Here is an 87,129-nt window from a genome sequence, read left to right as displayed (position 1 = left end):
GGTTTTACGGGGGGATTACCTTGGGAAAGGCCTGCAGTAGACATCAAGTGGCGAAACTGCTGCGCGCAGAGGGCTGAAAGCTCAGCATGACTAGGGGAAAGCTCCCGCGCGCGCAAGGAAGTGCGCTGCGGTATTGGTTCCCAACTTGCATCAGCAACAATTCTGTGAGGCTGGAAGCTATCTAGAAAAAGCTGGTTGATTCGCCAACAAACAGGGAGCTTAAAGCCCCCTGTCTTGATTGACCTCACAACATCAGCTACCCAGCAACTCTTTCACCTGTGCCAAAGCATTTGGATCTTCCATGGTGGTCAGATCGCCGGGGTCTCTATGCTCAGCAACGGCCTGCAACGCCCGCCGCAGCAATTTACCGCTGCGGGTTTTAGGCAAAGCTGTCACAAATAACACCCGGGATGGCCGAGCTACTGCACCAAGCTGGCTATCCACCAATCTCATTACCTCGGCCTCCATCTGCGCTTGCTGCTGCGCATCAGCGACTTTGCTGGCATCACGCAGGACCGCGAACGCCATAGCGGCTTGTCCCTTGAGACTGTCTGCAACACCCACTACAGCCACTTCGGCAACCTCAGGGTGTGCAGAGATGCTTTCTTCAATTTCACGGGTGCCCAAGCGATGCCCTGCAACGTTAATTACATCATCGGTTCGACCCAAGATAAAGTGGTAACCCTGCTCATCACGAATACCCCAGTCGAAGGTGCTATAAATCAACTTCCCGGGGATACTCTGCCAGTAGGTTCTGACAAAGCGCTCATCATCACCCCAGATCGTCTGCATGCATCCAGGAGGTAGCGGCCCCTCAATCGCCAGCACGCCCTTTTGATTGGGTTCGCGCAATTCTTCACCGGTTTTATCGTCAATCAGCTTGACGTTGTAGCCATAAACCGCTTTCCCCGGACTGCCGAACTTACTGACCTGCGGCTCCACTCCGTTACACAAGGTCATGATGGGCCAGCCCGTTTCTGTCTGCCAATAATTATCAATAATCGGCACTTGAAGCGCATCACTAATCCATTGCGCTGTAGGCTCATCCAGCGGCTCCCCCGCCAACCACAACGCCTGCAAACTGGACAGGTCATATTGGCGCAAAAATGCGGGATCGTGCTTTTTCAATACACGTACTGCCGTCGGAGCAGAAAACATGTGTGTGATACGGTATTTCTCTACCAAGCTCCACCAAATACCTGCATCCGGACGAATGGGCAGTCCTTCATACAGTATGGTTGCCATTCCAGCAATCAATGGTGCATAGATGATGTAGCTGTGCCCAACCACCCAGCCAATATCGCTGGTGCAAAAGAAAGTTTGCCCGGCTTTGGCATTAAAGATGTGAGGCATGCTCGCAGCCAAAGCCACTGTGCAGCCCCCTGTATCCCGCTGCACCCCTTTAGGTTTTCCGGTTGTACCGCTGGTATAGAGAATGTAGCTTGGGTCAGTAGATTTGACCGTCACGCATGGCACTTGCGCATCCATGACCTTTGCACGCAAATCGGTCCACAGATGATCCCTGCCAGCACGCAAGTCCATTGCAGCCAAACCACGATTGGCCAAAAGCACTGCCTGTGGTTTGTGCGTACTTAACTGCAGCGCCTTATCGAGCAAAGGCTTGTATGCCAGAACACGCCCGCCACGGGATCCTGCATCGGCACTGACAATAACCTTGGGCTTCGCATCATCAATACGCGATGCCAAAGATACCGAAGCAAAACCACCAAATACCACGCAGTGAATCGCACCTAAACGTGCGCATGCAAGCATCGCAAAAACAGCCTCAGCAATCATGGGCATATAAATCTGCACACGATCGCCCTTCTCTACCCCAAAAGACTGCAGCACTGCAGCCATGCGCTGCACCTCTGCATGCAAATCGCGGTAGGTATACGTTTTTTCTGTATTCGTTTCTGTCGATACCGCAATCAACGCAGGTTGATCTGCTCGATCTTTCAAGTGCCGGTCTACTGCGTTATGACAAAGGTTTAACTGCCCATCCGCAAACCACTGCACAAAAGGCGGATTACTGTAATCACAGATTTTTTCCGGCTCTTTGACCCAGTCAACCAAGCTCATTTGCTGTTGCCAAAATGCATCGCGCGTTTGTGGATCGATGGAACGCTGATGAAACTCTGCAAATCCTGACTTCATGAGACCGTCTCCTTAGCTTTTTATCTGCAACTTATTATTCATTTGGCTCTTTCGATAAGCTGACAAGCGTGTTTGTGCAAATTTAACGCCCCAGAAGCCAAAGATATGAATACACACTCTACTAAACACGAGTTTTTTGCAAAATAATTGCTAGCCTTGGAACGCAAACTGTTTCTTTTTAAGAAAAAGCGTAAAATCCATGTCTTCCAACTGACAATGTCTTTACCTCATGGCATTGCTAAACCATTTATCTCAACACCGTTAAATGACTACTTACAAAGAACTACTGGCTCAACGCGCAGAACTGGAAAAACAAATTGAAGCTGCACGCAAAGAAGCCTTGTCTTCTGCGATCGCCCAAGTTCGCGCCATCATCGCCGAATACGAATTGACAGAAGAAGACGTTTTCTCCAAGAAAACTGCTCGCGCAGCCACTACCAGCCATAAAACGGTAGCTCCCAAATACCGCGACCCCGTTACAGGTGCAACGTGGACTGGCCGCGGCAAGCCACCACTGTGGATTGCAGGCAAAGACCGCCTGAACTTCCTCATCGAAGATCAAGCGGCGGCGTAACAAGCACGCGACTTGGTGAATAGCCAACAAAAAAGCCCAAGGGAAATACCTTGGGCTTTTTTGTTACTGAATGGGTTGTGGATTCAACCGATCGATGCAACGCATTCGTTAAACAACTCAGCCGGGGTTCTGTACCCCAAGGTCTTTCTGGCCGTTCGTTTAATTTTCTCGCAATCGCATCGAGCTCAATCTGCGAGCAACCCGAGATGTCTATGCCCTTGGGAAGGTACTGCCTCAGCAGTCCATTGGTGTTCTCATTCGTTCCGCGCTGCCATGGGTTTTGCGGATCGCAGAAGTAGACCTGGATGTCAGTGGCCACAGTGAAGCGTTTGTGCCCCGCCATTTCCGATCCGCGATCCCAGGTCAAGGAACGATAGAGCTCTCGTGGCAAGGTTTGCGCATGTCTGGCCAGCGCCGCAGCCACGGTGTATGAGTCTTTATCTACCAGTTTGACCAACATCACGTAGCGCGTATGCCGCTCTACCAACGTTGCAATCTGGCTGTAGGCATCGCCGAACAAGAGATCGCCTTGTAGTTCGAGCCATCTCAACAATGCTGAAGACCGGAGCCACGACCTTGACGAAGGAACGGGAAGCAACGCAAGAAGAAAGAGAACTCGAAGAGGCGCGCATCGGACGCTCTATCAAGCCTCCACTGATCGTTACGGAAAAGTTAGCCGACATTGCCGGACTTCAGGCGCTGGATCAAGCAAATGACTTACGGCAAATTTTGATCATCGACTTGGAAGAGAACATCAAGGTGTTCGAACCTCTCAACATCGACACCATGACCTCCAAAGACTTGGCGAAGTGGTCAAAGTGGGCTGGCACGATTGAACAACGCATAGAAGCAGCACGGCAATCTATGGAGGCGGGCTTCATCCTTTTGACGAGGAAGAACCTTGAACCGTTCGTGCAGATAGTAGAGAAGGAAGAAGAGCAGAAGAGCTTTCTCAAGTATCTGAACGCCCTTCCTTGACCCGGTACCCAGTTCCAGACAATCAAGCTCGTCCAGGTGCCCTACCAACTCAACGTGTTGGGCACATTGTTGGGCACAAATCAGGAAAAAGAAAAAGGACTTAGCCCCTTGCGAAGCTAAGTCCTTGATATAAATGGTCGGCGTGGCGGGATTCGAACTCGCGACCCCTTGCACCCCATGCAAGTGCGCTACCAGGCTGCGCTACACGCCGAAATATCAGATTATATCTTGGTTTTTACACCCACTTTTCAAAACTCTGATGATTCTGCAAAGTGAAGCGACTTGAAATCTCTTTCTAATCGCTTTCGATAAATTGGTCGGCGTGGCGGGATTCGAACTCGCGACCCCTTGCACCCCATGCAAGTGCGCTACCAGGCTGCGCTACACGCCGAAGCTATGATTGTAATCCATTTTCATAGCAGCCTAGGCAAACCTGGCGCCACAAAACCTAGATTCTGTGCAGATGCTTTGAAATCAAGCACCTACGCCAGCCTTAGGCCTGAATTTGCTCCTTGAGTTTGGTACTGGCATGGAAAGTCACCACGCGGCGCGCCTCAATCGGGATCAATTCACCCGTGCGGGGATTGCGCCCCGGGCGTGGCGCCTTGGTGCGAATCTGGAAGTTACCAAAGCCCGAAAGCTTCACTTCCTCGCCCTGCACCAGGCTTTGCGAGATCAGATCAAAGTAGGCATCGACCATATCTTTGGCTTCGCGCTTGCTCACACCCAACTGGTCAAACAGCAAATCTGCCAGTTGTGCTTTGGTCAAAGCGCCGGTGGCATCCAATTCACTATTCATCAAAACTTTGCTCGCTTCCATCTGTTTACCTTAACCACGCAAACGCGCTGCAACTTGGGACTGCAAAGCCGCGATTGCACCCTGCATCGCAGCGTCGATTTCCACATCCGTCAATGAAGCATCATCGCGCCCCAGGGTTAAACGCACCGCCAAGCTCTTTTCGTCTTGCGCCAAGCTGCCGGGTGCAGCCTCTTCGCCCGCCTTGAGCTTTTTAGGGCGGAACACGTCAAACAACACGGCATTGCGCAAGATACCGCCCTGCACGCCAGCTGCGACAGCCGCCATGACTTGCGCATGGGTCACGGTTTCTTTGACGACCACCGCAATATCGCGCTCCACCGCCTGGTGCTTGGCAACGGCTTGGAACTTGGGCACCTCACGCGCCAGCACCGCATCCAGCTCTAACTCAAACAGCACGGGCGCCTGCGCCAAATCCCACTCCTGGCGCCACTGGGGGTGCAGCTCGCCAACAACACCGATGGCCTTGCCATCCAACACTACGCGCGCGCAGCGGCCAGGGTGCATCGCAGGGTGCTCGGCTGCTTCAAACACAGGCTTCAAGGGTGCTAGCAATGCCTCAACATCACCCTTCACGTCGTAAAAGTCCACCTTGGCGTCCGCTTGGCCCCACTGCTGCTGCGCTGCAGCGCCGTAAGCCAAACCCGCCACGCGCATGGGCTGCTCAAACCCCTTCACGGTCGTGTCAGATTCCACCACGCTGTCGTCTCGCAAGAACACACGGCCCAACTCAAACACGCGCACGCGGGGTGCTTTGCGATCTACGTTGAACTTCAGCACTTGCATCAGCGAGCCAATCAAGCTGGAGCGCATCACACTCAGCTGGCTGGCAATCGGGTTCAGCAGCTTGATCGGGTTGGTGTTACCGGCCAGCTCTGCTTCCCACTTTTCTTCCACAAACGAGAAGTTGATGGTTTCTTGGTAACCCAGCGCAGCCAGTTCGTGGCGCACGGTGAATGGGCTGCGCTTGTTTTCCGCACGCAGCTTCGGGCTAATGGGAGCGAGTGGTTTGGTGGTCGGCAAGTTGTCGTAACCAATCATGCGCGCCACTTCTTCAATCAGGTCTTCTTCCAGATTGATGTCAAAGCGGAAGGTCGGCGCAGTCACGCTGATCACGCCTTCGCTGGCTACCGTCGCCGGCAAACCCAGGCCGTTGAGCGCATCCAAGCACTGCTGCTGCGTCACCGGCATGCCAATCACCTTGGCAGCACGGGCCACGCGCAGTTGCACGGGCTTGGGATGCGGCATATTGGGCTGGTGGTCATCGATCGCGCACACCTGCGTTGCAGGCGTGCCGCAAATCTCCAGCACCAACTGGGTGATACGCTCGATGTGCTCCACGGTGAATTCGGGGTCTACACCGCGCTCAAAACGGTGACCCGCATCGGTGGAGAAATTAAAGTGGCGTGAGCGGCCAGCGACAGCCTTGGGGAACCAAAACGCAGCTTCGATGTAGATGTTCTTGGTATCGTCCGACACGGCGGTGTGGTCACCACCCATGATGCCCGCCAGCGATTCCACTGCGCTGTCATCCGCAATCACGCCCACCTTGGTGAAGCCATCCAACTTCACAGTATTGCCATTCAGGAGCTTCAAGGTTTCACCCTCTTTGCCCCAACGCACGGTCAGCCCGCCGTTGATCTTGTCCAGATCAAAAATGTGGCTGGGCCGGCCCAACTCAAACATCACGTAGTTGGAGATGTCGACCAAGGGGCTGACCGAGCGCTGGCCGCAGCGCGCCAGACGATCCACCATCCACTTGGGGGTCTGCACTTGCGTGTTCACATTGCGCACAATGCGACCCGAGAAGCGACCACACAGGTCAGCCGCCTCAATTTTTACAGGCAACTTGTCTTGCGAAACAACTACCGCTTGCGGGTAGTCGATCGCCTTCAAGGGCGCGCCCGTCAAGGCCGACAATTCACGCGCAATACCGTACACGCTCAGGCAGTGCGCCAGATTGGGCGTCAACTTCAGCGTGAACAGCGTGTCATCCAGGTTCAGGTACTCGCGCACGTTCTGGCCCAGGGGCGCATCGGCGGGGAACTCCAGCAGGCCGCTGGCGTCGTCGTCGATGCCCAGCTCCTTGGCCGAGCACAGCATGCCGTAGCTGGGCACGCCGCGCAGTTTGCCGATCTTGATCTTGAAAGGCTTGCCATCGGCACCGGGGGGCAGCTCTGCACCCACAGTCGCGCAAGGAATGCGAATGCCCACGCGCGCGTTGGGCGCGCCGCAGACGATGTTCAGCAGCTCAGGGCCGCCCACATCCACCTGGCACACACGCAGACGGTCTGCATCGGGGTGCTGCACGGCTTCTTTGATTTCACCTACCACAATGCCAGAGAAAGCGGGAGCAACAGGCTCCAGCTCCTCCACTTCCAGACCAGCCATGGTCAAGGTGTCGGCCAGTTGCTGGGTGGTCAAATTGGGGTTGCAATATTGGCGCAACCAAGATTCAGGAAATTGCATAGTCAGTCTCTTTGGCGTTCTTGCCAGCGCCCCGCAGTTCTTGCGGGAAGCAGTCGCTGGCTGGGCTGCGTATCTTCAAAATAAGAGCTGCTTGCGCTTATCGCACCTTGTTTTCAACCATCTGAAAACTTTTGCAGACAAGCGCCAGCCGCTCCTTTTATGGATTACTGGAACTGCGACAGGAAACGAATGTCGCCGTCGAAGAACAGGCGCAGGTCATTCACGCCATAACGCAGCATGGTCAGGCGGTCAGGGCCCATGCCAAAGGCAAAGCCGATGTACTTTTCAGGGTCCAGGCCCATATTGCGCACCACGTTGGGGTGCACCTGGCCTGAGCCCGCCACTTCCAGCCACCTGCCCGCCAAGGGGCCGCTTTGGAACTGGATATCGATTTCAGCCGAAGGCTCGGTGAATGGGAAGAAGCTGGGGCGGAAACGCAGCACCAGATCGTCCGATTCAAAGAAAGTCTTGCAGAAGTCGGTAAACACGACCTTCAAGTCTTTAAAGCTGATGTTCTCGCCAATCCAGATGCCTTCGCATTGGTGGAACATGGGCGAGTGGGTCGCATCCGAATCCACACGGTAGGTGCGGCCGGGAGCAATCACGCGGATTTCAGGCATGGTCTGCCCTGCATCCAGCATGTTGCGGTATTTTTTCACGTGCTGCACCGCATAACGCACCTGCATCGGGCTGGTGTGCGTGCGCAGCAAATTGGGCGCCTGCTCTGTGCCGCCTTCCACATAGAAGGTGTCGTGCATGGAGCGCGCGGGATGGTCTTCCGGCGTATTGAGCGCCGTAAAGTTAAACCAGTCGGATTCAATCTCGGGGCCATCAGCCACATCAAAGCCCATCGAGCCGAAAATGCCCTCAATGCGCTCCATGGTGATGGACACAGGGTGCAAGCCACCAGCGCCACGGCGACGGCCGGGCAAGGTCACATCCAGCACTTCAGCCTTCAGGTGGGCTTGCAGCTCGGCATCGGCCAAGGCCTTGCGGCGGGCCGTCAAAGCCGCTTCAATGCCCTGCTTGGCCACGTTGATGGCAGCGCCGCGCGACTTTTTCTCTTCGACGGAAAGCTGCGCCATGCCCTTCATGAGCTCAGTCATCTTGCCCGACTTGCCCAAAAACTGCGCCTTCGCATTTTCCAGATCAGCGGGGGTGTGGGCCTGCGCAAACAGTTGCTGCGCGCTCTCGACCAGAGAATCCAACTCGTTCATACCGACTCTTTATCGACTTATAAAAATAAACAAGGGCTAGTGCCTTTTCAAGCCCTAGCCCTTGCAGTTTGTGCGCTAGCAGCTACCCAAAGAGTAGCTACACACCGTTAACTTAAGCAGCCAGCTTGGCCTTCACTTGGTCAACGATGGCTGCAAAAGCAGCCTTGTCGTGCACAGCGATATCGGCCAGCATCTTGCGGTCGATTTCGATGGCTGCCTTCTTCAGGCCGTTGGCGAACTGGCTGTATGTCAGACCCAATTCACGAGCAGCGGCGTTGATACGGGCAATCCACAGCTGGCGGAACACGCGCTTCTTGTTACGACGGTCACGGTATGCGTATTGACCGGCCTTCATCACCGCCTGCTTGGCGACGCGGAAGACGTTACCGCGGCGACCGCGGAAACCCTTAGCAAGATTCAGAACTTTTTTGTGACGGGCACGGGCCGTTACACCACGTTTGACGCGAGGCATGTATTTTCTCCTTGTTCGTCAGTGAATTACAGACCAGCGCCAGGCAACATCTTTGCGATGGAGCCCATATCGCCTTCATGCACGGAGGTAATGCCACGCAGGTGGCGCTTATTCTTCGTGGTCTTCTTGGTCAAGATGTGACGCTTGAAGGCTTGGCCGCGCTTAACGGTACCACCTGGACGAACGCGAAAACGCTTCTTCGCGCTGCTCTTGGTTTTCATTTTGGGCATGTAAATGCTCCTGTTTATTGTGCTCGTGAGGCGCCTGTACAACCTGCACAGATCTTGTTGGCCCCGAGACACTTCTTGAGTGCTGACTTGCGCCAGCGTTTTAGCAACTCTTTCGAGCCACAAAACAGAAACCTGCCTTTGCAGGCAGGTTTCCTAAAATTCTACCTCAGCTTAAGCTGCGCTGCCGCTTTCTGCAGCTGGCTTTGCACCAGCAGCCGTAGGCTTTTTGCGCGCAGGGGCGATCATCATAACCATTTGTCGGCCTTCCAGCTTAGGGAATTGCTCCACCTGGATGGAATCAGCCAACTCATCACGCAAACGATTGAGCAAATCAATACCCAATTGCTGGTGCGTAATTTCACGACCACGGAAGCGCAAAGTCACCTTGACCTTATCGCCCTCAGCCAAGAAGCGACGAATGTTGCGCAGCTTGATGTTGTAGTCACCATCATCGGTGCCAGGACGGAATTTCACCTCCTTGATATCGATCACAGTTTGCTTGGCCTTGGCTTCTGCGGCCTTCTTTTGCTCTTGATACTTGAACTTACCGTAGTCCATCAAGCGGCAAACAGGAGGATTTGCAGTTGCGGCAATTTCCACCAAATCAACGTCCAAGTCACCCGCCATGCGCAGCGCTTCTTGCAAAGAAACAATGCCAATGGGTTCGTTTTCAGGACCGGACAGACGCACTTCAGGCGCCATGATTTCACGGTTCAGACGGTGTTTGCGTTCCTCGCGGTGGCGACGGTCACGAAATTCTGTAGCTATGGCTTTCACCCTAAATTCAAATCGCTACGAAAAGCGTAGCTGCTTGCATCGATGAGACGAGCGCGGGCTACCCGTGCTTCATTCCATCAGACTTTGTTGTTAATGTCGTTGAGCAGCAATTCAATGAATGCTTCTACCGACATGACGCCCAAGTCTTTGTTTCCTCGGGCACGCACAGCGACGGTGCCTGCCGCTTTCTCCTTGTCGCCAGCGACAAGGATATAAGGCAGCTTTTGCAATGCATGCTCGCGTATTTTATACGTGATCTTTTCGTTGCGCAGGTCAGACACCACCTTAAGGCTTTGGTGAGGCAGTGCTTTTTGCACCTTTGCCACAACTTCTCTCACATAGTCGGCTTGCGCATCAGTGATGTTGAGCACAGCGACCTGCTCAGGCGCCAACCACACGGGCAAAGCACCCGCAAACTGCTCCACCAAAATACCGATAAAGCGCTCCAGCGAACCAACAATCGCACGGTGCAGCATCACGGGGCGGTGACGATTACCATCTTCACCGACATACTCCGCATCCAAACGCTCTGGCATGGAGAAGTCGACCTGAATCGTTCCGCATTGCCACTGACGACCCAGCGCATCCTTCAGTGTGTATTCAATTTTTGGACCGTAGAAAGCGCCATCGCCAACAGCAATTTGGTATTCACTACCAGAAGCCTGCAATGCATCAAACAACGCTTTTTCTGCCTTGTCCCAGCTCTCATCCGAGCCAATGCGCGCCTCAGGCCGGGTAGCCACTTTGTAGATGATGTCGGTGAAGCCAAAGTCGGCATACACCTTCTGCACCAGCTTGTTGAAGTTCAGCACCTCCTGCTGAATCATGTCTTCGGTACAGAAAATATGGCCGTCATCTTGCGTAAAACCGCGCACACGCATGATGCCGTGCAAACCACCTGTAGGCTCATTACGGTGACACTGACCAAACTCGCCGTAGCGCAAAGGCAAGTCACGGTAGCTCTTCAAGCCCTGCTTAAAAATCAGGATGTGACCCGGACAGTTCATCGGCTTCAAAGCATAGTCGCGCTTTTCCGACTCGGTGACAAACATGTTGTCACGGTACTTGTCCCAGTGCCCTGTCTTCTCCCACAAGGTTTTATCCAGAATCTGGGGGCCCTTCACCTCTTCGTAGCCGTTGTCGCGGTACACCTGGCGCATGTACTGCTCTACCTCTTGCCAGACACGCCATCCCTTGGGATGCCAGAAAACAGTACCAGGCGAGCATTCGTCGATGTGATACAGATCCAGTTCACGCCCCAAGCGGCGATGGTCACGCTTTTCAGCTTCTTCGATGCGTGTGATGTATGCCTGCAGGTCTTTCTTATCCGCCCATGCTGTGCCGTAGACGCGCTGCAACTGCTCGTTCTTGGCATCCCCACGCCAGTAGGCCCCCGCCAGCTTGGTCAATTTAAAGACCTTCAAAAAACGGGTATTGGGCACGTGAGGGCCACGGCACATATCCACATATTCTTGGTGGTAGTACAAGCCCATAGCCTGCTCATCGGGCATGTCTTCCACCAGACGCAGCTTGTACTCTTCACCGCGCGACTTGAACACCTCAATGACTTCCGCACGCGGCGTCATCTTCTTGATCACATCGTAGTCTTGCGCAATCAGTTCTTTCATGCGCGCTTCGATAGCTGCCAAGTCATCAGGAGTGAAGGGGCGTTCGTACGAAATGTCGTAGTAGAAGCCTTCATCAATCACAGGCCCGATCACCATCTTCGCAGAGGGATACAACTGCTTCACCGCATGGCCAACCAAGTGGGCTGTCGAGTGGCGAATGATTTCTACGCCTTCTTGGTCTTTGGGCGTAATGATTTGCAGCTTGGCGTCTTGTTCAATCAACTCGCAAGCATCCACCAAACGGCCATTGATCTTGCCTGCAACGGTATTTTTGGCCAAACCAGGGCCAATCGATGCAGCCACTTGCATGACGGTGACAGGGCCATCAAATTCGCGCTGCGAACCGTCAGGTAGTGTGATCTTTAACATGAAAATCCTTAGCTATCTTTATCTATAACAGTAGCGCGCGAGCCGTCAAAAAGCAAAGCGCGGAACTCGTCCGCGCTTCTTTGGATATTTACAACTCCTGGCAGGCGCGAACACACAGCCTTTATGGGCTGCACAACATTTCAATGTTCGTCGTTCGCGGTGTCATAACCATATTGCCTTTCTCGCCCTTGTTGGTTAGCTCTTACTGCATTTTAGCGTTGTACAAACAAAAAAACCCGTAGCCGAAACTACGGGCACATGCCAAGTCACACATTCATGACGTCAGAAAGCGCCCCACCACGCCTTCTGACTGTATTTCATCAGTGGAACTGCTCTTCTTCGGTCGAGCCTGTCAAAGCCTTCACAGAGGAAGAACCGCCCTGAATCACAGTGGTTACATCGTCAAAGTAACCGGCACCCACTTCCTGCTGGTGCGACACAAAGGTGTAACCCTTGTCGCGCGCTGCAAACTCTGGCTCTTGCACCATGTTGACGTAGTGCTTCATGCCTTCGCCGCGAGCGTAAGCATGGGCAAACTGGAAGCTGTTGTACCAGTTGATATGGATACCAGCCAAAGTGATGAACTGGAACTTGTAACCCAGTGCCGACAGCTCTTCCTGGAAGGATGCGATCTGGCTGTCGTTCAAGTTCTTCTTCCAGTTGAACGATGGCGAGCAGTTGTACGACAGCCGCTTGCCTGGGCAGGCTGCGTGCACGGCTTGCGCAAATTCACGGGCAAAGCCAATGTCTGGCACCCCGGTTTCGCACCACACCAAGTCAGCGTAAGGGGCATAAGCCACGCCACGGCTAATAGATTGCTCCAAGCCGTTTTTCACACGGTAGAAACCTTCTTGGGTGCGTTCACCGGTCAGGAATGGCTTGTCGTTGGCATCGTGATCCGAAGTGATCAGGTTGGCAGCTTCCGCATCGGTACGTGCCAGAACGATGGTGGACACACCCATCACATCTGCTGCAAAGCGTGCCGAAATCAGCTTTTCGCAAGCCTCTTGCGTAGGTACCAACACTTTGCCACCCATGTGGCCGCACTTCTTCACCGCCGCCAACTGGTCTTCAAAGTGCACGCCGGATGCGCCAGCAGCAATCATGTTCTTCATCAACTCAAACGCATTGAGCACACCACCAAAGCCCGCTTCCGCATCGGCAACGATAGGCAAGAAGTAATCGATGAATTCTTGGTCATCAGGATTGATACCACGGCTCCACTGGATTTCGTCGGCGCGCTTGAAAGTGTTGTTGATGCGGCGCACCATGGTGGGCACCGAGTCGTAGGCGTACAGCGACTGGTCGGGGTACATGGTTTCCGAGGTATTGCCATCTGCAGCCACTTGCCAGCCAGACAGATATACGGCCTCCAAACCTGCCTTGGCTTGCTGCATGGCTTGACCGGCAGAAATCGCACCAAAGGCGTTCACATAACCCTTCTTGGCGCCGCCATTGATCTTTTCCCACAGCTTTTCAGCGCCACGCTTGGCCAATGTGTGCTCTGGCTGCAAGCTGCCACGCAGACGCACCACGTCAGCTGCGGTGTAACCACGCTTGACACCCTTCCAACGGGGGTTTTGCGCCCAATCCTTTTCCAAGGCGGCAATTTGCTGTTCACGGCTCAGTTGTTGGTTCAGGGATTCAGGCATATCAGTCTCCGATCAAAGTAAAGCAAGGGTTAAAACTTTGGTGCCGTTTTGCGTTTGGCTTGGAGACAAATTTAAGTCTTATAGAAGAGTTAAGCAAGCTCTTATGTCTTATATAAGACAAATATTTTTATTCTTTGCAATCAACGCATTACACAAAAATTTCTCAATGCGAAAAGCAATCTCTCTTGGCAAAATGTATTTCCTGCACAGTATCAAATATATTTTCACAATGTGAAATTGAATTTTGATGCAATGAAATATGCGGGTGATCACTGGGTACCCGCACTGCCGACTGCCCTAGGCATGCAGTGCATGTGCAGATATCACCACTCCATCTTCATCGGCATACAGCCAGTCCCCGGGGCGGACTTTCACTCCAGCGATGTCTACAACAACATTCGCCAGCCCTTCGCCGCGCTTTTCCGTAGGCATAGGCATCAAAGCAAGCGCAGCAACGCCTACATCAGCCGTGCGCAGTTCCGCTGCATCACGCACACAACCAAAAACCAACACCCCTGCCCAACCATTGCGAGCGGCTGCAGCAGCCAAATTCCCGCCCACCAATGCTTTGCGCAAAGATCCTCCACCGTCAACCACCAAAACGCGGCCTTCTCCTGAGGAATCCAAGGCTTGCTTCACAACGCTGTTATCTTCAAAACACTTCACGGTGACAACGGGCCCTGCAAAATGGGAGCGCCCTCCAAAGTGCTGGAATACTGGAGGCAGTACACGAAATGCGCCGCTGTCGTCGTTCTTGTGTGCATCGCATAAATCACAAGTTTGGAAAGTAATAGCCACTAAGCATCTCCATTTTTTGTTGATACAAATCCAGAGGCCTCGCCGCTGGATGCAGCGGCACATCCTCCCATTGAGCTGGCAGATTGCAAAGCAGACGTGCAGTTTTTGCGGCTTTACGTGCTCTCCTGCAACAAAAGAGGTGAAAAAACTAGTTCGCCCGCTTGGAAAGGCGAAATTTTCCCATTAGCATCTGGCACAACCAGTTCTAGACAGATGCACACCCGTCATCAGCGCTGGCACAACTCATCCCAAAAAGGAAAGCAAAAAATGGCAACTGCAAAGAAGGCAACTGCTGCATCCGCAGCTCCCGCGAAAAAGCGCACTCCTAACGCCGCCTTCATGAAACCTCTGACACCCAGCGCTGCTTTGGCCGCTGTGGTGGGCAAGAATCCCCTGCCCCGCACTGAAATCATCAGCAAACTGTGGGTCTACATCAAGGCCAACAACCTGCAAGACGCTTCCAACAAGCGCATGATCAACGCAGACGCTAAGCTCAAAGAAGTCTTTGGCAAGCCCCAAGTTTCGATGTTCGAAATGGCTGGCCTGATTGGCAAGCACGTTAGCTAATTGGTGCACGCACCCATAAGAAACCGGCTTAGGCCGGTTTTTTTATTGCCATCAATCAGAACGTCTGGATACGGGTTTGACCTGACTGCAAGAAAGTCTTTGCAAATGCGATGAATTCGCATTTATAATTCTTTCCATCACATCAATAGCCAGCCACAACTGTTTGCAGCCATGATCGTTTGTGTATGCCACCGAGTATCAGACCGCGAGATCGCGCGCCATGCGCATGCGGGCATGAGTTTCGACGAAATCCAATTTGAGCTGGGTGTCGCTACGCAATGCGGTCGCTGTGAAACCTGTGCACGCGATGTGGTGGACAAGTGCTGCTCCAAAGGCACCACAGCCGCCATCCACAACGAAGTTGCACCCCAACCAGTTCAGCTTGCCACCCCTATTTTGGAGAGCAAAGCATGGCATTCTTCTCAACCGTTGCAGGCAGCCTGATTTTGGTTTTAGGCTGCTCATGGTGGATCTTCCATAAGTAGTTCCCGTGCGTTGCGCACTGGCGTACGATAGATTTCCTCCACCGTTGCACTAGCCTTCAAGGCTGGCCATACCGGCTGTTTCAGCCGGTTTTTTGATCCTATGTCTTCTTCCGAACAACTTGCCCCTGCCGGTGCTCTAGGCCACAAAGCCATGATTACCGGGGTGGTAGTAGCGCTCCACGCTGCTGGCATCTGGGCTTTGCAAAGCGGCATGAGCCGCCCACCAGAGCCCCAAATTATTGCTGCAGAAGTGATTGCGCAGTTCATCGCGCCACCTGCGCCAGAGCCGCCTGCGCCAGCTCCAGCAGCGCCGCCAACACCAGCTCCCCCCAAGCCCCAGCCCAAACCAGAGCCCGTTAAGCCCCAACCAGCGCCCAAACCTGTGCAAAAAGCACCGCTTTTGCCCAAAGCGATTGCAGACCCCACCCCTGCGCCCAATGCACCGACAGGTACGCTCGACAGTGCGCCCGCGCCGGTGGCCGATGCAACACCACCCGCGCCAGCGGCCGCTCCTGCGCCGCCCAGTGCGCTAGCCCAGCCTTCCGGTGCTGCCGTGCAGTTGCCTTCCAGCAACGCGGCCTATTTGAACAACCCGCGCCCCAGCTACCCTTCCATCAGCCGCCGCATGGGTGAGCAAGGCAAGGTATTGCTGCGCGTGCTGGTCGACGAAAACGGGTTGCCCCAACAAATCGAAATCAAGCAATCCAGCGGTTTTGACCGCCTGGACAAAGCAGCGCTGGCCTCGGTGCAGCGCTGGCGCTTTGTGCCCGGTAAACGCAACGGTGTTCCTGAAGCCATGTGGAACATCGTGCCCGTCAACTTCGTTCTCGAATAAACAGTCATCTCAGGAGTTTTCATGGAATCCCAATTCGGCATTGCCCACGTCTGGGCGCAAGGTGACTTTGTCACGCGCAGTGTGGCCATCCTGCTGCTGATCATGTCTGTGGCATCGTGGGTCGTCATCATCGTCAAGGCTTTGGGCCTGATGAAGTTCAAGAAGTACGTCAAAGAAGCCAAGGACTTTTGGCACAGCGAAGACTTTGGCGCCGCACTGAACAAGCTCGACGCCGACCCCGCCAACCCTTTTCGCTATCTGGCGCTGGAAGGCCGCGAAGCCATCTCCCACCACCGCAAGACCAGCGCGCACCTGCACGACACGCTGGACGTGTCCGACTGGGTCACGCGCTGCCTGCGCAACGGTATCAATGAGTTCACAGCCCGCATGCAATCGGGCTTGGCCATCCTGGCCTCGGTGGGCTCGACGGCGCCTTTCGTCGGCCTGTTCGGTACGGTCTGGGGCATCTACCACGCACTGATCGTGATTGGCACAACGGGCCAAGCCTCGATCGACAAAGTGGCTGGCCCCATTGGCGAGGCGTTGATCATGACGGCCTTCGGCCTGGCTGTGGCCATTCCTGCCGTGCTGGGCTACAACGCCATCGTGCGCGGCAACAAAGGCGTGCTGGGCGCCCTCAACAGCTTTGCCCACGATCTGCACGCCTTCTTTGTGACGGGCGCACGTTTGACCGTGGATACCTCCAGCAGCGCGCAAGACGGCAAAGTGCTGCCCATGAAGAAAGGCGCCTAAGCCATGTCTTTCGGCACCCAAGACGACAGCGATGACGTCATGAACGAAATCAATATGACGCCCCTGGTGGACGTGATGTTGGTGCTGCTCATCGTCTTCATCATCACCGTGCCCGTTATGAAGCACGCGGTGAATGTGGATCTGCCCCGCGCCTCGAATGAGCCTGAGGTGGTCAAGCCCCAGAACATCAGCCTCACGATTGATGCACAAGGCCAGTTCCACTGGAACAAAGAAGCCATCTCTGATGAGCAACTGGTCGAGCGCCTTCAGATCGAAGCGGCCAAGGAAGTGCAGCCCGATCTGCACATCCACGGTGACAAGGCCGTGCGCTATGAGCGCGTAGCCAAAGCCATGGCCGCCGCGCAAAGCACCGGCATTCGCAAAATTGGCTTTGTGACAGAACCCGAGCAGTAAGCCAGCCCCCTGCGCACACTACGCCGCAGTACCGGCACTTTGCCTACCAAGCCCTGCATGCACCGCGCCTGCAGGGCTTTCTGCTGTGCGGCCTATGCGGGCGTTATCAAAAACAGGAGCTGCCAGCGCTTGATGTGCAACAAATTCAGCACCTATCCATACGTAAACGCATGTTTTGCATACGTAAGCAGCTATGTTTTTATGGATTGACCAGGCAGTTTGCACAAATTATTGCATCCGCGATCAGCGAAAAGACTTGCGCTTCAAATAAGAATAGTTATCATTAACATAGTTCAACGCAACTCTCTGACGCCATGCAAGCCACACTCTCCCTCCCCACAGCGCGCCGTGTTCCCGCAGGACAGACCGTACTGGCCGACCATGCGGCCACAGCGCAAGCACTCAGCGTAGAAAGTGAAGCGCTGTTGCGCGGCCAAAAGTCCGTCACCATCGTGCACAACGGCGCCACCTACCGCCTGCAAGCTACCAAACTCGGCAAGCTGATCTTGACCAAATAAGCACTCCCGTGCGGCACGCGCCCAACAAAAAAGCGACCCTCAAGGTCGCTTTTTTTTGATAGCTGATAGCGCTGATCCAATAAAGATTTCAGGCTTTAAAGCTTAAGCACTTACAGGCTGTCTTACAGACCCAAAGCAGCAATACCCGCTGCCGCCACTTGCGCATCTTCCGAAGCCTTCACGCCCGACACACCCACCGCGCCCAGGCACTGGCCATCCTTGAGGATTTGCACGCCGCCTTCCAGCAAACCATCCACAAACGGTGCGCTCAAGAAAGCCGTGCGGCCGTTGTTGATCATGTCTTCAAACGCCTTGGTGTCCTTGCGGCCCACAGCGGCCGAACGTGCTTTGGCTGGTGCAATGTGCGAGGAGATGGGCGCAGCACCGTCCAAACGCTGCAGCCACAGCAGGTGGCCGCCATCGTCCACGATGGAGATCGTCACAGGCCAGTTGTTCTTCAGCGCTTCTGCTTCTGCTGCAGCGGCAATCTTCTTCACATCGGCCAATTCCAGCGCAAACTTGTTCTTCATTGCTCAGACTCCAAAGAGGGATTTGTATTCAAAAATGCAGCATACCGACAAAGCGAGGCACCACCCGGCACTTGTGCGCAAAACATTCCAACCCCAAACACCACAAAAACTGCTGCAAAAACCAAGGTTTTGGGAACCAATCGGCCTGTCTAACGCTCATAGAATGTCCTGACATAGCAATTTGCTATACCCCTACTTAGGAGAAAACACACCATGAACCCTATTAACACTTTGGACTCTGCAGGCTACGGCATCTCGCAGCAGCAGCGCCACAGAGTGCTGCGCAATACCTACTGGCTGCTAGCCCTGAGCCTGCTGCCCACAGTACTGGGCGCATGGATAGGTGTGGCCACGGGCATTACCGCAGGCCTGACAGGTTTTATGGGCCTGATCGTTTTCATGGTGGGCGCTTTTGGCTTCATGTTCGCCATTGAAAAGACCAAGCACTCCGCCGCTGGTGTGCCCGTGCTGCTGGCCTTCACCTTTTTCATGGGCCTGATGCTCTCGCGCATGATTGCCATGGTGCTGGGCTTTAGCAACGGCTCGCAACTAATCATGACCGCCTTTGCGGGCACGGCAGGCGTGTTCTTTGTGATGGCCTCCTTGGCCACCGTCATCAAGCGCGACATCTCCGGCATGGGCAAATGGTTGTTCGTCGGCGCGCTGGTGCTGATGGTGGGTGCCGTCATCAACGTGTTTGTGGGCTCCACTGCAGGCATGATGGCAATCTCCATGCTGGCGATTGGTATCTTCTCGGCCTACATGCTGTATGACATCAAGCAGATCATCGATGGTGGCGAGACCAACTACATCAGCGCCACCTTGTCGCTGTACCTGGACGTGTTCAACGTGTTCCAAAGCCTGCTGGCCCTGCTGGGCATCATGGGCGGCGAACGCGACTAAGCGCGCACTGCCTCGTGCCGCTCTTACAAAAAGCCCCTTCGGGGGCTTTTTTAATGGGCAGTAGCAAAAAAAATTTAAGATCTTGCCCAGCCTGCCGATAGAGCTGTCACATGCCAAAACACCTCCACTCCTTCCGCCCCGCCTTTTTGCTGCTGCCTCTTGGGGCTGTGCTGTTGGCCGGCTGTCTTGAACAAGTACCCGGCCTGGGGCCCGATCCCCGCACGGTGATTCGTGAAAACGAAGCCAAAGCCATCGGCAGCGCCTGCCGCCATGCCATGCGCGGCATTGAAGACTGCTACACCCTCAACCCCAAGGCGCCCAAAGCCATGGTGTTTGCGGGCTGGAAAGACATGGATGCTTACATGCGCGAGCACAAGCTGGAAGGCACGCCCTCAGTCTTCACGCAAAAGCCCGAGGTGGCCCAGCCCCGCGCCGAAGAAGCCATTGAGACGGAATACAACAGCCCCCGCAGCTGATAGCGCCACAACGGCCGCAAAAAAACCACACAAAAAAGCCCGCAAGCGTTGATACGCTGCGGGCTTTTTGCTATCAGTTTGAAAATCCCCAGACATGCCGCAGGCAGCCATGCCACCTGCGCTCCAGCCTTGCTTGGTCTTTAGTCGTCGATGCGCTCAAACACGGCCATCGATTCCACGTGGGCGGTATGCGGGAACATGTTCACCACACCGGCCAACACGCAGCGGTAGCCCGCCTGGTGCACCAGCAAGCCCGCATCGCGCGCCAGTGTGGCCGGGTTGCAGCTCACGTAGACAATACGCTGGGGGAACCTCCAGCTTTCCTGGCCTTCGGGCAGCGGCGGCAGCAAATCGGGTTGCTCTTGCGTAGCCACCCCGGTCTGCTTGGCACCAATGCGAATTTGGTGAATGTCTGCCAGCGCCTTGGACAGCGCAAAAGCGCCCTCGCGCGGGGGGTCAACCAGCCATTTGTCGGCGTTGCCGTCTGCCATCAGCAACGCGGGGGGCATATTGAACAGGTTGCGGCCCACAAACTCTGTGGGCGCCAGCTTGTCCGCTTCAGAGCGCGTGGCGTTGTTGGCGGCGTAGTTCTCGTGCGAGCGCTGCACCAGCGCATCCGAGCCCTCAATGCCCAGCACCTCGCGTGCCATGGTGGCAATCGGCAAGGTGAAGTTGCCCAAGCCGCAGAACCAGTCAATCACGCGCTCGTGCTTCTTGGCATCGAGCAGGCGCAGCGCCTTGGTCACCAGCACGCGGTTGATGTGCGGGTTCACCTGGGTGAAGTCGGTGGGCTTGAACGGCATGGTGATGCCAAAGTCCGGCAGCGCGTACGACAGTTGGGTACCCCCCTCTTCCATGCGATGCACGGTATCTGGGCCCTTGGGCTGCAGCCACCATTGAATGTGGTGGGCCGCTGCAAATTCACGCAGGCGCTGCTTGTCGGCCTCGCTCAGCGGCTCCAAATGGCGCAGCACCAAGGCCGTGACATGGTCGCCACAGGCCACTTCAATCTGCGGGCAAGTCTCGCGCGCATCCATGCTGGCGATCAGCGCGCGCATGGGCAGCAGCATCGCGTCCACATGTGGTGGCAGCACCTTGCAGGTTTCCATGTCGGCGATGTAGCGGCTCTTGCGCTCGTGGAAGCCCACCAGCACCTTGCCCTTTTTGATCACATAGCGCACCGACAGGCGCGCGCGGTAGCGGTAGCCCCAGGTCGGCCCTTCGATGGGGCGCATCACGGTCTCGGGCTTGACCTTGCCCAAATGCCACAGGTTGTCTTCCAGCACGCGCTGCTTGACGGCCACCTGCGCGGCCACGTGCATGTGCTGCATCTTGCAGCCGCCGCACGCGCCTTCGTGCAGGCCTGCGTGCGGGCAGCCGGGCGTCACCCGCTGGGACGACTCGCGGTTCAAATGCATCAGCGTGCCGGCTTCCCAGTTGTTCTTCTTGCGGTGCACGTTGACGGTGACCAGCTCGGTGGGCAAGGCACCGTCGATGAATACCACTTTGCCATCGGGCTTGCGGGCAATGCCCTTGGCTTCCATGTCCATGGACACCACCTCCAGCCAGCCCTCGGGCAGGTCGGGGTTGCCAACGGGCATGTCTTCGTAGGGGGCTTCGGGGGAAATCTTGTCGTTCTGATCACTCATGATGGGCGACATTGTCTCAGGCTCGCAAGGCCGCAGGATATTGGCGCGGCGGAAAACCTCGATCTGCCGCATTGCGCAGCTCACCCATCTGCCGCATATATTTGCATCAAATCTGCCGCTAAGGCAATGTGGAAGCGCGCTGGCAGCTCTTCTTTTTCAAGCGGTAGTGGGCAAAGTAGCAGGGCAAGGTACGGCAGCCGTATGCACGGTATCCGCCATCTCCGCTGTATGCGTCAGGCAGGCTTGGCGCGCCAAGGCGTCGGCTTCGGTGTTGTGGTGGCGCGGAATCCAGCGCCACTGCACCTCTGCCCACCCCCGCAACTGCGCTTGCGCTGCACCAATCCAATGCGCCAAGCGCACGGTGGCCCGCGCCTGCGGCCACCCCAGTGCCTGGGCGGCCAGTTGCTCCAGCAACCAGTGGCTGTCGGTGTAAATGCGCACGCCGCTGGCACCTTGCGCCTGGGCCAGCGCCAAGCCCGCCTGCAGGGCACGCAACTCGGCCTCGTTGTTGCAACCGCTGCCGGGCAAGGCTTGTGCCAATTGGTGCACCGAGCCGTCTGGCCCCGTCAGCACCACACCGACGGCCATGCGCCCCGGGTTGGGCATGGCCGATCCGTCAATGTGCAAAATCCAGAAATGAGGGTGGGGGTAAGCGCGCAACACGCTGCTGACTTTACTACGCCTGCGGCGGCACCAAGGCGCGCCTTTCAACTCCTGCATCATCCCGCGCAGCCATGCCTGCTTTGCGCAATCTACCTCGGCCTTGCACCGCCAGTCATTCAAAAACAAGAGCTGATAGCGCACGCGAAATAAGGGCTAGCAAGCATTTTTATGCTTTTTTCACAACAATTGCTCCAGCCCGGCGCTGCGCGCACTCGCTACCCCATCACGACGCCTGCCCACACACGTGCACAAGGCACATACCCTCCCCCTTGGCGCGCAGCTGCGCTCTGCGCCGGGGAGCGCAGCGCTGCTTTGTCGGGCTGCGTCTGCGCACGCAAGGCCATGCCCCAGTGCTGCGCTGTGACGTGCAGCACATGCACGGCTTGGGCGTACAGCGCATCGCGCGCCAAGCTGGTGCTGCGTGCGGCGTGGGGTGTCAAGGTGGTGGTGGGCATGGTATTTACTCCTTTCAACGGCAGGCGGCGTGCTGCACCGCCTCTGCGCTGGCGCGCTGGGATTACTGTTTGGCGTAGATCTGGTCAAAGCTGCCGCCATCGGCAAAGTGCGCGTTGTCGGCTTTGGCCCAGCCACCAAAGGCTTGGTCAATGGTGAACAGCTCCAGCTTGGGGAACTGCTTGGCGAAATCGGCCTTCACCTTGTCGTTGGTGGGGCGGTAGTAGTTGCGTGCCGCAATTTGCTGGCCCTCGTCGGAATACAGATACTCCAGATAGGCCTGCGCTACCTTGCGTGTACCCTTTTTGTCGACCACTTTATCTACCACTGCCACGGTCGGCTCGGCCAGAATGGAAATGGAGGGCGCGACAATTTCAAACTTCTCGGGCCCAAACTCCTTGAGCGCCAAAAACGCCTCGTTTTCCCATGCCAGCAGCACATCGCCCACGCCACGCTGCACAAAGGTGATGGTCGAGCCTCGCGCCCCGGTGTCCAGCACCGGCACGTTTTCGTAGAGCTTTTTCACAAAATCTTGGGCTTTGGCGTCGCTGCCGCCGTTGGCGCGCTTGGCATATTCCCAAGCAGCCAGGTAGTTCCAGCGCGCACCGCCGCTGGTCTTGGGGTTCGGGGTGATGACCTGCACGCCGGGTTTGATCAGATCGCTCCAGTCTTTAAGACCCTTGGGGTTGCCTTTCTTCACCAGAAACACAATCGTGGAGGTGTAGGGCGCGCTGTTGAGCGGCAGCTTTTTTTGCCAATCAGCCGCTAAGTTATGACCGTGCTTGACCAGCGCATCAATATCGCCTGCCAGCGCCAGCGTGGCCACGTCGGCATCAATCCCGTCAATGATGGAGCGCGCCTGCTTGCCCGAGCCGCCATGCGACTGCTTGATGGTCACGTCCTGGCCGGTCTGGGCCTTCCAGTGCTTGGCAAAAGCTTTGTTGTAATCCACGTACAGCTCACGCGTGGGGTCGTACGAGACGTTGAGCAAGGTGACAGGGTCTGCCGCGAATGCAGGCACGGCAGGCAAGGACAAGCCCGCCAAAAGGCTGAGGGCAACGGGAATCTTGATAAAGTTGCGGCGATTGTTCATTTTTGGCTTTCTGCAAGAGATGGGTTCAACGGTCCGTTTCACCGTTGCATCGCATTCTGAAAGCCCGGCATCAAAACTTAAACCAATAAGATTTCAGTTCTTTATTACCTAAACATCTGAGATCAAACGAGGAACCCCCATGGCACGTACCGTTCAATGCATCAAACTGGGTCAAGAAGCTGAAGGTTTGGACTTTCCTCCCTACCCCGGCGAGTTGGGCAAACGCATCTATGAAAGCGTGAGCAAGCAAGCCTGGGCTGACTGGCTCAAGCACCAAACCATGCTGGTGAACGAAAACCGCCTGAACCTGGCCGATGCCCGCGCCCGCCAATACCTGGCCCGCCAGATGGAAAACCACTTCTTTGGCGGTGGCGCAGACGCCGCAGCGGGCTACGTCCCACCATCGGCGTAACGCACTGAAGCCGATGAAGCAGAGGATTTTGTAAAAACCCCTTCTTTGGCAGCGGTGCAGACGCTGCGCCAGGCTACATACCACCCAGCGCGTAACGCAGCACAGTCGCTCCAGAAGGGCTTGGTCTAGCACCTCCTTGGAGGCGGCAACCCACCAAGCTCCTTGGCATTGCGCCACGGAGCTTTTTACTTTTCTATGCTTGCCTGCGCGATGGGGTCTTGAACTGCGGCCATAATCGCAGCTTTTGTTTTCCGTGGGAGAGCGAGGCAGCCACACTGGGCCAGCCTCCGCCGAAGGCGCAAACTCCCATAATCGCTCAGGCACCACGTACCACGGAACACTATTGCCGACTGGAGAGCAGCCGGGATCGTGCACTACGATCAGCCGGTTCACCGAAGGGGCAAGCACCCGCATGACGAACATGCGCGGCGGCTGAAACTCTCAGGTAAAAGGACAGCGGGAGAGGCTTATTCACGCCCAAAAAGCCTCTTCAACGAGTCGCTGAGTGCGCGTGAACTCTCGCTTTTTTGCACCGTGTCTGTCCTACCCGACTTCTTGCACACTCTGTTCAGCACGCAGCTGGACGTGATTCTTGTCATCTACCTGATCGCTATCACCGCAGAAGCCATGTCCGGCGCGCTGGCCGCTGGGCGGCGCAATATGGATATTTTTGGCGTGGTCGTGATTGCCTTTGTCACCGCACTGGGCGGCGGCACCATCCGCGACATGGTGCTGGGCAACTACCCGATTGGCTGGACGCAGCACCCCTCCTACGTGTACCTGGTGGTATCCGCAGGCTTGCTGACTACGGTCATTGCACGTTTCATGAAACGCATGAAACATGTGTTCCTGCTGCTAGACGCCATGGGTTTGATCGCGTTTTCCTTGATTGGCAGCGATGTCGCCATTCGCCTGGGCTACGACCCATTGGTGGTGGTGATGGCGGGCATGATCACCGGCATCAGCGGCGGCATCTTGCGCGATGTGCTGTGCAACCAAGTGCCCGTGGTGTTCCGCCGTGAGCTGTATGCCAGCGTCTCCATGACCGTGTGCTTGCTCTATCTGGGTCTGCAGTGGCTGGAAGTCTCGATTGGTACCAGCACCGCCATTTGTTTTGCAGGCGGCTTGGCCTTGCGTCTGGCCGCTATCCGTTTTGGCTGGCGCTTGCCCGTGTTCTCCTACCAAGAGCGCTGGGAGTAAGCAGCCGCCGCACACCGCAGGCACCACCGCCTGCTTCCTGGATTGATATGGATTGCAACTGCGCCGACCGTTTGAACAATTCGCCCCTGCACGCCTGGCAAGGCCGCGCCAGCTGGCGCGTGCTGGCCACCGATTTTGAATACGGCTGCGCGTTTTTGCAGACCTGGGCCTCCTGGCAATCCGACAGGCAATCCGACCCACAGCGCAGTGCGCAGCTGCACTACACCGCCGTGCTGCACCAGCCGCTGGATGCGCAAACGGTACTGACGCATGCGCCTGCAGCCCTGCAGCCCCAGGCCCAAGCTTTGGCCAAGCGTTTATACGGTTTGCTGCCCGGTGTGCACCGCCTCAGTTTTGAGCAAGGCCATGTGATACTGACCTTGTGGGTGGGCGATGCCCACTCCCTGCTGCGCCAGCAAACCAGCACCGCCGATGCGGTGTTGCTGCACCCCGCGTTTGATGCCGATGCCCACAACGTCAAGGCACTAGCCCGCCATTGCCAGCGCGGCACGGTGCTGCAGATAGGCAGCGATTCCTGCACCAAGCTCTCTGACGCACTGCGCCACAGCCTGACCACCGCAGGCTTTGTGTTTACCGATGCGCCCAGCGCCCCAGACGGTGTGCCGGCCAACCTCCCCCACTTGGCCCACTACGCCCCCCGCTGGGAGCCCCGCCAACGCGCGGGCGGCATCGCACCGGTGGCGCGGGCTGGCACCGCTGTGGTGGTGGGCGCCGGTCTGGCGGGCTCTGCCGTGGCACACAGCCTGGCGCTGCGCGGCTGGCAAGTCACCGTGCTGGGCGCGGGCAGCACGCCTGCAGACGGCGCCTCGGGCCTGCCCGCCGGGCTGTTTTGCCCGCATGTCTCACCTGACGACAGCGTGCTCTCGCGCCTGTCGCGCAGCGGCGTGCGCATGACGCTGCAGCGCCTGCGTGATGTCTGCCAAGAGGGCGCAGACTGGGCCCCCAGCGGCGTGTTGGAGCATTGCACCGACGGCGGCACTGGCCTGCCTGCAAGCTGGGCCACCGGCCCCGGCACGCAGTGGAGCCATGCCCCCAGCGCCGAACAGTTGCACAGCGCAGGCCTGCCTGCCGACACCGTGGCCTGCTGGCATGCCCAAGCAGGCTGGGTACGCCCTGCCCAGCTGGTGCAGGCCCAGTTGCAACACCCGCGCATCCAATTTATCGGCCATGCCCAAGTTGCCCGACTGCACGCCAGCGGCGACGGCAGCTGGCAGGCTTTAGATGCAGATGGCCAAGTGCTGGCACAGGCCGATCTGGCGGTGTTGGCCTGCGGCCCCGCGACCCCTGCGCTGCTACCTACTGGCACACCGTGGCAGTTTCAAGCGCTGCGCGGTCAAATCACCTGGGGCTGGCACACACCGGCCAATGCTGCGGCGCTGCCGCCATTCCCGGTCAACGGCAATGGCAACCTCGTGCCCCATGTGCCCTACCCCGATGGGCAGAGGTGGGTCATGGGCTCCACCTTTGAGCGGGATGTGGACAGCATGCCTATTTCACCGGAAGACCAAGTCGCCGCCCACAGCGTGAACTTGAACAAGCTGGCGACCCTGCTGCCCGCCAGCGCTACCACCCTGGCGCCGTGGTTCACCCCCGGCGACGAGCGCTGCCAGCCCACCTGGGGCCGCGTACGTGTGGCCAGCCACGACCGCCTGCCGATTGCCGGCCCGGTGGGAGATGCCACACCCGGCCTGTGGGCCTGCACCGCCATGGGCGCACGCGGGCTGACGCTGTCGGTGCTGTGCGGCGAGCTGATCGCCGCCCAATTGCACGGTGAGCCCCTGCCGCTGGATGCCAAGCTGGCCCAGCATTTAGGCACCGAGCGTTTGGCCCGGCAAGGGGCCAAGGCCGCAGAAGTGGCGCCGCTGCCGACAAGCTAAGGCTGGTTTACCGGTATCAAAAAAAGAGCTGCTAGTGCTTACCTATCAATGGCTAGAAGCCTATTTGATACGCAATCACGGTGTACTGCTCAAAAGCAGAAACAAAATTTCGAGTTTGGATACCGCGACTTTTTGCTAGCAAAGAGCAGCCGTCAATTTGTTACTGCGGTGTGCTGCGTGCAGTCTGGAAAAGAGAAACCGTTTCCATCAAACTGGTTGCCTGGGCGTGCAGGCTGCCTGAAGCGCCTGCCATCTCTTCCACTAGAGCTGCGTTTTTCTGGGTAGCGGTGTCCAGTTCAGAGACCGATACCGTCACATCGCCGATACTTTTTGTCTGTGCTAGAGAAGCCGCACTAATTTCTGAAATCAAGGCAGCCACGCTCTTGACCTCGCTGACCAGTTGAACCATGGTCACGCCTGCTTCTTGGACTTGCTCAACGCCTTGCGCAACCTTTCCTATGCTGGAATCTATCAATTGTTTGACTTCCTTCGCTGCCTCGGCACAGCGCTTTGCAAGCATTCGCACTTCTGCTGCCACCACAGCAAATCCTCGCCCCTGCTCTCCAGCGCGGGCGGCCTCCACAGCAGCGTTGAGCGCCAATAAATTAGTTTGGAAGGCAATGTCGTTGATCACGCCGATGATGTCTTCGATCCGGCGTGAGCTTGTGGCGATGTCTTCCATCGTTTGAACGACGCCCCCCACCACTTGACCGCCGTGCTCTGCGGAATGGCTGGCTGTGGCTGCGAGGCTGGTGGCCTTGTGCGCGGTCTCTGCGTTCTGCACTACGGTAGTGTGCAGTTGCTCCATCGTCGCGGAGCTGTGCTGCAGCCTTGTGGCCTGCAGCTCGGTGCGCAGTGCCAAGTCGGTATTGCCTGAGTCAATCTGGGTCGAGCTGGCTGCAATCGTCTCGGCCGAAGATCGAACCTGGCGCACGATATGGATCAGTGCTGATTGCATTTCTGCCAGTGAAGCCAGTACGCTGTTTTTAGGGACATGCTGATCCAGCACGACTTCCGTCAACTCACCCGCAGCCACCCGGTTAGCAACAGCACGTAATTCGCTGGGTTCTGCGCCCAGAGATCGCATGAGGCTGCGAATGATGCTCCATGCGAGGAATGCTGCAATCGCTAACGCCAAGCCACAAGCGGACAACAGCACTGTTTTTTGCGTTACATAGGCACGTTCAGCCGCATTGACATTCATATCGCCCTCATCGCGGATGTAAGCGACATAAGCACTTGTCTTTCGTGTCAACTCAGCAAGCAAAGGACGACATTCTTCCGTCAACTTGCGGATTGCAGCTTCGCGCTGGCCTTGGAGAGTCATTTCTACAATTGCGAGCGCCACAGGGCCATACCGCTCCTCGATTTGCTGAACCGCCGCGAGAATATCTCGCTCTTGACTGGAAACTTTTTGTGTTTGCACCAAGGTTTGCAACTTGCCCAAGCGATCTTGCATACGCTCGTGCGCCTGCATGACTGCATTTTTTTCGAATTCGATGTCAGCAGCGTCAGTCACCAGTAACAGATTGCGAGCCGCGACTGCACGGGCATCTGCCGCAGTCTGCACCTCACGTGCCAAAGCAGCTCGTCGAAAATCATTGGATAGAAAACGCTCGAAACTGCCTTGGGTGGTTGCAATGCTATGCATAGCCATTCCAGACAGCCCAAAAAGAACCACCATCAGAAACCCAAAAGACGCTAGTAGTTTGTTTTTTATAGACATTTTTTATTGCTTCTGCATAAATCTGCATATCACTATGCGAGCAGAGCATTCAAAGAGAGCAAATTGTTGTTCAAAAGACAGTCAGCCACAAAAAACGCCCCTCACAAGGGGCGTTTTTTGTGGTGAGACTTTAAAGCAGTCGCGGCATTTGCCGCGGCCACCACCATCATTTCCATAGCCGATATAGGACGATTGGTAGCTCGGAATCAGATAGCTACGATCTTCATCGCCAAGTTTAGCAAGGCAAGACGCTCACAACGTTGTGCACGCAGCCAGATGCATTGAATAGCATTTCGTTTTGACCTTTGAGGGTGCTTACAAGCGCATCTCACATTTAGCTTCCGTCAACCACAGAATGTTATACATGAAGCAAAACTCTTTCCAGCTAGTCGATGGCATCGCTGATACGCCTGAAACTGCAGATTCAAAGTAAATCGACGCAAAAAATGCTTCACAATGCGATTTTCATCCCTATGCCACAAATGCCACACATAGTCGAACGGCATGACTTCACAGACAACTGGGTGCTTCTTTTGATCTACAGAACGGGCACTGAGAGATTGATAATCTTACTTCAAGTAGGGTATTAATGCATAATTTCCAAAAATACACATCAAACTACAATCTATCTTTCATATTCAAGTAATTTGATTATCCAACTTAATTTTTAAATCATGAAAACTTATGGGCTTAGAAAAAAGCCACCCTTGTGCAAACTGCACACCATGATCACGCAGATATATAAATTTCGCCTCTTCTTCCACACCCTCTGCAATCATTTTTAATTTTAATGATTTAGCCATTTCAATAATATGCGGTACCACTTGACTTGTGGCAGACTCTTTTCCAAGGGTATCCACAAAAGATTTATCTATTTTTAAATAATCTATTTCAAATTTTTCAAGATATGACAGGCTCGAATAGCCTGTACCAAAATCATCGATTGCAACATCAATGCCCATAGCACGGATATCTTGCAATATAGTTTTGACAACATCTGCCTGTACAAAACCTCGCTCAGTCACCTCTACTAAAAAATTGTTTTTTGAGGCTCCCGTAATATTCAAAAGATATTGAAGATCTCCAAGTATTTCTTTTGACGATATATCGCTTGCAGACAAATTGATAGCAATATGAAAATCAGGATGTGTTTTAAATAAATTTTTATTTTCTAACGCCACCATTTTAATAACATGCGAAGTTATTTCTTTAATAACGCCAGATTCCTCAGCAACTTTAATAAAAATATCAGGCGCCACCATTTCTCCCGTAGACCTGCGCCATCTAACAAGTGCTTCTGCGCCTACACACAAGCCAGTTTTTAAATCTATGACAGGCTGATAAAGCATAAAGAATTCTTTTCTTTTTAATGCTCTTTTTAATGATGCTGTCATGCTTAACTGCTGTCGCGTTAGCTTTACAAAGGCCAAAGCCAATAACCCGCCAGAAAATACCCCAATAGGAACAAGTATGGCAGCAATCTCATAAAGACCTTGATTAACACTGTTAACAGGTATTGCTGCAACAGAAACAAAATCAAGATCTTTTGACTTTTGCATAACAACAAAACTATCATCATCAACAAATTTAGCTTGCTGATTTTTATCGATACGATTTATCCATTCCTCTTTTATAAGTCCTCTACTAACTATTATTTTTTTAGATGATAATGAATAAAGACCTAGCGATACATCATGATCATTATTAAAAATTCCAAGAATAGTTTTTTCATGGATAGCAACGGTATAACCTGTAGATTTATTTGTTACCAATAAAAATTTAGTTTTTGGCAAAAAAGAAAATTCAAATGAAGGGCGCACCTCGCTACCATAAGGTGTTAGATATGCAGGAGGACCTAAGTATATATCGTGATGGCTATGTGAAGAACAACGAAAAATATTATCTTCCACATAACCGACAATCTGTACTTGCTCTGACTGCAAGTCTAGCCTTTTCATTAAATCAATATTTTCAGAATCACAGGCGCTATTTGTTTTTAAGTTGACTAGCTCCTGATATATTGATTGCACCTGATAAGCACCTTCAGTATTTCGACGCAAAACCTCTTGTGCAATCGAGGATGTGCGTTCCACCTGATTTTCAATATTGTACTCCCATGCCCAATAAATTGAAAATGCTATTGGTGCAATGACCAGAATCAGGCCGCAAATAAAGGCAACAACAGTATAAAAAAATCTATTCATTAATTTTCAATTACTTTATATGCATGATTAATTTATAAAAATTAAATTATTTTTTAGATAATTAAAATATTGGATGAAAATATCTGACACTAAAAATTTCTAGAGAAGGAGTCGCAACCCCACTCGGTCGCGGAGCAAGCATGTGGCGGGCTTCGGAAAGCGAGCCATTCGCCCGGGTCAGGGTTGTACTGAAATCAGACCTAGGTCAAGTTATCTGCTTGCTGATCATATGCTTACGCTGCGATGACAGTGTGCGTAAGGTTCCCCATGCAATAGGGGAATAGAGAGAATAAGAAAGCTAGCGCTCGTTGGATGACCGCACTGGCATGCAATCAAGCGTCTGGTAATTTGAACCGTGTGACTCAGGGCGCTATGCCGTCTGCAGTGTGCAACCGGCATAGTTCCCAACCCCGCCTGCAGCGCTTGGGTTGATTCTTGGCCCGATGCGCTTCATTTGAAGTTGTAGAACCCCGAGTATTGGCTGGTCTCACGGCGCGCGTCACGCCCTCACCAGCGTACTCTTGCCAAACAAACTCTCAACCAAATCCACCACCAGTTCGGCCGTCTGGTTGCGGATATCCAGCGCCGGGTTCAGCTCCACAATGTCGAGCGAGGCCAGGCGTCCCGTGTCGGCAATCATTTCCATGCACAGCTGGGCCTCACGGTAGTTGGGGCCGCCGCGCACGGTGGTGCCGGTGCCGGGGGCGATCTCGGGGTCCAGGAAATCCACGTCGAAGCTCAGGTGCAGGTGCACGCCCTCGCCATCCGGGCCATCCAGCCCCGCCAGGGCCTGCTGCATCACGGCACGCATGCCCTGTTCGTCGATGGCGCGCATGTCGAACACCTCCAGGCCCAGGCGCTGGATGATGCGTTTTTCCACCGCATCCACGCTGCGCAGGCCGATCTGGCAGATTTGCGCACCTTGCACAGCGGGGATGCCGCCGGACATCGCCGCCAGCGGCTCGGGGCCGTGGCCGCAGAGGCTGGCCACGGGCATGCCGTGCAGGTTGCCGGTGGGGCTGATCTCGGGCAGGTTGCAGTCGGCGTGGGCGTCCAGCCACAGCACACGCAGGCGCTGGCCGGTGACGCGACAGTGGCGCGCCACGGCGCTGATAGAGCCGGTGGCCAGGGTGTGGTCGCCCCCCAGCATGATGGGCATGCGCCCGGCCTTCAGCTGGGCGTACACGGCATCGTGCGCCGCTTGGTTCCAGGCCAGGCATTCGGCGTAGTTGCGCAGGCCCTGCGCATCGCGCGGGCCACGGGGGTTGGGCGGGCCCGCCAGGTTGCCAATGTCTTGCACGTCCACACCAAAGCGTGCCAAGGCCCGGCCTAGCTGGGCCACACGCAGGGCATCAGGGCCCATGGCCGCACCCAGTCGGCCCGCACCCACATCGGTGGGCACGCCAATCAAGGTAACGGCCTTTTGTGCCGCTAGCGCTTGTGGGTCTTGCGCAAGCAGCTCATCTTTTCGAAGTGGAGTGGGGGCGTTCATTCAGGCTACCTTTTTCAATGTACGTTGCTCCCCGTCTGCAGTCTGGCGCAACAAGCCAAATACATCCTTGGGGTCTGTTAATGCGGGCACCAGTTCAATCTGCGAGAGTAGTCCGGCCTCACGGCCCAGTGCCTGCATGGTGCGCAGCGCGGAGTAATCCTCCAACGCAAAACCTACCGAGTCAAACAGGGTGATCTGCGCTGCAGACACCCGCCCGGGCGCTTGCCCGGTCAGCACGCGCCAGAACTCGGTGACGGGAAAGTCGGCGGGCATTTGCTGCAGCTCGCCTTCCATGCGGGTCTGGGGTTCGTACTCTACAAACACGCTGCTGCGGTGCAGCACCTCGGCCGCCAGTTCGGTTTTGCCAGGGCAATCACCGCCCACGGCATTCAAGTGCATGCCGGGTGCCAGCATGTCAGCGGTGAGGATGGTGGCGTTGCGCTTGTCAGCGGTGACGGTGGTGATGATGTCGGCGCCATGCACTGCCGCAGCCACGCTGGGCGCCACCACCACGTCTACCCCCCACTGCGCCGCAAACGGTGCCAGATTGCGCTGCAGCTTGGCGGTGGCCGCGGCATCCACATCAAACAGTTGCAGGCGGTGCATGCCCAGCAGTGTGATAAAGGCCAGCGCCTGAAATTCGCTTTGCGCGCCATTGCCAATCAGCGCCATGCAGCGGCTGTCCGGCCGCGCCAGCCGGCGCGCCACCATGGCCGAGGTGGCCGCAGTGCGCAGTGCGGTGGTCAGCGTCAGCTCGCTCACAAAGCGTGGCGCGCCGGTGGCTACATCGGCCAAGGCACCAAAGGCCATCACCGTGGGCAGGCCGTGCTGGGTGTTGATGGGGTGGCCGTTGACGTACTTGAAGGCGTAGTCGTGCGCGTCGGCCACGGGCATCAGCTCGATCACGCCGTGGGCGGAATGCGCTGCCGTGCGTGCGGTTTTGTCAAAGTCGCTCCAGCGGGCAAAGTCGGCTTCCAGCGCCTCCACCATCTGGCGCAAACAGGCCTCTACGCCCACGCGCGCCACCAGCCGGGCGGCATCCGTGGCGCTCAAAAATTCGGTGTGCACTTGCACGGGGGTGGATGGGGTGGAAAGCGGGTTGCTGTGTAAGTGGCTCATACATCCTCCGGCCATGTCATCGGTCATACCCAGAGCGTGGCACAGGCTGACAGCAATTCAAATTGTCAAATATGGATTGAAATAGTCAAATACCTAGCATTTCGACAGAAGAAATTGCCACTATGTCCAATATTGATCAAATTGACCAACGCCTGATCGCCCTGCTGCGCCACAACGCCCGCGAAAGCGTGGCCACGCTGGCGGCGCGGCTGGGCGTGTCGCGCGGCACGGTCACCAACCGCCTGCGCAGGCTGGAAGATGACGGCGTGATCGTAGGCTACACGCTGCGCCTCAAGCCCGAGGCCGAAACCGGTGGACTGCAAGCGTGGATGAGCATTGCGATTGAAGGCAACGATGCGCGCCGTGTAACGGCCAGCTTGCTGGGCGAGCCCGCCGTACAAGCCCTGCACGCCACCAACGGCCAGTGGGATTTGCTGGCCGAGTTGCAAGTGCCCACCCTGCCCGAGCTGGCCCGCGCGCTGGAGCGCATTCGGCTGATCAAGGGCATCAGCCACTCTGAAACCAGCATCCACCTGGAAACACTGCGTTCGGGCCATGCAAGCAGCAGTGGCGGGGGCAATGGGAGGCAGCAGTAGCGCCCACGCCATCCGTCAAAAAGATAGCTGATTGCGTAGATATTTCAGGCATTTGCAAGCACAATCGTGCCAAAAACCAAATAACTAGAGCGCCAGCAGCTACTGGTTTTGCTTTCACCTTCTGCCCACGGATTTCACCACCCATGATGTATACCGCTTTCAAGCACGCTCACACGCTGTTTGCAGTGTTTACGCTGCTGCTTTCCATCGCCTACTTGGGCATGGCCTGGAAAACCACACCAGCGGGCAAATCCACGCTGGTCTATGTGCTAACGCGCATCTTTGGCGGCATTGCCGCCCTGACCGGCCTTGTCGTCACCTTTGTCGGCCCCTGGCAGCACATGCTGTACCCCTACATTGGCTTGATGCTGTACGTGGTACACGGCCTGTGCATTGGCTTTGCCAAACGCAATACAGACCCCGCCAAGGCAGGCAGCCGCCGCGTGCTGCTGGTGCTGCAACTGGCCATGCTGCTGGCGCTAACGGGCCTGATGGGCGCCAAGCCCTTCTAAGCGCACGCCTGCCGTCGCATGCCAAGGGTGGCCCGCATGCGCGCGTGGCACCCACGCTGGCCGACGGCCCGCCGTGTAAGCACGCTCTTTGCCCCGCCCGCCCCATCCGCGCGGGAATGCGGTGCTCTATATATCAAAAAATAATATTTGCGAAACAAAACAATCGTTTGTTTTTATAAAGCGCTTGCTTACAGTGCGCAGCCAGTAGCGGAAAAGCATTCCCCCGATGCCCAACCGCCCACGATGACGACTGCGCCATGTACCAATACACAGAATTCGACGCCACCTTCGTGCAGCAACGTGCTGCCCAGTTCCGTGACCAGCTGCAGCGCTGGGAAAGTGGCAAGCTCTCCGAAGATGACTTTCGCCCCCTGCGCCTGCAAAACGGCTGGTATGTGCAGCGCTACGCGCCCATGCTGCGCGTGGCCATTCCTTACGGCGAGGTGAACAGCCAGCAAATCCGCGTGCTGGCCAAGGTGGCACGCGAGTATGACGCGCCCGAAGCCGAAGTCTTCCAGGCTGCGATGGACGGCCAGGGCAAGCTGGGCACCACCTTTTTGCCCACGCACTGCGCCCACTTCACCACACGCACCAATGTGCAGTTCAACTGGATTCCGCTGTCCAAAGCAGCGGATGTGATGGATTTGCTGGCTACGGCCAACCTGCACGGCATCCAGACCAGCGGCAACTGCATCCGCAACACCACCACCGATGCGCTGGCTGGGATTGCCGTGGATGAAGTGGTTGACCCCCGCCCCTACGCAGAAATTTTGCGCCAGTGGACCACGCTGCACCCCGAGTTCGCCTTCCTGCCGCGCAAGTTCAAGATTGCCATCGTGGGCGCGCAAGAGGACCGCGCCGCCAGCGGCTGGCACGATGTGGGCCTGAAACTGGTCAAAAACGAGGCCGGTGAGATTGGCTTTAAGGTGTACGTGGGCGGCGGCATGGGCCGCACCCCCGTGGTGGCGCCGCTGATGCGTGAGTTCCTGCCCTGGAACCAGATCATGAATTACATCGAAGCGATTGTTCGGGTCTATAACGAGCTGGGCCGCCGCGACAACAAGTACAAAGCGCGCATCAAGATTTTGGTCAAGGCCGAAGGCCAGGCCTACATCGACGCGGTGGAAGAAGAGTTCCGCCAGATTGTGGAGGTGGACGGCGGCCCGCACACCATTTCACAGGCCGAGTTTGACCGCGTGGCCGCCTGCTTTGTCGACCCCGTACTGCCGCAGGTGGCAGATATCGATGCGTCCAAGGCCGAGCAAGCGATCGTCGAACACGCTGCGCGCACCCCTGCATTTGCCCGCTGGCTCAGCCGCAACGTGCACCCGCACCGCAACCCGGCGCTGCGCGCCGTGACGCTGTCATTCAAGCGCGCAGGCCAAGCTCCGGGCGATGCCACAGGGGACCAGCTGGATGCCTTGGCCCAGCTGATGGACACCTACTCAGCCGGCGAAGCACGCATCACCCACGACCAAAACGTGCTGCTGCCCTGGGTACCTGTGAGCCAGCTGGTGAACTTGTTTGAAGCCGCCAAGGCCCTGGGCCTGGCCAGCACCAACGTGGCCCTGCTGACCGACATGATCGCCTGCCCCGGCGGCGACTTCTGTGCGCTGGCCAACGCCCGCAGCCTGCCGATTGCCGAAGCCATCACCCAGCGCTACCAGGATCTGGACGAGCTGGACGACATTGGCGAAATCGACCTGCACATCAGCGGCTGCATCAATTCATGCGGGCACCACCACAGCGGTCACATCGGCATTCTGGGGGTGGATAAGGACGGCAAGGAGTGGTACCAGGTCACGCTGGGCGGCTCGGACGGCTCCACGCTGTCCGGCGAAGCCAGCGCCGGCAAGGTTATCGGCCCCTCGTTCTCCGCCGCTGAAGTGCCCGACGTGCTGGAAGCCGTGCTGACCACCTACCGCGACCTGCGCCAGCCCGGCGAGCGCTTTATCGACGCCGTGCGCCGCATCGGCGTGGAGCCCTTCAAGGAAGCCGGCAAGGCCGCGCGCCACCCCGCTGCCGAAGTGGAAGAAGCCACCGCCTAAGCCCAAGAACCACAAGGATTGAACCATGCAAATCTTGGCCCATACCGACTACCAAGCCCCCGCCGAAAGCGGCAACGGCCTCCTGGTGCTTGCCAACGATGTGAATGCGCTGGAGGTGAATCTGGACGGCATCACGCAGATCAACCTGCACTTTCCCGCCTTCACCGACGGCCGCGCCTTCAGCCAGGCCTACCTACTGCGCCGCCGCCGCAAGTTTGCGGGCGACATCCGCGCCACGGGCGATGTGCTGATCGACCAGCTGGTGCAGATGCAGCGCACCGGCTTCAGCAGCGCTGTGCTGCGCGAAGGCGTGGACGCGGCCGACGCCCAGCGCCAGTTCGAGCGCTTCGGCGGCTACTACCAGGCCGACGCCGTGAACCCCCTGCCCCACTTCAACGCACGCCAGGCCACCGCATGAGCGCACTTGCCCCCACCCTCGATCTGGCCCAGGTGAATGCCGAACTGGGCCGCGACGCCCAGGCCCTGGTGAACTGGGCCGTCGGCCTGGACCTGCCCACCATCGTCACCACCAATTTCCGCCCCTTCGAGGCGGTGATCCTGCACATGGTGACGCGCGCCCGCCCCGACGTGTCCGTGGTCTGGATGGACAACGGCTACAACACCGAAGCCACCTATCGGTTTGCCGATGCGGTGACCAAGCAGCTTGGGCTCAACCTCAAGATCTACCTGCCGCTGCGCTCGCGCGCCCACCGCGAGGCCGTGGAAGGCCCCACGCCCGCGCTGGACGACCCGCGCCACGCGGCCTTCACCGCCGAGGTGAAGCTGGAGCCCTTTGCCCGCGCCCTGCGCGAGACCGCGCCCCAGGTCTGGTTCACCGCCCTGCGCGCCACCGACACCGCCGTGCGCGCCGCCATGGACCCGGTCAGCATCAACCCCGATGGCCTGATCAAGGTGGCGCCCCTGCTGCACTGGTCGTCCAAAGACCTGTACGAATACTGCGAGCAGCACGGCCTGCCCAACAACTTCGACTACGTGGACCCCACCAAGGGTGAAGACAACCGCGAATGCGGCCTGCATTTAGCTCACTAAATATTGATAGCTACCAGCGCTTTCTGCATAAGCGCTAGAGGCGAATTTAGCTTGAAAGTTTATTTATGAACGCCCGTGTGGAAAACCAAGTGCTGAGCCAGCTCAGCAACCGCCACCTGGATGCGCTGGAAGAGGAAACCATCTTCATCCTGCGCGAAGTGGCCGCCGCCTTTGAACGTCCCGCCCTGCTGTTCTCGGGCGGCAAGGACTCGCTGGTCATGCTGCGCTGCGCCGAGAAGGCCTTTGGTGCGGGCCGCATCCCCTACCCGCTGCTGATGATCGACACCGGCCACAACTTCCCCGAAGTGACCGATTTCCGCGACTTCCGGGCGCAGGAGCTGGGGGCCGAGCTCATCGTGCGCAGCGTGGAAGACTCCATGGCGCGCGGCACGGTGCGCCTGGCCCACCCGGAAGAGCCCCGCAATGCTCACCAGTCGGTCACGCTGCTGGAAGCGATTGAAGAGTTCCGCTTTGATGCGCTGATTGGCGGTGCCCGCCGCGACGAGGAAAAGGCCCGCGCCAAGGAACGCATCTTCAGCCACCGCGACAGCTTTGGCCAGTGGCAGCCCAAGGCCCAGCGCCCCGAGCTGTGGACGCTGTTCAACACCCGCATTGCCCCCGGCGAGCACTTCCGCGTGTTCCCCATCAGCAACTGGACCGAGCTGGACGTGTGGCAGTACATCGAGCGTGAGCAGATCGCCCTGCCCAGCCTGTACTACAGCCACCCGCGCCACATCGTCGAGCGCAAGGGCCTGCTGGTGCCCGTGACGGAGCTGACCCCGCCCAAAGACGGCGAAACCGTCGTGGTACGCGATGTGCGTTTTCGCACCTTGGGCGACATCACCTGCACCTGCCCCGTGGAAAGCACGGCGGCCACAGCGGCCGAGATCGTGATCGAGACCCTGGCCGCCGAGGTCAGCGAACGCGGCGCCACGCGCATGGACGACAAGACCAGCGAGGCATCCATGGAAAAGCGCAAGAAAGACGGGTATTTCTAAAAGCTCCCCCTGAGCGGCTGTGCCGCTTCCCCCTCTCTCGCTTCGCGGGAGGGGGACACCACCAGCGCGGCGGGGCGGCCCTTGCGCGGTGGTTCTGGCGAAAGCTTCCCTCTCATGCCGTGCTCAGGCACGGAAAGACCGAGACTGTTATGACGAACACTACGCATTCCATAGCTACTAGCGCTGGCACAGCAAGCGCTAACGGCCAATTTGACTCTGATTCCGACCACGTCTCCGCCCTGCGCTTCATCACCTGCGGCTCGGTGGACGATGGCAAGTCGACCCTGATCGGCCGCCTGCTGGTGGACACCCGCGCCGTGCTGCAGGACCAGTTGGCCGGCGTGACCAAGTCGGGCGAGACCAACCTGGCCCTGCTGACCGACGGCCTGTCGGCCGAGCGCGAGCAAGGCATCACCATCGACGTGGCCTACCGCTACTTCAACACCGACGCGCGCAAGTTCATCATTGGCGACGCGCCCGGCCACGAGCAGTACACACGCAACATGGTCACGGCCGTCAGCAGCGCAGACGCCACCGTGGTGCTGGTGGACGCCACCAAGCTGGACTGGCAGAACCCCGGCCTGCAACTGCTGCCGCAGACGCGCCGCCACAGCCTGCTGGCCCACCTGCTGCGCGTGCACTCGCTGGTGTTTGCCGTCAACAAGCTGGACGCCGTGGCCGACCCGGCGCTGGCCTTCATCCACATCCGCGGCGCCCTGGAGCGCTTCGCCCAGGACGCCGGCATTGCCGTGGCGGCCACTGTGCCCGTGTCGGCCCTCAAGGGCTACAACGTGGTGAACGCCCACCATGGCTGGGCCGGCTATGACGGCCCAAGCCTGCTGCAACTGCTGGAGCAGCTGCCCAACACCCCGGCCGACAGCAATCTGCCCCTGGCCTTCCCCGTGCAATGGGTGGAGAAGTTCCACGACAGCGCCGTCACCACCCAGGGCCGCCGCGTGTTCTGGGGCCGTGTGGCCGCCGGCAGCACCCAGGTGGGCGCGCAGGTGCAGATCCTGCCCAGCGGCCAGTTGGCCACCATCGCCCAGGTGATCGACCATGCCCGCGCGCCCCAGGGCGTGACGGCAGGTCTGTCCGCCGGCATCACGCTGGACCGCGAGGTGGATGTCTCGCGCGGCGACTGGATCGTGGCTGCACCCGCGCAGGCCGCCGTGGCCGACGATGATTTCGACACCCCCACAGCCCAGCCCGCCTGGCCCAGCAGCCGCAGCCTGAGCGCCACCGTGGCCTGGATGGACAACGAACCCCTGGTGCCCGGCCGGGTCTACTGGGCGCTGCACGGCCATCGCTGGGTCAAAGCCAAGGCCCAGCGTGTGGTGCACCGCCTCAACATCCACACCCTGGCGCAAGAAGCAGCGACGCAACTGGAGCCCAATGCCATCGGTGTGGTGGAATTTGCCCTGCAAGAAGCCATTCCTGCCGCTGCCTTTGCCCACAGCCGTGCTCTGGGGTCTTTGATTCTGGTCGACACCGCCAGCAACGCCACGGCGGGCGCGGTTTTGGTGCAATGATTTGACCCAAACCAGAGCTTGCCGCGTATGAATCTGCCGCGGCCCGTGGCATTGCGGCAGAAAAAACCTAGAATTACGGGTTACACCTGAACCCACTGCATAAGAAGAATCTCTCATGACACACGTCGTCACCGAAAACTGCATCAAGTGCAAATACACCGACTGCGTGGACGTTTGCCCCGTGGACTGCTTCCGCGAAGGCCCAAACTTCCTCGTGATTGACCCCGATGAGTGCATCGACTGCGCGGTTTGCATCCCCGAGTGCCCTGCCAACGCCATCTTTGCGGAAGAAGATACGCCGGCAGACCAGTTGCACTTCATCAAGCTCAACGCGGAACTGGCCGTGGCCAAGGGCTGGAAGAGCATCACCAAGCGCAAGGCTTCTCTGCCCGATGCCGATGAATGGAATGGCAAGGAAGGTAAGCTCAGCTTGCTGGAGCGCTAAACCGTTTCCCTGTGCCACACGCCACCTCTGTGGTGCGTGCCCCCCTCAACAGCCCCTGCATTGGGGCTGTTTGCTTTTGAGAAAGACCCAACCATGACCACGGCCATCCCTTCAAAACCACCTGCTGAAACCGACGTGGCTGTGATCGGTGCAGGCGCCGTAGGCATGTTTCAAGTCTTTCAGCTGGGCTTGCAAGGCCTGCACTGCCACTTGATCGATGCCCTGCCCCACCTGGGGGGGCAATGCGCGCAGCTGTACCCCCACAAACCCATCTACGACATTCCCGGCATCAAGGCCTGCAGCGGCGCCGAGTTGGTGGAGCGCCTGCGCGAGCAAATGGCCCCATTTGCACCCACGCTGCACTTGGCACAGCAGGTGCAAACACTGGTGCAACAAGACGATGGGCGCTGGCTGCTGGGCACCGATCAAGGCACCGCACTGCTTGCCAAAGCCGTGGTGATTGCCGCCGGCGTAGGCGCTTTTGTGCCCAAGACCGTCAAGCTTGAGGGAATCGAAGCCTTGGTGGGCCACAGCGTGCATTACCACCCCACCGATTTAGGTTCGCTGGCACTCCAAGGCCAGCATGTACTGGTCCACGGCGGCGATGAGCTGGCCGTGCAAGCGGCCCTAGACACTGTGCACCACCAGGCTGCCAGCGTCACTTTGATGCACCGCCGCGATGTCTTTACCGCCCCTGAGGCTTTGCTGGCCCAACTGCGCATGCACCAAGACGCAGGCAATATCCGCGTGCTGGCTGCGCAGCCCCAAGCGCTGCAAGCCGAGGGCATGGCCTTGAGCGCTGTGGCAGTGACCCTGCCCGATGGCAGCAACCATGACCTGGATGTACAGCAATGGCTGGTGTTCCAAGGCATCTCACCCAAGCTAGGGCCGGTGGCGGACTGGGGGTTGGAGCTGGTCAAAAAGCAGCTGCCGGTAGACACCAGCACCTTTGTGACCGAAGCGCCGGGCATCTATGCCGTGGGCGATATCAATACCTACCCCGGCAAGCGCAAGCTGCTGCTGTGCGGTTTTCACGAAGCGACACTGGCGGGTTTTTCGATTGCCGAGTATCTGACCGACAAACCCGTGCTGCTGCAATACACCACCACCAGCACGCGGTTGCACGAACTGCTGGGCGTAACGGGAACGCTATCGACATAAAAACTAGCCCGCAGCGCTGCAACCACGCCTAACGCACAGGTAAAAACTGTAGCAAAGGGCCGCCCACCAGGCTCTGCCCCAAACCAATCGCCGAGCGCCGCACGCGCTCGGTACTAAAACTGGCCACCAAGTCCAGCCGTGCAATCACTTTGCCCATTTCGCGCTCAAAGCTCAGATTGCGTTCTTGTGCAGAGATGTGGTTGGACAGCAGCAAGGGCTGGCCTTGGGCGTTTTGGCGGTGGTTCAGCACCCAATTGGCAATCTCCACATTGCGGGCGGCGTTGTAGACATGCTGAGGGTTCAGGCTGTCTACCAAGGTGAAGCTGGTTTTTCCGCCATGCGACGTCAAAAGCATGTCGCCCATGGCATAGATAAAAGCACCCACCCGGTCCCCCGCAAAATCGGTGCTGAGCGCTTTGCTCAGTGCCATGACATCACGATGCGCTTGCAGCGCTGGCCACACCTGTTTGCCCAGAATGGCACTGCGAACATGGGCCATGGCTGCCTCGCGCGAAGCTGCCGTTTTGCGCCATTCGGCGGGGTTGCGCTGGTAGAGCTTGTCCATCAGCCGCATCAGACTGTCCAGGTTTTCTTGCATGGCAAGGGTAGCAATCCGGTTGCTGTCTGACTGCAGCATCTCTTGCATGGAAAAGGCATCGCCTTGTACTTTGCCATGGGGTGTGGGCGCGCTGGCGCAACCCGTCATGAGCAAAGCCAAGCCCCATGCACAGCGCATGAGACATCGGCGTGTACCCGTGCAATTTGCAGCTACCATGGTCACAGCATAGCCAATGCCACCACCTCTGCCAATCCACAGTCCCATCTTGCGCGCTGTTTTGAGTTGTACCCGCTCGAAGACGACACAGCGCCTTAGCGGCCGTTGACACCCGCGTGTCAATGCGCGGCGTGCCAGATAATTTGGGCTGTTTTTTGCACACACTCACCCATGCTTCATGAATCTCACCGACGCCGCCAGCGCCTTCCTGCCGAAGTGCGCGTGCAGCACATCCTGGATGCGGCCTTGGCTGAGTTTTCACGCCAAGGCTATAACGCCGCGCGCATGGAAGACATTGCCCGGTCAGCAGGGCTTTCTAAAGGCGGTTTGTATGCGCACTTTCCCAGCAAAGAGTCGCTGCTACAACAACTTCTAGCGCGCGTGCTGGAGGCTCCGCTGCTGGAGAACCTGCATTGGTGGCCCTGCGAGGCACGCACTCTGGAAGATTTGGTGGATGCCTTTGTCGATCACACGCTGCAGCGTTTGACCGCCCCGTCCGTTTTGCCGACCATTCGCCTGCTCTTGGCTGAGGCTCCACGCCTTCCGCAAGGCATGCAGGATTGGCACCAGAACATGATGCGCATGCACGCCCAAAACCATGAGCGGCTGATGCAGCGTGCCATTGCCGAAGGTTTTGTGACTGCGCCAGAGGGGCTGATGGATTGCTCCATTCTGATGCTGCCCATGACCCAGAGTCTCTTCATGATTTTGGCCAGCGGCGAGGCGCCCACACCACAAGCCATCCAAGCCTTGCGACCACAGCACAGGCTGTTGTTGCTGCGTTTGTTGCGCCCTTGATGCCCCATCTCCATGGAGCATGAGGGCTCACATGAAGGTGTTTGCCACCGTTAAAAACCGACCAGTCGGTATCGGCTTGACTTAGCTCAAGAGCAAGTCCAGCAAAAACTTTCAAACTGCACTGCATCAGTATTTGCTGATTGACGCACAAGGTCGGTATAACAGGCCATGCACCCCATACGTACAGACATGCATTCAGCCTTCCCGCCCCTCCCACGTGCCAGCGCTTATGCAGCCCTCGGTCTTTGCATGGCGATACTTGTCACAGGCTGCGCGCCCAGCCAGGCACTGACAGAGCCTAATACGACGCTTCCAGCCCACTACCCTGCAAGTGATTTCGCTGCCACAGCCAGTGCGGACACTGGCTTGCCTGCGTGGCAAGCCATGGTGCAAGACCGCACTTTGCAGCAGTTGCTTGAGCAAGCCAGCACCCACAACCATGACCTGCGCCTTGCCTTGCTGCGCGCACAAGAAGCACGCGCAGCGTATGGAATTCAGCGTGCAGACCGCCTGCCCAGCATCGGCCTGGGCGGCAGCCACTCCCGCGCCCGTGTGCCGGGGGATTTGAATGCCTCCCGCCAATCGGTTGTGGGGAGTGATCACGAGGTTTTTGTGGGCCTCAACAGCTGGGAGCTTGATTTGTGGGGGCGTGTGCGCCAACTCAGTGAAGCAGCCCTGCAGCAATACCTCGCCTCGGAAGCCGGCGCGCAAGCCGCGCGCCAAGCGTTTTTGGCGCAAGTGGCTCGCACCTATCTGGCGCTGCGCGAAGCCGACGACCGTTTGGCGCTAACGCGCAGCACCGTGCAAAGCCGTGCAGAAACGCTGCGCATCTTCACGCGCCGCCATGAAGTGGGCGCGACCAGCAAATATGCACTCACGCAGGTACAAAGCCTGCACCACCAAGCGCTGGCCATCGCTGTACAGCTGGAGCAAGAGCGCGCACAGCTTGCCCATGCGCTGCATTTGCTCACCGGGGCCGACGTTGCGCAACTGCCGCCGCTAGAGCGCGACGCCCAGATATTTGCCCCCCTACCTGTGGGCTTGCCCTCAAGCCTGCTGACGGCGCGCCCCGACATCATCGCCGCCGAGCACCAGCTGCACGCCTCACGCGCACAAGTGGGCGCCGCGCGTGCGGCCTTCTTTCCCCGCATTGCCTTGACCGGCAGTTGGGGCAGTGGCAGTGCCGAGCTCAGCGGCTTGTTTGAATCCGGCAGCCAAGCATGGACGTTCATGCCCAGCATTGCCTTGCCCATCTTTGATGGTGGCAGGCGCCAAGCCAATCTGGACTTGGCTGCCGTGCGCCAAAACGCCGCCGTGGTGACGTACGAGCGCACCATCCAGACGGCATTCCGTGAAGTGGCCGATGCGCTGGCGATGCGCCAGGGCATGGCCCAGCAAGTGGACATTCAGCAAAGCAATCTGCAATCGCTGCAAGAGCGCGCCCGGCTGGCACAACTGCGCTACGACAACGGCGCATCGCCCTATCTGGACGTTCTGGATGCTCAGCGCGAGCTGCTCAGCGCAGCCCAGCAGCTGGTGCAAGCGTGCTACGCACTGCAAAGCGCCCACGTCAGCCTGTACACCGCATTGGGCGGAGGCACCAGCTTGGGCACCGCCGCGCCCGCAGCCAGCGCCAGCACCCCAACGCCCCACTCCTGAATACCGCACACACCATGTCCAACAACAGCAAAAAGAAAACCCTGACCCTCCTGGCAGTAGCCGCTGCTTTGGTGCTCGCCGGTGGTTATGCATGGAAACAATGGCAAGCCAGCCACGCCAATGAAGGTCTGGCTGGCGGCAATGGCCGTATCGAAGCCACCGAAGTGGACATCGCCACCAAACTGGGCGGGCGCGTTGAGGAAATTTTGGTGGGTGAAGGGGACTTCGTGAAAGCGGGCGAGCCGCTGGCACGTATGCAAATTACCAGCTTGCAGGCGCAGTACGACGAGGCCGTCGCCGGCAAAGACCGCGCCGTCCACAACGTGGCGGCCTCGAAGGCACAGGTGGCGCTGCGCCAGAGTGACCACGCTGCGGCCCTTGCCGTCGTAGCCCAGCGTGAAGCCGATTTGGACGCGGCCCAGCGCCGTCTGGCACGCTCTGAGACCCTGACCCGCGAAGGCGCCAGCTCTGCCCAAGAGCTGGACGATGACCGTGCCCGCGTACGCGGCGCACAAGCGGCGCTGAAAGCCGCACAGGCGCAGGCAGCTGCCGCGCAAGCCGCCATTACCGCCGCCCAGGCACAAGTCACAGGCGCAGACTCCGCCGTGGTGGCTGCACAAGCTACCGTGCAGCGCGTTGCGGCAGAGCTGGACGACAGCACTTTGCTTGCCCCCCGCGATGGCCGCGTGCAGTTTCGCTTGGCACAGCCCGGTGAAGTCCTGGGCGCAGGCGGCAAAGTGCTCAATCTGGTGGACTTGGCCGATGTCTACATGAGCTTTTTCTTGCCTGAAACCGTGGCAGGCCGGGTTGCCTTGGGCTCCGAAGTGCGCATCGTGCTGGATGCGGCGCCGCAATTTGTGATTCCGGCCAAGGTATCGTTTGTGTCCGCCACCGCGCAGTTCACGCCCAAAACCGTGGAAACGGCCAGCGAACGGCAAAAGCTCATGTTCCGGGTGAAGGCACAGCTGGATCCGCAACTGCTGCAAAAACACCTCACCCAGGTCAAGACCGGCCTGCCAGGCCAGGCCTGGGTATTGGCCGAGCCTGGCGCACAGTGGCCTGCACATTTGCAGGTGAAGCTGCCGGAGTAAGCGCATGGCCGCTACCTTGGTACCAGGTGCTGCCCCGGCGCCGGTCGCCCACCTTCAGAACGTACACCTGCGCTATGGCAGCGCAGTGGCACTGCGCGACCTGTCGCTGGACATTCCGGCAGGAGGCATGGTCGGCTTGATTGGGCCTGATGGTGTGGGCAAATCCAGCCTGCTGTCTTTGCTGTCTGGGGCACGCCAGTTGCAGGAAGGCGAAGTTCACGTGCTGGGTGGCGACATGCGCAGCAAGGCGCACCGTGACGCTGTGTGCCCGCGCATTGCCTATATGCCGCAAGGCTTGGGCAAAAACCTCTACCCGACCTTGTCGGTCGAAGAAAACCTACAGTTTTTTGCCCGCCTGTTTGGCCACAACCAGGCCGAACGCCGCGCACGCATTGACGATTTGACGCAAAGCACGGGGCTGAAGCAGTTTCTCTCGCGCCCCGCAGGCAAGCTGTCGGGCGGTATGAAACAAAAGCTGGGTTTGTGCTGCGCACTGATCCACGACCCGGACTTGCTGATTCTGGACGAGCCCACCACCGGCGTAGACCCGCTGGCCCGCGCGCAGTTCTGGGATTTAATCAACCGCATCCGCACCACACGCCCTCACATGAGTGTGCTGGTGGCAACGGCCTATATGGACGAAGCCCAGCGGTTTGACTGGCTGGTGGCCATGGACGACGGCCAGATTCTGGCCACTGGCACGCCCGATGAGCTGCTGCAGCGCACGCACACAGCATCGCTGGAGGCGGCTTTCATCGCCTTGCTGCCGCAGGCCAAAAAGCACGGGCACAGCGAGGTGCTGATTCCACCGCTGCAGGCCAGCGACGATGACATCGCGATTGAGGCCCAAGACCTCACCATGCGGTTTGGTGACTTTGTGGCCGTGGATCACGTGAACTTTCGCATTCGCCGGGGCGAGATTTTTGGCTTTCTGGGCTCCAACGGCTGCGGTAAATCCACCACCATGAAAATGCTGACCGGCCTGATGCCTGCCAGCGAAGGCAAAGCCTGGCTGTTTGGCCATGAGGTCGATCCGCACGACATTGCCACGCGCCGCCGCGTGGGCTATATGTCGCAAGCGTTTTCGCTGTACGGCGAGCTGACCGTGCTGCAAAACCTGGTGCTGCACGCGCAGCTGTTTCATGTGCCGCCAGAGCAAATCAACGCCCGCGTAGAAGCCATGTTGCAGCGCTTTGGCCTGCAGCAAGAGCGCCACGAGCTGCCCGAGCAACTGCCGCTGGGCCTGCGCCAGCGCCTGTCGCTGGCCGTGGCCATGGTGCACAGCCCGGAGTTGCTGATTCTGGATGAACCCACCTCTGGCGTAGACCCGGTGGCGCGCGACCAATTCTGGCGTTTGCTGGTGGAGCTGTCGCGCCGCGACAAGGTGACGATTTTCATCTCCACCCACTTCATGAACGAGGCCGAGCGCTGCGACCGCATGTCCATGATGCACGCGGGCAAAGTGCTCGACTCCGACGTGCCCGCCAAGCTGGTTGAAAAGCGCGGCGCGGCGACGCTGGAAGAAGCATTTATTGGCTATCTGGTGGAAGCATCGGGCGAACCTGCCCCCGACCTCAACACCAAAAAAATAGCTGCCAGCGCTGATAAAACAAGCACTTCAGCATCAAAACCATCTGAAACCGAGCAATCACCAGCGCAAGGCGCTATGGTTTCTCATAGCACTAGCGCCCCCCCCCGCTTTAGCCTGCAGCGCATGTGGAGCTATCTGTGGCGCGAGTCGCTGGAGCTGCAGCGCGACCCGATGCGCGCCACGCTGGCGCTGGTGGGCTCGCTGGTGCTGATGGTGGTGATTGGCTTTGGCATCAGCTTTGATGTGGAAGACCTGACATTTGCCGTGCTGGACCGCGACCAAAGCACGCTGAGCCAAAGCTACACGCAAAGCCTGTCGGGCTCGCGCTATTTTGTGGAGCAACCGCCGCTGACGTCTTACGAAGATCTGGACCAGCGCATGCGGGCCGGCAAGATTGTGGTGGCCATTGAAATCCCCCCCGGTTTTGGGCGCGACATTCTGCGCGGCACCCCCACGGCTGTGGGCGCCTGGTTTGACGGCGCCATGCCCACCCGCGGCGAAACCGTCAAGGGCTATGTGCAAGGCATTCACCAGTATTGGCTGGCCGAGCAGGTGCGCGAACGCACCGGGCAGCGGCTGAGCAGCCAGGTCAGCATGGAAACCCGTTTTCGCTACAACCCAGACGTAAAAAGCCTGCCCGCCATGGTGCCAGCCGTCATTCCGCTGCTGCTGATGATGCTGCCCGCCATGCTCACTGCGCTGGCGGTGGTGCGCGAGAAAGAGCTGGGCTCCATCGTGAACCTGTACGTCACCCCAGTCACGCGCATGGAGTTTTTGCTGGGCAAGCAACTGCCTTATGTGGCACTGGCCATGCTGAACTATGTGCTCATGTGCCTGATGGCCGTGCTGGTGTTTGATGTGCCCATCACCGGCAGCGTGTTCACACTCACGCTGGCGGCGTTGATCTTCAGCATCATCACCACCGGCATGGGCCTGCTGGCGTCGGCCGTCACGCGCAGCCAGATTGCCGCCATGTTTTTTGCCATGCTGGGCACGCTGATTCCGGCCACCCAGTTTTCGGGACTGACCGACCCCGTCTCATCCCTGGAAGGCGCGGGCCGCATCATTGGTGAGTACTACCCGGCCACGCACATGTTCACCATCAGCCGTGGCGTATTTAGCAAGGCGCTGGACCTGCACGATCTGGCCGCCTCTTTCTGGCCACTGCTGGCGGCAATCCCCGTCATCATGGGGATTGCCGTGTGGGCGCTGCCCAAGCAGGACAAATAGCCATGGCCCCTATGTTTGACAGGAGGCTTTGCAATGCGGCATAGCTTGAAAAATATCTGGCGTCTGGGCGTCAAAGAGCTGTGGAGCCTGTGGCGCGACCCCGTCATGCTGGTGCTGATTGTCTATACCTTCACCCTGTCGGTGTACACCGCCGCATCGGCCATGCCCGAGACGCTGCACCACGCCCCGATTGCCATCGTGGACGAAGACCAGTCACCGCTGTCGGCGCGCATTACCTCGGCCTTTTACCCGCCCCATTTCATGCCCTTGCAGCTCTCAGGCGTGCAAGCGGTGGACCCCGGCATGGACGCGGGCAAGTTCACCTTTGCGCTGACCATTCCCCCAGGCTTTCAGCGCGATGTGCTGGCGGGCAAAAAAGTTGAGCTGCAATTGAATGTGGATGCCACGCGCATGAGCCAGGCCTTCTCGGGCAACGGCTATATCCAGCAGATTGTGATGGCCGAGGTCAACGAATTTGTGCAACGCCACCGCGCGGCGGCCAGCACCCCCGTGGCGCTGGAAGTGCGCGCGCGCTTTAACCCCTCGCTCAACAAAATGTGGTTTGGCGGGGTGATGCAAATCATCAACAACGTGACCATGCTCTCCATCATCCTCACGGGCGCTGCCCTGATCCGCGAGCGTGAGCACGGCACGATTGAGCACTTGCTGGTCATGCCCGTCACGCCCACTGAAATCATGCTGGCCAAAGTGTGGTCCATGGGCGCCGTGGTGCTGGTGGCGGCCGGGGTGTCGCTGAACCTGGTGGTGCGCGGCTTTTTGCAAGTGCCGATTGAGGGCAGCATTGCGCTGTTCATGGCCGGTGCGGCGCTGTGCCTGTTTGCCACCACGGCCATGGGCATCTTCATGGCCACCGTGGCGCGCTCCATGCCGCAGTTTGGCCTGTTGATGGTGCTGACGCTGCTGCCGCTGCAGCTGCTGTCGGGGGGCACCACGCCGCGCGAGTCCATGCCGCAGCTGGTGCAAGACGTCATGCTGGCCGCCCCCACCACCCATTTCGTGAGTCTGGCCCAAGGCATTTTGTACCGTGGCGCTGGGCTGGATGTGGTGTGGCCGCAGTTTTTGGCGCTGTTTGCCATCGGCTGCGTGCTGTTTGCACTGGCGCTGTCGCGCTTTCGCAAAACCATCAGCTCCATGGCCTGAGGGCTGCCTGCCGCCCTATTTAGCGCGCCTTAACTGGCTGTAGGGTCATTAATGCCATCGCTGCACAAGATGAGTGGCATCACCCAAAATTCGGGCCCGTACGGAATTGAGCGGCCGCAGCAATGCGGCCGTTTTGTTTACCCATCCCCCACGGCTTGCGCGCCGGTCGGATGCTTTCTTTGTTTTGCAACCCGCGTTTATGTCTGCTGACTCCCCCGTGTCCTCTTTGCGCCGCGGCCTCAAGGCCCGACACATGTCGATGATCGCCATTGGCGGCTCTATCGGCACCGGCCTGTTTGTGGCCTCTGGCGCCACCATCTCGCAAGCGGGCCCCGGCGGCGCACTGCTGGCGTACTGCGTTATTGGCCTGATGGTTTACTTCCTGATGACCAGCTTGGGCGAGATGGCCTCGCACCTGCCCGTCTCTGGCTCGTTTGCCACCTACGGTGCCAAGTATGTGGACGAGGGTTTTGGCTTCGCGCTGGGCTGGAACTATTGGTACAACTGGGCTGTCACGATTGCCGTGGATTTGGTGGCCGCCCAGTTGGTGATGGCCTACTGGTTCCCCGACGTCAATGGCTTGCTGTGGAGCGCGCTGTTTCTGGCCCTGATGTTTGGCCTGAACTCGCTGTCTTCCAAGGGGTTTGGCGAGTCGGAGTTCTGGTTTGCCGCCATCAAGGTGGTCACCGTGCTGGTCTTTATTGGCATTGGCCTGCTGATGGTGTTTGGCATCATGACCGGCGGCGCGCCCGATGGCATCTGGGGCAATGTCGCCAACTTCACCGCAGGGGATGCACCGTTTGCCGGTGGCTTTGCCGCGCTGATCGGTGTGGCCATGATTGTGGGCTTTTCGTTCCAGGGTACCGAGCTGATCGGCATTGCCGCGGGCGAGTCGGAAGACCCGGCCAAAAACGTGCCCCGCGCGGTGCGCAAGGTGTTTTGGCGTATTTTGCTGTTCTATGTGTTTGCCATTTTGATCATTGGCCTGCTGGTGCCCTATACCGACCCCAAGCTGCTGCGCAACGATCTGGGCGACATCAGCGTCAGCCCCTTCACCCTGGTGTTTGAGCGCGCGGGCCTTCTGGGCGCCGCTGCCGTGATGAACGCGGTGGTACTCACTTCGGTGCTGTCGGCCGGTAACTCAGGCATGTATGCCTCCACCCGCATGCTGTATGCACTGGCCAAGCAAGGCATGGCGCCCAAGGTGTTTGCCTACGTCAACAGCCGCGGTGTGCCCATCATGGCGCTGATCGCCACCACCGTGATTGCCGCCCTGTGCTTTTTCACCAATGTGTTCAGCCCGGAGTCGGTCTACATCTGGCTGCTGAACCTGTCGGGCATGTGCGGCTTTATCGCCTGGCTGGGCATTGCCGTCAGCCACTATCGCTTCCGCCGCGCCTGTGTGGTGCAAGGCTTTGATACGCACCAGCTGCCTTACCGCGCTGCGGCTTTCCCGGTGGGCCCCATCTTTGCATTTGTGCTGTGCCTGGTCATTACCCTGGGCCAAAACTACGAAGCCTTCCTGGCCGACACCATTGACTGGACCGGCGTGGTTGCCACCTACATTGGCATTCCCTTGTTCTTGCTGATCTGGCTGGGCTACAAATTCAGCAAAGGCAGCCGCTTGGTGAAACTGGAAGAGATGGACATCAGCGGCAGCCATTAAGCTGCCCGCATGATCTCCCACAAGGCCATCTGCCAGCAGATGGCCTTGTTGTTTATGGCGGGCCTTTGTGCTGTGCCACTTTGTGGTGTGCCTCCATGCACGACCACGCTATGAAAAGCTAAGCTGCCAGCGCTGGTTATTGCTTGTTTTCACATGCTTTATATGTGCAAACCATTGCTGTATCAGCGCTAGCCGCTCTTCATTAATCGCAGCACATGACAGTGCGCGATTGCGTCACACCGGGATTTCTCCGGCAAGCGGCGCCTTGTCCTTCCAGGTTCTGCCAAACCCCATACTCTTTCGATGCCGATGGACTGGCAGCACCCCATGCAAGTGATCGCGCATAACTTGCCCCTGCGCCCCAGAACAAAAAAGCCCGTGGCATTCACCACGGGCTTGGTTTCGCATCAGCTGCTCACCCCTGCCAGGGCAGGGTTCAGCGCGTGATGGTTCAGGCTTTCAATGCAGCCAGCACCTCATCGAGCATCTTCTTGGCATCGCCGAACAGCATGCGGTTGTTGTCCTTGTAGAACAGCGGATTGTCGACACCCGCATAGCCAGAGGCCATGGAGCGCTTCATCACGATGGAGGTTTTGGCCTTCCACACTTCCAGCACCGGCATGCCAGCGATGGGGCTGTCTGGGTCATCTTGCGCAGCAGGGTTCACGATGTCGTTGGCGCCAATGACGATGGCCACATCGGTCTCTGGGAAGTCTTCGTTGATCTCATCCATCTCCATGACGATGTCGTACGGCACCTTGGCCTCGGCCAGCAGCACGTTCATGTGCCCAGGCATACGACCTGCCACGGGGTGAATGGCAAAGCGCACTTCCACGCCCTTGTCGCGCAAGGTTTTGGTGATTTCGTTGACGGTGTGCTGGGCCTGAGCCACGGCCATGCCGTAGCCGGGCACGATGATGACGCGCTTGGCATCGCGCAACATTTCTGCCGTTTCGCTGGCGCTGACAGGCGTCACTTCCCCCTGGGGCTCGGCAGCTGCGCCATCACCGCTCTTTTTGGCGGGAGCACCGGAGCCAAAGCCACCGGCGATCACGCTGATGAAGTTGCGGTTCATGGCCTGGCACATGATGTAGCTCAGGATGGCGCCCGAAGAGCCCACCAGCGCGCCAGTCACGATCAGCAAGTCGTTGCCCAGCATAAAGCCCGTGGCCGCAGCGGCCCAGCCCGAGTAGCTGTTGAGCATGGACACCACCACGGGCATGTCCGCACCGCCAATCGCCATCACCATGTGCACGCCAAACAGCAGCGCAATCACCGTCATGACGATCAAGGGAAGCATGCCATCGGCCACGGTTTCAGCGCGTAGGAACTCGCGGCCAAACCAGACCACCACCAGCAGCGCCACCAAGTTCAGCCAGTGGCGCGCGGGCAGCAGCAGCGGCTTGCCGCCGATCTTGCCGTTGAGCTTGCCAAAGGCAATCAGCGAACCCGAGAACGTGACCGCACCAATCAAGATGCCCACGTAGATTTCCACTTCGTGGATGGCCTTTTCTGCACCTGCCAGCTGGATGGACGTGTCCACATAGCTGGCAAAACCCACCAAGCAGGCCGCCAGGCCCACCAGGCTGTGCATCAGCGCCACCAGCTCGGGCATCTGGGTCATCTTCACCACCTTGGCGGCGTACAAGCCAATACCGCCACCGATGACCAGGGCCCCCACAATCCACGCAATACCGTTGGCAGTTACGCTGGGGCCAAACACGGTAGCCACAATGGCCAGTGTCATACCCAGCATGCCAAACAGATTGCCGCGGCGCGAAGTTTCCGGGTTGGACAGGCCCCCCAGACTCAAGATAAACAAAATAGCGGCGCCCAGATAGGCCACCGTTGCAAGGCTTTGGGACATTGAAAAGCTTCCTCTTGTCGTTCTTACTTGCGGAACATGGCCAGCATGCGGCGTGTCACCGCAAAGCCACCAAACATATTGATGGCCGTGAGCACCAGCGCGGCAAACGCCAGCCACGTGATCAGGCTGTCAGGCCGCCCTTCGCTGCCCGCAGCGGGCGAGGCAATTTGCACCAACGCGCCGATGGCGATGATGCTGGAGATGGCGTTGGTCACACTCATCAGTGGCGTGTGCAGCGCAGGCGTCACGTTCCACACCACCATGTAGCCAATAAAGCAGGCCAGCACAAACACGGTGAAGTGGCCCAGGAAGGCCGCAGGCGCGTACGCACCGATGAACCAGAAAGCCACCGCCGCAATCGCAAAAATGATGGCCAGTGTCTTGGCAGGCAAGGGGCCAGAAGCACCATGCCCATGCCCGCCCTTTTTCTGCTCCACAGGCGCAGCCGCAGGCTTGGGAGCCGGTGCAGGGGCCGCTTTGAGGGGCGGCGCAGGCCATGTCACTTCGCCTTGCTTGATCACGGTGAGGCCGCGGATGGCATCGTCGTCCATATTGACCACGGCCACACCATCCTTGGCCTTGCACAGCTCTTCCGTCAGGCGCAGCAAGTTGGTGGCATACAGCGTAGACGACTGCTTGGCCAGGCGCGAAGCCAAATCGGTGTAACCAATGATGGTCACGCCATGGCGCACCACGGCTTCATCGCGCACCGTCAGCTCGCAGTTACCGCCTTGCTCGGCGGCCATGTCCACAATCACGCTGCCGGGCTTCATGCTTTGCACCATCTCCGCCGTAATCAGCTTGGGCGCGGGTTTGCCGGGAATCAGCGCCGTGGTGATGATGATGTCGGCATCCTTGGCCTGCTCGGCATACATGGCGCGCTGCGCGGCCTGAAAGCCCTCGCTCATGACCTTGGCGTAACCGCCGCCGCCTGCGCCATCTTCCTCGTAGTCCACCTTCACAAATTCGCCGCCCAGCGACTTGACCTGGTCAGCCACCTCGGCACGGGTGTCGTTGGCACGCACGATGGCGCCCAAGTTGGCCGCCGTGCCAATCGCGGCCAAACCGGCCACGCCAGCGCCCGCAATAAACACCTTGGCCGGAGGCACCTTGCCTGCCGCCGTGATCTGGCCGTTGAAGTAGCGGCCAAAGGCGTTGGCCGCCTCAATCACCGCACGGTAGCCGGAGACACCGGCTGTGGAGGTCAGCGCATCCATCTTCTGCGCCCGGCTGAGCGTGCGCGGCAGGCAGTCAATCGCCAATACGGTGGCTTGCTTGGCGGCCAGCTGCTGCATCAATTCAGGGTTTTGTGCAGGCCAGATGAAGTCCACCAGCGTGGTGCCTTCGCGCATCAGCGCCACTTCTTCGCTGCTGGGTGGGCGCACCTTGAAGACAATGTCTGCCGCAGCCCACAGGGCCGCAGCGTTGTCGACAATCTGCGCGCCCGCCGCGCGGTAAGCGTCGTCGCTGAAGTTGGCCGCATCACCGGCGCCAGACTCCACCGCCACGGTAAAGCCCAGTTTGATCAGCTTTTCCACCACATCGGGCACCGTGGCCACGCGCTTTTCCAGAGGAAAAGTTTCCTTTGGCACGCCAATGCACTGGGGCGGGTGTGCGAGAGGATCTTGCATATAAGAAATCTCCTGAAGACAAGTTTGGTATGCGTTGCCGCGATGTTCAACTGCGCCCGTATTGCGCGTGCGCCACCGCGTGAGCGCCGCTGGCTACTTGTGGAATACAGCGGCATGGATAGAGACAAGTTCACAGACAGGGTGCCACAGATAGGGCAACCGCTGGGAAGCGTTCGCTAAATGGTAACGGCAAGAATCCATTCGCTTGCTGTATGCGCACCACAGCGGTGCACAAAAAGGCTGCCGCGCACGCTGCATTCGTGCTGCACTTTTTAGGTGCATGCAGAGTGCGTCAAGCGCTTTTCTAGCGCAGCGCTGCATGAGCCAACGCAGATCGGCATGCCCCTACTCTTCGGCATTAGCTCATGCAAATCACACATAACGCACTCGGATTTAAGCACGCTGCCTGCGGTGCTGTGGAATGCCACTCGTTGCCAGCCTCTTCAAAAAGAGGAGCTTGAGGCGCTTGATATGCAATAGGTACGTATTGATTTACATCGCAAAGCAAGCATTCGCCACCGCTACCAGCTCTCTTTACCGAAGCGCCTACACCCCCAAAGGCATCTCGGCACGCTTGAGGGTGCGCAGCACAAACATAGACTGGCTGTGCTGAATGCCTTTGATTTTGTAGAGTTTTTCACGCAGCAAACGCTCGTAGTCCCGCGTGTCTTTGACCATGACGCGCAGCAGATAGTCGTAAGTGCCAGACACCAAATGCGCCTCCACCACCTCGGGAATGGTGGCCAGCTGCTCACCAAATTTTTCCAGCGTGTTGTCGCTGTGGCTGTTGAGCGTAACCATCAACAGCACCGTATCGTTCAAACCCAGGGCTTGGGGGTTCAGGCGCACGGTGTAACCCTCAATCACGCCTTCGTCTTCCATGCGTTTGATGCGCGTCCAGCACGGCGATGGGCTCAGGCCCACGGCCTGCCCTATTTCTTGCAGGCTGGCTCGTGCATTGCACTGCAATTGCGCAATGATTTTTCTGTCAATTTTGTCCATGCAGCAAATTTTGCTGCAAATATTAAATACACATGTTTTTTTTCTGTATTCACCCTAATTTCATAGCATGACAGCAACATTTTTTGCACTGCAACACGCACACTTCAAGGCATGGAAGCAACGCCTACCGGCGATGTTCAACGCCATTTCATCGCCACGGCAATTTACCGTTTGCCCGCTGCTATGTGACCCACGCGCTATGCACTACGCAAAAAGGCCGATCTGCAATACCCCTCGCAGATCGGCCTTTTTGTTGGCGGCAGCAGTACCTTGTTTGCATAAAAAAAGGCACTAGCGCTTATCCCATAAGCGCTAGCAGCTATCTATTTTGCAATTTCTTGGGCATCCGACACCAGGGCCAGCGCCTCTTGTCCACCCAGCGCCTTCCACAGCGTCACGCGGTTGATTTGCTCCGACAGACGCAGGCTGATGAGGGTTTGCTGCGCCGCGTACAGGCTGCGCTGCGCATCCAGCACCGTGAGATAGTTGTCGACCCCGGCCTGAAAACGTGCCTCCGACAAATCAAATGCTTTTTGCGTAGCCAGCACCATGCCGGTTTGGGCGCCCAGGCGATCGCCCCACTGGGCACGGTCTGCCAGCGCATCTGCCACTTCCTTGAAAGCGGTTTGCACGGCTTTTTCGTACTGTGACAGGGCAATGCGCTGGTTGGCCTCGGCCACCTGCACGCCGGCACGCAAACGCCCGCCCTCAAAAATTGGCAGCTTAATTTGCGGCATAAAGCTCCAGGTGCTGGTGCCGCCGCCAAACAGGGCATCCAGCTCCCGGCTGCCTGAACCCACACTGCCGGTCAGCGTAATGCTGGGGAACAGCGCCGCACGCGCCGCGCCAATATTGGCATTCATGGCACGCAGATTGTGTTCTGCCGCCTGTACATCGGGGCGTTGCAGCAATACGCTGGAAGGCAAGGCTTGCGGCACGGGCAACAGCGCCAAGTTATTGGCATCGTTCACGGCCAGTGTCTGCACACTGGGCAGCAACTCGGCAGGCACAGCGCCACCCACCAGCAAGTGCAGCGCGTTACGGTCACGCGCCACTTGCGAGGTGTAGGCCGCCACATCCACGCGCGCGGTTTCGACCGTGGACAGGTTTTGCGCCAACACCAGCCCCGAGGTGGAGCCGATCTCAAACATGCGCTTGGTCAGCGCATACGCTTTTTCGCGGCTCGCCAAGGTATCTTGGGCCAGCTGCAAACGGGCCATGTCGGCCGCCAAGGTCAGCCAGGCGTTGCTGACATCGGCCACCAAGCCAATCTGCACATTGCGCTGGTTGCCCTCGGACTGCAAAAACGCCTGCAAACCCGCTTCACTCAAATTGCGTACACGGCCCCAGAAGTCGATTTCATAGCTGGTAAAGCCCAACTGCGCGGTGTATTGCTCGTTGACAGAGGATTGGCCCGCAGGGTTTAACTCTGCGCTGGTGCGGCTGCGTGTGCCCTGCCCTTGCGCCGTAATGCTGGGTAACAAATCGGCACGCGTAATGCCGTACTGCGCCCGTGCTTTTTCCATGTTGTCAAGCGCCACACGCAGGTCGCGGTTGTGGCTCAGCGCCAGCGCCACCACCTCGCGCAGCTGCGGGCTTTGGATCCAAGCCTGCGCTTGCGCGTAGCTCAATGCCGCCTCGCTGGCTTGCACGGGCACGCCCGCCTGGGCCGTCACGGTCTCCGGCACCATGCCCGCCGCAGGTTGCTGGTATGTCGGCGCCAAATTACAGGCCGTCAGCAAGGCTGAGGCCACGGCTGCAGCCATCACGGGCCGCATCGTCAAAGTCTGCTGTTTCATGCGCGGGTTTCCTGTGTCGTGGTGGGCGTGTGAGGGGTGTCATCTGTGCGGCTGCGGCTCTTAAACCAAGAGCGCACCAGCAAGAAGAACACGGGCACCATGAACAAACCCAGCACGGTAGAGGCCACCGTGCCACCCAGCACTGCGGTACCAATCGCGTTGCGCCCCCCGGCGCCTGCGCCAGTGCCCAGGGCCAGCGGAATCACGCCGAAACCAAACGCCAGCGACGTCATCAAGATGGGACGCAAGCGCATGCGCACGGCTTCCACCGTGGCGTTGAACAGGCTCTTGCCCTGCTCTTGCAACTGCACCGCAAACTCCACAATCAAGATGGCGTTCTTCGACGCCAGACCCACCGTGGTGAGCAAGCCCACCTGGAAATACACGTCGTTGGTCAAGCCTCGCGTATAGGTTGCCAGCAGCGCCCCGACCACCCCCAGCGGCACCGCCAGCATCACAGACAGTGGCACCGTCCAGCTTTCATACAGCGCGGCCAGGCACAGGAACACAAACAAAATAGAGATGGCATACAGCAGCGGCGCTTGTGCACCAGACTGGCGCTCTTGCAGCGAAGCTCCCGTCCACTCATAGCCAATGCCGTTGGGCATGGTTTTGAGAATCTCCTCCACCACCTGCATGGCGACACCCGAACTCACGCCCGGCGCTGCATTGCCCACAATTTCATAGGCGGGCGAGCCGTTGTAGCGCAGCAGCTGCGGCGAGCCATAAGCCCAGTGCGTGGTAGAGAAAGCGCTGAAAGGCACCATCTCACCGTTTTTGTTGCGCACCGACCACTTGGCAATATCTTGCGGCAGCATGCGGTGCGGCGCATCGCCCTGGATGTAGACGCGCTTGACGCGGCCGTTGTTCAAAAAGTCGTTGACATAGGTGCCGCCCATGGCGCTGGAGAGCACGCTGTTGATGTCGCTGTACGACAGGTTCAGCGCAGCCGCCTTGCGATCATCAATGTCCAGACGCAGCTCGGTGGCATCGTCCAAATTGGTGGCGCGCAGCCCCGTCAGCTCAGGGTGGTTGCGCGCTTGGGCCAAAAACTGGTCTTTGGCCGCCAGCAAAGCGTCGTGCCCCAAACCGTTCAAGTCCTTGAGCATGAAGTTAAAGCCTGCGTTGGAGCCCAAGCCACGCACGGCAGGTGGCTGCATCACGAAGATGCGGGCGTCGCGGATATAGGCCAACTCCTGCGTGGCACGGTGTGCAAAAGTGCCTGCAGACTGGCTGGGCAGCGGGCGTTCTGCCCACGTCTTCAAGCGCACAAAACCGCGTGCAGAGCTTTGGTCGCCACTCAAGCCCGAAACCTGGTTGAAACTGACCACATCGGGCTGCTTGAGGAAATACTCCCGCACCTCATCGAGCACCGCCTGCAAACGCGCATCGGAGGCACCTGCGGGCAAGTTCACGTTGACGTAGACAAAGCCTTGGTCTTCATCCGGCAAGAACGAAGTGGGCAGCTTGCTCATCAGCCACCACACGCCAGCCAAAATGACCAAGAAGATCAGCATCATGCGTTTGGCACGGCCCAGCGTCCACGCCACCGTGCTTTGGTAGCGCAGCGCTGTGGCATCAAAGTGGTGGTTGAACCAGCGGAAAAAGCGGTCATTCAGCCCCAGCAAGCCACGGCGCATATGCTTTTCTTGGCCGTGGTTGGAGGGCGCTTTCAAAATGGTAGCGCACAGCGCGGGCGTGAGGGTCAGCGCCACAAACACCGAGAACGCCATCGCCGCCACAATGGTGATGGAGAACTGGCGGTAAATCACCCCGGTCGAGCCGCCAAAGAAGGCCATGGGCACAAACACAGCAGATAGCGTGACCCCAATGCCCACCAGCGCTGAGGTAATTTCCCCCATGGACTTGCGCGTCGCCTCCTTGGCGGACAGCCCCGTCTCATGCATCACACGCTCGACGTTCTCGACCACCACAATCGCATCGTCCACCAGCAAGCCAATCGCCAGCACCATGGCAAACATGGTCAGTGTGTTGATGGAGTAACCGGCCACCGACAAGACCCCAAACGTGCCAAGCAGAACCACGGGCACGGCAATGGCCGGAATCAAAGTGGCACGGAAGTTCTGCAAGAAGATGAACATCACGATCACCACCAGCACCATCGCTTCGGCCAAAGCCTTGACCACCTCCTGGATCGACGCGCGCACGAACGGTGTGGAGTCCGAGCTGACAAAATAGTCAATCTCGTTGGGGAAAAACTCTTTCAACTCCGCCAGTTTGGCGGCCACAGCGTCGGACACTTCCATCGCGTTGGCCCCATCGGCCAGCACAATCCCCATGCCCGCCCCCAGCATGCCGTTGAGCTTGGCCTTGACGGTAAGGTTGTCTGCACCCAGCTCTACCCACGCCACATCTTTGATGGTGACGACCGAGCCATCGGGCGATGTTTTGAGCACAATGTTTTCAAACTCTTCCACCGTCTGCAGCTTGGTGCGGGCCGTGATGGTGGCATTGAGCTGCTGGTTACTCACCGCAGGTAACGCACCCAGTTGCCCTGCGGAAACTTGGGCGTTTTGGGCGTTCAGCGCGGAGATCAGGTCAGACGGCATGAGCGCGTACTTTTGCATCAGGGCCGGATCCATCCAGATGCGCATGGCATAGAACGTACCAAACACGTTGATGTCACCCACCCCGTCCAGACGGCCCAGCACGTCCACCAAGTTGGAGTTCAGGTAGTCGCCAATGTCCACCTGCGTCATAGACGGGTCAGTGGAGTAAAAGCTGTACGTCACCAAAAAGTCTTGGCCGCCCTTGGTCACAAAAACACCGCGGCTTTTGACCGCATCGGGCAGGCGGTTCATCGCTGCCTGCAGCTTGTTTTGCACCTGCACCTGGGCCACGTCAATGTCGGTGCCCGGCGCAAACGTCAAGGTGGTGCGCGAGCGCCCCGAGGCATCAGACGTCGAGCTCATATAGAGCATGTTGTCGATGCCCTTGAGCTGCTGCTCAATGATCTGGGTGACGGAGTTTTCCACCGTTTCGGCGGAAGCGCCCGTGTACTGGGCGCCAATAGTCACGCGCGGCGGTGCAATGTCGGGGTATTGCTCCAGCGGCAGAGTAAAAATGGACAAGGCCCCCGCAAGCATGATGACGATGGAGATGACCCACGCAAAAATGGGTCGATTGATAAAAAACTGCGCCATGATGCGATCGCTTCCCGCTTACTTACCGTTTGCCACAGCCGCACGCAGTCGCGCCGCCGCTGCTTGAGGGTCTACGGGCTGGGCCTGCGACTTGGCATTGGCGGGTGTCTCCACCGCCGTCACTTTGTCACCGGGTTTGATGCGCTGAAATCCGTCAATCACCACACGTTCACCCGCTTCCAAGCCCTTGTCTAGCAACCAGTGGTTGCCGATGGCACGGCCCAGTTCTACGGTGCGCTTTTCCACGGTGTCATCGGGATTGACCACCAGCACGCTGGCACGGCCTGTCAAATCGCGTGAGACCGAGCGCTGGGGCACCAAAATCGCCTCGGGCGCCAAGCCCGTGGGCAATTTGGCCTGCACAAACATGCCTGGCATCAGCACCCCATCGGGGTTGGGCACCACCGCACGCAAAGTCACTGTGCCCATCGTGCTGTTAACAATCAGCCCCGCAAACTGCAGCTTGCCTTCATGCGGATAGGCGCTGCCATCTTCCAGTTGCAGGCGAACGGGCATCTGCTGACCTTCAATTTTTTGATAGCGCCCAGCCGCCCAGTCGTTGCGCAGCTGCAGCAGCTCGGCAGAAGACTGGGTGAAATCCACATACATGGGGTCCAGTTGCACGATATCGGTCAGCGGCGCCGTTTGGTTGGCCGTCACCAAAGCACCAGGGGTGACCGCAGAAAGGCTGATGCGACCACTGATAGGTGCCTCAATACGGCTGTACTTCAGGTTGATGCGTGCGTTATCTAGGCTTGCCTTGGCCACCGCCACATCGGCCTGCGCCTGCTGCGCAGCCGCCTGGCTTTCTTCAAAAGCTTGCTGACTGATGGCGGCAATCTTCACCAGCTCGGCGTTGCGGCGCGCGGTAGCTTCCCAGGTTTTTTGGCTGGCCTGGGCTTTGGCCAAAGCCGCTGCCGCGCTGGCTTCGGCAGCACGCAAGCTGGCAGCATCCAACTGGTACAGCGGCTGGCCTTGCTTGACCATGCCACCTTCCGTAAAAAGCCGCTTTTGCACGATACCGCTGACCTGGGGGCGAACCTCAGCACGCAAAAAAGCAGCCGTCAGACCCGGCAACAAGCTGTCCAGTGTCTGGCTTTGTTTTTGCAACACCACCACCCCCACTTTGGCTGGCTCTGGCGGCGTGACAGGCGCATTCGAGGGCTTGCCACAGCCGCTCAACACCAGCGCCAGCAGTGTCATGGCGGCCCAGCTGCCTTTGCGTTGTAAATGCTGCGCGGTAGAAGTGGTATCGGGCAAGCAATGGTCGGCGCGTGGGGCAGCAAAAGAGAACGTCATGGGGGCAATCTAAATTTCGAAAACGTTGCCATTCTCAGGCTCGAATGTTGCGCTTGTGTAAAGCACAGGGCCAAAAATGGGTAAATTCCGCACAAAGCGCACTGCCGCCAAGCAGCTAGAGCGCTGTTTTTCAAAGCACAAAACAGCGTTTCCACGCCAATTGGCAAAGCATTGATTTGTAACACTGAGCGAGCCGCTTGGCAGCGATAAGTTCCCCACCCGTCAGCAAACTACAGCTTGCGCCACAAAAAAGCCCCGCCAAGCGGGGCCATGCCACAGCGCTTGCAAGCGCTCTAGGCCAGCGAAGTTTGGCGCAGCGCCTCGCGCAGTTGCGCTCCCAGCTCCGGCCGGTCGGCAAACGCATCGGTGGGGTTTTGCAGTTGCAAGATGTCTTCCATGCGGGTGCGCACATTACCCAAGGCATGGGGGTGACTAAAAATGTAGAACTGGTTGTCCGCCATCGCAGCGAACACCTTGCTGGCAATGTCCTGCGCCGACACTTTGCCGGAGTTCACGGCTTTTTGCGTCATCGCACGCGCCACTTTCTGGCTGGTGGTCAGCGCAGCGGTATCCACTGCATCGGGGCGATTGCGCTCGCTGGTGGCAATGCCTGTGGGCACAAAATACGGGCACAGCACGCTGCAATGCAGCTGCTCAGTTACCAGTCGCAGGTCTTGGTACAGCGTCTCGGTCAGGCTGACGACAGCATGTTTGCTCACGTTGTACACCCCCATATTGGGAGGTGTCAGCAGCCCCGCCATGCTGGCAGTGTTGACGATGTGGCCTTGCCAGCTCGGGTCTTGCGCCGCAGCTTGGAGCATCATCGGTGTAAACACGCGCACGCCGTGAATCACACCCCACAGGTTCACGTTCAGCACCCACTCCCAGTCTTTGACCGACTGCTCCCACAGCAGCCCGCCCGAGCCACCCACGCCCGCGTTGTTAAACACAAAGTGGGGGGCACCCACGGTGGCCAGCACTTCTTGGGCCAGCGCATCCATCGCTTCTGCATTGCCGACATCCACCTGGCGCGCCATCACCTGCTTGGCACCTAGGCTGCGCGCGAGCTCTGCGGATTGGGCCAGCGCATCTGCCTGCACATCCACCAGTACCAGCTGCATGCCCGCCTTGGCCGCAATGCGCATGCACTCCAGCCCAAAGCCTGAGCCAGCGCCTGTCAATACGGCGGTTTTTCCTGAAAGACCATTCAACATGCTTGTCTCCTCTGTCGTTGTTCTCTGCCATCAAGAAAAAGGCAGCCCATGGCTGCCTTGCGCCGAGGTTTAGATCAGCTTGACCAGTTGCTTGCCAAAGTTCTTGCCTTTGAGCAGTCCCAAGAAAGCCTCTGGCGCGCTGGCCAGCCCTTGGGCGATGGACTCCCGGGGGCGCAGCTTGCCTTGGGCCACCAAGCCACCCAGTTCGGCCAGTGCCTCGGGCCACACTTCCATGTGCTCGCTGACGATGAAACCCTCGACCTTCATGCGGTTGATGAGGATGAGCGCCGGGTTTTGCAGAGGCAGTGGCTGGCCGTCATAGCCCGCGATCATGCCGCACACGGCCACGCGCGCGAAGGCGTTGGCACGCAGCAGCACGGCATCCAGCAAGTAGCCGCCCACGTTTTCAAAATAGCCGTCAATGCCGTCGGGGCAGGCCTCTTTCAAGGCCTTGCTCATGGATTTCAGATCGCTGTGCACCTTGTAGTCAATGCACGCATCAAAGCCCAACTCATTGGTGGCATAGGCACATTTCTCGGGGCCGCCGGCAATCCCCACCACGCGGCACCCCCGTGCCTTGGCCAGCGCGGCAAAAGCGCTGCCCACCGCACCGGTCGCCGCGCTGATGACCACGGTTTCCCCCGCCTTGGGTTTGATGATTTTGACCAGGCCATACCACGCAGTCACACCGGGCATGCCCACGGCGCCCAGGTAGTACGACAGCGGCACATGCGTGGTGTCTACCTTGCGCAGCATGCCGGGCGCATTGCCGTCCACCACGCTGTAGTGTTGCCAGCCCCCCATGCCCACCACCTGATCGCCCGGCTGGAATTTGGGGTGACGGCTTTCCTCCACCACACCCACCGTGCCGCCCAGCATGACTTCGCCCAGCGGCTGGCTGGCCGCATAGCTCTTGCTGTCGTTCATGCGCCCGCGCATGTACGGATCCAAGCTCAGGTAGTGGTGGCGCACCAGCACCTGCCCGTCTTGCAGCGCTGGCGTGGGCGCCTCGACCAACTTGAAATTACTGGCCACGGCTTCGCCCACAGGGCGGTTGTCCAGCAGTATTTGGGGATTGTTGGGCATGTGATTTATCTCCTTTTCATAGCTACTAGCGCTTGATAGATAAGCACTAGCGGTTAATTTGACTTAAAAATCCCAAGCCAGCACCACCACTGGCTTGCGCGCTTAGTCGGTGGCAATCACGGTTTGTGTGCCGCCGGGTTGTTGTCCGGGTTTGATGGTGCGCGGCATGTACTTGAAGGTGCCTGTGGCATGCGTGCACAACTTGCCCGTGCTGTCATAGACCTTGCCCTCGCAGTACGCCATGCTCTTGGTGCGGTGCAGCACAAAACCTTTCGCTACCAAAGGGCCACGTGCAGCCTGCATAAAGCTGGTCTTCATCTCAATGGTGACGCAGCCAAAGTCATCGCTCTCCAGCGAGCGGGCAGCCACGGCCATGGTCACATCCAGCAGCGTCATGCTGGCGCCGCCGTGCGTCACTTCAAACGTATTGAGGTGCTCGGGCTTGGCGGTGTAGCGCAGCTCAGACTCGCCGTTTTCAAACTTGTGCAGCGTAAAGCCCAGGTGTTCGACAAAGGGGATGGGGTGTTCGCCAAAGCTCAGCATGTGTTGTCTCCGAAATGGTTCATGGGGAAATGGCCGCAAGCATAGCGGCGCCATCCCCTGCGCCCGCACAAAAAGCTGTCACATACGAGCAAGAGCGACAATCTCAAGCACGCTGGCATCAGCCCAAAATGGCGCTGACACCACCATCCACCGCCACCCACTGGCCCGTGATGTGCTTGCCCGCATCGCTGGCCAGCAGCACGGTCAGCCCCTTCAACCCTTCGTCATCGCCCAGTCGGCGCAGCGGCGCGCGGCGGGTCATGTTGTCCTCGCCCATGGTGTCGATCAGCACCTCGGCCATCTTGGTGCGAAAGAAGCCCGGGCAAATCGCATTCACGTTGATGTTGTGCGGCCCCCATTCACCAGCCAGCGCACGCGTGAAGTTCAGCACAGCGCCCTTGGAGGTGTTGTAGGCAATGGTTTTCATCTCCACAGGGTTGCCGCCCAACCCGGCAATCGAGGCCAGATTGATGATGCGGCCACCACGCTCCAGCATGCCGGCCTTGGCCACGGCCTGGCTGAGCAAGAAGTAACCTCGGATGTTCAGGTTCATCACCTTGTCCCACGCTGCCGTGGGGTGCGACTCTGCAGGGGCGCCCCAGCTGGCGCCCGCGTTGTTCACCAAGATATCGATGGCCCCCACGCGCTGCATGGTCTGCGACACCAAACGCTGAATGTCCGCTTCATCGGCGCAGTCCGCAGCAATCCATTGCGCATCAATGCCCTGCGCCTGCAGCGTAGCCGCCGCCTGCTCCAAATCTGCGGCCTTGCGCGATGTCAGCACCACCCGTGCACCTGCCTCGCCCAGCGCCTGGGCCATTTGCAACCCCAGCCCGCGCGAGCCCCCCGTCACCAATGCAGTTTTGCCGGTGAGATCAAACAGTTGTTGCACGGTGCGTGTCATGAAAAAGCGCTCCTTGGTTGGCATAGGTTGGAAGAGATGGTCCCGCTCGATACGGTGCTTGAATTCATTGTGCGAGCAAGCACGGGCACCCGGCTGTCGCCATGGCGAAGCCAAGCCCTAGTGAATGCACCAAGAAAAATATTGCACAGCACCCCAAAAAAGCTGTATATTCATACAGTCACTGTTGTTTTATACATGTTTATGTTTACAACCGAATTCACCCAAGACCAGCCCTGCTTTACCGTCGCCCTGTGCGACTATCCCGGCCTGCCCGACACCGAGCGCCAACGCGCCGAAGCGCGCTATGCCCGCACCCTTTCCCGCCAATTGGGCGGCGAGCCCGAGGTGGCCAACGCCTTGCGCACCATCGAGCAACTCGAAGACGCGCCGCCGGAAGAGATCACCGAAGAAGCCAAATCTATCTACCAGCGCTGGATGAAGGCCGCCCGCGCCGCCGCAGAAGCGGGCATGCAAGGCCTGGGCGGGGAAGAAGGCTGCTACTTTGAGGTGCGCCGCCACTGAGTGCGGCAAAAGGAAGTTCTGCAAAACTCCTCTTAAAAGAGCAGCCAGCGCTTGTTTTTCAAGCACTTCATATGTTTTTCATCCTGAAGTGTAGAAAACGCCAGCGCTGGCTGCTCTTTTTTTCTTTGCATTCCACGGCCCAGCGGTGCACCTCAGCGCTGCAGCCCCAGGTCACAGGCTCGCGGCTTTCACACCACAAGCCACCAGCGCGCGCAAGCAGCCACATTCCGCCCCTAGAATCGTTCGAACCACAGAGTAAGAGGACGAGCTTATGAGCAGTGCGCCACTGGCCGAACCCGACGCCATCCCCACGCCCCTGAACGCCTTGCACGAAGAGCTGGGCGCGCGCATGGTGCGTTTTGCCGGCTACCGCATGCCGGTGCAATACCCCCAAGGCTTGGTGGCCGAACACCGCCATACCCGCGAGAAAGCCAGCTTGTTTGATGTCTCGCACATGGGGCACATCAGCGTCAGCGGCTCCTCGGCCGCCGCAGCGCTGGAGCAAATCCTGCCGATTGATGTGCTGGACCTGGGCCTGCACCGCCAGCGCTATGCCCTGTTGCTGGCAGAAAACGGCGGCATCTTGGATGACTTGATGGTCATCAACCGCGGCGAAGACTACCTGCTGATCGTTAACGCCAGCCGCAAACACGAAGACCTGGCATGGATGCAGGCGCGCATCGGCAGTGAATGCACCGTCACCGCCCTGCCCGATATGGCGCTGGTGGCCCTGCAAGGCCCATTGGCTAGCGCCGTGCTGCAGCGCCCGGTGCCCGCCACCAGTTTGCTCAACTTCATGCAGGGCACGCCGTTTGATTTCAAAGATGCGCGCGGTTACATCACCCGCAGCGGCTACACCGGTGAAGATGGCTTTGAAATCTCTTTGCCCGCAACCCACATTGAAGCGTTTGCGCGCTGGGTGCTCAAGCAGCCCGATGTGTTGCCCGCCGGCCTGGGGGCGCGCAACACATTGCGCCTGGAAGCAGGCCTGTGCCTGTACGGCACCGACATGGACAGCACTACCACACCGTCACAGGCAGGCTTGAACTGGAGCATTCCCAAAGTGCGCCGCAGCGGCGGCCAGCGCGCTGGCGGCTTTACGGGGGCTGATGTCGTCTTGGCGCAAATTGAAGGCCGCCCCCCCGTCGACAGCGTACGCGTAGGCTTGCAGGCTTTGGAGCCCGTGCCTGTGCGCGACGGCACCGTGCTGCACCTTCCCGGCGGGGATGCCCTGGGGGTGGTCACCAGCGGATCCTTGGCGCCCAGCTTGGATCGCCCGATTGCCATGGGCTACGTACCGCCCCAATACGCAGCCCACTGCACACGCATTGATGCGATGGTGCGCGGCAAACCGGTGCCCATGGAGGTTGTACCCCTTCCTTTTATAGGCACCCGCTACCGCAAAAGCTAGGCGAGATTCACACCATTTTTACGCACTGGTCAGCGGCAAACCGCTACAGTGTCAACCACGGCGCACGCAGCGGTTTGCAGCGCGTGCGCACCGATTAGCTAGATATATATTGAGTACCGGAGTTCAACCCCATGAGCATCAAGTTTTCCAAAGAACACGAATGGATCAACGCTGCCAATCCTGAAGCAGCCGTGGTGGGTATCACCGTACATGCCCAAGACGCCCTGGGCGATGTTGTGTTTGTCGATCTGCCCGCCGTGGGCACCACCTTTCAGCAAGGCGATGTCACCGGCGTGGTGGAGTCGGTCAAGGCGGCGGCCGATGTGTACATGCCCGTCACGGGCGAGATTGTGGAAGTCAATGAAGCCCTGCGCGCAGACCCTTCACTGGCCAATACCGACCCGCTGAATACCGGCTGGTTCTTCAAAGTGAAGCTGGCTGACCCCAGCCAACTCGATGGCCTGATGGACGAAACCGCCTACGGCGACTTCGCCGCCAGTCACTAAGCGCACCACGCACCACGCCTTCCGGCTGGTGCGTTTTTTCTATCAGGGCCTCACCGCCGCGCGAATCCTGCGCAATCTGGTGCATAGGCTGTGGCATTGAACAGATTGATGCGGCTTGCAAGGTGCGGCGTTCGCACGGGGGCTGCGCCATCTGACGAATGAGGGAGTGGGATGATGAATCAGCGACTGCAAGCGCCCTTGTCTCAACTGCACGAAAGCGATGCTTTTGCGCGCCGCCACATCGGGCCCAGCATGCCCGATGAAGCACATATGCTGCGCGCCATTGGCCTGGCCTCACGCCAAGCCTTGATAGAGGCGGTTGTGCCCGGCAACATCGTGCGACAGACCCCCATGAACCTTCCGCCAGCAGCCACGGAGCAGGACGCCCTGCAAGAGCTCAAAACCATTGCCAGCCGCAACCGGGTTTTCAAAAGCTTTATCGGCCAGGGCTATTACGGCACGCACACCCCCGGCGTTATCCAGCGCAATATTTTGGAAAACCCCGCGTGGTACACCGCCTACACGCCCTATCAGGCAGAAATTTCCCAGGGCCGGCTGGAAGCCCTGCTCAATTTTCAGACCCTGGTCTGCGACCTCACAGCCATGCCGGTGGCCAACGCCTCCATGCTGGATGAAGCCACCGCCGCCGCCGAAGCCATGGCCTTGGCGCGGCGCAGTGCAGGCGCCCGCAGCGACGTGTTTTTGGTGCACCCGGATGTGCACCCCCAGACCCTGGAAGTGCTGCGCACCCGCGCCGAACCTATGGGATGGTGCGTGGCAACGCCCAGCGACCACGCCGCCTTTTTGACCGCGCTGGCCCAGCCCCACTTTGGTGCTCTGGTGCAATACCCCAGCAGCACCGGCGCCATCTATGACTGGCGCGAAGCGGCTGCGCAGAGCCACGCACACCAAGCCTTGCTGATTGCAGCCACAGATTTGCTGGCGCTGACGCTGCTTACCCCCCCCGGCGAATGGGGCGCAGACATCGTGGTGGGCAACAGCCAGCGCCTGGGCATGCCCATGGGCGCAGGCGGCCCGCACGCTGCTTTCATGGCTTGCCAAGATGGCCTCAAGCGCTCTCTGCCTGGTCGTTTGGTGGGCGTGAGTATCGATGCACAAGGCTCTCCAGCCTTGCGCCTTGCGCTACAAACCCGCGAGCAACACATTCGCCGCGAAAAAGCCACCTCCAACATCTGTACCGCGCAGGTGCTGCCCGCCGTCATGGCCAGCATGTATGCGGTCTACCATGGCCCCGATGGGCTGCGCGACATCGCCCAGCGTATTGCGCAGCTCACCGCCGCGCTGGCACAAGGGCTGGAAAACCTCGGCTTTGCGCTGCGCCACAGCACGGCGTTTGACACGGTCACCGTGCATGCCCCAGACAGTGCATTAAATATAGCTACCCGCGCTTTACTGGCGGGCGTTAACCTGCGAAAAATATCTGAAAGCGAATTGGGCATCTCGCTGGATGAAACCAGCACAACGGCAGACGTAGCTTTGCTGCTGCGCCTGTTTGGTGCCGAGCAGGCACCCATCATTGACGCCACAACGTCCTCACGTATCCCGGCAGGTTTGCAACGCCGCTCGCACTTTCTCACCCACCCCGTCTTTCACAGCCACCATAGCGAAACCGCTATGCTGCGCTACATCCGCAGCCTCAGCGACAAAGACTTGGCACTGGATCGCTGCATGATTCCGCTGGGCTCGTGCACCATGAAACTCAACGCCACCAGCGAGATGATTCCCATCACCTGGCCCGAGTTTGCGCACATCCACCCTTTTGCCCCCGCAGACCAGCAGCAAGGCTATGCCCAGCTGGACCAGCAGCTGCGTGACTGGCTGTGCACCATCACCGGTTACGCAGGCGTAAGCCTGCAACCCAATGCAGGTTCTCAAGGGGAGTACGCGGGGCTGCTCGCCATCCGTGCCTGGCACGCATCGCGCGGGCAAGCGCAGCGCACCATCTGCCTGATTCCCTCCAGTGCCCATGGCACCAACCCTGCCAGCGCTCAGATGTGCGGCATGCAAGTGGTGGTGGTGGCGTGCGACGCGCAAGGCAATATCGACATGGCCGATCTGCAAGCAAAGTGCGAGGCCCACAGCGACAAGCTGGCCTGCATCATGATCACCTACCCCAGCACCCACGGCGTGTTTGAAGATGCTGTGCGCCCGCTGTGTGAGCTGGTACACCAGCACGGTGGCAGGGTGTATGTAGACGGCGCCAATATGAATGCTTTGGTCGGTTTGGCGGCGCCAGGCGCTTTTGGCGGTGACGTCAGTCACCTGAACCTGCACAAAACCTTCTGCATTCCCCATGGCGGCGGCGGCCCCGGTGTGGGCCCAGTGTGCGTTGCGCAAGACCTGGTGTCTTTTCTGCCCGGCCATGCGGCAGCGGGCAAGGCAGCGGTGGTGGGTGCGGTGTCAGCTGCACCCTATGGCAATGCAGCGGTACTGCCAATCAGCTGGATGTATATCCGCATGATGGGCGCCAGCGGGCTGCGCCACGCCACGGAAACGGCCATTTTGAATGCCAATTACATCCGGGTCCGCCTGCAAGACGCCTACCCCACGCTCTATGCAGGTCCTGGCGGCTTCGTGGCACACGAATGTATTTTGGACCTACGCCCGCTCAAAGAATCCAGTGGCATCACCGCCGAAGATGTGGCCAAGCGCCTGATTGACTATGGTTTTCATGCACCCACCCTGTCTTTTCCGGTGCCCGGTACCTTGATGGTGGAGCCCACCGAAAGCGAGCCTCTGGAAGAATTGGATCGCTTCATCGATGCCATGCTGGCTATCCGTACAGAAATTCAGCGCATTCAAGATGGCGATTGGCCCCGTGAGGACAACCCCCTCAAAAACGCTCCCCATACTGCGGCGCAGCTGCTGCAAGATGCGTGGCTTCACTCCTACAGCCGCACAGAAGCGGCCGGGCATAAACAGCTGGCTACCAAGTACTGGCCGCCCGTGGCGCGCATTGACAACGTACACGGGGATCGCAATCTGGTATGCACCTGCCCTCCTATTGAGGCTTACCTGAGTTGAGCCAGCGTTCATCACCACCGTGCTTGTTGGCTTGGGCGTGCAGCACTTACACTGCCCAGCTCTTGCCCCCGCACTGCTCGTGTCTATGAGTCGTCCTGACCTCTCTTTCCTCCTCCACCGCGAAGACGCACCTGCAGCGCCCACCTCGTTGCCTGAACTGGACTCCATGCCACTGGCGGCCCTGCCTGTGTTCGAGCTTCCCGAGGATTTGCCGGACGATGACCCACTGGCGGCCTTGATTGCCGAGCTGCGCAACTACCAAAACGAACTGGAGATCCAAAACAAAGTTCTGGACTACAGCCAGGCGGTGGCAGAAAGCGCATCGGAGCGATTTGAGGCGCTGTTCTCGAGTGTGCCACTGCCGTTGCTGGTGCTGGATGAGCATGACATGGTCATCCAAGCGAATGCCATGGCACACAATGCGTTCCAGGCGGAAGGGCATGACCGGCTGCTGGTGTCTTTTATGCCGTATGTCTGCCCCACAGACACACAGCGTGTCGCTCAGGCATTTGAAGCCTCTCGCACTGCCGGCCACAGCGAGGCCCACGAAGTCATTTTTACGCTGGGCAGCGGTCAGCAAATTCAGGCCGATTTGCACATCGCCTGCATTCAAATCCCCCAGCGTGAAGGCCCGGCGATTGCACAGTTCATGTGCGCCATCGTTGACCAAGGCCCCTTGCTGGCAGAGCGCCACCAACTCCAGGAACGCAACGACCAACTGCACGCCAGTGAGCGACGGCTGGAATCGGTAATTAATTCTTCGCTGGATGCCATCATTTGCGTTGACCGTGACCAGCGCATCACCGTCTTCAACCCCACTGCCGCCGCTTTGCTGCTTTGCCCGGTTGCAGATGCATTGGGTTCCAAGTTGGAGCGTTTTTTGCCAGATGCGGTGCACGCACTGGATTTAGCACCGCTGACTACTCAAGCCATGCTGGGCGAAATGACGGCCCGCACGGCCACCGGCAAAACCTTGCCGGTGGAAGTCTCCATGTCCTTCGAGCGCTTGTCAGACGGTGAAGTAACCACGGTCTTTGCGCGCGACCTCACCAGCCACAAACGTGCTGAAGCGCAACGCAGTGAGCTGGAGATGCAGTTGCGTGAATCCCACAAAATGCAAGCTTTGGGCACCATGGCTGGCGGCATTGCCCACGACTTCAACAACATCGTGGGGGCCATTTTGGGGAATGTGGAGTTGGCCAAAGCCGATTGCAGCCACCACCCTCAAGCCCTAGAGAGCCTGCTCGAAATTGAAAAAGCAGGCCGCCGCGCCAGAGACTTGGTGCGTCAGATTCTGACCTTCAGCCGCAATGAGCCCCCCAAACGCTACGCCGTGCATGCCCATGAAGTCATGCGCGACACAGAGCGCTTGCTGCGCGTGACGCTGCCGCCGGCAATTGAGCTGCAAGTGAATGTCTCCCACGATCTGCCTTGCATGCTGGCCGACCCCACACAAGTGGAGCAGGCGCTGTTTAACCTCACCACCAACGCCGTGCACGCACTGGGCGAATCGCGTGGAGTGATCCGCATGGAAGCAGCGCTGAGCCTGTCTGAGCAGCGCTTGTGTGACCGTTTGGGCCTGACACTGGGCGACTACCTGGTCATCACCGTACAAGACAACGGCCCCGGTATTCCCCCCCCAACCTTACAGCGCATTTTTGAACCCTTCTTCACCACCAAACCCGTAGGGCAAGGCACGGGGCTGGGGTTGGCCGTGGTACACGGGGTGATGCGCACCCACGGCGGCGCGGTAGATGTCAGCAGCCAGATCGGTCAAGGCAGCGTCTTCGCGCTGTACTTTCCTGTGTGGAGCCCTGAGATTGTGGGCATTCAACCTCCGGCGCCACCCGCCAGCAGCAGGGCGTGCGCAGTGCCTGCTGCCAGCGCTGTACCTGCGCCCAGTGGGCACAAGCACGTGATGTATGTGGATGATGACCAAGCCTTGGTGTCACTGGTGCAGCGACTGCTGCGCCGCAGAGGCTATCAGGTAACGGGTTTTCTGGACCCGCGCGAGGCCACGCAAGCACTGCGCCAAAATCCATTCGCCTACGACTTGCTCGTGACGGACTACAACATGCCCGGCTACTGCGGCGTAGATTTGGTACGCGATTCCAAAGCCATTCGCCCCGATTTACCCGTGGCCCTGGCATCTGGTTATGTCACTGCAGAAATTGAAGCCCAAGCGATTGCTGCGGGTGCTCTTGCCTTGATCTACAAACCCAACGATGTCAATGAGCTGTGCGAGACCGTAGATCGCCTTATTCAACCCCAGCAGTTCTAAGAATTTTGCAGACCGCTCCCCGCCCCACTTGTCTTTATGAAGACGAGCATTTGCTGGTGCTCGACAAACCTGCAGGCATGTTGTCCGTTCCCGGGCGTGGCCCTGACAAGCAAGATTGCCTGATCCATCGCGCAGTGCTGCATTGGCCCGATGCACTGGTGGTGCACCGTTTAGATATGGCCACTTCAGGTCTGTTGCTGTTTGCGCGCAGCAAAGAAGTGCAGCGCAAGCTGGGCGATGCTTTTGCCGCCCGTCAAGTTCACAAACGCTATACAGCCATCGTGCACGGCGATGTCACCGCCGAAACCTGGCAACTTGTTGACGCCCCTTTGATGTGCGACTGGGAAAACAGACCCCTACAAATTGTTGATCTGCACAAAGGCAAACCCAGCCAAACGCGCTACCTGCGCGCTCCTGATCAGCAGCAGGTTCCACCGGGATGCACCAAATTGTGGCTCGAGCCTATTACGGGTCGCTCGCACCAGCTGCGTGTTCACATGGCGCACATTGGCCACCCAATGCTGGGTGATGCACTATATGCACCCGCCACCGTGATCGCTTTGAGTGAAAGGCTGTGCCTGCACGCCACCACGCTGAAGCTTCAGCACCCCCAGCGCAATCAGCTGGTGCAAATAGATAGCCCCGCACCATTTTGAAACAGGCTCAACCATCCGCAATAGCTGGTCGTATGCATCAAAGCTGTCGCATTGCGAAGCAATCCACGCATTAATTTTGATTTTTCGCAGCGATTAAAGAAATTTCCTGCACCTCTCAACGCTATAGAGACAAACCCGATTGCGCCCTCTAGGAGCTCATTTTTAAGCTTGCTCCCTGAGCATCAGGCATGCAATTTGCAAACCTTCTCTAAAGCAAGTGCTTGATGCAAAACTAACCGAGAGGACATTCCACAATGCGTGCTTCGTTCCGTTTGAAAACTGTAGTAGCTACTTTGGGCCTGCTGGGTGCTGCGGTGGCCGGCCAAGCTCAGGCTCAGAACATCAAGTTCGCCATGGTGATCCCCACCACAGGACCACTGACCCAATATGGCGACATGGTCAAAGAAGGCGTATCCACAGCTGTGGAGCAAATCAATGCTGCTGGTGGCATCAATGGCAAGAAAATCGAAGTCACTACCGTGGACGACGCTTGCGAGCCCAAGCAAGGGCCTGTGGCTGCCAACCGCGTGGTCAATGCCAAGATTGGCTACATGATTGGCCCAGTGTGCTCTGGCGCAGCTATTGCGGCGGCCCCCATTTACGACAACGAAGGGGTTGTCGTGGTCACGCCGTCTGCCACATCGCCTGCATTGACCGAAGGCAAGAACTTCCACTACATCTTCCGCACCATTGGTCGCGATGACCAGCAAGGTCCCTCTGCAGCCAAGTTCATCATCGAAAAAGCCAAACCCAGCAAAGTTGCCGTACTGCACGATAAGCAGTCGTACGGCCAGGGCATTGCCTCTTCCGTGCGTGACGAGCTGCAAAAGGCCAAGGTCAACGTTGCATTGTTTGAAGGTATCAATGCCGGTGACAGCGACTACTCCGCCATCATCACCAAGCTCAAGAGCGCAGGCGTGGACTTTGTGTACTACGGCGGCTACCACCCAGAAATGGGTTTGCTGCTGCGCCAAGCCTCTGAACAAGGCCTGAAAGTGCGCATGATGGGCCCTGAAGGCGTGGGTAACCCTGAAGTCAATGCAATTGCCGGCAATGCCGTCGAAGGCATGCTGGTGACCTTGCCTGCAGACTTCTCGACCAACCCCAAGAATGCCGCCATCGTGAAGGCCTTCCAAGACAAAAAGCGCAATCCCTCGGGCGCTTTCCAGTTAACCGCCTATGCAGCCACACAGGCGATTGCAGAAAGCATCAAAGCTGTGGGTGATAACCCCAAGAAGGTGGCAGACCACTTGCACAAAGCCAAGATTGACACCGTCATTGGCCCAGTGTCTTGGAACAAGCAAGGCGACCTGACCTCTTTCGACTTCCAAATTTTCCAATGGCATAAAGACGGCAGCAAGACTCCTGCTGCGAAGTAAGTCGCGGCATGTCCCAAGCCCACAGCGCTTAACGCTTAAGCCTGTGGGCTTTTCAGTTCAAAGCTTGCTTTGTGCTGCGCTCTCTCATTTCGCTAGGTCCTCGCGCACATGAACGAATTTCTCCCTCAGCTGATACAACAGCTATTCAATGGTCTCTCCCTCGGGGCCATCTACGCCTTGATCGCTATCGGCTATACCATGGTCTACGGCATCATCGGCATGATCAATTTTGCGCACGGCGATATCTACATGATTGGCGCCTATGTCGGTCTGGTCACACTGTCAGCCGTCGGTATTCAAGGGGCAGTCCCGATTTGGATGGTGATTGGTTTGATGCTGATCGTGGCCGTCATCATCACCGGCATTTATGGTTTTGCCGTTGAACAAGTGGCCTACAAACCCGTGCGCAACAGCCCACGTCTGGTGGCTTTGATATCTGCGATCGGTATGTCTATCTTTTTACAGAACTGGGTCGCTTTGGGCCAAGGTGCGCGTGACATGGCTGTGCCTTCACTGCTGCCTGGCGCGTTTCAGTTTGAAATGGGGGGTGGCTTTGAAGTCTTTGTGCCCTACACCCGTATCTTGATCATCGCCGTGGCCGTTGTGCTGATGATCTTGCTCACAATCTACATCAAGCACTCTCGCATGGGCCGCGCCTCACGCGCCTGTTCGCAAGACATACACATGGCCAGCCTGCTGGGCATTAACACCAACCGCGTGATCTCTTTCACCTTCATTCTGGGCGCCATGCTGGCTGCCGTCGGTGGGGTGCTGATTGCACTGGCTGTGGGCAAACTCAACCCCTTTATTGGTTTTATTGCGGGCATCAAAGCCTTTACCGCAGCTGTGCTGGGCGGGATTGGCAGCATTCCCGGCGCCATGCTGGGCGGCGTGATTTTGGGGGTAGCCGAAACCTTGGCCGCCGCCTACATCTCTTCGGAATACAAGGACATCGTGGCTTTCAGCTTGCTCGTGCTGATTTTGCTGTTCCGCCCCACAGGCTTGCTGGGCAAACCAGAAGTGGAGAAAGTCTGATGCAACGCATTCTCCATAACCTCGGCCCGGCTTTGATGGCGGCCGTGATTACTGCTTTGGTCGTCACCCCCATCTTCGGCTTGCAACTGCAGCGTGTGGGCGGGCAAATGAGCCTAGAGCCCCAATGGCACTACGTCCTTTGGGCATCGCTGATCGTGTTTGCCGTACAACTGCTCAAACCAGCCCTTAAAGGCGTCACCAAAGGCATTCACCTGCCACGCGTACCTGACTTGTCTCCCAAGCTGCGCAATGCGTTGATTTTTGCCACCTTACTGATGGCCGTATCTTGGCCATTCTTTGCAGGCCGCAATGCCGTCGACATCGCCACCCTCGCCATGATTTACGTCATGCTGGGCCTGGGCCTGAACATCGTGGTGGGCTTTGCTGGTCTGCTGGACTTGGGCTTTGTCGGTTTTTATGCCGTGGGCGCTTATACCTACGCCTTGTTGTTCCACTGGGCTGGGTGGTCTTTCTGGGAGGCATTGCCCTTGGCAGGTGCGGCAGCGGCGTTGTTTGGCTTTGTGCTGGGCTTTCCCGTGCTGCGTTTGCGCGGCGACTACCTTGCCATCGTGACGCTGGGCTTTGGCGAAATCATTCGCCTGCTGCTGATTAACCTGAATGACTGGACCGGCGGCCCGGATGGCATCTCTGGCATCCCTAAACCCACTGTGCTGGGCATGGAGATGACCCGCAACCCCAGCGTAGAAGGTGGCACCACCTTCCACCAGCTCATGGGCCTGGAGTTCAGCTCTGTACACATGGTCATCTTCTTGTACCTGATGGCTTTGATGCTGGCCGTGGTCACCCTGTGGATTTCCAACCGTTTGATCCGCATGCCGATTGGCCGCGCTTGGGAGGCGCTGCGTGAAGACGAGATCGCTTGCCGCTCACTGGGGCTGAACCCCATGCACATCAAGCTCTCCGCCTTCACCTTGGGTGCCATGTTCGCAGGCTTTGGTGGCGCATTTTTTGCGGCCCGCCAAGGCATTGTGAACCCTGAATCCTTCACCTTCATTGAGTCGGCCTTGATCTTGGCGATTGTGGTACTCGGTGGCATGGGCTCTCAACTGGGCGTCATCGTGGCGGCTATTTTGATCACGGTACTGCCAGAGCTGGCACGCGAGTTTTCTGAATACCGCATGCTGATTTTCGGTTTGGTCATGATTTTGATGATGGTCTGGCGCCCTCAGGGCCTGTTCCCGGTCACCCGCTCCCATGTGGAAGTGCCGCAAAAGCGAGCCGCTTAAGCCGCCGTTCACCGATCACATTGAAGAAGATATTCCAGCATGCATAGCAGCCATTTGTTGGACGTGAAAGACCTGAGCATGCGCTTTGGCGGTTTGCTCGCGGTCGATGGCGTCAACCTTGAATTGGGCGAGAAGCAAATTCTTGCCATCATCGGCCCCAACGGGGCCGGCAAAACCACCGTGTTTAACTGCATCAGCGGTTTTTACACCCCCACCAACGGCAGCGTCGTGCTGCAAGGAGAAAGCATTGCCGGGCTGGGCAGCCACGCCGTGGCACGCAAAGGCGTGGTGCGCACCTTCCAGAACGTGCGCCTGTTCAAGCGCATGACGGTGCTGGAGAACCTGCTGGTGGCGCAGCACCAGAAAGCACGCGTCAACGTGCTGGCAGGTTTATTCAATACCGCCAGCTTTCGCCGCCAAGAGGCCGAAGCCATTGAGCGCAGTCTGCACTGGCTGGACTACATGGGACTGCGCGAATTTGCCAACCGCGAGGCCGGCAACCTGGCCTATGGCCACCAGCGTCGGTTGGAAATTGCACGCTGCATGATCACTGACCCCAAGGTGCTGATGCTCGATGAGCCCGCGGCGGGCTTGAACCCGCAGGAAAAAATCGATCTGCAAAACCTGATCCGCCAATTGCGCGACCAGTATAGCGTAGCCATTTTGCTGATTGAGCACGATATGGGCCTGGTGATGGGCGTGTCTGAACGCATCACCGTCATGGAATACGGCAAGCCCATTGCCCATGGCACCCCCGAAGAAGTCAGAAACAATGAGCGGGTCATCAAGGCCTACCTGGGAGAAGCCTGATGACCACCTCCACCCCTATGCTGCAGCTGGCGCATATCAGCACCCACTACGGCTCCATCTGCGCGGTCAATCAGGTTTCTTTGCACGTCAACCAAGGCGAAATCGTCAGCCTGATTGGCTCCAACGGCGCGGGCAAAACCTCATTGCTGATGACTGTCTGCGGCAACCCGCGCGCCACCAGCGGCTCCATTCATTTTGAGGGCGAGGACATCACCAACCTGTCCACACACCACATCATGCAGCGCGGCATTGCCATATCACCCGAAGGGCGCCGCATTTTCCCCGACCTCACCGTTGTGGAGAACCTGCAAATGGGCGGTTTCTTTCTGAACAAACCAGCCATTGACGCGGGCATTGAACACGTGTTTCACCTGTTCCCCCGCCTCAAAGAGCGCGCCCACCAGCGCGCGGGCACCATGTCGGGCGGTGAGCAGCAAATGCTGGCCATTGGCCGCGCCCTGATGTCCAAACCCCGTTTGTTGCTGATGGATGAGCCCACGCTTGGCTTGGCCCCACTGATCATTGCGCAGATTTTTGAGATCATCCAAACCATCCGCAGCGAAGGCGTGACGGTGTTCCTGGTCGAACAAAATGCCAACCGCGCCCTGCAAATTGCAGACCGCGGCTACGTGCTGGAAACCGGCAAGCTGGTGCTGGAAGATACTGGTGCCAATTTGCTCAAGAACGACGCGGTGCGCAAAGCTTACCTCGGCGGTTGATGCAAAAGGCGCGGGCTAGCTGCAATCCCAAGTAGGGTCAAGCAGCGCCTCCGCCTCAACCAGATCGCTGAGACAGCGCTGTAGACGCAGTTCACACCACCCTCAAAAAAAGAGCTACTAGCGCCTGTTCAGACTAGGTTTCAGGCATAAAACGCACTGAAACCTATATTTGGCAAGCGTTAGCAGCTCTTTTTTTATGCCTTGCACCCGCTTTACCCCCTGCACTAGGGTGCGCGTCGCCAGTAACATAAGACGTATGAAACCTCAGCTCTACATCCTCACCGGCGGCTCGCGCGGCATGGGTTTGGCCATGGCCCGCCAGATTCTGGAACAAGGCCACAACCTGCTGACCATTGCGCGCCAGCGCAATACTGATTTAGACACCACAGCGCAGGCCCACGGCGCCACACTCACCCAGTGGCAGCAAGACCTGGCCCAGCCCCAACCTGCTGCCCAGCAACTGCTGCAGTGGCTGGGCACGCTCCACGCTGATAGCTATAGCCGCGTCGTGCTGATCAACAACGCCGGCGTAATCCCGCCGATTGCACCGTTGTCGCACAGCGACTGGAACGCCATCAGCCAGGCCCTGCGTGTGGGCCTGGAAGCACCCATGCTGCTGACTTCTGCCTTCTTGCAAGCCACAGAAGGCTGGAACATTCCACGTCAGGTGCTCAATGTCTCGTCAGGCTTGGGCCGCCGTGCCATTGCCTCGCAGGCCACATATTGCGCAGCCAAAGCAGGCATGGACAACTTCTCCGTCTCGGTAGCACTGGATGAAGCCGCCAAGCCCAACGGAGCCAAAATCTGCTCCCTAGCCCCTGGCGTCATCGACACCGATATGCAACTGCAACTGCGCAGCGCCAGCGAAGCAGCCTTCCCCGACGTCAACCGCTTTGCCAACCTCAAGCGTGAAGGCAACCTCACCTCACCGCAGGAGGCCGCAGCACGCGTCCTCGCCTGGCTAGAGCGCGCAGATTTTGGCAATCATGTGCTGGCCGATGTGCGCCAAGCCTGAACGCGCTGAGCTAATGCCCAAACGGAATGTTTTTTTGCGAAGTTTTCACTCCTGCTAAGCATTCCAGCGCTAATATCAGCCCACATCAAGAACCTGTTTGTGCCGCGTGGGCCACACAGCGCTGCGCTACCCGATCGGTAACTGCAGCCTGTGATCAACCCGCAGGCAACCCCTGCGGGCTGTGCGCAAACGTGGTTCATACAGGTACTCCAGCCTGATGGCGCGCACCCTTGCACCATCGATGGGCCCACAAATTTGCTCGATAGCGGTTGCACGTTCTGCATGGCGATGGCAGAACCCTTCCGCCGTTTTAGATGTCTGTGTTTTTGGAGACCTTCATGTACCGCAAACTGATCACCTGCACCACATTGGCTTTGGCAGCAGGTGTTGCAGCCCCCGCTTGGGCACAAGCTGCCAGCGACTATCCCAGCAAACCCATCCGATTGGTGATTCCATTTCCTCCTGGTGGCGGTACTGACATCTTGTCGCGCGTCGTGGCCAACAAACTCACCGAAGCCACAAAATGGACGGTCGTTCCTGAGAACAAAGCAGGCGCAGGCGGCACTATTGGCATCACCGAAGCCGTCAAGGCCCCCGCTAATGGCTACGACATGGTGATGGGCCAAAAAGACAACCTGATCCTGGGCCCCTACCTCTACAAAAACTTGCCCTGGAACCCTGTCAAGGACTTGACGCCTGTGGCGCACGTGGCCTACACCCCGGTCATCATCGCCACCAGCGTGAACTCTCCTTACAAGAGCATTGCAGACGTGGTGGCAGCCGCCAAAGCCAATCCCACACGCGTGACCTACGGCTCCCCAGGCAATGGCACCAGCATTCACATTGCTGGTCACATGTTTGAAAAAGCAGCCGGTATTGAGCTGACCCACGTGCCTTACAAAGGCTCCAACCCTGCATTGATGGACGCTATCGCAGGCAACGTGGATCTGCTGGTGTCATCTATCCCTTCTGCGATTGGCCAGATCAAAGCCGGCAAATTACGCCCCTTGGCGGTCACCTCGGCCAAACGCTCCACCTCTTTGCCCGACGTACCCACCATGCAAGAGCAAGGCATGAAGGGCTTTGACGTGAGCACGTGGTATGGCCTGTTCATGCCTGCTGGTACCCCCATAGACATCGCCGCCAAGATGAATGCCGAAGTCAACAAACTGCTGGCCAGCAAAGAGGTGCAAGAAGCCATCTTGGCCCAAGGTGCAGAACCCAAAGCCATGAGCTTGGGCGAGTTCGACAAAATGTACCGCGCAGATTTCACCAACGCCAAGGCAGTGGTAGAAGCCTCTGGCGCAAGCATTCAGTAATAGATAGCACGCTACGCTTATCACATAAGCGCTAGCGGCCAATTCCGCATCCGACGCCCAAAGCCCAGTTCTAAAGAGCTGGGCTTTTTGCATGCTGCGCAGCTATGAAGTACCGCTACCCTATGTGCATAGCAACACCGAGCATTAGTAATAATTTGTCGCTATCACACAGAATTCACAAAAATTGTCAACCATTTGCAGACAGAAGACGTTAGATAGAGACGCTGAACCCTTAACGCCCTGAAAGGAAACCACCATGACTTTCTTCCACTCCGTTATCGAGCTCAAGTCCTCGCAAAATGAAGCCACTCCACAACCCGAGCCTCGCGCCCCCGAAGAGGTCCTTCGCTTACTCACCCAAGAAGCTCCGCAAGGCGAGTACAGCGTAGATGCGTTCTAACGCGCCTCAAAGCGAACCAACCTAACCGCCGCTGAGGCGGTTTTTTTACGAGGGTCCGCCATCAACTAGGCCAGCGATAGCTTGCAGCCAGATGAGCCTCGCCCTTGAAGGCACATCGCAGCGGCTACCGTTTGGCGGCATAGAGGACGAAGCCCTCCTAGCAATGCGTGCTTTGCGTAGAACTGAGACCGACTTTTAGATGGATTTTTAGGAAAAAATGCGCTTAATTCTTCTTTTTACAGAATTAACACGTCAAATTTCACTAAAAGCCATTTCAATGGCACACTGGGCTACGTCCCGATTGTTCATGACTATGGAGAAGTGCCTCGTGCCCCCACAAAAATCTAGCGCCACCACCAGTAACGGCGCCTCCACGAAAAAAACGTGGAAGCAACCTGTGAAGGCAGAAGTTAAAACCGTAATGCCAGAGGGCGTGATAGTTCAAGTACATAAGCGCGAGTCATTGCCAGAGAACTACCGCATCTGCAACGGCACGAGCTTTGAGACGTATCAACCCAAGACCTGGGGACGCTAAACAAAAAACCCGCGAAAGCGGGTTTAGTTTTTAAAGGGCTCTTGTCTGCCCCTCACGCGGTATGCGTCGCATGTTGAATACGCTTCCCAGCAAGCGCAGCCTGAAGCTTAGAGCAATCACACTACTAATTGCACGCGTCGGCCTTGCACCGCAACGCAGTTTCAAAGCGCTACAACACCATCACCGCTTTGGCATCGGTGTAAAGATCCGTCTTGATGGGCAAAACCCCGCGCAATATACCCAAAAAATTCCCGGGCATTGCCCCACGGGGCTGTAATCTTTGCGGGCCCTGCAAGATTCGAACTCGCGACCAACGGATTAAAAGTCCAACTCACGAATGAGCATTTATGCGGCTTTCCGGCACTTTTTGGGAATAAAGGCACACCCAGAGGTTATTGCCTCATGCGGTTCTGCAGGCTTTATTCCCACCTTTTTGGCCTCCATTTAGACTGGGCCACATGCTCGTCACCGCCCTTCTTTGTCTTGCCGCCGACAGCTGTGAGGCGTTGTTTTTGAGACGTCTAGCTTTTGGCGCCATAAACAGCGTTGTTTGAATCTTGAGCGGGGCCAATAATGGCTCGATGATGTATCGCCGCCCTTCCGCTGAACAGCTTCCACCTTTAGAGACACCCACGTCTGGGCTTACCACGGCGCAGGTGGAGGCACAGCGTAATGCTTTTGGCTCTAACGACATCGTTCCCCAGGCGAGCAGTAGTTGGTGGAGCATTGCACGCGATACCGTGCGCGATCCAATGCTGTGGTTCTTGGCGTTTACGGCAGGCTTGTTTGGACTCCTTGGGCAATTCACCGAGGCACTGACCATGCTGCTAGCCATGCTGCCGCTGCTGGGAATGGATGCCTATCTGCATTTGCGAACAACAGCGTCATCGGCAGGCTTAGCAAGCCGATTAGCAAGTTCTGCACGTGCGTTAAGGGATGGCCAGTGGCAGCTCATTCCAGCGCAGCAACTGGTTCCCGGTGATTTGGTGGAGGTCGTATCTGGGGAGTACTTTCCTGCAGATGGCTTGCTGGTTAAGGGCACCGGGCTTCAAGTTGATGAATCGACTTTGACCGGGGAGTCCTTGCCGGTCTCCAAGCACATCGTTGATGCACCAGAGGCATTAGCAGCAGCAACCACAGAGGAAAACTGGGGAGCTGCGGGGACCCGTTTGCTGACGGGAACAGCATGGCTACGCATTATTTGGACTGGCGGTGATACCCGCTATGGAGAAATCGTTCGTACAGTGGCCGAAGGCAGCCACGAGTCGACACCCTTGCAAAAAGCTATCGCTCAACTGGTTGCCATCTTGCTTGCTGTGGCACTCGTTGGGTGCGTGGTACTGGCAGCGATCAGGTTATGGCAAGGTCATGGATGGATTGATACTTTGCTAAGTGCCGTGACCTTAGCCATCGCTGCGATTCCCGAGGAGTTTCCTGTTGTCTACACATTTTTTCTGGGCGTCGGGGTTTTTCGACTGGCTAAAAAGAATGCACTGGTGCGCCGCGCAGTCGCTGTGGAGAATATTGGCCGCGTCACCTGTATCTTGTCGGACAAAACGGGCACCATCACCGAGGGAGCACTGGTGTTGTCCCATTACATGCCTGCGCCAGGGCTCGATAACCACGGCCTATTACAGGTAGCAACGTTTGCTGCACGGCAAGACAGTGGCGATCCACTCGACCAAGCTTTATTTAAAGCTTTTGGTCCTACCTCTACGTCAGGCAGGGTGGCGGAATTTCCATTCACGGAGGCGCGGCGTCGTGAGACGGCGATTTGGTCAAAAGATGCTGCTAGCCTTGCTGCATATACCAAGGGCGCTCCTGAAACCATACTTGCAATCTGTGAGTTGCCTGAGCTTGAGCGAAGCCATTGGCTGAGTGCGGTGAATCAACACGCCCAGGCTGGGCGCAAGGTCATCGGTTTTGCCTGGAAAACTATGCCAGCAGGGGCCACATTGGCTCTAGAGCCGGAGCAAGGCTTTCAGTTTGCAGGTTTGTTGGCCTTTGAAGATCCGGTTCGCGAGGGCGTACGAGAGGCGGTTGCTGATTGCATGGTCGCTGGGATGCACGTCATCATGGTCACAGGAGACCATCCTGCAACAGCTACTGCTATCGCACGCTCGATTGGCTTGGGTGGAGGATCTCCCCAAGTGATTACGTTGACATCAGAAGATGATCCTGCCTCAGTCATTGCCTCATGCCGTGCAATTGACGTTGTTGCGCGAGCAACGCCGACACAGAAGTTGGCGTTGGTGCAAGCGTTCCAGGCTCAAGGTGAGCTGGTTGCAGTTACGGGTGATGGTGTTAACGATGTTCCTGCTCTGCGCCAAGCAGATATTGGCGTAGCGATGGGTGAGCGCGGTACGCGCAGTGCGAGAGAGGTCGCACCTGTCGTTTTGCTGGATGACAATTTCAGAACTATTGTCGATGCGGTGGCAGAGGGACGGCAACTTTTTCAGAACCTTCGCCTCGCCTTTGTCTATCTTCTTCTGGTGCATCTGCCGCTTGTGATTGGCGCTGCCGCTATTCCACTCATGGGCCTCCCCTTGCTTTTCTTGCCGCTGCATATCGTGTGGCTTGAGCTGGTGATTCATCCAACAGCAATGATGGCCTTCCAGGATCTGCCCTCAAGTGGACCACTTGCCCCAGTACAGCGCCAGCGTGCAACACGCTTTTTCTCAACCGAAGTCTGGTGGTGGATTGTTCTGGTAGGTGGATTGGCGAGTGTTGCAATAGTGTGGAGCTACCTATACGCACTCGGCACCGAGAAAACCGTGGAGCATGCACGTGCGATGGCTATCGCTGTATTACTGGTTTCCAGTGCAGGCATCACCAGCGGACTGACCCGATTGCGTCGCACTGCAGCACGTTGGTTGGTATTTGGCACACTGCTATCACTGGTGCTGGGCATTCAGTTACCTGGACTCAGCCATTTGCTGAATCTGCAGCCTTTGCATGCTTCTGACTGGATGCTAGTGACCGTGGCGTTTTTTGCATCCATGCTGCTAAGCATGGTCGTATCTTCAAGGCTGAAGCATCAGCTAACGGGATAAAAAGTCGCGGCTGTCGTCGAAATTACCATGCAGGGCAACGACGGGACGAAATATCTGGAAACGGCAGGTAGTCGCTCCGGCATAGAGAAAAAGCACCCGAAGGTGCTTTTTCTCTATGTATCTTTAAGTCTTTAAACCAATACGCGGAAAGAGCTGCGGGGCAGGTTTGTAGATTCCTAGGGCTGAATACACCGCACCTTGGGCCAGTTGAGCAATACCGAAAATGTGCTCATATGCAGCAGTGTCGAAGGGTCTGTTGACACAAGACCACCCAATCATCTGATCTAGCTTTTGGCAAAGCTGATCCAGCTCCACAAGCATCAAATCTTTAGTGCGTCGGTGTCCTGAATATTTAACCGCATCAAAGCAGACGATGACATCATCAGCCTTGTGCCGGGCCTGCCAATCCATCTCCCTAGTGGCACGCATAAACACGGTTTTTTTGAACTCTACGCAAGCCTGATCGATAACGATCAAAGCCTCTTCGATCATGTCGGTATCAATTTCATCGCTCATTTTCAAACCCATTAAAAACGATTCAGGTGATACAACATCCACACACCAGGACTATGCCTAACTAGCGCCAGGCAAAGATTGGCATGGGTTCCTAATGCCTTGGCAAGATCAATCTTACCCTTCGGAGGCCTTGTGTAGCTAGAGATGTTCTTCGTCTCATGTGGACTCAAGAATTGATTGCAATCTGAAAGAATTTGTGGCCGTGGTGACTAGCCTCGCCCATCGCTTCACTTGCACTAAAAAAGCCTAAAAAACCAATCAAAAATCTACCGTTTCTGACGGGTTTTTCAGATGTTCCGTCTGAGGTGCTATGGTAATCCCCCCGTAAAACCA

The 87,129-nt window shown here is 58.0% G+C and carries 74 protein-coding genes, 3 tRNA genes, 1 pseudogene and 1 riboswitch; of the genes and pseudogenes, 43 read left to right on the top strand and 35 right to left on the bottom strand.

Going from position 1 to position 87,129, the window contains the following annotated elements; all coding sequences use genetic code 11:
* Nucleotides 1-252 precede the first annotated feature (252 nt).
* Nucleotides 253-2,157 (bottom strand): propionate--CoA ligase, encoded by a 1,905-nt coding sequence (locus B3R00_RS07110; RefSeq protein WP_286998308.1) that lies wholly within the window; start codon nucleotides 2,155-2,157, stop codon nucleotides 253-255.
* A gap of 265 nt (nucleotides 2,158-2,422) precedes the next feature.
* On the opposite strand from B3R00_RS07110, the gene B3R00_RS07105 reads away from it, so the two are divergent.
* Complete coding sequence (locus B3R00_RS07105) at nucleotides 2,423-2,731, top strand: H-NS histone family protein (protein WP_286998306.1); 309 nt, start codon at nucleotides 2,423-2,425, stop codon at nucleotides 2,729-2,731.
* An 83-nt stretch (nucleotides 2,732-2,814) separates the two neighbouring features.
* On the opposite strand, the pseudogene B3R00_RS07100 reads toward B3R00_RS07105, so the two are convergent.
* Nucleotides 2,815-3,263: pseudogene (locus B3R00_RS07100) on the bottom strand (IS30 family transposase); the annotation flags it as partial.
* A 44-nt stretch (nucleotides 3,264-3,307) separates the two neighbouring features.
* Between B3R00_RS07100 and B3R00_RS07095 the strand changes: the two are divergent.
* A complete protein-coding gene (locus B3R00_RS07095; protein WP_286998304.1) occupies nucleotides 3,308-3,709 on the top strand; it encodes a hypothetical protein in 402 nt (133 codons plus the stop codon).
* A gap of 134 nt (nucleotides 3,710-3,843) precedes the next feature.
* On the opposite strand, the gene B3R00_RS07090 is transcribed toward B3R00_RS07095, so the two are convergent.
* From B3R00_RS07090 to rraA, 11 genes are all read right to left on the bottom strand, one after another.
* A tRNA-Pro gene (locus tag B3R00_RS07090) sits at nucleotides 3,844-3,920 on the bottom strand.
* A 103-nt stretch (nucleotides 3,921-4,023) separates the two neighbouring features.
* A tRNA-Pro gene (locus B3R00_RS07085) sits at nucleotides 4,024-4,100 on the bottom strand.
* Nucleotides 4,101-4,202: 102 nt separating this feature from the next.
* The gene (locus B3R00_RS07080) at nucleotides 4,203-4,508 is read right to left on the bottom strand and encodes an integration host factor subunit alpha (protein ID WP_286998302.1); all 306 of its coding nucleotides are present in this window, start codon (nucleotides 4,506-4,508) and stop codon (nucleotides 4,203-4,205) included.
* A gap of 30 nt (nucleotides 4,509-4,538) precedes the next feature.
* Nucleotides 4,539-6,995 (bottom strand): phenylalanine--tRNA ligase subunit beta, encoded by a 2,457-nt coding sequence (gene pheT / locus B3R00_RS07075; protein WP_286998300.1) that lies wholly within the window; start codon nucleotides 6,993-6,995, stop codon nucleotides 4,539-4,541.
* A gap of 164 nt (nucleotides 6,996-7,159) precedes the next feature.
* The gene (gene pheS, locus B3R00_RS07070) at nucleotides 7,160-8,212 is read right to left on the bottom strand and encodes a phenylalanine--tRNA ligase subunit alpha (protein ID WP_286998298.1); all 1,053 of its coding nucleotides are present in this window, start codon (nucleotides 8,210-8,212) and stop codon (nucleotides 7,160-7,162) included.
* A 112-nt stretch (nucleotides 8,213-8,324) separates the two neighbouring features.
* The gene (gene rplT / locus B3R00_RS07065; RefSeq protein WP_219164513.1) at nucleotides 8,325-8,684 is read right to left on the bottom strand and encodes a 50S ribosomal protein L20; all 360 of its coding nucleotides are present in this window, start codon (nucleotides 8,682-8,684) and stop codon (nucleotides 8,325-8,327) included.
* 26 nt (nucleotides 8,685-8,710) lie between these two features.
* Complete coding sequence (gene rpmI, locus B3R00_RS07060; protein WP_066531848.1) at nucleotides 8,711-8,914, bottom strand: 50S ribosomal protein L35; 204 nt, start codon at nucleotides 8,912-8,914, stop codon at nucleotides 8,711-8,713.
* Between the two features lie 171 nt (nucleotides 8,915-9,085).
* Entirely contained in the window at nucleotides 9,086-9,691 is a 606-nt protein-coding gene (gene infC / locus B3R00_RS07055) for a translation initiation factor IF-3 (protein ID WP_219164512.1), read from the bottom strand.
* Nucleotides 9,692-9,768: 77 nt separating this feature from the next.
* Nucleotides 9,769-11,688: a threonine--tRNA ligase gene (gene thrS / locus B3R00_RS07050; protein ID WP_286998293.1), complete on the bottom strand. Its 1,920-nt coding sequence runs from the start codon at nucleotides 11,686-11,688 to the stop codon at nucleotides 9,769-9,771.
* Between the two features lie 320 nt (nucleotides 11,689-12,008).
* Nucleotides 12,009-13,340 (bottom strand): isocitrate lyase, encoded by a 1,332-nt coding sequence (gene aceA / locus B3R00_RS07045; RefSeq protein WP_286998291.1) that lies wholly within the window; start codon nucleotides 13,338-13,340, stop codon nucleotides 12,009-12,011.
* 297 nt (nucleotides 13,341-13,637) lie between these two features.
* Nucleotides 13,638-14,201 (bottom strand): ribonuclease E activity regulator RraA, encoded by a 564-nt coding sequence (gene rraA / locus B3R00_RS07040; protein WP_286998290.1) that lies wholly within the window; start codon nucleotides 14,199-14,201, stop codon nucleotides 13,638-13,640.
* 204 nt (nucleotides 14,202-14,405) lie between these two features.
* Between rraA and B3R00_RS07035 the strand changes: the two genes are divergently transcribed.
* The 6 genes from B3R00_RS07035 to hemP all read left to right on the top strand — a co-directional run bounded on the left by B3R00_RS07035 (nucleotide 14,406) and on the right by hemP (nucleotide 17,710).
* Nucleotides 14,406-14,705: an SWIB/MDM2 domain-containing protein gene (locus tag B3R00_RS07035; RefSeq protein WP_286998289.1), complete on the top strand. Its 300-nt coding sequence runs from the start codon at nucleotides 14,406-14,408 to the stop codon at nucleotides 14,703-14,705.
* 171 nt (nucleotides 14,706-14,876) lie between these two features.
* The gene (locus B3R00_RS07030; RefSeq protein WP_286998287.1) at nucleotides 14,877-15,149 is read left to right on the top strand and encodes a (2Fe-2S)-binding protein; all 273 of its coding nucleotides are present in this window, start codon (nucleotides 14,877-14,879) and stop codon (nucleotides 15,147-15,149) included.
* A 141-nt stretch (nucleotides 15,150-15,290) separates the two neighbouring features.
* Entirely contained in the window at nucleotides 15,291-16,025 is a 735-nt protein-coding gene (locus tag B3R00_RS07025; RefSeq protein ID WP_286998285.1) for an energy transducer TonB, read from the top strand.
* A gap of 21 nt (nucleotides 16,026-16,046) precedes the next feature.
* The gene (locus B3R00_RS07020) at nucleotides 16,047-16,778 is read left to right on the top strand and encodes a MotA/TolQ/ExbB proton channel family protein (protein ID WP_174863615.1); all 732 of its coding nucleotides are present in this window, start codon (nucleotides 16,047-16,049) and stop codon (nucleotides 16,776-16,778) included.
* 3 nt (nucleotides 16,779-16,781) lie between these two features.
* Nucleotides 16,782-17,192, top strand: coding sequence for an ExbD/TolR family protein (locus B3R00_RS07015; RefSeq protein WP_286998284.1), 411 nt, complete (start codon nucleotides 16,782-16,784; stop codon nucleotides 17,190-17,192).
* Between the two features lie 314 nt (nucleotides 17,193-17,506).
* Nucleotides 17,507-17,710, top strand: a complete 204-nt coding sequence (hemP, locus tag B3R00_RS07010) for a hemin uptake protein HemP (protein WP_286998283.1) — start codon at nucleotides 17,507-17,509, stop codon at nucleotides 17,708-17,710.
* Nucleotides 17,711-17,832: 122 nt separating this feature from the next.
* Here hemP and B3R00_RS07005 read toward each other — a convergent pair whose 3' ends face one another.
* Complete coding sequence (locus B3R00_RS07005) at nucleotides 17,833-18,240, bottom strand: heme-binding protein (RefSeq protein ID WP_284214621.1); 408 nt, start codon at nucleotides 18,238-18,240, stop codon at nucleotides 17,833-17,835.
* A 213-nt stretch (nucleotides 18,241-18,453) separates the two neighbouring features.
* On the opposite strand from B3R00_RS07005, the gene B3R00_RS07000 reads away from it, so the two are divergent.
* Nucleotides 18,454-19,143, top strand: coding sequence for a Bax inhibitor-1/YccA family protein (locus tag B3R00_RS07000; protein WP_219164503.1), 690 nt, complete (start codon nucleotides 18,454-18,456; stop codon nucleotides 19,141-19,143).
* Nucleotides 19,144-19,253: 110 nt separating this feature from the next.
* Nucleotides 19,254-19,619 (top strand): hypothetical protein, encoded by a 366-nt coding sequence (locus B3R00_RS06995; RefSeq protein WP_286998280.1) that lies wholly within the window; start codon nucleotides 19,254-19,256, stop codon nucleotides 19,617-19,619.
* Between the two features lie 140 nt (nucleotides 19,620-19,759).
* Here B3R00_RS06995 and rlmD read toward each other — a convergent pair whose 3' ends face one another.
* The 4 genes from rlmD to B3R00_RS06975 all read right to left on the bottom strand — a co-directional run bounded on the left by rlmD (nucleotide 19,760) and on the right by B3R00_RS06975 (nucleotide 23,477).
* Nucleotides 19,760-21,268 (bottom strand): 23S rRNA (uracil(1939)-C(5))-methyltransferase RlmD, encoded by a 1,509-nt coding sequence (gene rlmD / locus B3R00_RS06990; protein WP_376747684.1) that lies wholly within the window; start codon nucleotides 21,266-21,268, stop codon nucleotides 19,760-19,762.
* A 156-nt stretch (nucleotides 21,269-21,424) separates the two neighbouring features.
* Nucleotides 21,425-21,931, bottom strand: coding sequence for a ribonuclease HI family protein (locus B3R00_RS06985; protein ID WP_286998279.1), 507 nt, complete (start codon nucleotides 21,929-21,931; stop codon nucleotides 21,425-21,427).
* Nucleotides 21,932-22,146: 215 nt separating this feature from the next.
* Nucleotides 22,147-22,386 (bottom strand): hypothetical protein, encoded by a 240-nt coding sequence (locus B3R00_RS06980; protein ID WP_286998278.1) that lies wholly within the window; start codon nucleotides 22,384-22,386, stop codon nucleotides 22,147-22,149.
* A 62-nt stretch (nucleotides 22,387-22,448) separates the two neighbouring features.
* Complete coding sequence (locus B3R00_RS06975; protein WP_286998276.1) at nucleotides 22,449-23,477, bottom strand: sulfate ABC transporter substrate-binding protein; 1,029 nt, start codon at nucleotides 23,475-23,477, stop codon at nucleotides 22,449-22,451.
* Between the two features lie 139 nt (nucleotides 23,478-23,616).
* Between B3R00_RS06975 and B3R00_RS06970 the strand changes: the two genes are divergently transcribed.
* The 3 genes from B3R00_RS06970 (at nucleotide 23,617) to mnmC (ending at nucleotide 26,987) form a co-directional block, all read left to right on the top strand.
* On the top strand, nucleotides 23,617-23,889 hold the full coding sequence (locus tag B3R00_RS06970) for an oxidative damage protection protein (RefSeq protein WP_219164497.1): 273 nt from the start codon (nucleotides 23,617-23,619) through the stop codon (nucleotides 23,887-23,889).
* A 244-nt stretch (nucleotides 23,890-24,133) separates the two neighbouring features.
* Nucleotides 24,134-24,232: riboswitch (glycine riboswitch) on the top strand.
* 242 nt (nucleotides 24,233-24,474) lie between these two features.
* Nucleotides 24,475-25,089 carry a trimeric intracellular cation channel family protein gene (locus B3R00_RS06965; protein ID WP_376747685.1) on the top strand — a complete coding sequence of 205 codons (615 nt, stop codon included), beginning with the start codon at nucleotides 24,475-24,477 and terminating at the stop codon, nucleotides 25,087-25,089.
* 47 nt (nucleotides 25,090-25,136) lie between these two features.
* On the top strand, nucleotides 25,137-26,987 hold the full coding sequence (mnmC, locus tag B3R00_RS06960) for an FAD-dependent 5-carboxymethylaminomethyl-2-thiouridine(34) oxidoreductase MnmC (RefSeq protein ID WP_286998273.1): 1,851 nt from the start codon (nucleotides 25,137-25,139) through the stop codon (nucleotides 26,985-26,987).
* Nucleotides 26,988-27,147: 160 nt separating this feature from the next.
* On the opposite strand, the gene B3R00_RS06955 is transcribed toward mnmC, so the two are convergent.
* The 4 genes from B3R00_RS06955 to B3R00_RS06940 all read right to left on the bottom strand — a co-directional run bounded on the left by B3R00_RS06955 (nucleotide 27,148) and on the right by B3R00_RS06940 (nucleotide 33,528).
* Nucleotides 27,148-28,713 carry a methyl-accepting chemotaxis protein gene (locus B3R00_RS06955; protein ID WP_286998272.1) on the bottom strand — a complete coding sequence of 522 codons (1,566 nt, stop codon included), beginning with the start codon at nucleotides 28,711-28,713 and terminating at the stop codon, nucleotides 27,148-27,150.
* A 638-nt stretch (nucleotides 28,714-29,351) separates the two neighbouring features.
* The gene (locus B3R00_RS06950) at nucleotides 29,352-30,917 is read right to left on the bottom strand and encodes an EAL domain-containing protein (protein WP_286998271.1); all 1,566 of its coding nucleotides are present in this window, start codon (nucleotides 30,915-30,917) and stop codon (nucleotides 29,352-29,354) included.
* Nucleotides 30,918-31,416: 499 nt separating this feature from the next.
* Nucleotides 31,417-32,409, bottom strand: a complete 993-nt coding sequence (gene rocF, locus B3R00_RS06945) for an arginase (protein WP_286998270.1) — start codon at nucleotides 32,407-32,409, stop codon at nucleotides 31,417-31,419.
* Complete coding sequence (locus tag B3R00_RS06940) at nucleotides 32,410-33,528, bottom strand: ornithine cyclodeaminase (RefSeq protein ID WP_286998269.1); 1,119 nt, start codon at nucleotides 33,526-33,528, stop codon at nucleotides 32,410-32,412.
* Between the two features lie 131 nt (nucleotides 33,529-33,659).
* On the opposite strand from B3R00_RS06940, the gene B3R00_RS06935 reads away from it, so the two are divergent.
* The 9 genes from B3R00_RS06935 to B3R00_RS06895 all read left to right on the top strand — a co-directional run bounded on the left by B3R00_RS06935 (nucleotide 33,660) and on the right by B3R00_RS06895 (nucleotide 41,867).
* Nucleotides 33,660-34,124: an Lrp/AsnC family transcriptional regulator gene (locus B3R00_RS06935; RefSeq protein WP_286998315.1), complete on the top strand. Its 465-nt coding sequence runs from the start codon at nucleotides 33,660-33,662 to the stop codon at nucleotides 34,122-34,124.
* 143 nt (nucleotides 34,125-34,267) lie between these two features.
* Complete coding sequence (locus B3R00_RS06930) at nucleotides 34,268-34,636, top strand: hypothetical protein (protein ID WP_174862587.1); 369 nt, start codon at nucleotides 34,268-34,270, stop codon at nucleotides 34,634-34,636.
* 257 nt (nucleotides 34,637-34,893) lie between these two features.
* Complete coding sequence (locus tag B3R00_RS06925; RefSeq protein WP_286998267.1) at nucleotides 34,894-36,684, top strand: nitrite/sulfite reductase; 1,791 nt, start codon at nucleotides 34,894-34,896, stop codon at nucleotides 36,682-36,684.
* Nucleotides 36,685-36,709: 25 nt separating this feature from the next.
* The gene (locus B3R00_RS06920; RefSeq protein WP_286998265.1) at nucleotides 36,710-37,102 is read left to right on the top strand and encodes a DUF934 domain-containing protein; all 393 of its coding nucleotides are present in this window, start codon (nucleotides 36,710-36,712) and stop codon (nucleotides 37,100-37,102) included.
* A complete protein-coding gene (locus B3R00_RS06915) occupies nucleotides 37,099-37,734 on the top strand; it encodes a phosphoadenosine phosphosulfate reductase family protein (RefSeq protein WP_286998264.1) in 636 nt (211 codons plus the stop codon). Before B3R00_RS06920 ends, B3R00_RS06915 begins: the two co-directional genes overlap by 4 nt.
* 65 nt (nucleotides 37,735-37,799) lie before the next feature.
* On the top strand, nucleotides 37,800-38,732 hold the full coding sequence (gene cysD / locus B3R00_RS06910; protein WP_286998262.1) for a sulfate adenylyltransferase subunit CysD: 933 nt from the start codon (nucleotides 37,800-37,802) through the stop codon (nucleotides 38,730-38,732).
* A 149-nt stretch (nucleotides 38,733-38,881) separates the two neighbouring features.
* Entirely contained in the window at nucleotides 38,882-40,261 is a 1,380-nt protein-coding gene (locus B3R00_RS06905) for a sulfate adenylyltransferase subunit 1 (protein WP_286998261.1), read from the top strand.
* 115 nt (nucleotides 40,262-40,376) lie between these two features.
* Nucleotides 40,377-40,706, top strand: a complete 330-nt coding sequence (gene fdxA, locus B3R00_RS06900; RefSeq protein ID WP_042416602.1) for a ferredoxin FdxA — start codon at nucleotides 40,377-40,379, stop codon at nucleotides 40,704-40,706.
* A 93-nt stretch (nucleotides 40,707-40,799) separates the two neighbouring features.
* Nucleotides 40,800-41,867, top strand: coding sequence for an NAD(P)/FAD-dependent oxidoreductase (locus B3R00_RS06895; RefSeq protein WP_286998260.1), 1,068 nt, complete (start codon nucleotides 40,800-40,802; stop codon nucleotides 41,865-41,867).
* A 28-nt stretch (nucleotides 41,868-41,895) separates the two neighbouring features.
* On the opposite strand, the gene B3R00_RS06890 is transcribed toward B3R00_RS06895, so the two are convergent.
* Nucleotides 41,896-42,603, bottom strand: a complete 708-nt coding sequence (locus B3R00_RS06890; protein ID WP_286998259.1) for a hypothetical protein — start codon at nucleotides 42,601-42,603, stop codon at nucleotides 41,896-41,898.
* Between the two features lie 210 nt (nucleotides 42,604-42,813).
* Between B3R00_RS06890 and B3R00_RS06885 the strand changes: the two genes are divergently transcribed.
* The 6 genes from B3R00_RS06885 (at nucleotide 42,814) to B3R00_RS06860 (ending at nucleotide 51,838) form a co-directional block, all read left to right on the top strand.
* A complete protein-coding gene (locus B3R00_RS06885) occupies nucleotides 42,814-43,440 on the top strand; it encodes a TetR/AcrR family transcriptional regulator (protein WP_286998258.1) in 627 nt (208 codons plus the stop codon).
* Between the two features lie 249 nt (nucleotides 43,441-43,689).
* Nucleotides 43,690-45,099 carry an efflux transporter outer membrane subunit gene (locus tag B3R00_RS06880; RefSeq protein WP_286998256.1) on the top strand — a complete coding sequence of 470 codons (1,410 nt, stop codon included), beginning with the start codon at nucleotides 43,690-43,692 and terminating at the stop codon, nucleotides 45,097-45,099.
* A 14-nt stretch (nucleotides 45,100-45,113) separates the two neighbouring features.
* Nucleotides 45,114-46,190: an HlyD family secretion protein gene (locus tag B3R00_RS06875; RefSeq protein WP_286998255.1), complete on the top strand. Its 1,077-nt coding sequence runs from the start codon at nucleotides 45,114-45,116 to the stop codon at nucleotides 46,188-46,190.
* Between the two features lie 4 nt (nucleotides 46,191-46,194).
* A complete protein-coding gene (rbbA, locus tag B3R00_RS06870) occupies nucleotides 46,195-49,011 on the top strand; it encodes a ribosome-associated ATPase/putative transporter RbbA (RefSeq protein ID WP_286998253.1) in 2,817 nt (938 codons plus the stop codon).
* Between the two features lie 33 nt (nucleotides 49,012-49,044).
* Entirely contained in the window at nucleotides 49,045-50,172 is a 1,128-nt protein-coding gene (locus B3R00_RS06865) for an ABC transporter permease (RefSeq protein WP_174863268.1), read from the top strand.
* 253 nt (nucleotides 50,173-50,425) lie between these two features.
* The gene (locus tag B3R00_RS06860; RefSeq protein ID WP_312426309.1) at nucleotides 50,426-51,838 is read left to right on the top strand and encodes an amino acid permease; all 1,413 of its coding nucleotides are present in this window, start codon (nucleotides 50,426-50,428) and stop codon (nucleotides 51,836-51,838) included.
* A 451-nt stretch (nucleotides 51,839-52,289) separates the two neighbouring features.
* Here the strand turns inward: B3R00_RS06860 and pntB are convergent, their stop codons facing one another.
* The 10 genes from pntB to B3R00_RS06810 form a co-directional block, all read right to left on the bottom strand.
* Nucleotides 52,290-53,705 (bottom strand): Re/Si-specific NAD(P)(+) transhydrogenase subunit beta, encoded by a 1,416-nt coding sequence (gene pntB / locus B3R00_RS06855; RefSeq protein ID WP_286998249.1) that lies wholly within the window; start codon nucleotides 53,703-53,705, stop codon nucleotides 52,290-52,292.
* A gap of 23 nt (nucleotides 53,706-53,728) precedes the next feature.
* A complete protein-coding gene (locus tag B3R00_RS06850) occupies nucleotides 53,729-55,336 on the bottom strand; it encodes a Re/Si-specific NAD(P)(+) transhydrogenase subunit alpha (RefSeq protein WP_286998248.1) in 1,608 nt (535 codons plus the stop codon).
* 546 nt (nucleotides 55,337-55,882) lie between these two features.
* Nucleotides 55,883-56,338, bottom strand: a complete 456-nt coding sequence (locus B3R00_RS06845; protein ID WP_219164478.1) for an Lrp/AsnC family transcriptional regulator — start codon at nucleotides 56,336-56,338, stop codon at nucleotides 55,883-55,885.
* Nucleotides 56,339-56,661: 323 nt separating this feature from the next.
* A complete protein-coding gene (locus tag B3R00_RS06840) occupies nucleotides 56,662-58,137 on the bottom strand; it encodes an efflux transporter outer membrane subunit (RefSeq protein WP_286998247.1) in 1,476 nt (491 codons plus the stop codon).
* Nucleotides 58,134-61,301, bottom strand: a complete 3,168-nt coding sequence (locus B3R00_RS06835; RefSeq protein WP_286998246.1) for an efflux RND transporter permease subunit — start codon at nucleotides 61,299-61,301, stop codon at nucleotides 58,134-58,136. Before B3R00_RS06835 ends, B3R00_RS06840 begins: the two co-directional genes overlap by 4 nt.
* Before the next feature lie 18 nt (nucleotides 61,302-61,319).
* Nucleotides 61,320-62,600, bottom strand: coding sequence for an efflux RND transporter periplasmic adaptor subunit (locus tag B3R00_RS06830; protein ID WP_376747683.1), 1,281 nt, complete (start codon nucleotides 62,598-62,600; stop codon nucleotides 61,320-61,322).
* A gap of 293 nt (nucleotides 62,601-62,893) precedes the next feature.
* Nucleotides 62,894-63,814 (bottom strand): SDR family oxidoreductase, encoded by a 921-nt coding sequence (locus B3R00_RS06825; protein ID WP_286998245.1) that lies wholly within the window; start codon nucleotides 63,812-63,814, stop codon nucleotides 62,894-62,896.
* 69 nt (nucleotides 63,815-63,883) lie between these two features.
* Nucleotides 63,884-64,900 carry an NADP-dependent oxidoreductase gene (locus B3R00_RS06820; protein WP_286998243.1) on the bottom strand — a complete coding sequence of 339 codons (1,017 nt, stop codon included), beginning with the start codon at nucleotides 64,898-64,900 and terminating at the stop codon, nucleotides 63,884-63,886.
* A gap of 102 nt (nucleotides 64,901-65,002) precedes the next feature.
* Nucleotides 65,003-65,443 carry a PaaI family thioesterase gene (locus tag B3R00_RS06815; RefSeq protein ID WP_219164472.1) on the bottom strand — a complete coding sequence of 147 codons (441 nt, stop codon included), beginning with the start codon at nucleotides 65,441-65,443 and terminating at the stop codon, nucleotides 65,003-65,005.
* 118 nt (nucleotides 65,444-65,561) lie between these two features.
* The gene (locus B3R00_RS06810) at nucleotides 65,562-66,347 is read right to left on the bottom strand and encodes an SDR family oxidoreductase (protein WP_219164471.1); all 786 of its coding nucleotides are present in this window, start codon (nucleotides 66,345-66,347) and stop codon (nucleotides 65,562-65,564) included.
* Between the two features lie 195 nt (nucleotides 66,348-66,542).
* Here B3R00_RS06810 and B3R00_RS06805 point away from each other — a divergent pair, with 195 nt between their 5' ends.
* The 14 genes from B3R00_RS06805 to B3R00_RS06740 all read left to right on the top strand — a co-directional run bounded on the left by B3R00_RS06805 (nucleotide 66,543) and on the right by B3R00_RS06740 (nucleotide 82,692).
* Nucleotides 66,543-66,869: a hypothetical protein gene (locus B3R00_RS06805; protein WP_286998241.1), complete on the top strand. Its 327-nt coding sequence runs from the start codon at nucleotides 66,543-66,545 to the stop codon at nucleotides 66,867-66,869.
* Nucleotides 66,870-67,140: 271 nt separating this feature from the next.
* Entirely contained in the window at nucleotides 67,141-68,280 is a 1,140-nt protein-coding gene (gcvT, locus tag B3R00_RS06800; RefSeq protein ID WP_286998239.1) for a glycine cleavage system aminomethyltransferase GcvT, read from the top strand.
* A gap of 131 nt (nucleotides 68,281-68,411) precedes the next feature.
* Nucleotides 68,412-68,786: a glycine cleavage system protein GcvH gene (gene gcvH / locus B3R00_RS06795; RefSeq protein ID WP_286998237.1), complete on the top strand. Its 375-nt coding sequence runs from the start codon at nucleotides 68,412-68,414 to the stop codon at nucleotides 68,784-68,786.
* A gap of 174 nt (nucleotides 68,787-68,960) precedes the next feature.
* Nucleotides 68,961-71,831 (top strand): aminomethyl-transferring glycine dehydrogenase, encoded by a 2,871-nt coding sequence (gene gcvP / locus B3R00_RS06790; protein ID WP_286998236.1) that lies wholly within the window; start codon nucleotides 68,961-68,963, stop codon nucleotides 71,829-71,831.
* A gap of 85 nt (nucleotides 71,832-71,916) precedes the next feature.
* Nucleotides 71,917-74,112: a PAS domain-containing hybrid sensor histidine kinase/response regulator gene (locus B3R00_RS06785; RefSeq protein WP_376747682.1), complete on the top strand. Its 2,196-nt coding sequence runs from the start codon at nucleotides 71,917-71,919 to the stop codon at nucleotides 74,110-74,112.
* A 5-nt stretch (nucleotides 74,113-74,117) separates the two neighbouring features.
* A complete protein-coding gene (locus tag B3R00_RS06780; RefSeq protein ID WP_286998235.1) occupies nucleotides 74,118-74,768 on the top strand; it encodes an RluA family pseudouridine synthase in 651 nt (216 codons plus the stop codon).
* Between the two features lie 254 nt (nucleotides 74,769-75,022).
* Complete coding sequence (locus B3R00_RS06775) at nucleotides 75,023-76,147, top strand: high-affinity branched-chain amino acid ABC transporter substrate-binding protein (protein ID WP_219164467.1); 1,125 nt, start codon at nucleotides 75,023-75,025, stop codon at nucleotides 76,145-76,147.
* A 108-nt stretch (nucleotides 76,148-76,255) separates the two neighbouring features.
* Nucleotides 76,256-77,182 carry a high-affinity branched-chain amino acid ABC transporter permease LivH gene (livH, locus tag B3R00_RS06770; protein ID WP_286998233.1) on the top strand — a complete coding sequence of 309 codons (927 nt, stop codon included), beginning with the start codon at nucleotides 76,256-76,258 and terminating at the stop codon, nucleotides 77,180-77,182.
* The gene (locus tag B3R00_RS06765; protein ID WP_286998232.1) at nucleotides 77,182-78,429 is read left to right on the top strand and encodes a high-affinity branched-chain amino acid ABC transporter permease LivM; all 1,248 of its coding nucleotides are present in this window, start codon (nucleotides 77,182-77,184) and stop codon (nucleotides 78,427-78,429) included. Before livH ends, B3R00_RS06765 begins: the two co-directional genes overlap by 1 nt.
* A gap of 39 nt (nucleotides 78,430-78,468) precedes the next feature.
* On the top strand, nucleotides 78,469-79,239 hold the full coding sequence (gene livG, locus B3R00_RS06760; protein WP_286998231.1) for a high-affinity branched-chain amino acid ABC transporter ATP-binding protein LivG: 771 nt from the start codon (nucleotides 78,469-78,471) through the stop codon (nucleotides 79,237-79,239).
* A gap of 17 nt (nucleotides 79,240-79,256) precedes the next feature.
* Nucleotides 79,257-79,958 (top strand): ABC transporter ATP-binding protein, encoded by a 702-nt coding sequence (locus tag B3R00_RS06755; RefSeq protein WP_286998309.1) that lies wholly within the window; start codon nucleotides 79,257-79,259, stop codon nucleotides 79,956-79,958.
* A gap of 256 nt (nucleotides 79,959-80,214) precedes the next feature.
* Nucleotides 80,215-80,973 (top strand): SDR family NAD(P)-dependent oxidoreductase, encoded by a 759-nt coding sequence (locus tag B3R00_RS06750; protein WP_286998230.1) that lies wholly within the window; start codon nucleotides 80,215-80,217, stop codon nucleotides 80,971-80,973.
* 338 nt (nucleotides 80,974-81,311) lie between these two features.
* Entirely contained in the window at nucleotides 81,312-82,292 is a 981-nt protein-coding gene (locus B3R00_RS06745) for a Bug family tripartite tricarboxylate transporter substrate binding protein (RefSeq protein ID WP_286998229.1), read from the top strand.
* Between the two features lie 256 nt (nucleotides 82,293-82,548).
* Nucleotides 82,549-82,692, top strand: a complete 144-nt coding sequence (locus B3R00_RS06740; protein ID WP_286998228.1) for a hypothetical protein — start codon at nucleotides 82,549-82,551, stop codon at nucleotides 82,690-82,692.
* Nucleotides 82,693-83,510: 818 nt separating this feature from the next.
* On the opposite strand, the gene B3R00_RS06735 is transcribed toward B3R00_RS06740, so the two are convergent.
* Nucleotides 83,511-83,610, bottom strand: a tRNA-Ser gene (locus tag B3R00_RS06735).
* 198 nt (nucleotides 83,611-83,808) lie between these two features.
* Between B3R00_RS06735 and B3R00_RS06730 the strand changes: the two genes are divergently transcribed.
* Nucleotides 83,809-86,280 carry a cation-translocating P-type ATPase gene (locus B3R00_RS06730; RefSeq protein ID WP_286998227.1) on the top strand — a complete coding sequence of 824 codons (2,472 nt, stop codon included), beginning with the start codon at nucleotides 83,809-83,811 and terminating at the stop codon, nucleotides 86,278-86,280.
* Between the two features lie 123 nt (nucleotides 86,281-86,403).
* Here the strand turns inward: B3R00_RS06730 and B3R00_RS06725 are convergent, their stop codons facing one another.
* The gene (locus tag B3R00_RS06725; RefSeq protein ID WP_284214593.1) at nucleotides 86,404-86,796 is read right to left on the bottom strand and encodes a hypothetical protein; all 393 of its coding nucleotides are present in this window, start codon (nucleotides 86,794-86,796) and stop codon (nucleotides 86,404-86,406) included.
* Nucleotides 86,797-87,129: the final 333 nt, after the last annotated feature.

It is taken from the genome of Comamonas sp. UBA7840 (assembly GCF_002501455.1).
GTDB classification, from domain to species: Bacteria; Pseudomonadota; Gammaproteobacteria; order Burkholderiales; family Burkholderiaceae_C; genus Comamonas; species Comamonas jiangduensis.
This window is presented reverse-complemented; position numbering and strand designations above follow the sequence as displayed.

Coding starts and splice junctions, on each gene's coding strand:
- B3R00_RS06805 (WP_286998241.1), top strand. CDS start 66,543: ATGTTTATGTTTACAACCGAATTCACCCAAGACCAGCCCTGCTTTACC.
- mnmC (WP_286998273.1), top strand. CDS start 25,137: ATGGATTGCAACTGCGCCGACCGTTTGAACAATTCGCCCCTGCACGCC.
- B3R00_RS06750 (WP_286998230.1), top strand. CDS start 80,215: ATGAAACCTCAGCTCTACATCCTCACCGGCGGCTCGCGCGGCATGGGT.
- hemP (WP_286998283.1), top strand. CDS start 17,507: ATGCAAGCCACACTCTCCCTCCCCACAGCGCGCCGTGTTCCCGCAGGA.
- B3R00_RS07080 (WP_286998302.1), bottom strand. CDS start 4,508: ATGAATAGTGAATTGGATGCCACCGGCGCTTTGACCAAAGCACAACTG.
- thrS (WP_286998293.1), bottom strand. CDS start 11,688: ATGTTAAAGATCACACTACCTGACGGTTCGCAGCGCGAATTTGATGGC.
- B3R00_RS06875 (WP_286998255.1), top strand. CDS start 45,114: ATGTCCAACAACAGCAAAAAGAAAACCCTGACCCTCCTGGCAGTAGCC.
- B3R00_RS06785 (WP_376747682.1), top strand. CDS start 71,917: ATGAGTCGTCCTGACCTCTCTTTCCTCCTCCACCGCGAAGACGCACCT.
- B3R00_RS06835 (WP_286998246.1), bottom strand. CDS start 61,301: ATGGCGCAGTTTTTTATCAATCGACCCATTTTTGCGTGGGTCATCTCC.
- B3R00_RS07030 (WP_286998287.1), top strand. CDS start 14,877: ATGATCGTTTGTGTATGCCACCGAGTATCAGACCGCGAGATCGCGCGC.
- B3R00_RS06810 (WP_219164471.1), bottom strand. CDS start 66,347: ATGACACGCACCGTGCAACAACTGTTTGATCTCACCGGCAAAACTGCA.
- B3R00_RS06940 (WP_286998269.1), bottom strand. CDS start 33,528: ATGAGCCACTTACACAGCAACCCGCTTTCCACCCCATCCACCCCCGTG.
- pntB (WP_286998249.1), bottom strand. CDS start 53,705: ATGTCCCAAAGCCTTGCAACGGTGGCCTATCTGGGCGCCGCTATTTTG.
- B3R00_RS06730 (WP_286998227.1), top strand. CDS start 83,809: ATGATGTATCGCCGCCCTTCCGCTGAACAGCTTCCACCTTTAGAGACA.
- B3R00_RS07025 (WP_286998285.1), top strand. CDS start 15,291: ATGTCTTCTTCCGAACAACTTGCCCCTGCCGGTGCTCTAGGCCACAAA.
- rraA (WP_286998290.1), bottom strand. CDS start 14,201: ATGTGCCGCTGCATCCAGCGGCGAGGCCTCTGGATTTGTATCAACAAA.
- pheT (WP_286998300.1), bottom strand. CDS start 6,995: ATGCAATTTCCTGAATCTTGGTTGCGCCAATATTGCAACCCCAATTTG.
- B3R00_RS06755 (WP_286998309.1), top strand. CDS start 79,257: ATGCTGCAGCTGGCGCATATCAGCACCCACTACGGCTCCATCTGCGCG.
- B3R00_RS06820 (WP_286998243.1), bottom strand. CDS start 64,900: ATGCCCAACAATCCCCAAATACTGCTGGACAACCGCCCTGTGGGCGAA.
- B3R00_RS06765 (WP_286998232.1), top strand. CDS start 77,182: ATGCAACGCATTCTCCATAACCTCGGCCCGGCTTTGATGGCGGCCGTG.
- B3R00_RS06950 (WP_286998271.1), bottom strand. CDS start 30,917: ATGAATAGATTTTTTTATACTGTTGTTGCCTTTATTTGCGGCCTGATT.
- cysD (WP_286998262.1), top strand. CDS start 37,800: ATGAACGCCCGTGTGGAAAACCAAGTGCTGAGCCAGCTCAGCAACCGC.
- rpmI (WP_066531848.1), bottom strand. CDS start 8,914: ATGCCCAAAATGAAAACCAAGAGCAGCGCGAAGAAGCGTTTTCGCGTT.
- rbbA (WP_286998253.1), top strand. CDS start 46,195: ATGGCCGCTACCTTGGTACCAGGTGCTGCCCCGGCGCCGGTCGCCCAC.
- B3R00_RS06930 (WP_174862587.1), top strand. CDS start 34,268: ATGATGTATACCGCTTTCAAGCACGCTCACACGCTGTTTGCAGTGTTT.
- aceA (WP_286998291.1), bottom strand. CDS start 13,340: ATGCCTGAATCCCTGAACCAACAACTGAGCCGTGAACAGCAAATTGCC.
- B3R00_RS06905 (WP_286998261.1), top strand. CDS start 38,882: ATGACGAACACTACGCATTCCATAGCTACTAGCGCTGGCACAGCAAGC.
- B3R00_RS06925 (WP_286998267.1), top strand. CDS start 34,894: ATGTACCAATACACAGAATTCGACGCCACCTTCGTGCAGCAACGTGCT.
- gcvH (WP_286998237.1), top strand. CDS start 68,412: ATGAGCATCAAGTTTTCCAAAGAACACGAATGGATCAACGCTGCCAAT.
- B3R00_RS06840 (WP_286998247.1), bottom strand. CDS start 58,137: ATGAAACAGCAGACTTTGACGATGCGGCCCGTGATGGCTGCAGCCGTG.
- rlmD (WP_376747684.1), bottom strand. CDS start 21,268: ATGAGTGATCAGAACGACAAGATTTCCCCCGAAGCCCCCTACGAAGAC.
- B3R00_RS06880 (WP_286998256.1), top strand. CDS start 43,690: ATGGCGATACTTGTCACAGGCTGCGCGCCCAGCCAGGCACTGACAGAG.
- gcvT (WP_286998239.1), top strand. CDS start 67,141: ATGAGCAGTGCGCCACTGGCCGAACCCGACGCCATCCCCACGCCCCTG.
- fdxA (WP_042416602.1), top strand. CDS start 40,377: ATGACACACGTCGTCACCGAAAACTGCATCAAGTGCAAATACACCGAC.
- B3R00_RS07020 (WP_174863615.1), top strand. CDS start 16,047: ATGGAATCCCAATTCGGCATTGCCCACGTCTGGGCGCAAGGTGACTTT.
- B3R00_RS06865 (WP_174863268.1), top strand. CDS start 49,045: ATGCGGCATAGCTTGAAAAATATCTGGCGTCTGGGCGTCAAAGAGCTG.
- rplT (WP_219164513.1), bottom strand. CDS start 8,684: ATGCCTCGCGTCAAACGTGGTGTAACGGCCCGTGCCCGTCACAAAAAA.
- B3R00_RS07000 (WP_219164503.1), top strand. CDS start 18,454: ATGAACCCTATTAACACTTTGGACTCTGCAGGCTACGGCATCTCGCAG.
- gcvP (WP_286998236.1), top strand. CDS start 68,961: ATGAATCAGCGACTGCAAGCGCCCTTGTCTCAACTGCACGAAAGCGAT.
- B3R00_RS06895 (WP_286998260.1), top strand. CDS start 40,800: ATGACCACGGCCATCCCTTCAAAACCACCTGCTGAAACCGACGTGGCT.
- pheS (WP_286998298.1), bottom strand. CDS start 8,212: ATGAACGAGTTGGATTCTCTGGTCGAGAGCGCGCAGCAACTGTTTGCG.
- B3R00_RS06995 (WP_286998280.1), top strand. CDS start 19,254: ATGCCAAAACACCTCCACTCCTTCCGCCCCGCCTTTTTGCTGCTGCCT.
- B3R00_RS07105 (WP_286998306.1), top strand. CDS start 2,423: ATGACTACTTACAAAGAACTACTGGCTCAACGCGCAGAACTGGAAAAA.
- B3R00_RS06915 (WP_286998264.1), top strand. CDS start 37,099: ATGAGCGCACTTGCCCCCACCCTCGATCTGGCCCAGGTGAATGCCGAA.
- B3R00_RS06980 (WP_286998278.1), bottom strand. CDS start 22,386: ATGCCCACCACCACCTTGACACCCCACGCCGCACGCAGCACCAGCTTG.
- B3R00_RS06975 (WP_286998276.1), bottom strand. CDS start 23,477: ATGAACAATCGCCGCAACTTTATCAAGATTCCCGTTGCCCTCAGCCTT.
- B3R00_RS06890 (WP_286998259.1), bottom strand. CDS start 42,603: ATGCGCTGTGCATGGGGCTTGGCTTTGCTCATGACGGGTTGCGCCAGC.
- B3R00_RS06885 (WP_286998258.1), top strand. CDS start 42,814: ATGCTTCATGAATCTCACCGACGCCGCCAGCGCCTTCCTGCCGAAGTG.
- B3R00_RS07015 (WP_286998284.1), top strand. CDS start 16,782: ATGTCTTTCGGCACCCAAGACGACAGCGATGACGTCATGAACGAAATC.
- B3R00_RS06815 (WP_219164472.1), bottom strand. CDS start 65,443: ATGCTGAGCTTTGGCGAACACCCCATCCCCTTTGTCGAACACCTGGGC.
- B3R00_RS06860 (WP_312426309.1), top strand. CDS start 50,426: ATGTCGATGATCGCCATTGGCGGCTCTATCGGCACCGGCCTGTTTGTG.
- B3R00_RS06920 (WP_286998265.1), top strand. CDS start 36,710: ATGCAAATCTTGGCCCATACCGACTACCAAGCCCCCGCCGAAAGCGGC.
- B3R00_RS06825 (WP_286998245.1), bottom strand. CDS start 63,814: ATGTTGAATGGTCTTTCAGGAAAAACCGCCGTATTGACAGGCGCTGGC.
- B3R00_RS06740 (WP_286998228.1), top strand. CDS start 82,549: ATGACTTTCTTCCACTCCGTTATCGAGCTCAAGTCCTCGCAAAATGAA.
- B3R00_RS06850 (WP_286998248.1), bottom strand. CDS start 55,336: ATGCAAGATCCTCTCGCACACCCGCCCCAGTGCATTGGCGTGCCAAAG.
- B3R00_RS07110 (WP_286998308.1), bottom strand. CDS start 2,157: ATGAAGTCAGGATTTGCAGAGTTTCATCAGCGTTCCATCGATCCACAA.
- B3R00_RS06830 (WP_376747683.1), bottom strand. CDS start 62,600: ATGACGTTCTCTTTTGCTGCCCCACGCGCCGACCATTGCTTGCCCGAT.
- rocF (WP_286998270.1), bottom strand. CDS start 32,409: ATGAACGCCCCCACTCCACTTCGAAAAGATGAGCTGCTTGCGCAAGAC.
- B3R00_RS06725 (WP_284214593.1), bottom strand. CDS start 86,796: ATGAGCGATGAAATTGATACCGACATGATCGAAGAGGCTTTGATCGTT.
- B3R00_RS06955 (WP_286998272.1), bottom strand. CDS start 28,713: ATGTCTATAAAAAACAAACTACTAGCGTCTTTTGGGTTTCTGATGGTG.
- B3R00_RS06775 (WP_219164467.1), top strand. CDS start 75,023: ATGCGTGCTTCGTTCCGTTTGAAAACTGTAGTAGCTACTTTGGGCCTG.
- B3R00_RS06745 (WP_286998229.1), top strand. CDS start 81,312: ATGTACCGCAAACTGATCACCTGCACCACATTGGCTTTGGCAGCAGGT.
- B3R00_RS07035 (WP_286998289.1), top strand. CDS start 14,406: ATGGCAACTGCAAAGAAGGCAACTGCTGCATCCGCAGCTCCCGCGAAA.
- B3R00_RS07005 (WP_284214621.1), bottom strand. CDS start 18,240: ATGAAGAACAAGTTTGCGCTGGAATTGGCCGATGTGAAGAAGATTGCC.
- B3R00_RS06845 (WP_219164478.1), bottom strand. CDS start 56,338: ATGGACAAAATTGACAGAAAAATCATTGCGCAATTGCAGTGCAATGCA.
- livH (WP_286998233.1), top strand. CDS start 76,256: ATGAACGAATTTCTCCCTCAGCTGATACAACAGCTATTCAATGGTCTC.
- B3R00_RS06970 (WP_219164497.1), top strand. CDS start 23,617: ATGGCACGTACCGTTCAATGCATCAAACTGGGTCAAGAAGCTGAAGGT.
- livG (WP_286998231.1), top strand. CDS start 78,469: ATGCATAGCAGCCATTTGTTGGACGTGAAAGACCTGAGCATGCGCTTT.